This window comes from Enterococcus sp. DIV0187 (assembly GCF_051713785.1).
GTDB classification, from domain to species: domain Bacteria; phylum Bacillota; class Bacilli; order Lactobacillales; family Enterococcaceae; genus Enterococcus_A; species Enterococcus_A avium.
Map to the genome: position 1 here is coordinate 2,192,672 of NZ_JBIOQO010000001.1, position 115,343 is coordinate 2,308,014.

100 protein-coding genes, 3 pseudogenes and 1 riboswitch (1 of these 104 cut by a window edge) are annotated in these 115,343 nt (G+C 39.9%); of the genes and pseudogenes, 30 read left to right on the forward strand and 73 right to left on the reverse strand.

All coding sequences use genetic code 11. The features are described 5' to 3' along the window. Nucleotides 1–322: 322 nt before the first annotated feature. The 5 genes from IGI52_RS10765 to IGI52_RS10785 form a co-directional block, all read right to left on the reverse strand. Nucleotides 323–3,274 (reverse strand): 5'-nucleotidase C-terminal domain-containing protein, encoded by a 2,952-nt coding sequence (locus tag IGI52_RS10765; RefSeq protein ID WP_438781251.1) that lies wholly within the window; start codon nucleotides 3,272–3,274, stop codon nucleotides 323–325. Between the two features lie 313 nt (nucleotides 3,275–3,587). Beyond that, nucleotides 3,588–3,872 (reverse strand): helix-turn-helix domain-containing protein, encoded by a 285-nt coding sequence (locus IGI52_RS10770; protein ID WP_053089218.1) that lies wholly within the window; start codon nucleotides 3,870–3,872, stop codon nucleotides 3,588–3,590. A gap of 560 nt (nucleotides 3,873–4,432) precedes the next feature. Further along, nucleotides 4,433–5,326, reverse strand: coding sequence for an Rpn family recombination-promoting nuclease/putative transposase (locus IGI52_RS10775; RefSeq protein WP_438781252.1), 894 nt, complete (start codon nucleotides 5,324–5,326; stop codon nucleotides 4,433–4,435). Between the two features lie 571 nt (nucleotides 5,327–5,897). Further along, the gene (locus IGI52_RS10780) at nucleotides 5,898–7,727 is read right to left on the reverse strand and encodes a hypothetical protein (RefSeq protein WP_438781253.1); all 1,830 of its coding nucleotides are present in this window, start codon (nucleotides 7,725–7,727) and stop codon (nucleotides 5,898–5,900) included. Between the two features lie 501 nt (nucleotides 7,728–8,228). Beyond that, the gene (locus IGI52_RS10785) at nucleotides 8,229–8,708 is read right to left on the reverse strand and encodes a rhodanese-like domain-containing protein (protein WP_016179763.1); all 480 of its coding nucleotides are present in this window, start codon (nucleotides 8,706–8,708) and stop codon (nucleotides 8,229–8,231) included. A gap of 722 nt (nucleotides 8,709–9,430) precedes the next feature. Here IGI52_RS10785 and IGI52_RS10790 point away from each other — a divergent pair. From IGI52_RS10790 to IGI52_RS10800, 3 genes are all read left to right on the forward strand, one after another. Beyond that, complete coding sequence (locus IGI52_RS10790; RefSeq protein WP_271820004.1) at nucleotides 9,431–10,417, forward strand: ornithine cyclodeaminase family protein; 987 nt, start codon at nucleotides 9,431–9,433, stop codon at nucleotides 10,415–10,417. 177 nt (nucleotides 10,418–10,594) lie between these two features. Continuing rightward, complete coding sequence (locus IGI52_RS10795) at nucleotides 10,595–10,807, forward strand: tautomerase family protein (protein ID WP_016179761.1); 213 nt, start codon at nucleotides 10,595–10,597, stop codon at nucleotides 10,805–10,807. 11 nt (nucleotides 10,808–10,818) lie between these two features. Continuing rightward, nucleotides 10,819–12,387, forward strand: a complete 1,569-nt coding sequence (locus IGI52_RS10800; RefSeq protein WP_438781254.1) for an L-serine ammonia-lyase, iron-sulfur-dependent, subunit alpha — start codon at nucleotides 10,819–10,821, stop codon at nucleotides 12,385–12,387. A 59-nt stretch (nucleotides 12,388–12,446) separates the two neighbouring features. Here IGI52_RS10800 and IGI52_RS10805 read toward each other — a convergent pair whose 3' ends face one another. Together IGI52_RS10805 and IGI52_RS10810 are read right to left on the reverse strand one after the other, a co-directional pair. After that, a complete protein-coding gene (locus tag IGI52_RS10805) occupies nucleotides 12,447–13,844 on the reverse strand; it encodes a DUF1958 domain-containing protein (RefSeq protein WP_438781256.1) in 1,398 nt (465 codons plus the stop codon). Nucleotides 13,845–14,013: 169 nt separating this feature from the next. Beyond that, entirely contained in the window at nucleotides 14,014–14,553 is a 540-nt protein-coding gene (locus tag IGI52_RS10810; protein ID WP_438781257.1) for a prolyl-tRNA synthetase associated domain-containing protein, read from the reverse strand. A 205-nt stretch (nucleotides 14,554–14,758) separates the two neighbouring features. Between IGI52_RS10810 and IGI52_RS10815 the strand changes: the two genes are divergently transcribed. Continuing rightward, nucleotides 14,759–15,625 carry a LysR family transcriptional regulator gene (locus tag IGI52_RS10815; RefSeq protein ID WP_016179757.1) on the forward strand — a complete coding sequence of 289 codons (867 nt, stop codon included), beginning with the start codon at nucleotides 14,759–14,761 and terminating at the stop codon, nucleotides 15,623–15,625. A 119-nt stretch (nucleotides 15,626–15,744) separates the two neighbouring features. After that, nucleotides 15,745–16,620, forward strand: coding sequence for a sulfite exporter TauE/SafE family protein (locus IGI52_RS10820; RefSeq protein WP_216408124.1), 876 nt, complete (start codon nucleotides 15,745–15,747; stop codon nucleotides 16,618–16,620). Nucleotides 16,621–16,674: 54 nt separating this feature from the next. Here the strand turns inward: IGI52_RS10820 and IGI52_RS10825 are convergent, their stop codons facing one another. From IGI52_RS10825 to IGI52_RS10845, 5 genes are all read right to left on the reverse strand, one after another. Further along, nucleotides 16,675–17,100 (reverse strand): phosphate-starvation-inducible PsiE family protein, encoded by a 426-nt coding sequence (locus tag IGI52_RS10825; RefSeq protein ID WP_227131638.1) that lies wholly within the window; start codon nucleotides 17,098–17,100, stop codon nucleotides 16,675–16,677. 132 nt (nucleotides 17,101–17,232) lie between these two features. Continuing rightward, on the reverse strand, nucleotides 17,233–18,111 hold the full coding sequence (gene scrK / locus IGI52_RS10830; RefSeq protein ID WP_176675157.1) for a fructokinase ScrK: 879 nt from the start codon (nucleotides 18,109–18,111) through the stop codon (nucleotides 17,233–17,235). 176 nt (nucleotides 18,112–18,287) lie between these two features. Continuing rightward, nucleotides 18,288–18,914 carry a 3-hexulose-6-phosphate synthase gene (gene hxlA / locus IGI52_RS10835; RefSeq protein ID WP_438781258.1) on the reverse strand — a complete coding sequence of 209 codons (627 nt, stop codon included), beginning with the start codon at nucleotides 18,912–18,914 and terminating at the stop codon, nucleotides 18,288–18,290. A gap of 12 nt (nucleotides 18,915–18,926) precedes the next feature. Continuing rightward, on the reverse strand, nucleotides 18,927–19,490 hold the full coding sequence (hxlB, locus tag IGI52_RS10840) for a 6-phospho-3-hexuloisomerase (RefSeq protein WP_438781260.1): 564 nt from the start codon (nucleotides 19,488–19,490) through the stop codon (nucleotides 18,927–18,929). 1 nt (nucleotide 19,491) lies between these two features. Continuing rightward, entirely contained in the window at nucleotides 19,492–20,439 is a 948-nt protein-coding gene (locus IGI52_RS10845; protein ID WP_438781261.1) for a class I mannose-6-phosphate isomerase, read from the reverse strand. A 263-nt stretch (nucleotides 20,440–20,702) separates the two neighbouring features. On the opposite strand from IGI52_RS10845, the gene IGI52_RS10850 reads away from it, so the two are divergent. After that, nucleotides 20,703–21,035 (forward strand): hypothetical protein, encoded by a 333-nt coding sequence (locus IGI52_RS10850; protein ID WP_438781263.1) that lies wholly within the window; start codon nucleotides 20,703–20,705, stop codon nucleotides 21,033–21,035. A gap of 205 nt (nucleotides 21,036–21,240) precedes the next feature. Here the strand turns inward: IGI52_RS10850 and IGI52_RS10855 are convergent, their stop codons facing one another. Then, nucleotides 21,241–22,659 carry a glycoside hydrolase family 1 protein gene (locus IGI52_RS10855; RefSeq protein ID WP_438781264.1) on the reverse strand — a complete coding sequence of 473 codons (1,419 nt, stop codon included), beginning with the start codon at nucleotides 22,657–22,659 and terminating at the stop codon, nucleotides 21,241–21,243. A gap of 266 nt (nucleotides 22,660–22,925) precedes the next feature. On the opposite strand from IGI52_RS10855, the gene IGI52_RS10860 reads away from it, so the two are divergent. Further along, complete coding sequence (locus tag IGI52_RS10860; RefSeq protein ID WP_438781266.1) at nucleotides 22,926–23,639, forward strand: GntR family transcriptional regulator; 714 nt, start codon at nucleotides 22,926–22,928, stop codon at nucleotides 23,637–23,639. Nucleotides 23,640–23,849: 210 nt separating this feature from the next. Then, nucleotides 23,850–25,196, forward strand: coding sequence for a PTS sugar transporter subunit IIC (locus tag IGI52_RS10865; RefSeq protein WP_438781267.1), 1,347 nt, complete (start codon nucleotides 23,850–23,852; stop codon nucleotides 25,194–25,196). Nucleotides 25,197–25,249: 53 nt separating this feature from the next. On the opposite strand, the gene rhaM is transcribed toward IGI52_RS10865, so the two are convergent. From rhaM to kduI, 8 genes are all read right to left on the reverse strand, one after another. Further along, a complete protein-coding gene (gene rhaM, locus IGI52_RS10870; protein ID WP_137439589.1) occupies nucleotides 25,250–25,561 on the reverse strand; it encodes an L-rhamnose mutarotase in 312 nt (103 codons plus the stop codon). A 29-nt stretch (nucleotides 25,562–25,590) separates the two neighbouring features. Then, nucleotides 25,591–26,424, reverse strand: a complete 834-nt coding sequence (locus IGI52_RS10875; RefSeq protein WP_438781268.1) for a sugar phosphate isomerase/epimerase family protein — start codon at nucleotides 26,422–26,424, stop codon at nucleotides 25,591–25,593. 4 nt (nucleotides 26,425–26,428) lie between these two features. Further along, nucleotides 26,429–27,724, reverse strand: coding sequence for a TRAP transporter large permease (locus IGI52_RS10880; RefSeq protein ID WP_176675151.1), 1,296 nt, complete (start codon nucleotides 27,722–27,724; stop codon nucleotides 26,429–26,431). Between the two features lie 2 nt (nucleotides 27,725–27,726). Further along, entirely contained in the window at nucleotides 27,727–28,212 is a 486-nt protein-coding gene (locus IGI52_RS10885) for a TRAP transporter small permease (RefSeq protein WP_016179736.1), read from the reverse strand. After that, the gene (dctP, locus tag IGI52_RS10890; RefSeq protein WP_102866043.1) at nucleotides 28,209–29,240 is read right to left on the reverse strand and encodes a TRAP transporter substrate-binding protein; all 1,032 of its coding nucleotides are present in this window, start codon (nucleotides 29,238–29,240) and stop codon (nucleotides 28,209–28,211) included. The genes IGI52_RS10885 and dctP overlap by 4 nt, the downstream gene beginning before the upstream one ends. A gap of 18 nt (nucleotides 29,241–29,258) precedes the next feature. Beyond that, complete coding sequence (bglB, locus tag IGI52_RS10895; RefSeq protein WP_016179734.1) at nucleotides 29,259–30,368, reverse strand: beta-galactosidase BglB; 1,110 nt, start codon at nucleotides 30,366–30,368, stop codon at nucleotides 29,259–29,261. A 171-nt stretch (nucleotides 30,369–30,539) separates the two neighbouring features. Further along, complete coding sequence (locus IGI52_RS10900) at nucleotides 30,540–31,343, reverse strand: gluconate 5-dehydrogenase (RefSeq protein WP_049218366.1); 804 nt, start codon at nucleotides 31,341–31,343, stop codon at nucleotides 30,540–30,542. An 18-nt stretch (nucleotides 31,344–31,361) separates the two neighbouring features. Next, entirely contained in the window at nucleotides 31,362–32,204 is an 843-nt protein-coding gene (gene kduI / locus IGI52_RS10905) for a 5-dehydro-4-deoxy-D-glucuronate isomerase (RefSeq protein WP_193757347.1), read from the reverse strand. Nucleotides 32,205–32,497: 293 nt separating this feature from the next. Here kduI and IGI52_RS10910 point away from each other — a divergent pair, with 293 nt between their 5' ends. Together IGI52_RS10910 and IGI52_RS10915 are read left to right on the forward strand one after the other, a co-directional pair. After that, nucleotides 32,498–33,388: a helix-turn-helix domain-containing protein gene (locus IGI52_RS10910; RefSeq protein ID WP_016179731.1), complete on the forward strand. Its 891-nt coding sequence runs from the start codon at nucleotides 32,498–32,500 to the stop codon at nucleotides 33,386–33,388. A 313-nt stretch (nucleotides 33,389–33,701) separates the two neighbouring features. Further along, nucleotides 33,702–34,268 carry a hypothetical protein gene (locus IGI52_RS10915; RefSeq protein WP_127979671.1) on the forward strand — a complete coding sequence of 189 codons (567 nt, stop codon included), beginning with the start codon at nucleotides 33,702–33,704 and terminating at the stop codon, nucleotides 34,266–34,268. A 47-nt stretch (nucleotides 34,269–34,315) separates the two neighbouring features. On the opposite strand, the gene IGI52_RS10920 is transcribed toward IGI52_RS10915, so the two are convergent. Together IGI52_RS10920 and IGI52_RS10925 are read right to left on the reverse strand one after the other, a co-directional pair. Then, nucleotides 34,316–35,545: a glycosyltransferase gene (locus IGI52_RS10920; RefSeq protein ID WP_438781271.1), complete on the reverse strand. Its 1,230-nt coding sequence runs from the start codon at nucleotides 35,543–35,545 to the stop codon at nucleotides 34,316–34,318. 12 nt (nucleotides 35,546–35,557) lie between these two features. Further along, nucleotides 35,558–36,250: an aspartate/glutamate racemase family protein gene (locus IGI52_RS10925; RefSeq protein ID WP_176674952.1), complete on the reverse strand. Its 693-nt coding sequence runs from the start codon at nucleotides 36,248–36,250 to the stop codon at nucleotides 35,558–35,560. Between the two features lie 130 nt (nucleotides 36,251–36,380). Here IGI52_RS10925 and IGI52_RS10930 point away from each other — a divergent pair, with 130 nt between their 5' ends. The 3 genes from IGI52_RS10930 to IGI52_RS10940 all read left to right on the forward strand — a co-directional run bounded on the left by IGI52_RS10930 (nucleotide 36,381) and on the right by IGI52_RS10940 (nucleotide 38,739). Continuing rightward, nucleotides 36,381–37,229 carry a helix-turn-helix domain-containing protein gene (locus tag IGI52_RS10930; protein ID WP_438781272.1) on the forward strand — a complete coding sequence of 283 codons (849 nt, stop codon included), beginning with the start codon at nucleotides 36,381–36,383 and terminating at the stop codon, nucleotides 37,227–37,229. A 92-nt stretch (nucleotides 37,230–37,321) separates the two neighbouring features. After that, nucleotides 37,322–38,104 (forward strand): hypothetical protein, encoded by a 783-nt coding sequence (locus IGI52_RS10935; RefSeq protein WP_438781273.1) that lies wholly within the window; start codon nucleotides 37,322–37,324, stop codon nucleotides 38,102–38,104. After that, a complete protein-coding gene (locus IGI52_RS10940) occupies nucleotides 38,101–38,739 on the forward strand; it encodes a CPBP family intramembrane glutamic endopeptidase (protein ID WP_048719345.1) in 639 nt (212 codons plus the stop codon). Before IGI52_RS10935 ends, IGI52_RS10940 begins: the two co-directional genes overlap by 4 nt. A gap of 44 nt (nucleotides 38,740–38,783) precedes the next feature. Here IGI52_RS10940 and IGI52_RS10945 read toward each other — a convergent pair whose 3' ends face one another. From IGI52_RS10945 to msrA, 11 genes are all read right to left on the reverse strand, one after another. Continuing rightward, nucleotides 38,784–39,608, reverse strand: coding sequence for a class I SAM-dependent methyltransferase (locus IGI52_RS10945; protein WP_438781275.1), 825 nt, complete (start codon nucleotides 39,606–39,608; stop codon nucleotides 38,784–38,786). A gap of 267 nt (nucleotides 39,609–39,875) precedes the next feature. Continuing rightward, entirely contained in the window at nucleotides 39,876–40,985 is a 1,110-nt protein-coding gene (locus IGI52_RS10950) for a hypothetical protein (RefSeq protein ID WP_127979678.1), read from the reverse strand. 206 nt (nucleotides 40,986–41,191) lie between these two features. Beyond that, nucleotides 41,192–41,851 (reverse strand): DUF998 domain-containing protein, encoded by a 660-nt coding sequence (locus tag IGI52_RS10955; RefSeq protein WP_438781277.1) that lies wholly within the window; start codon nucleotides 41,849–41,851, stop codon nucleotides 41,192–41,194. 76 nt (nucleotides 41,852–41,927) lie between these two features. Next, on the reverse strand, nucleotides 41,928–42,659 hold the full coding sequence (locus IGI52_RS10960) for an AAA family ATPase (protein ID WP_438781278.1): 732 nt from the start codon (nucleotides 42,657–42,659) through the stop codon (nucleotides 41,928–41,930). Between the two features lie 131 nt (nucleotides 42,660–42,790). Further along, nucleotides 42,791–43,099 (reverse strand): DUF2089 family protein, encoded by a 309-nt coding sequence (locus IGI52_RS10965; RefSeq protein WP_127979682.1) that lies wholly within the window; start codon nucleotides 43,097–43,099, stop codon nucleotides 42,791–42,793. Nucleotides 43,100–43,115: 16 nt separating this feature from the next. Continuing rightward, nucleotides 43,116–49,316 carry a Spy0128 family protein gene (locus IGI52_RS10970; RefSeq protein WP_438781279.1) on the reverse strand — a complete coding sequence of 2,067 codons (6,201 nt, stop codon included), beginning with the start codon at nucleotides 49,314–49,316 and terminating at the stop codon, nucleotides 43,116–43,118. 15 nt (nucleotides 49,317–49,331) lie between these two features. Further along, on the reverse strand, nucleotides 49,332–49,835 hold the full coding sequence (locus tag IGI52_RS10975) for a hypothetical protein (protein WP_438781281.1): 504 nt from the start codon (nucleotides 49,833–49,835) through the stop codon (nucleotides 49,332–49,334). Further along, a complete protein-coding gene (locus IGI52_RS10980) occupies nucleotides 49,828–51,267 on the reverse strand; it encodes a helix-turn-helix domain-containing protein (RefSeq protein ID WP_438781282.1) in 1,440 nt (479 codons plus the stop codon). The genes IGI52_RS10975 and IGI52_RS10980 overlap by 8 nt, the downstream gene beginning before the upstream one ends. 853 nt (nucleotides 51,268–52,120) lie before the next feature. Further along, nucleotides 52,121–52,480, reverse strand: coding sequence for a hypothetical protein (locus IGI52_RS10985; protein WP_438781283.1), 360 nt, complete (start codon nucleotides 52,478–52,480; stop codon nucleotides 52,121–52,123). A gap of 108 nt (nucleotides 52,481–52,588) precedes the next feature. Then, on the reverse strand, nucleotides 52,589–53,251 hold the full coding sequence (locus IGI52_RS10990; RefSeq protein WP_438781284.1) for a TetR/AcrR family transcriptional regulator: 663 nt from the start codon (nucleotides 53,249–53,251) through the stop codon (nucleotides 52,589–52,591). Between the two features lie 93 nt (nucleotides 53,252–53,344). Continuing rightward, nucleotides 53,345–54,169, reverse strand: a complete 825-nt coding sequence (gene msrA / locus IGI52_RS10995) for a peptide-methionine (S)-S-oxide reductase MsrA (RefSeq protein WP_176674963.1) — start codon at nucleotides 54,167–54,169, stop codon at nucleotides 53,345–53,347. A gap of 124 nt (nucleotides 54,170–54,293) precedes the next feature. On the opposite strand from msrA, the pseudogene IGI52_RS11000 reads away from it, so the two are divergent. After that, nucleotides 54,294–54,413 (forward strand): annotated as a pseudogene (locus IGI52_RS11000) (GHKL domain-containing protein); the annotation flags it as partial. A 49-nt stretch (nucleotides 54,414–54,462) separates the two neighbouring features. Here IGI52_RS11000 and IGI52_RS11005 read toward each other — a convergent pair. The 6 genes from IGI52_RS11005 to IGI52_RS11030 all read right to left on the reverse strand — a co-directional run bounded on the left by IGI52_RS11005 (nucleotide 54,463) and on the right by IGI52_RS11030 (nucleotide 61,213). After that, complete coding sequence (locus tag IGI52_RS11005; RefSeq protein ID WP_438781285.1) at nucleotides 54,463–55,434, reverse strand: diaminopimelate dehydrogenase; 972 nt, start codon at nucleotides 55,432–55,434, stop codon at nucleotides 54,463–54,465. Nucleotides 55,435–55,702: 268 nt separating this feature from the next. After that, complete coding sequence (locus IGI52_RS11010) at nucleotides 55,703–57,475, reverse strand: oleate hydratase (protein ID WP_438781286.1); 1,773 nt, start codon at nucleotides 57,473–57,475, stop codon at nucleotides 55,703–55,705. A 289-nt stretch (nucleotides 57,476–57,764) separates the two neighbouring features. Continuing rightward, a complete protein-coding gene (locus IGI52_RS11015) occupies nucleotides 57,765–58,793 on the reverse strand; it encodes a hypothetical protein (protein ID WP_438781287.1) in 1,029 nt (342 codons plus the stop codon). A 227-nt stretch (nucleotides 58,794–59,020) separates the two neighbouring features. After that, nucleotides 59,021–59,773 (reverse strand): type I methionyl aminopeptidase, encoded by a 753-nt coding sequence (map, locus tag IGI52_RS11020; protein ID WP_438781289.1) that lies wholly within the window; start codon nucleotides 59,771–59,773, stop codon nucleotides 59,021–59,023. A 113-nt stretch (nucleotides 59,774–59,886) separates the two neighbouring features. Then, nucleotides 59,887–60,540: an endonuclease III domain-containing protein gene (locus IGI52_RS11025; protein WP_438781290.1), complete on the reverse strand. Its 654-nt coding sequence runs from the start codon at nucleotides 60,538–60,540 to the stop codon at nucleotides 59,887–59,889. Between the two features lie 43 nt (nucleotides 60,541–60,583). Then, nucleotides 60,584–61,213 (reverse strand): CatA-like O-acetyltransferase, encoded by a 630-nt coding sequence (locus tag IGI52_RS11030; RefSeq protein ID WP_438781291.1) that lies wholly within the window; start codon nucleotides 61,211–61,213, stop codon nucleotides 60,584–60,586. Between the two features lie 90 nt (nucleotides 61,214–61,303). Between IGI52_RS11030 and IGI52_RS11035 the strand changes: the two genes are divergently transcribed. The 5 genes from IGI52_RS11035 (at nucleotide 61,304) to IGI52_RS11055 (ending at nucleotide 65,460) form a co-directional block, all read left to right on the forward strand. Continuing rightward, the gene (locus IGI52_RS11035; protein WP_070557862.1) at nucleotides 61,304–61,489 is read left to right on the forward strand and encodes a hypothetical protein; all 186 of its coding nucleotides are present in this window, start codon (nucleotides 61,304–61,306) and stop codon (nucleotides 61,487–61,489) included. Between the two features lies 1 nt (nucleotide 61,490). Next, nucleotides 61,491–61,844 (forward strand): IS66 family insertion sequence element accessory protein TnpB, encoded by a 354-nt coding sequence (gene tnpB, locus IGI52_RS11040; protein WP_070557861.1) that lies wholly within the window; start codon nucleotides 61,491–61,493, stop codon nucleotides 61,842–61,844. A gap of 149 nt (nucleotides 61,845–61,993) precedes the next feature. Then, nucleotides 61,994–63,556, forward strand: coding sequence for an IS66 family transposase (tnpC, locus tag IGI52_RS11045; protein WP_070557863.1), 1,563 nt, complete (start codon nucleotides 61,994–61,996; stop codon nucleotides 63,554–63,556). Between the two features lie 148 nt (nucleotides 63,557–63,704). After that, nucleotides 63,705–64,151, forward strand: coding sequence for a transposase family protein (locus IGI52_RS11050; protein WP_438780107.1), 447 nt, complete (start codon nucleotides 63,705–63,707; stop codon nucleotides 64,149–64,151). Continuing rightward, nucleotides 64,120–65,460: an ISL3 family transposase gene (locus tag IGI52_RS11055; RefSeq protein ID WP_438780108.1), complete on the forward strand. Its 1,341-nt coding sequence runs from the start codon at nucleotides 64,120–64,122 to the stop codon at nucleotides 65,458–65,460. Before IGI52_RS11050 ends, IGI52_RS11055 begins: the two co-directional genes overlap by 32 nt. 132 nt (nucleotides 65,461–65,592) lie before the next feature. On the opposite strand, the gene IGI52_RS11060 is transcribed toward IGI52_RS11055, so the two are convergent. The 6 genes from IGI52_RS11060 to IGI52_RS11085 form a co-directional block, all read right to left on the reverse strand. Then, nucleotides 65,593–69,879, reverse strand: coding sequence for a SpaA isopeptide-forming pilin-related protein (locus IGI52_RS11060; protein ID WP_438781292.1), 4,287 nt, complete (start codon nucleotides 69,877–69,879; stop codon nucleotides 65,593–65,595). A gap of 716 nt (nucleotides 69,880–70,595) precedes the next feature. Then, a complete protein-coding gene (locus IGI52_RS11065; protein ID WP_048717791.1) occupies nucleotides 70,596–71,453 on the reverse strand; it encodes a PTS system mannose/fructose/sorbose family transporter subunit IID in 858 nt (285 codons plus the stop codon). Beyond that, nucleotides 71,453–72,220 (reverse strand): PTS mannose/fructose/sorbose/N-acetylgalactosamine transporter subunit IIC, encoded by a 768-nt coding sequence (locus IGI52_RS11070; RefSeq protein ID WP_016179696.1) that lies wholly within the window; start codon nucleotides 72,218–72,220, stop codon nucleotides 71,453–71,455. Before IGI52_RS11070 ends, IGI52_RS11065 begins: the two co-directional genes overlap by 1 nt. 24 nt (nucleotides 72,221–72,244) lie before the next feature. Continuing rightward, the gene (locus IGI52_RS11075; protein ID WP_016179695.1) at nucleotides 72,245–72,718 is read right to left on the reverse strand and encodes a PTS sugar transporter subunit IIB; all 474 of its coding nucleotides are present in this window, start codon (nucleotides 72,716–72,718) and stop codon (nucleotides 72,245–72,247) included. 21 nt (nucleotides 72,719–72,739) lie between these two features. Then, nucleotides 72,740–73,174: a PTS sugar transporter subunit IIA gene (locus IGI52_RS11080; RefSeq protein ID WP_438781293.1), complete on the reverse strand. Its 435-nt coding sequence runs from the start codon at nucleotides 73,172–73,174 to the stop codon at nucleotides 72,740–72,742. 31 nt (nucleotides 73,175–73,205) lie between these two features. Continuing rightward, nucleotides 73,206–74,279: an alcohol dehydrogenase catalytic domain-containing protein gene (locus tag IGI52_RS11085; RefSeq protein WP_438781294.1), complete on the reverse strand. Its 1,074-nt coding sequence runs from the start codon at nucleotides 74,277–74,279 to the stop codon at nucleotides 73,206–73,208. A 351-nt stretch (nucleotides 74,280–74,630) separates the two neighbouring features. Between IGI52_RS11085 and IGI52_RS11090 the strand changes: the two genes are divergently transcribed. Then, nucleotides 74,631–75,404, forward strand: coding sequence for a DeoR/GlpR family DNA-binding transcription regulator (locus tag IGI52_RS11090; RefSeq protein ID WP_016179692.1), 774 nt, complete (start codon nucleotides 74,631–74,633; stop codon nucleotides 75,402–75,404). A gap of 105 nt (nucleotides 75,405–75,509) precedes the next feature. Here IGI52_RS11090 and IGI52_RS11095 read toward each other — a convergent pair whose 3' ends face one another. The 6 genes from IGI52_RS11095 to IGI52_RS11120 all read right to left on the reverse strand — a co-directional run bounded on the left by IGI52_RS11095 (nucleotide 75,510) and on the right by IGI52_RS11120 (nucleotide 82,579). Continuing rightward, complete coding sequence (locus IGI52_RS11095; RefSeq protein ID WP_216410411.1) at nucleotides 75,510–76,019, reverse strand: DNA-3-methyladenine glycosylase I; 510 nt, start codon at nucleotides 76,017–76,019, stop codon at nucleotides 75,510–75,512. Between the two features lie 102 nt (nucleotides 76,020–76,121). Next, nucleotides 76,122–76,478: a VOC family protein gene (locus IGI52_RS11100; protein WP_176674971.1), complete on the reverse strand. Its 357-nt coding sequence runs from the start codon at nucleotides 76,476–76,478 to the stop codon at nucleotides 76,122–76,124. 95 nt (nucleotides 76,479–76,573) lie between these two features. Further along, nucleotides 76,574–79,228 (reverse strand): magnesium-translocating P-type ATPase, encoded by a 2,655-nt coding sequence (mgtA, locus tag IGI52_RS11105; RefSeq protein WP_438782246.1) that lies wholly within the window; start codon nucleotides 79,226–79,228, stop codon nucleotides 76,574–76,576. Between the two features lie 200 nt (nucleotides 79,229–79,428). Beyond that, complete coding sequence (locus tag IGI52_RS11110; RefSeq protein ID WP_048717797.1) at nucleotides 79,429–79,860, reverse strand: GNAT family N-acetyltransferase; 432 nt, start codon at nucleotides 79,858–79,860, stop codon at nucleotides 79,429–79,431. Between the two features lie 416 nt (nucleotides 79,861–80,276). Further along, a riboswitch (M-box (ykoK) riboswitch) is annotated at nucleotides 80,277–80,446 on the reverse strand. A 482-nt stretch (nucleotides 80,447–80,928) separates the two neighbouring features. Beyond that, nucleotides 80,929–81,630 (reverse strand): DUF975 family protein, encoded by a 702-nt coding sequence (locus tag IGI52_RS11115; RefSeq protein ID WP_016179686.1) that lies wholly within the window; start codon nucleotides 81,628–81,630, stop codon nucleotides 80,929–80,931. An 82-nt stretch (nucleotides 81,631–81,712) separates the two neighbouring features. After that, nucleotides 81,713–82,579, reverse strand: coding sequence for a LysR family transcriptional regulator (locus tag IGI52_RS11120; protein ID WP_438781295.1), 867 nt, complete (start codon nucleotides 82,577–82,579; stop codon nucleotides 81,713–81,715). Between the two features lie 109 nt (nucleotides 82,580–82,688). On the opposite strand from IGI52_RS11120, the gene IGI52_RS11125 reads away from it, so the two are divergent. The 3 genes from IGI52_RS11125 to IGI52_RS11135 are packed head-to-tail and all read left to right on the forward strand — an operon-like array spanning nucleotide 82,689 to nucleotide 83,804. Continuing rightward, nucleotides 82,689–83,252 (forward strand): chromate transporter, encoded by a 564-nt coding sequence (locus IGI52_RS11125; RefSeq protein WP_034875574.1) that lies wholly within the window; start codon nucleotides 82,689–82,691, stop codon nucleotides 83,250–83,252. After that, nucleotides 83,252–83,455: a chromate transporter gene (locus tag IGI52_RS11130; protein ID WP_438781296.1), complete on the forward strand. Its 204-nt coding sequence runs from the start codon at nucleotides 83,252–83,254 to the stop codon at nucleotides 83,453–83,455. The genes IGI52_RS11125 and IGI52_RS11130 overlap by 1 nt, the downstream gene beginning before the upstream one ends. After that, a complete protein-coding gene (locus IGI52_RS11135) occupies nucleotides 83,445–83,804 on the forward strand; it encodes a chromate transporter (protein ID WP_438781297.1) in 360 nt (119 codons plus the stop codon). Before IGI52_RS11130 ends, IGI52_RS11135 begins: the two co-directional genes overlap by 11 nt. 357 nt (nucleotides 83,805–84,161) lie before the next feature. Here the strand turns inward: IGI52_RS11135 and IGI52_RS11140 are convergent, their stop codons facing one another. Further along, complete coding sequence (locus IGI52_RS11140; RefSeq protein WP_438781298.1) at nucleotides 84,162–85,043, reverse strand: LysR family transcriptional regulator; 882 nt, start codon at nucleotides 85,041–85,043, stop codon at nucleotides 84,162–84,164. A 125-nt stretch (nucleotides 85,044–85,168) separates the two neighbouring features. On the opposite strand from IGI52_RS11140, the gene IGI52_RS11145 reads away from it, so the two are divergent. From IGI52_RS11145 to aroD, 5 genes are all read left to right on the forward strand, one after another. Continuing rightward, entirely contained in the window at nucleotides 85,169–86,386 is a 1,218-nt protein-coding gene (locus tag IGI52_RS11145; RefSeq protein ID WP_172702799.1) for an MFS transporter, read from the forward strand. Nucleotides 86,387–86,505: 119 nt separating this feature from the next. Further along, nucleotides 86,506–88,533: an FAD-dependent oxidoreductase gene (locus tag IGI52_RS11150; RefSeq protein ID WP_102871861.1), complete on the forward strand. Its 2,028-nt coding sequence runs from the start codon at nucleotides 86,506–86,508 to the stop codon at nucleotides 88,531–88,533. A 47-nt stretch (nucleotides 88,534–88,580) separates the two neighbouring features. Beyond that, complete coding sequence (locus tag IGI52_RS11155; RefSeq protein ID WP_016179679.1) at nucleotides 88,581–89,459, forward strand: shikimate dehydrogenase; 879 nt, start codon at nucleotides 88,581–88,583, stop codon at nucleotides 89,457–89,459. A gap of 14 nt (nucleotides 89,460–89,473) precedes the next feature. Then, nucleotides 89,474–90,661: an MFS transporter gene (locus IGI52_RS11160; RefSeq protein WP_016179678.1), complete on the forward strand. Its 1,188-nt coding sequence runs from the start codon at nucleotides 89,474–89,476 to the stop codon at nucleotides 90,659–90,661. Between the two features lie 51 nt (nucleotides 90,662–90,712). Further along, nucleotides 90,713–91,465 (forward strand): type I 3-dehydroquinate dehydratase, encoded by a 753-nt coding sequence (gene aroD, locus IGI52_RS11165; protein WP_438781300.1) that lies wholly within the window; start codon nucleotides 90,713–90,715, stop codon nucleotides 91,463–91,465. 108 nt (nucleotides 91,466–91,573) lie between these two features. Here the strand turns inward: aroD and IGI52_RS11170 are convergent. The 15 genes and pseudogenes from IGI52_RS11170 to IGI52_RS11240 form a co-directional block, all read right to left on the reverse strand. After that, nucleotides 91,574–91,933, reverse strand: a pseudogene (locus IGI52_RS11170) (group II intron maturase-specific domain-containing protein); the annotation flags it as partial. Between the two features lie 27 nt (nucleotides 91,934–91,960). After that, nucleotides 91,961–92,508: pseudogene (locus IGI52_RS11175) on the reverse strand (reverse transcriptase domain-containing protein). Then, a complete protein-coding gene (locus tag IGI52_RS11180; protein ID WP_438781301.1) occupies nucleotides 92,480–92,779 on the reverse strand; it encodes a hypothetical protein in 300 nt (99 codons plus the stop codon). The pseudogene IGI52_RS11175 and the gene IGI52_RS11180 overlap by 29 nt, the downstream one beginning before the upstream one ends. A 581-nt stretch (nucleotides 92,780–93,360) precedes the next feature. Next, a complete protein-coding gene (locus tag IGI52_RS11185) occupies nucleotides 93,361–94,071 on the reverse strand; it encodes a winged helix-turn-helix domain-containing protein (protein ID WP_438781302.1) in 711 nt (236 codons plus the stop codon). 46 nt (nucleotides 94,072–94,117) lie between these two features. Next, nucleotides 94,118–94,537 (reverse strand): hypothetical protein, encoded by a 420-nt coding sequence (locus IGI52_RS11190; protein ID WP_438781304.1) that lies wholly within the window; start codon nucleotides 94,535–94,537, stop codon nucleotides 94,118–94,120. 2 nt (nucleotides 94,538–94,539) lie between these two features. Continuing rightward, a complete protein-coding gene (locus tag IGI52_RS11195) occupies nucleotides 94,540–95,016 on the reverse strand; it encodes a LytTR family DNA-binding domain-containing protein (protein WP_438782247.1) in 477 nt (158 codons plus the stop codon). A gap of 20 nt (nucleotides 95,017–95,036) precedes the next feature. Then, on the reverse strand, nucleotides 95,037–96,137 hold the full coding sequence (locus IGI52_RS11200) for a class C sortase (protein ID WP_438781306.1): 1,101 nt from the start codon (nucleotides 96,135–96,137) through the stop codon (nucleotides 95,037–95,039). 84 nt (nucleotides 96,138–96,221) lie between these two features. Then, nucleotides 96,222–97,934, reverse strand: a complete 1,713-nt coding sequence (locus tag IGI52_RS11205) for a SpaH/EbpB family LPXTG-anchored major pilin (protein WP_438781308.1) — start codon at nucleotides 97,932–97,934, stop codon at nucleotides 96,222–96,224. A 1-nt stretch (nucleotide 97,935) separates the two neighbouring features. After that, nucleotides 97,936–99,504, reverse strand: a complete 1,569-nt coding sequence (locus IGI52_RS11210; protein WP_438781309.1) for a SpaA isopeptide-forming pilin-related protein — start codon at nucleotides 99,502–99,504, stop codon at nucleotides 97,936–97,938. Next, nucleotides 99,501–102,902, reverse strand: coding sequence for a SpaA isopeptide-forming pilin-related protein (locus IGI52_RS11215; RefSeq protein WP_438781311.1), 3,402 nt, complete (start codon nucleotides 102,900–102,902; stop codon nucleotides 99,501–99,503). Before IGI52_RS11215 ends, IGI52_RS11210 begins: the two co-directional genes overlap by 4 nt. Nucleotides 102,903–103,378: 476 nt before the next feature. Further along, the gene (locus tag IGI52_RS11220; RefSeq protein WP_438781312.1) at nucleotides 103,379–105,067 is read right to left on the reverse strand and encodes a MutS-related protein; all 1,689 of its coding nucleotides are present in this window, start codon (nucleotides 105,065–105,067) and stop codon (nucleotides 103,379–103,381) included. An 89-nt stretch (nucleotides 105,068–105,156) separates the two neighbouring features. After that, complete coding sequence (locus tag IGI52_RS11225) at nucleotides 105,157–105,915, reverse strand: permease prefix domain 1-containing protein (RefSeq protein ID WP_438781314.1); 759 nt, start codon at nucleotides 105,913–105,915, stop codon at nucleotides 105,157–105,159. Next, complete coding sequence (locus IGI52_RS11230) at nucleotides 105,905–106,240, reverse strand: PadR family transcriptional regulator (RefSeq protein WP_176674974.1); 336 nt, start codon at nucleotides 106,238–106,240, stop codon at nucleotides 105,905–105,907. The genes IGI52_RS11225 and IGI52_RS11230 overlap by 11 nt, the downstream gene beginning before the upstream one ends. 150 nt (nucleotides 106,241–106,390) lie before the next feature. Continuing rightward, the gene (locus tag IGI52_RS11235) at nucleotides 106,391–107,332 is read right to left on the reverse strand and encodes an NAD(P)H-binding protein (RefSeq protein ID WP_438781316.1); all 942 of its coding nucleotides are present in this window, start codon (nucleotides 107,330–107,332) and stop codon (nucleotides 106,391–106,393) included. Between the two features lie 94 nt (nucleotides 107,333–107,426). Continuing rightward, nucleotides 107,427–108,305, reverse strand: coding sequence for a LysR family transcriptional regulator (locus tag IGI52_RS11240; protein WP_438781318.1), 879 nt, complete (start codon nucleotides 108,303–108,305; stop codon nucleotides 107,427–107,429). 184 nt (nucleotides 108,306–108,489) lie between these two features. On the opposite strand from IGI52_RS11240, the gene IGI52_RS11245 reads away from it, so the two are divergent. Together IGI52_RS11245 and IGI52_RS11250 are read left to right on the forward strand one after the other, a co-directional pair. Next, entirely contained in the window at nucleotides 108,490–109,407 is a 918-nt protein-coding gene (locus IGI52_RS11245) for an ABC transporter ATP-binding protein (protein ID WP_102871867.1), read from the forward strand. Next, entirely contained in the window at nucleotides 109,400–110,170 is a 771-nt protein-coding gene (locus IGI52_RS11250; protein WP_016179672.1) for an ABC transporter permease, read from the forward strand. Before IGI52_RS11245 ends, IGI52_RS11250 begins: the two co-directional genes overlap by 8 nt. A gap of 53 nt (nucleotides 110,171–110,223) precedes the next feature. Here IGI52_RS11250 and IGI52_RS11255 read toward each other — a convergent pair whose 3' ends face one another. The 5 genes from IGI52_RS11255 to IGI52_RS11275 form a co-directional block, all read right to left on the reverse strand. Next, entirely contained in the window at nucleotides 110,224–110,835 is a 612-nt protein-coding gene (locus IGI52_RS11255) for a Type 1 glutamine amidotransferase-like domain-containing protein (RefSeq protein ID WP_438781320.1), read from the reverse strand. A 106-nt stretch (nucleotides 110,836–110,941) separates the two neighbouring features. Beyond that, nucleotides 110,942–111,679 (reverse strand): tRNA pseudouridine(38-40) synthase TruA, encoded by a 738-nt coding sequence (truA, locus tag IGI52_RS11260; protein WP_438781321.1) that lies wholly within the window; start codon nucleotides 111,677–111,679, stop codon nucleotides 110,942–110,944. 124 nt (nucleotides 111,680–111,803) lie between these two features. Next, nucleotides 111,804–112,991, reverse strand: coding sequence for a MalY/PatB family protein (locus IGI52_RS11265; RefSeq protein WP_438781323.1), 1,188 nt, complete (start codon nucleotides 112,989–112,991; stop codon nucleotides 111,804–111,806). Then, nucleotides 112,984–114,051, reverse strand: coding sequence for a M24 family metallopeptidase (locus IGI52_RS11270; RefSeq protein WP_438781325.1), 1,068 nt, complete (start codon nucleotides 114,049–114,051; stop codon nucleotides 112,984–112,986). Before IGI52_RS11270 ends, IGI52_RS11265 begins: the two co-directional genes overlap by 8 nt. A 15-nt stretch (nucleotides 114,052–114,066) precedes the next feature. Next, nucleotides 114,067–115,343 carry the 3' portion of a PTS sugar transporter subunit IIC gene (locus IGI52_RS11275; RefSeq protein ID WP_438781327.1) on the reverse strand. 49 nt of this gene lie beyond the right edge of the window, so the window shows 1,277 of its 1,326 coding nt (coding positions 50–1,326); the start codon falls outside the window, past its right edge; it ends in the stop codon at nucleotides 114,067–114,069.

The window sequence follows — 115,343 nt, forward strand, 5'->3', positions numbered from 1 at the left end:
CCTTATCGTTTTTTTTAATCTTTACATGTGTGTGAGCGCACAAAAAAGAAACATACACTATCTGTATGCCCGATCAGCAGAAATAAACGTGAAAATCACGCAGCAAAGAACGGAGGGAAATTCTGTTTACTCACTAACTTAGAGACTCTAAGTTCATTTTTCACTCAAACTCATAGCCGATAAATAAACAAAATTTTCACCTCCCAATAATTATAAGCGTTATCATAAAGAGTATAGCTGAAAGAGAAACACTTCACAATAACTCTAAAAAAATCTCTAATAAATAAGCCGAATCCAGAATTGGACTCGGCTATAGTTGCAGCTATTTTCGTTTAAAGTAGATTAGACCGCTGGTACCTAAGACAATCATTCCCAACACAATAAAGATCGGTTGCTTTTCCTCGTTTGTCTTTGGATAAACTTTTCGCAGCGTACCATCGATCCAAGTTGTACTACTTGGTGTTTTCGTATTAACATTGGAGGCCACAATTTTTCCTAGAACGGTTTTCTCAAAGACGACTTTCCCACCACTTGGACCTGTGATCGTAATCGTCACCTTTTGATCTTTCTTCAAAGCTAAGTCTTTGATATCAAGGATAACATTCCCTTTTTCATTCGATTTACCTAATGCGAATTTTTCACTCTTCTCAACAGAAACGTCAATTGTAGCATCTGCGATTGTTTTTCCAGTCAACTCTGTGTCGCCTTCGTAAATATTCGCAAATTTGGTAATTTTTTTGATTTGCTCCGTTTCTTTTGCTGCCGCATCGCCTAAAACATTGACTAAAAACTCTCCCTTACCGCCTTTTTCGCCGGTAATAATCAGGTGAACCTGGTCGCCTTCACGTAATCCTAATGCTTGCACGTCAATTTTAAATTCACCATCCGCACCTGATTTTTGAGGAGCTGCTGTCGCTGCTCGGGCTACCACTGGTTGAACGACGTTAGCCGCAGCCGTTTCCTCAACAGCTACTTCGACTGTCGCATTCGGAATAGTTTTACCAGTCAGGTATTGATCCCCTTCATAAAGATCATCCACTTCGGTTTCATTTTTGATTCGTTCTGTTTCTTCTTTTGCGGGATCAGTTGGTTCAGTCGCTTTTGGCAACACTTTTACTGTGAAGCTGGCTTCCCCGCCGTTAGCTCCTGCAATGGTGACTGCTAACTCTTGACCCTCTTTTAGCCCTAACTGATCAACAGCAATGTTGATGTTTCCATCCTTATCCGCAGTTCCTTGTGCCAGTGCACGCGTTTTTACTGATGTGAACGTTACTTTCCCGTTCGGAATTGTTTTCCCTGTTAGATATTTATCCCCTTCGCGATAGTCGTTCAATTTTGTTTCAGCTTTGATTTTTTCCGTTTCTTCTTTTGCGGGATCAGTTGGTTCAGTAGTTGCCAATGTTTTGCGGCCTTCAATTGCTGCCGATACCTTTTGGCCTTTTGCTTCTAAGTCCTTGATGTAGCCAATAAAGGTTTCTGTGTCAGGGTCTAATGCACCTGTTAGTTTAGCATTCGTGAATTCAGAGAAACCATCCCCGCCGCCGTATAAGAAATCATTGATGATTAGCTTATACGTTTTGTCTGCTTCGATTGGTGTTCCATCTGCTTTTTTCATTTCTTTAACCACAGAAGAAGTATCGTTTTTCTCAACTGTATATTTTAAGCCAGAGACTTGTAAGAAGTATTTCTCATCCTGCTGATTCAACACATTCTCGATTTGCTGACCGGTCATCTCCACGATCTGCATGATATTTCCAAAAGGCTGAACTGCCTGAGCCGCTCCCCAAGTAATTGAATAATCCGGCTTCACCTTCAGATCATCACGAATACCGCCATTATTCGTCATAGCAAAATCGACCGGTACACCATTTTTATTCGCCATATAGACTTGTGCATCAGTCACAAGGTTGCCGACTGGTGATTCACCCATCTCATTCACCGTACGAGAAATATCTTCTGCTTTGTCAGCTGTGCCGATTTTTTGCTCCGTTACTTGTGCAACACGCGTGTCCGCATCCGCTACGATTTCTTCTATAGCAGCATCCTTCGCAATTCCCTTAGTCGGATCAACAGCGCTGACCGTTGCCTTTGGTGTCGAAGCAAAATCTTTAGTAGCTGGATCGTATTCTCCCCGCAAGTCAATATAGCCTTTCCCTTGAGAAGTCGATTGAACGATCCGTGTATTTCCTACTACACCATTTGTATAAACATGATTATGTCCCGCAAAGAAGGCATCAACACTGTTGTCTGGATCGGTCTGTTTGACTTTATTCATGATCTCAGCAGTTTCCCCGCTTACCGTTTCACCAGATCCTTGCACCGATGGCGTATGACCAAGGACAACAATTGCGTTTACATCTTGATCAACAAGTTCTTTAGAATATTTGACAATTTCTTCGGCTGGATCAGTAAACGTGTAATCTTTATGATGTTCCGCTAATACAAGATTAGGAATTTCTGTAGTCACTACTCCAATAAAACCAATGTTAATTGGTTCAGCAGCAGTACCGACGTTTTTAATCGTATATGGTTTCCAGCCATAAGGAATAGAGCCGTCTTTTTCGTGTACGTTCGCTATAACTAAATCAAAACCGCCTTTTAACTCGTCTTGAGAATAGTCTTCGTTGTATTCCTTAACGATCGGTAAAAAGCCAGAGCTAGGATCTGGTTTAGTTCCCGTCAAAATTCGATTAAACTCTCCTAAACCTTCATCAAATTCATGATTTCCTAACGTACCAACAGCAAATTTCATTTGATTTAAAATTCGCATTGTCGGCTGATCCTGCAGTAAGCCTGAATTTGCTGGACTTGCTCCGACCATATCACCAGCCTGAACACGTAACGTTTTTCCTGTATTATTCTGAGCTTTAAAAGCAGTCTCTGCTTGATTAAAGTAGCCGGATAACAATGCAGCGGTACCAGCATTAGACGTTTTATTGCCTGTAGCATCATAATAACTCCCCGTCGTACTCAGAGCACCATGAAAATCATTAATTCCCAGCAATTGAATTGGGACAGTAGCTGTACTTTTTGGTTCATTGTCTAGTTCTGAGCTACTTTCAACTGTTGCTTCAACAGTCGAATCGGCCCCTGTCGTCTGACTGCTGGTTTCGCTATTTACTTCACTGATAGAATTTTCGTTACTTGTACTACTAATCTGCGTACTTGTTGCTTCTGTATTGATTGTTTCAGCTGCCGCAAACCCTGATGGCAAGGTGAAACCTAAGACTGTAAATAATGTGACTGCACTTTTAACTAAATTCGACTTCCTCAATAAATTCATCTCCTTCTTTTTAAAAACGCTTACAAAGAAGATGGTAGCAATTATTCACGAAATATTCAAATATTTTTCGTATTTTCTTTTTATTTTTTGAGTTTTAAACAAAAAAATAAGAGGCATTTCATTGTAAGCCATTAAAAATTTCAATAGAGCTTTTTGCTATGTCTCTTTTTGATTTATTCTCTATTTATCAACAAATTCTATTTCTAATTTTTTTGAGATATCGTCAGATTGATGAATCTATTACAATTATAGGCAAAAAAGAATCAGTTTTTTCTTCCTGATTCTTTATGATCTGTATTCGTTTCTACCCATTCGAAACTAACGTATGCAACGCTTCGTTTTTTTGAATTCGATCCAATAGTTCTGGATTGATTCGATAGCCCTTCCCCCAAAGTGTTTGGATCGCTTTATGGGTCAAATTCGTTTGCTGGAACTTATTCTTGATTCGTGTAATCGTACTGGATAAGGACGCTAGATGTGATTTATTAACTTCTTCATTCCAGATTTGATGACAAATCGTTTCTCGTGTAACGACTTTATTCCCAGCTTGAATCAAAATGAAGAGAATCTTTGTTTCAGTCTGGGACAAATGATGCAATACCTCTAAAAATTGATAATTGTCTTCTGGTGAGACGATAGATTTTTAATACATTCGTTTTGATCAATGGTGCGTCATCAGATAACTATACGTATTTTTGGCTTTCATAAGCTAATTTTTGGGATTCTTGATGCTTTTTAGCGCGTGTGTGCATTTTCAACATTCAACCACGGAATCTTCATTTTTGATAATGACGTGTAAAATTCGCTTACTATGCCTAATAATCGAAAAGCAAACTCTCTTTACCTACTTCATTATTAATTCTTCGTAACTATCCCATTCAGCTATGAACTTATAATAACACGCATACTTTTTACTTTACTAATAGATTTCGATATTGGCTCATCAATTTTTTGAACATCTAGTTTGCTTCATAATTATTTCATGAAGACAGAAATCTATGAGTTTTCTCAAGCTTGTATATGGAAGGAGGCACCTGCGATTTATTTAAGTATCACAAGCACCGTTCTATTAGTAAGAATCTTTATTGTAAAAAATTTGATAAATAGGATTTGCTTTTGAATCCGTTTTTGCATAGCACGTTCATAATACTACTCTTCTTCGTTTTTCAACTTTTTAAGTTTTTTTATATCCAATCCTGTTACCTTCGATACATAATCAATCGTATTCCCGGTTTTTAGCAATTCAAGAGCTACTAGTCTTTTTCCTTGTTCTATTCCTTGCTCGATTCCCTCTTCACGTCCCTCTCGAAACCTCGTAGATAGAATCGCATCGCTAACAGCTTTATCTTTATCAATTCGCATAATCATTTTTTGTTCCTCGCTTTCTAGGTTTAAAAAATCGGTTCTGGCTTTGGCTTCCTTGATATAATCTGGCGCCTGATCAGTTGTTTCTCCCGTTTTTAAGAAATAATACCAATGCCAAGCAGGATGCTGCTTGGCGATATTCTTATTTTTCAGGCTGAGAAAGCATAAAAGCAGCAGTTCCTGTGATTTTCGATTATGAAATGGACGATGGGTTTCTTCATTTAGTAAACGAAACAGCTGCAGAGCTTGCTCATTCTCATCAAACAGATCAAAATCCAAAATATTGATTCCATAGGCTGGACACAGACTTGAAAAATTGTTCTTCTTTTCAGCTTCCTTTGTTTCGATCGCCCCAAATGGCGAACGGTAAGCTTCGGTTAAATAGAAAATCACCCGCTCATGAAAGTAGTCATGAGACTGTATCTGGCATTCGATCGTGGCATGAGCACCATTTTCATCGATTGCTAAGACATCGACTTCAGTTCGCTTTAATTCGGATTGTTCATTTTCTTCGTAGGATTTTATATAACTGTCGATATGGTAAGTGACTGTAGGAGTTAGTGTCTTGAATTCAATGCCGATTAGGTCTTTGATAAAGGCTTTGAGAATGTGCTGGGAATCTTCTGAGCTAAAAAGTTTGCGAAAAAGTAGATCGTTGGTCGGTAAGTATTTTTGCATCGTTTTCCTGCCTTTCAGATAGCAGGATTTCTCGCCTACATTATAACATGGCGAAAAATCGCTATCAAAGTTCTTTTACTGTAAGATACGCAAAAGAAAAATCTGTCCACTCCCTGTGAAAGCTTTCATTTCAGCAAAAAAATTGTCATTAATAAATAGGTTTTATATAACTTCTTTTATCGCATAAAATACAGTAAAACCTCACATATAACACCGTTTTATGGTATAGTTTGAATTATCGGAGGCGATGTTCATGGACTTTTCTACCATTATAAAAATTGTTTTATTTATCCTTTTTATTACCACTTGTATTTTTGGATTTGCTTCGTTTCTTTTTCGTAAGTGGAAATAGCAGCAGCTAACGCATAGCATTTTATCTATTTACTAAACAAAAAGTAAAAATACACCTACGAAATCCTTCGCAAGTGTATCTATTTGGCTATTCTGCTTTTATTCATGTAATCCACATCGCATCTAAAAATATCTTTCAGTGATATGAAAGTATAACTCTGACTGTCATTCGCTGAGTGGATTACCACTTCCCGTCTTTCTTACAAGGCTATAAATTCTATTAACTAAGCAACAATCGGATCAATCGATCTTCATTGTATTCAGCAATTAAATCAGCAAACTCTCGGAGCAGCTCACTTTCTTGAATTCTTTTTCCATCAAAGGAACCTTTATAATGACTGACAATCGCCTCAAGCTTACTGAAGGTGTTCGCAAGAAAATACCCATCGCTAGGAAAATCATTTTCCTGATCAAGCTTTAGCTGTTTGACATCCTTCAACAGATCCTCCTTCTTTTCTTGATACCAAGACTTTGAAGACTCCCCGCCGATTGCTAATTCAGCTCTTAACAGATTGTCAAATCCCTCCAACAGGTTTTCAAACGCTATAGGGTCAAAAGCATAAAACTCTTGTGCCTTCAAATAATCTGATAAGTAGCGGAATGTCTCGGCCAATTCAGCATTCCCATTCGGATATTGGGTCAGCTTATATTTTGGGATAAAGATTTTTTTCTCGATTTCTTCTTTAGTTTGTGTTTTATAGACCTTCACCAGCTTCGTTCGAAAGAGTTTTCTTTTCTTGATCGTCTGCTCATTAGTAAAGAAATTAGGCAGCAGCTCATTGATAAAAAAGGCATACGTATCCGCGACATTGTATGTCTGACCAGCCTCAATACCAGATGTAGAGTAGTCAATATACTCCCAGACCACATCTACGACTAGCTTCTCCAGGTCCATGTCGGATTGTTTATAATATCCATAAACACTGAATAACTCTCTGCCTTGATCGTCATCGACACCGATTTGATTGGTATCTGCATAAGGCGAGAAGATATAGCCATTTTCATACGCTCCATTATTTGTTTGGTACTTCTGGACATGTTCCCGAACTTTTTCCCACATTTCCACATCTAGCTGCATCAGCTTAAACCTTCGATAATCGCCGTAATAGGGCTCAAAAGCAAAGGATTGCAGATCTTTTAGGAAATCTGTAATCTTCGCAACATATTTTTTTATAAATGTATCAACTACCACGCCTAATTCGTCTACTTCATGCTGATACAAATAAGCGACACTGCTTCCAAAATCAACAAAATACTGTCCCAAATCCTCCAGATATAATCCAATGTATTTCCGCATTCCTAAGCGTGCATCAGTTTCCTTGCCGAAATAGAATAATCCCAATATTTCCTTGTGATTCAAATGAACCCCTGGATCTGACACCTTCAACAGCCGCGCAAATGTGATCGAGCAGTTACCATCCTGATCATTTTTAGGAAAATCAGCTTCTAAAGAGACACTTTTATACTTAATCGTTATAGAATTCTCCTTCTCATCGACTAGCAACTCCTCTGAAAATAAAGATTTTTCCGTAAAGGTTTCAATATCTCGGCTGATCCGATCTAAGGTCCCATTGAATAGATAATTATCAAACTTCTCCATGCGTTCAAAAAATTCACTTGGAAATTCTCTGGCGTTCTTTGAGAGTAGATTTTTTTTAGGAATGTCAAAGACCACCGCTTCCTGATTCGGCGTAAGCTGCTCTAGTTTTTCAAAGAGTTGTTCAAATGGATCAATCCAATAAATATCATCATGAGCAAGATCAACATAAAAAAGAAAGGTTAAGCACCTTTTCTTAAACCATCTTCGGACTGTTGCTGTTTTTAATCGCAGGGATAAATAGTCATCCTTATCTGCAACTCTTTCCAATTCTCGGTATTGAACATAAAACTCCTTTCGATCATCTGCTTCATCTGGCGGAAGCACACAGTAAAAGTCGCTGCCAAAGTCTGTGTGCATGATGTTTACCGTGCAATACTCTGACAGGCGAGTGCCCAATAATGTTTCAACTTTCTCTTCAATTTTTGGCAAAGCCTCCATTTTTATTAGCATTGATTTTCCACCTCATCTTAATTTCATCATCTATCAACTATTCATATATATTAGGCTTGTTTCATAAGCAACCTGATAAATCCGTTCTTTCTATATTTCCAGCTCTTCATTTACATTCAACTCTAATGAGATAAAGTTCTTTTTTATCAATATTCCTATAAACAAAATAACATCTTTCATCACTAAAGTAAATGAAAATCCTATAAAATCAGTTATATATAAGAATTAAAACGTCTGTAAATTTAATATATAATTAATATAGTAATAAAAGATAATTAATATCACGGATTACAAAATGGCCTTTTTTTGTCTATTACGTTATATTTTTGAAAAGCTAAGAGGAGAAAATGTGTAATAATGAAAAGCTCTCAGCGATATAAAGATTTCGCAGAGAACTTTTTAAACTTTCATACAAACCTTCTACTGACACAAAAACAAGCCCAAACTCAGTAAATGAGTATTGAGCCTGTTTTTGTATTCATTAACTGAAGAATGTTGTGTTTAGTCTGTTACCCATAATTTATTGTCGTCTTTGTACGGCCATTTCTTCGCACCGTTCTCAACGATATATAACCGAGATTCATCGATGCCTTCATCGATGAGTAATGAGATTGTACGTTTCGCACCGCTTCCACCGCCTGGGCAGACAACATAGATTGGGTTGTCGCCATCCTTAAATTGATCAGCATTATCCACGACTAATTTTTCCAGTTCTTCAGTATCTACTGGATAAGCTGGTACGCTGATAGAGTTTGGCAGATGGCCTTTTTCATAGTCTGCCTCTGGTTGAATATCGATGATTTGATAATCGGCAGCATCGTCTGTTTCAAGAACGTCCTTCATCTTTTCTGGTGTAATCATTTGCCAATCAATATCCGCTTCGGCACGATCTTTCTTTCCATCGTTGTTGGAACAGCCTGTCAACACGATGGCAAATATTGCTAAAGTAATAAGTAATAATCCGCTAATTCTCTTTTTCATTTTTCTAAATCCTTCTTTCGATCGATTTTTTGTTGGTTCGTTGAATCGGTGAGTCATAGCTTTACTTTCACCTCGTTTTTTCCGCACAAAGGCTGTGACAGAAGTGGACAGCTTCAGGTTATTAACGAAGAAGATACTTCTAAAACGCCGTCAGTAAGGAAGGGGGGCCAAATATTTTTGTCATCCCTTATCCTTCGAAAGTATGGGATCAGATTTTTTTAAGCACAGGAATACTTTGAGGGTAAGAATGCTACACGAACTCGCTTAGATACTCTAAGTTGGTTTTCACCTCATAGTCATAGTCGTTTTGACATTTCTTCCACCTCCTGCACCCTTTGTGAATCTTTCTTCAATCAAAGTATATAGAAAGGAAAACGCTTTTTCAATAACAATTTGAGTAATTTCTTTTGTTGTGAAATGTTTTAAAATAGCTAAAAAATTTGAATAAAATTACAATCGTTCTATTAATGCAGTTAAAGGAGGTTTAACTCCAGTCCGCCAACAGCCAGCTACTCGTCGTGGCGGTGCTTCGTACTCCGTACGTCAGCATGTTTCCTCCAAGGTCGCTAAAGGTCGCTTCAGCGCCAGCTTTTTAACTCAGCCATAATCTTATCAGCAAAGTAGTAGCTAGAATAAAAGAAAATTCTTGAAATTCCTTTGAAACCGTTATTGTAATCGCTTATACTTTTAGGTGTGAAAGAAAATTCGTTAAGGAGGTTTTTATGCTACTTTTATCTCGTGAAAATATCAAACAAGTATTTACCATGAAGGATGCCATTGAAGCAGACAAGGTGGCCTTCCAATTATTTAGTGAGGGTAAGACAGATGTGCCGTTGCGAACACAGATCGTTTCGGAAAAACAAAATGGCACATTCCTATTCATGCCGTCTTACGCACCTGATTTAGATGCAGCTGCCCTAAAAATCATCAATATTTTCCCTGACAATATTGATAAAGGTTTAGCCTCTGCCCCAGCTCAAGTGCTGTTAGTAGATGGCAAGACAGGTTATGTCAGCGCCCTACTAGATGGCGTGACTGTTACTCAGCTACGGACTGGTGCCGCATCTGGGGTTGCCTTTGATGTCTTGGGTCGAAAAGATGCTAAAAAAGGTGCACTGATCGGAACTGGTGGACAAGCCGCGACTCAATTAGAGGCGATGATTTGTGCCCGGGATTTAGAGACGGTCCACGTTTTTGACCAAAATTCTGAGCGAACAAAAGCATTCGTTAAGCAAATGAATGAAGAGCTGAAGGACTATGGGACTCAAATTTTGCCAGCGGAAACTTCAGATGAAGCGATTAATGATGCCGATCTGATCATCACTGTTACCCCAGCCACTTCGCCAGTTTTTGATGGCAGTAAAGTCAAGGCAGGTGCCACAGTCAGTTGCGTAGGTTCTTATCAACCGCATATGCAGGAAATGGACCCGGTAATTTTAGAACGCGCCAGCAAGCTCTATTTTGATTCAGAAGAGGCGGTGCTATCCGAAGCCGGTGATATTTTGATACCACTAGAAGACGGCATAATTACGAAGGACGATTTTACCGGAGACATCGGAGAGGTGCTGATGGGAAAAATTGGCGGTCGCGAAAATGACGAAGAGATCATCGTTTTTAAAACTGTTGGGATCGGCGCTCAGGATCTCGTCACTGCCCAAAAAATCTATGAACGTGCGCTGGAAGAAAAAATCGGAACAGAATGGTCGTAAAAAATAGAAATAAGGAGGCCCAGTCCAACTTCTCGCAGCCCGCTTAGCCAGTGAGACAGCAACGATGCCCGCATCAATTAAAAGCTGAATTACTTAGTTGGATGGTATACGCCATTCGGATCGGAATAATTTTTCCACGAAAAATTAATACGTTAAAACTAATAAGGAGGAATAAACATGCCACATTTATCAGTCAAAATGTACCCTGGTCGTTCGGAAGAAGTAAAACAGGACTTTGCTAAAAAATTGCAAGATTTCGTGGTGAAGGAACTTGGTTGTACCCCGAATGTTGTCTCGGTGTCATTCAAGGAGATTGAAGCAGACAAGTGGAAAGACGTAATCGGTGACGAAATCGCAGGTGAGGATGTTTATATCAAAGCGGATTTCTAAGGAGGACGCGAATGAAAGAACATGCCAGTATTTTTAATGATGTGTTAGGCCCGGTGATGATCGGTCCTTCAAGTTCCCATACAGCAGCCTCGGTGCGGATTGGACGTGCACTGCGGCAGATGGTCGTTGGAAAAATCATCTATTTTCAGGCAGATTTTGATCCAGAGGGTTCGTTAGCTGCAAGCTATATTACGCAGTGCTCCGATATCGGTCTAGTTGGGGGCTTGCTGGGAATGGACCCGACGGACAATCGGTTGACACGTGCTCTTGAAATTGCTGAAGCGGATGGTATGGAAATTGTTTTCCGTGTGATTCCTTACGAAAACAACCATCCTAACACTTATAAAATGACAGTCAAAACAGATCTGGGCGAAGAACTAGATGTAACTGCTCTTTCTGTTGGCGGCGGGATGATCGAGATCACCGAGATCAATCATTTTGCTGTCGAAGTTACTGGAGGCTTCTATGAGACCCTCCTTTTCGGTGAGACTTTGGTGTTATCTGAAGCTGACTTAGAAGATAAAATCGACAAATTATGCTCAGCTGTGGTCAAGGAACAAGCTGGTAAAACGATGCTGCATATCAAGACTCAACAGGAGATTTCTGAAAAAGAAATCGCTTGGCTGAATAAGCAGATGAAGGTTGAACGATTCATTGCCTTTGATCCTGTCCTGCCTATTATGTCGCAAAAGGAACCTAAGATGCTCTTTTCAACAGCCGAAGAGATGATTGCTCTGGCAAAAGAGGAAAATTTAGATCTGGCCGATATGGCGCTGCGCTATGAAAGTCATCGCGGCAGTATTTCCGAAGAAGAAGTCTATAAAAAAGCGGAAGCCATTCTTGAAATTATGGAAAACGGCATTCAAATCGGCTTGGCCGGTACTTCCTATGAAGATCGGATGCTAGGCTCACAGGCACCTAAAATTCGCGCCAATCGTGAGAAGTTGATCGGTGATGACCTGCCAGCTAAGATCATCGAAAATATCTCCGCTTTGATGGAGGTAAAAAGCTCGATGAATGTCTTTGTTGCGGCACCAACGGCAGGTTCCTGCGGCGCATTGCCAGGAACCTTGATCGCTGTTAGTGATTATCAAAAAAAGTCCCATGATGAATTGGTTCGCGCGCTCTTAGCTGCGGGAATGATTGGTGTCTTCATTGCGGAATATGCTACATTTGCCGCAGAGGTGGCAGGCTGTCAGGCGGAATGTGGTTCGGGTTCTGGTATGACTGCGGGCGCACTCGTGCAATTAATGGGCGGAACCATCGAAGAAGCTGTTAATGCCGCATCTATGGGCTTGCAAAATGTTTTCGGAATGACCTGTGACCCAATTGGTGTTCGGGTAGAAGTTCCTTGTCTTGGGAAAAATATGATGTGCGGAATGAACGCATTGGGTGCTGCCAACATGGCGCTGGCTGGCTATGATGTCGTTATTCCGTTAGATGAAACTATCGAAAGCTTCAATAAAGTTGGACGAATGATTCCAGCGTCACTACGCTGTACAGGTCATGCCGGCTTGGCACAGACACCATCAGGACTAGCCATCGCCGAACGCTTAGGCTGTCCATTGGATTGCTGCTGATAGAAATTAAAAACAGAGTGATTCGCCTATTTTGGTGGTTCACTCTGTTTTTCGATTCTCTAAAGTATTTCCCAGATCATCATAAATAATGAAGTAAGGATACAGACAATTCCAGCAATTCTGAATATCACCACACCTTTACGGCGAGAGCTGCTTCTTGTCCGTCTTAGTGTTTTTTTCTTCACTGGAAAAAGTAACAGCGCCAGTCCTAGTATAAGCAGAAAAGCTGGTAAAATATACTTCTTCGCCTGATCAAAAAATGACGCTTTTCTCGTAGTCGGCAAATGTTTTTCTTCTGTTTCTAGTTTTTTATAGTTCAGCGATAATTTCGGCATGTCTTCTGTCAGCTGCTCCTTCTGACTGGCTAACGTCACCCGATTTTCTTGGATCGTGACTTTTGGTTTTTCACCTTTTTTCACTACACCATAAAAATCATTCGCTAGCTGTATCGATTTTCCATCAATCTCGTGGATTCCTTTTGGTAGGAGCAAGCGATGTTCATACTCATCAAAAACTTTTTTAAGCAACGCATTACCAAAGGGATGACGATAGTATTCTCCGTCTTGATCAGACCAGTCGCCCACCCCTAGGATCACTTCAATCAAACGAGTATCTCCCCGCTTGGCCGTTGCAATATAATTGAAGGCACTGCTAGGACCAGAACCCGTTTTCAAGCCATCTACACCTTCAAAACCATATTTTGCTCCAGGCAATGAATAATTGTAGGTTTCAAAGGTCTCTTCATAGGGCGTTCCCTCCATGGCAGTGACCTTTGGCTGATTCGTAAATTCCAATACTTCTGGATGATCGTTAATCAAATGAAAAACCATTGTAGCCAAATCACGAGCAGTTGCAGTATTACTGCCATTCGCATCGAAGCCTTCTGGCGTATAAAGCCCCTCAAAGCTCACAGCTGAAGCACCGCTGCAATTATAAAAAGCAGTATTCTTCATACCGATTTTTTGAGCTTTCTCATTCATCTTTTCGACAAACTCCCCCGCACGATTATTTGAAACGACATTTGCTAACATAACCGTCGCTACATTCGATGACGGCACAACGACCATTTTCAATAGCTCTTTAACAGGATACTCGACACCTGCTACAATATTATTATTACTGATAGCGTACAATTGGCTGATAGCTTGATCCTTTTCCGTTGCCTTGATTTTCGTGTCTAAAGTCAATTTTCCTTCTTTTATGGCATCAAAAACTAAAAAGACCGTCATCATTTTGGAGATACTGGCGGGTTCTCTGACCACATCAGCGTTCTCTTCCCATAATATCTGACCATTCGTTCCATCAACCACGATCGAAGCTTTTGGTTTGTTTTCCTCTAACACATCGGTGTGGCCTGCTGATTTGGTAATCTCCATAATGTCCTCAGCAGCATGAGCAGGCGTTTCGAAAAGGAATAAAACAACTATTACTATTATAAATATGATTTTTTTACCCACAAGGCCTCCTAATTAACACGTAATACACAAAATTTTAGCATAGATAGAAATGAATTATTAGAACTTTTTCCACATAATACAAACTATTTCTTATTTCTATTGGTTCGCTTGGTCAAATTAAAAAAGCAGACCCCAATTTTTTTGGGGAATCTGCTATAAAGTACTCTTTTTAAACTTCAATAATTTTCGGCTGACGCTTAACATAAGGCAAAAATTTATCTAATACATCACTGGTCTTCAATTTCAAATACCCGGTCGTTGTGCCATCGCTGCAGCCGTAATATTCTTGATCACAGACATCCTTATCCAGAACTAGCTGAACCTTCTTGGCTTCTTCCAGCAACGTACTAAAGATTGTTGCCGCACCGATTTTTGTTCCTAACATTTCAGCCATCTGCTCTGCTGAGGCAAATGAAACCCGAGCAATTTCCAACGCCTGACTGAATTCCTTCGATTTGAAGGGCTTGTCGCCACAGGTGACGAATAGATAAAAATTTGTTTTTTGCCGATTACATAAGAACAAGGTTTTCACCATATCCATCTCTAAACGTTCATTAATTTGCTGGCAATCCTCCATCGTGATGACTTCCTCTGTCTCCACTCGCTGAAACGCCATATCTAATTCTTGCAGGACCTGATAGACTTTTTCCTGCAATGGCGTGTTGCTTATTTCTGGTACTGATGTATAGGCTTCACTGACTAATACCATTTTACTCACTCCTTTTTTCTAAGCTGTAAATTTTGACAGCTTGTCATTTGTGTACGCTGTCTTCTTCTATTGAATAGTTACTAGCAGTAATTTATCATAGAAATAAGGATTACAAAAACGAATTTTTAGCATCTTTAATATGATGAAAACAGATGCAATAAATGCTTATTCACATGTCAGTTTAAATGAATAGGAGAATTCAATCATGGATATGAACATTCAGAAATACATCGCTTTTGTTAAAACCGTTGAACTAGGCAGCTTCACTAAAGCGGCTAAAATTTTAAACTACTCTCAATCGGGAATCAGTCGAATGATTCATGATCTCGAGCAAGAATGGGGGATCACTTTGTTGGAGCGCAACCGCGCGGGCCTTCGGTTAACGTCTGATGGGATGAATGTGTTGCCTTATGCAAAGGAGCTGGCGGAAAAATATCAAACCTTGCAAAATCAGCTGGCGGAGCTGGGGCATTTAGACACAGGTCTGATCCGTATCGGGACATTTTCGAGTGTGGCTACTCATTGGCTGCCTGAAGCGATCGAAACGTTTCAAAAGGACTATCCTAAGATTGATTTTGAATTATTATTGGGAGATTACGAAGAGATCGAACAGTGGATCTTAGAGGGGCGCGTTGATTTCGGCTTTTCACGATTACCTGCGTCCCATAATTTGGAGCAAAGATTTCTCCATGACGATGAGCAGCTGGTCGTTTTGCCGCAGGGGCATCCTTTTTTGGCTAAAGAAAAAGTCCATGTGACCGATCTAAAAGCGCAGCCTTTTATTCTACTAGAACGTGAAGGAACCTCTGACGTCACTGAATTATTAGCAAAAGCACAGGTTTCACCACAAATAAAATTTCGCACATGGGATGATTATTCGATTTTGGCAATGGTAGAGAAAAATTTAGGGATTAGTATTTTACCCAAATTGATTCTGCAACGAATCGCTTTTCAAGTCGAGACTAGACCATTCGTTCATCCGGTCTTTCGTAAAGTCGGAGTCCTTTATCGTAACAAGTCCTTGCTCTCGTTAGCCAGTCGAGAATTCTTGAAGCTATACTTAGATTTTTAGGCTAAATCGGACTTATTTTTTCTTGCGATCGTTCAATGAATCACAATTTTTTCGAATTTTATGGTTTTTCTATTTCGTTTATTGTTATAATTATAAGAAAAAGACCTACGGGAGGATTTATGGCACAGATTATTTTTTATATTTTAATTGGACTGATGATCTTTCAAGCAATCATGCTTGTGCGCGATGTTGTGACCCATCGCGATGATTTAGGTCCAGGAAATTGGCTAATTAGCGGAATTATTGGCTTCATTGCAGATTTTGCAGATACGATCGGAATTGGGAGTTTTGCACTCACCACCATGATGTTAAATGTTACGAAACAAAATACTGATGATCGAAAATTACCGGGGATCTTAAATGTCGGACACGCAATCCCTGTCTTGACTGAAGCTGTGATTTTCGTCACAGTTATCAAAGTTGATGCGTTGACTTTAGTCGCCTTAATCTTAGCGGCGATCGTCGGCTCTTGGTTCGGATCAAGATATGTTACTAAGCTATCCGAAACAGCAGTTCAGAAATGGATCGGCTGGGCATTATTGATCACAGCGATTTTGATGTTGCTACGTCAAACGGAAGTCATTGCTTTATTGGGTAAAGGAAATACCGCGATGGGATTAACCGGGGTGAAATTAGTCATCGGTATCATCGGCAACTTCTTATTCGGTGCCTTGATGACGGTTGGTGTTGGGCTATATGCGCCATGTATGGCGATGGTCTACATGCTAGGAATGACACCATTAGCTGCTTTTCCGATCATGATGTGTTCATGCGCGGGACTTCAACCAGTCGCTAGTATCAACTTCATTCGTGAAAAAGCTTATTCTAGAAAAATTGCCTTGGCGATCACGATCGGCGGGATTCCCGGCGTTATCATCGCGTCGCAATTTTTGATGAACCTAGACATTTCAATGGTCACTTATTTAGTTATTGTTATTATTTTCTATACAGGTATTCAATACATTCTAAAATCACGGAAAACGGCAGCGGCTTAAATCGCTCTGTTTATCAAAAAAATGGCTTTGTACCAATATTGGTACGAAGCCATTTTATTTTTCTATGCGGCTATCACCCTTATGAAAGGCCTTGACCTTTTCCAAAATGAATAAGACACCCACCAAAACCAAAATCGAGATAGATAATAACAAAGAATTCGTTCCGTTTCCGTGAGCCAGTAATAGCTCCCGCAGGATGGCGGTAATACTGATTAAAATCAGGTAACGTACAGGAATATGATGCCCTTCCTTGATGTAACGCAGCAGCATCAATATGACTTCCAATAAAATGAACAGCGTCGCGATTTCATCAATCAAGAGGGTCAATTCCGATACATTGTTCAATGGAATCACGTGCATGATCATATTGATGATGCCTTCCCCCATGACAATGACAACAACAATTATCAATACAGCTAATAATATATCCACGACCGTACTGATCGCTTTTTCGAATTTTAAGAAATAATTCTCCTTCATCGTACGTCCTCCGTTCGATTTCTATCTAAATTATAGCAACTCTCAAAATGAATCAGAAGGAATACGCACTTAAAAAAACTCCGCCAACTCGCTCAGTAGCTTACTAAGAGCGAGTTGACGGAGCTTATTTTATTATGAATGTAATTTCGCTTCTCTGGCTAAAGCTAAACAGCCAATTGTTCCGGCATTATTACCAAGCTTTGGTGTCACAATATAATCTTCTAATTCAGGTGTTTTTACATAATCATTCACTAATTCCTTGAAACGCGCGCGAACCTTTTTAACTAAATGCTCCTGCTGCATCACACCACCGCCGAAGATGATCACATCTGGTGAGAACATCAAGGTCGTATTGTAGGCACATTGTGCGATGTAATCTGCTTCAATATCCCAATATGGATCGTCTTCACTTAAGTCCTGACCTTTGCGTCCTAAACGTTTTTCGATCGCTGGACCTGCCGCCATCCCCTCTAAACAATGTCCGTGGAAAGGGCAGCTTCCTTCAAAATCATCTTCAGGATTGCGGCTTACTAACACATGACCCATTTCTGGATGACTGAAGCCTTCAATAAAATTGCCTTTTTGCAACGCGCCGCCGCCGATGCCAGTACCGATCGTATAATACACGACACTGTTCACGCCATCGCCGCGACCCTTTACATATTCGCCGTAACAAGCTGCGTTCACATCGGTCGTCCAAGCAATCGGTAAGTCAAACTCTTTTTTCATAGTGCCGACAAAATCAAAATTCTGCCAAGCCAATTTTGGTGTTGACGTAATGTAACCATAAGTTTTTGAATCGCGATGAATATCGATCGGCCCAAATGACCCCACACCAATACTGACTAATTGCTCTTCATACTGCTTGAAGAAGCTGATCACTAATGCCATCGTCTCTTCTGGAGTAGTCGTCGGATAACTGACCCGCTCCACGATTTCCAGATCATTATTTCCCACTGCACAAACAAATTTTGTTCCGCCGGCCTCGATCCCGCCAAATAATTTTTCCACTAAGCTTCACTCACAATCATTTAGATTTATTCAACATACAAGGTCACGAATTTCGCGTGCCCGATGTTCTCGAGTTCTATTGTATCATTAATTATTGGCAGCGGTTCCTTTGTTTTTTCTTTCAAATCAACTTTTTTATGTCCATTTAACAAACTTGTTTTGTCCATAATAATAATTTATTTCAGTGCTTCCTTGATCATTCTCGCCGCTGCCACCGGATCATCCGCCTTCAATATCCCACTGCCGACGATCACAATATCTGGCTCTAACGCTACATAATCTCCGATAGTCTCAGCATTGATTCCGCCAGCAACTGCTACTTGAACAGCTTTTGCGTATTGCTTCAATTCCTTCAAATCCTCCAACGGCGTTCGACCTGCCTGCTGCTGATCCGCTCCTGTATGGACTGCGATAATATCCACACCTAATGCTTCGATAACTGGCACCCGTTTAGCAAAATTCTCCACACAAATCAAATCCACCATGACTTGCCGCTCTTGCTTTTGAGCCTGCTCAACACAACCCTTGATTGTCAAATCATCAGTGATGCCTAAAACTGTCACATAATCAGCACCGGCATCATATGCCAACTGCGCTTCATAGGCGCCAGCATCCATGATTTTGGCATCGCATAAAACCTCAAGCTGTGGATAGGTCGCTTTGATCTGACGAACAGCTTCACGACCGGCATCAATTAAAAACGGTGTTCCTACTTCGACAATATCTATATAGGGATGAATCTCTTTTAGAACCTCCAACGCTTCGGTAAGAGTTAATTCGTCGATTGCTAGTTGTAATTTCATTTATTTTCCCCCTTACTCTAAATTTGCATGTTTTTCAAATGCTCGATCAGTCGGAACTTTTTGTTCTATTGCCAACTCAACAATCAAGGAATCCGACAGTAATAGAACTGCTTCTTCAAACATACTTCCGCCTGGCAAAATTCCCTTTTGATTTTCCTTGCTTTCAGGCAGCTTGTCGGTATAAGCAGGAATTCGAATAATACTCGCAGATAATTTGGCTAAAGTTGATTCGGGAAAAACGGTCAAGCTAATGATGTTGCCGCCGATTTCCCCAGCCTTGCTTGCAGTAGTAATCAAAGAAGCGGTCTCACCTGATGCGCTCGCAAGAATCAATAGATCATCGGGTAAAAATGCTGGCGTTGTCACTTCTCCCACTACATAGACCTCATACCCCAGATGCATTAAACGCATCGCCAACCCCTTCAGCATTAACAAGGAACGGCCAGCCCCTGATATAAAAATCCGCTTCGCTTGCTTGATACTGATTACCAATTGATCTATCTGTTCTTGATCAATTTTTTTCAACGTTTCTGCCAGCTCTATTGCTGCTGTGTAGGCAACTTCCTTCGTTTCCATCTTATGCCTCCTTATTTTTATAGCTCGCCACGAATAGATCTAAGGCCCCGGTAAACTCCAAGTGCTCGATCCCCGCCGGAATTAAGACTGTTTCTCCCTTTGAAATCGGAACCTCATTTACCGTGCCCACTCCATCTACTACTGTGATAAAAGCAAAACGCTTAAGCCGATACGTTCCCTGTTCTTTTGTTTTGATCCGACTCAAACTGTATAAACCTGGTTCATCCCAATAATCAGTGATTTCACAGCCGTTTCGTTGATAAGGTTCAATCCAAACAAAGCCCTCTGAAGTATCAGGAACTAAGACATTTTCTAATACTTTATCGATGTGTAATTCTCTTTCTTCTCCTGTATTCGGATCGACTCGTCCATAATCATATAGTCGATAGGTCAAATCGGCGTTACGGGAAATGTTGTAGGTCAAGACATCGCGATTGATGGCATGTAACGTCCCGGCCGGAATATCAATAAAATGATTTTTTTTGGCTGGCAAGTATTTCAACAGCTTTCCCCATTCTCCAGCCTGGACCCATTCAGCAAATTCTTCCTTAGTTTTCGCATGGTGCCCAAACTCGATTTTGCCATCCGCGGGCGTATCTAGGATCACCCAAGCCTCTGGTTTTCCACGCGAGTGATCGTGTTTCATGGCATAGGAATCGTCTGGATGGAGCTGAACAGATAAATCTGCTAAAGGATCTAATAAATTCACGCGAATCGGCAGCTCCTCCGTCTCACAATCGAACCAATCAGGATATTCTTTATAAAGCTGAGAAAGTGTCAGATCGGTATCAGCAACTGGACAATCCGCCGCTCCCGGCAAAGCCACTACATTGTAGACCTCACCAATTGGATAAATATCTGTCTGATAATTGAAGGCTTCCAGCATCCGTTTGCCGCCCCAAATACGTGCTTCGAAAAAAGGTAAGATTTTTACGATTTGTTTTTCCATTATAGCCCCTCATTTTGTTTCCGCTTACAACTAGAATTATACAGTCCTGTATTCCTTTGACAATCCCTTAAAAAAATTAGTCCTTTTGAGAAGATATTTTCTATTTTTACACTTTTATTCTGTTATATAGATCGTTTGCTCTATTAGGGCGCAGCTTTTACTAGAAATCCCCTGAAAGAATACAATTTACAAACATTTTTCATTTGAGACCGATTGAGTTACTGGTTACAATAGTAAAAAAGAACGGATCTGAGGAAAAATTTATGGAAAAAGCCTTGCTTGTTGTTCACCGCTATATATCCGAAAAAGCTGATGATTGGGGTTTTATTGCAACAGACTATGCCACTGCGGATATGCTTAAAAACATTTCGAACCTTTATCCTGATTATGACTGGCATCCTGCAACATTGGCACAAGCCAGACAGTTACTGCGTGAAATTGACATTGATCTGTTGTTATTAGTTCCGATATTGAAGGATCATATAGCAGAGTTAAATGCCTATCCTCATGTTGAGGTCGACTATCTGAGAGCCGACGAGTATGGAAAAATCAGCAAATCGCCATTTTCTTTTATGCGAAAGGAACCGTTTAAATAATAATTTCTTGCAAAAAACCCGCTTTCCAGTTTGGATAGTGGGTTTGCTATTTCTTCTGCTCGGTTAATAGTCCATTTTTCGACTCATTCATTGCTTCTCTTACTTGTCGCTTGTTTAATAAAAAAAAACTTGGGCGACTATACTATGAAACTAAAAACAAATTCCATATAAAAAACCAACCTTTTCAGATTGGTTTTTCCGTTTGTTATATTAAGCGATCCACATCATACTCAAAACCATTTTGATCGCTGAGCTGTTTGTAGAATTCCCCGCTTTTTTTGATCGTACGTTTTTGTGTTGGTAAATCAAGTGAGACTAAACCATAACGATTTTTGTAGGCATTGATCCATGACCAGCAATCAATAAAGGTCCATAGATGATAGCCTTTGATATTGCAGCCATCATTAATTGCCTTCCATAGATAAGCCAAATGATCTTGAATATATTCGATGCGATAATCATCGATCACTTGACCTGTTTCATCCATAAAGCGTTCTTCGTTGGCGACGCCCATGCCATTTTCCGAGATAAAGGCTTCAATGTTGCCATAGTTTTCCTTGATATCCATGCATAGATCATGAATGCCTTTTTCATAGATTTCCCAGCCGCGGTATTCGTTCATACGGCGGCCTGGCATCACATGATTTTCAAAGAACCAGTCTGGTAAAAATGGCCCTTTTGGATTAATCGCAGTTAGACGAGCCTTCACCCGCTTTGGCTCATAATAATTCAAGCCTAGAATTTGCGCCGTATTTTCTTTGATACATGCTAAGTCTTCTTCCGTATAATCAACCGGTAGCTGGTCGTATTCCTTCAGTAAATCAATTAATTTTTTAGGGTACACCCCTTTGACCATCGGATCTAAAAAACTCCGCACATAAAAGAGATCAGCAATCTCTGCGGCTTTCACATCTGCTGGATTTTGACTACGTGGAAAGGTCGGACTTAAATTTAAAATGACGCCGATCTTACTCGTAAGCTTATGTTTTTTATGGGTCGCAATCGCCTTAGCATGAGCCAAAATCGTAAAGTGGGCAGCCTGTGCCCCTCGTTTGAAGTCAATGATATTTGGATAATGAAAATCTTCCAAATAGGAACCTAAAATTGGCCCCAACGGTTCATTGAAGGTAAACCAATGATAAACCAGATCGCCAAATTCTTTAAAACACGTATCCGCGAAATGTACATACGCATCCACGACCTCCCGTGATTCCCAGCCGCCTTTATCTTGTAACGCTGCCGGCATATCAAAATGATACAAGTTGGCGAAGACTTTGATGCCATTATCCTTCATTTCTGTAAATAAATCGCGATAGAATTCAATCGCTTTGGGATTGACCTCACCGACACCATCGGCTGGAAACATCCGTGCCCAAGAGATCGACACACGGAAAGAATTGTGTCCCGTTTGCTTCATCAGCTGGACATCTTCTTTGTAGCGATGGATATGATCGGTGGTTGTTTCTGAACTAATTCCTTGATAGAAGCGATAGGGTTGCTCCTTATACCAGCGTTCCCAAACGGTTTCTGCTTTTCCTGTTTCCCCGCGACCTTCTGATTGTTCGGCTGACCAGGCTGATCCCCACCAAAAGTCCGTTGGAAAAGTTAATTGCTGTTTATTCATTGTCGTCCTCCTCGTTCCGATTAAAAGTGAAGCCCATTTTCACGCCATCTCGTTCTAAGTATACGAAGTAGAATTGGCAGCTTAAAGGCAGGTTTTCTTGTTTGCTCATTCATCATAACATCGCTTACTAAAAAATGAAATAGTTTTTTAATCAAAAGAATATACTTTTAAAATTAAATAATTCTTTTAACAACGAAAGCATTGCTAAAACCTCGTAAAAGTATATAATTATTTATATCTTTAATCGTTTGTTAAGGGAGGTAATTATGAAGAAAAAGGCAAAATATATGGAGGTCTATCTAGATGTAAAACGAAAGGTTGAGGATGGTACCTACGCGATTGGGGAGAAGCTGCCAGCAGGTACTGAGTTAGCGAAGCTGTACAATACGAGTAAGTTAACCGTCAAAAAAGGGTTGGATATGCTTGTTTCAGAAGGCGTTCTACATAGCCGAAGTGGATTTGGTACCGAAGTATTACGCAAGCCGATCGATAATTCAAAGGTTTTCGGACCTAGTGAAGGACTCATGAGCGTCGTGGGTGAAGAGCATGTGGATTCAGAGATTCATACTTTTTCCATTGAGTTGCCTTCTAAAAAAGTTGCTGAAATGCTGCAAATAGACGAAAAGGACTATATTTATAATATTGTTCGCAGCCGCTTTGTAGATCAGCAACCTTACTCATTAGAACAAACCTTTATGCCCCTTTCCATTATCCCTGGGTTGGTACCAAAGCATCTAAAAAAATCCGTTTATTCCTACATTCGTGATGAACTACATTTAGAGATCAACGCCTCTCACGTTTGGATGAAGGGTGTCCTTGCGACAGAATTCGATGCCAAAATCTTAGGGATCGATGTTGGCGATTTTATGATTGAGATTGAAAAGAGTGTTTCTTTAGCAAATGGCACACCTTTTGAATACTCAATTACGCGACATTTGTACCAGGACTTTATTTTTGAAGCTGTTTTTGTAGAGAATTGATTCCTTGAGCTGAGTGTTCAGCTCTTTTTTTGTCACTTTATAAATCAAAGATATATATTTTTATAAAAAGGTATTTACTTTATCGCCGATCCGTTTTATTATGTAATCAAGGTAAGTGCTTACAACCAAAACATAAGGATGCAGTTCCTTTTTTCGCAGGATACTGAGAGAAAGATCAAACTAGCATTCTACAAAAAAGGAGAATCTATCGTGGAGAAAACAAATAAAAAGGAACAGCTCTTTGAACGCTTCGGGATTATCGCGACCAAGCTAGGAAATCAGATCCACATGCGAACGTTGCGTGACGCTTTTGCTACATTCATGCCCTTCATGATGTTAGCTGGTTTCGTAACCTTGATCAACTACGTTATCTTAGAACCCACCGGCTTCATGGGGAAAATCATCAATCCAGCAACCCTGATGAAAATTCAAGTGATCGGCATGTCAATCGCCAATGGTACCCTAAGTATCACAACACTATTAGTTGTCGCTGCAGTTTCTTATCATATGTGTGTCAGCAGAAATTATAGCAATCATATTGCAGCTGTCTTAGTATCGATCTCAACTTTCATCGTTTTGACACCGATGAAAACCATGTTTACACCGGAAAATGCCAAAAAAGCGATTGAAGTGACTGGCGTTATTCCCGGTTCACATACCGGTGCCTCTGGCATGTTCGTTGGTATCTTTGTTGGTTTATTAGCGACGGAACTCTTCATCAAACTATCCACAAATGAAAAGCTGCAAATCAAATTATCGGGAAATATTCCGCCAGCTGTTTTGAAATCATTCAACGTCTTGATTCCGATCATGATTACTGTCACAGTATTTGCGATTCTTTCCTTTGGTGTTAATCAATTGTTCAATATGGATGTCAATGGTCTGATTACAAAAGCCATCACAGGTCCTTTGAGTCATATCACCACTGGTTTACCTGGCTTTGTCCTGATTACATCAATTGCCAACTTGTTCTTTGGCTTCGGGATTCACCAAGCCGTGATATCTGGTTCATTACTTGATCCATTCTTATTACAAAACATGCAGGAAAATATGGCTGCCTATGCGAATAACGAGCAAATCCCGCATATTATTAATATGGCCTTCAAAGATACCTTCGCTGTAATGGGTGGCTCTGGAAACACGATTGCCTTACTGATCGCGATTTTCGTTTTTAGTCGCCGGAAAGATTATAAAGACTTTGCGAAATTATCTGTCACACCTGCCTTGTTCAATATTAGCGAACCGATCATCTTCGGTCTGCCGATCGTATTTAATCTAAGTCTGATCATTCCATTCGTCTTGGCTCCGATCTTCTCACTAGTAACAGCCTATTTCGCGACAGCTGCAGGTTTGATCAATCACGTGGTTGTCCAAATCCCTTGGACCACACCGCCAGTGATTTCAGGCTTTCTCGCAACGGGTGGTGATTGGCGCGCCGCCGTTTTACAAATCATCATTATTGCAGTCAGTGTCTTTATCTACTTGCCGTTCTTGCGAATCGATGAACACGTAACAGCGAAAATGGCTCAAACAGAGGCGGAAAAAGCGCTAAACTAAAAAAGTCGAATTCAGCTGAAAGAAAATCTTTCAACTGAATTCGACTTTTTATTTTACAATTCAAATACCGGTTCCAAATCAAAACTAACAGGTGAATCATCTAGATTTGTCTCCATTAGATCTTTCATATACGTCCACCATTTCTGATTGATGGCTGTAGTTGAAACTTGCTTCCACTTTTCTTCATCCTCGATTTCAAGATAGCCGAAAAGCTGATTACTCTCTGGATCTAAGAAAATAGAATAGCTTAACGCTCCATGTTCCTTCAGCATTTCTCGCATCTCCGGCCACAATTCGTCATGCCTTTTCTGATATTCTGCTTTCGCTCCAGGATATAGGTTCATTCTGATCGCTTTTTTGATCATAACATTCTCCTTTTTCAATCACAATGTTTCTATAATACCTGTTCAATCAATTGAACGGCTTTGTGAATCGCTTGATCCTTGGTCTCTTCCAAAACAACAAACAATCCGGGTTTTTCCTTGGCAATCAAGCGACAAATTGCTGGATAATCAATCAACCCTGTCCCTAAATTAACTGGGACGATTTGATCCTTTTGAACCTGATAGTCCTTCAAATGAACCGCAACGATTTTTTCGCCAAACCGTTCAAAGGCTTGTTTGACCAAAGCCACTTGATTTTGATAGGTTTCGCTGGTAATCAGATTCGTCGGATCTAAAATGATCCCTAAATAATCTGAATCGATCTGTTGGATTAATTGCTCTACCCGCTCTAGCGAATAAAGCGGATGATTCAAGCCCGGCTCAATGCCGATTAGGATCTGCTGTTCTTCTCCAACCTTCACTAGTCGTCGGATGACTTGAACCATGTCATTAAACGCTTCGTCGGTAAAATTCTCCGGCGTATAACGAATCTCCGGCAGTACATTACCCGTTTCTGTCGCTACCATCGTCGCGCCAAAGTAACGAGCATGACGGACATAGCTTTCAAATTTGGATAATGCTGCTTCACGCAGACTGCTGTCAGGATGAATCATATTGATATAGCAGCTTAAAATACCTACTTGAATCTCACTTTTCTGCAAAACCCCTTTAACCCTTTGCCCTAAACCTGGATTTAGATTTTTGCCATCACTAGGCCAACCTGGAAAAGAAAGACCTAGTGCTAATTGCAGCGTTTGGACATTTTGTGCCTGTGTTTTTTCCGCTAAAGATTCTAGCGTTGTGACATCGGACAAATCATGTCCGCGAATCGATAAATTTAACATTTTTCTACCCCACCATATTCGGCAGCCACATAACTAGTGCTGGGAAATAAGTAATCAGTAATAAAATCACTAAAATAGCGACATAAAAGGGAATCAACGGCTTCAGCATCTGTTCGGCCTTGACGCCGCCGACACTGGCACCTACGTATAATCCCGTTCCGACAGGCGGTGTGATGGAGCCGACACACAAATTCATAATAGCAAATAGTCCAAAGTGAACAGGATCAACACCTACACTCGTCACCACTGGTAAAAAAATCGGCGTAAAGATTAGAATCGCCGGACCGACATCCATGAACATGCCCACAAGCAATAAGACAATATTGACTAATAATAAAACGATGAGCTTGTTGGTTGTTAATCCTAAAATCGCTCCACTGATAGCTTGAGGGATTCCTGTAAAAGCCATCGCAAAGGACATCATCGAAGAGGTTGCTAACAAGAAGGAAATCGTCCCTGTCGTTTTGACTGCTTCTGCTAACATTTTAGGAATATCTTTAACAGTGATCGTTTTGTAATAGAACATCGCGATCAATAAGGAGTACGCTACTGCGATCGCCGAAGCCTCTACAGCTGTAAACAGTCCGAAGAGAATACCGCCGATAATGATCACAATTAACATGACACTTGGAATCGCCTCTTTTAAAACCTTCCCCGCGGTTCCTTTTTCAGCGCCTTGGATCGTTTGATAATTGTTTCGCTTAGCATGAATAAAAGCTACCACCATAATTCCGATACACCATAAAGCACCTACAAGATAACCGCCCATGAATAACGCTGAAATCGAAGCGCCGCCAGCAACCAATGAATACATAATGAAGGCCGTACTAGGCGGTATCACCATTCCAGTAGGAGCCGAAGCGATATTTACCGCTGTGGCAAATTTTCGGTCATAGCCAGCTTTTACCTGCTGTGGTACCAACACACCGCCAATTGCCGTAGAAGCAGCAATCGCAGAACTAGACATGGAACCGAAAAGAGCGTTACCTAAAACATTCGTATGAGCTAAACCACCAGGAATTCGTCCAACAAACAGCATTGCAAAGTTCACCAGTTTCTCAGCGATCCCACCATTATTCATAATGATTCCCGACAAGACAAAGAAGGGAATGGCGATCAACGAAAAGCTATTTAGACTAGAAACCATTTTTTGTGCAGAGGTAAAGACCGCATTTTCAAAAGGAATCACTAACAACAATGTACAAATCGAGGAAGCAGCGATACTGATCGCGATCGGCATCCCAACGATTAAAAGAATTGCAAAAATTACAAAAAGAATCAGGCCAGCTTCTAGAGCCATAACTATTCCGCCTCACTTTCAACTGTTCGAGGAGTTCTATCTAATAAATTCATTACACTATATAAAAGCATGATGGCTCCCGATACTGGAACCGATAAATACACATAGCCCATAGGGATCGATAATGAAGGCGAAATTTGCCCCATTGTCACAAGAGAAGCCTGCCAGCCGCCATAAATCATGATGACTGCCGCAAACAAGATAAAGAGAACCTGAACGACAATTTCTAAAAAGAGCTTGCCTTTTTCATTCAAATTATCGCTTAACAAGGTGACACATAAGTGGCTCTTTTTCCCTACGACATAAGCTGACGCTAACATCGCAACCCAAACTAAACCAAAACGAACCAATTCCTCCGTAACTGTATTGGGATTGTTCAAAACCTTCCGAGCAAACACTTGATAGAGGACAATCAAAACCATCGCTGCTAAGATTGTAGAGCATAGAATCTCCATGAACTTATCCAACCCATTTCTAAACGCTTTCATTTGTCTTCTCCTACCTTTTCTGCTAACGCTCGAATTTCCTGATACAGCTCGCGATAATCTTCATTGTTCTTAAACTCATCGTGTAATGGCTGAACCAGCTTTTGGAATGGTTCACTATCTACTTCGTTATATTGAACACCATAATCCTTGGTCGCGATTTTCTTTTCTTCCTCGACAGCCTTTTTGAATACTTTCTTTTCATATTCTGTCGATTCTTTTGCCGCTTCCTGTACAGCTTTGTATTGTTCTGCAGTTAGACGCTCTTTAACCGAATCATTCATAATCACTACATCCGGCACACGGGTATGCTCATCGTAGGAATAATATTTCGCTACTCCGCCATGTCCAGCGGTAAATAGCACAAACTCATTGTTTTCAGCACCATTGATCAAATTCGATTGCAACGAGGTGTACACTTCGTTGCTTCCCATTGGAACCGCTGATCCACCCAGCAGCTCGACCATTTTGATCGCCGTCTCACTTTGCATCACACGAATCTTTTTCCCTTTTAGATCTTCGGGTGTTTTGATCGGTCCTTCTGTCATATAAAAGCTCCGTTGCCCTGAATCATAATAAGTCAAGCCTACAAAGCCCAGCTCTTCTGTGGACTGATAGATTTCATTCATGATTTTTTCATTTTCCATCACTCTGAAGAAGTGTTCTTCATCGTCAAACAGGTATGGAATACCAAAGATCGAGTAATCCTTCGAAAAGCTTTCTAAGGCCGAACCGCTGACCTTGGTAAAATCGATTGCTCCAGTTTGCGTCAATTCAATCAGCTCGGTTTCTCCGCCTAATTGTGCATCTGGATAATATTCGATTTCGACTTTTCCATTTGTCTTTTCTTTTACCAGTCGTCCGAACTCCTTCATTGAATCAACGACTGGCTGACTGTTGGAAGCATAGGCATAACGTAACGTTACCGCCTGTTCGTCAGCGGCTGCAACTTTCGTATTACTGCAGCCGCTTAAAAGAAAGGTTGTTGTAACTAGTGCTGCGGCTGTTAAAATCAATGATCTAATTTTCATCGTTTTGCTCCTTTTTCTTTAGCAGTAAGAAACTAACAACTCAGTCAGGCATAGAACAGTTAAGGATTGTCCGTACGGCATCGCAGTGATCCCAATATTTTTATAGAAATCCAAGCTGTCTCCCATTCCTGTCCCGACTGATACATTTTGCACCGTGCCATTTTCATCAATTTGCGCTAATAATCCTTCGATCGCCTGATACGCAACTTTCTCATATTTCTTCGGTAAATAATTCTTATGCACCGCTTTCAATATGCCATAAGCAAACCCAGCCGCTGCAGAAGATTCCTCGTATGAAGTTGGGTCATCGATCAATGTATGCCATAATCCGCTATCCGCTTGATATTCTGCTAAGGCTTTCACTTGTGCTTCTAATGTTTCAAGTAAGAATTTCCTTAAGGCATCCTCTTTTGATAATTCTAAAATTTCGATGATCTCTGGAATCGCAATGGTTAACCAGCAATTGCCACGTGCCCAAAATGCTTCTGCGTAATTATGATTTCCTTCAAAGGTCCAGCCGTGGTACCATAATCCGGTTTTCTTATCCATCAAGTATTTGATATGAATCAAAAATTGATACCGGGCTTCTTCCAAATATTCTGGACGATTAAATAATTTTCCAATTTTTGCTAATGGCAAGACCGTCATCATCAGCGTATCATCCCACAGTTGATTCTTGTTTTCAGGACCATAAGTTGCATGCTGCAGTCCGTTTTCTTTTGTTCGCGGCATGTCGTGCATCACCCATTCAGCCCATTGCTCTAAGTAAGGGATATAACGTGTATCTTGTGTATCTTCGTACAAGTAAGCCATCGTCAATAAAGGCGCCATTGTATTGACATTTTTTGGTGGCGCTCCTTCTTCCATGCGCGCCTCAAACCAATCAGTAACGACCTTCAAAGCAGCTGGATTTTTGGTTATTTGATAATTTTTATAGATACCGTATAAGCCCACTCCCTGCGGCCAATTCCAGATAGTCCAGCTTTTATCATCGACCTTCAAGCCATCAAAGTCCAGAATAAATTCTCCGCTGCTATCTTTGATCGTCGTTAGGTTCTCGATTAATAAATCGATTTTTTCTTTGACTGTTTCTTTTGGTATGAATAGTTCTTCTAAAATAATTGCCATTGCTCTCTCCTTAATAAATCGCTTTCATTTCTTTTACGTGAATAGAGTAACAAATAAAAAGACCACAATAAATGTCTTAAATTGATCAAAAACTTGCAAAAATTGCTATTCGTAAAAATCAGAGGATAGGAACAAGCGCTCTAATAATTCCTATCCTCTTGCGAAATAGGCTTACGGCTGTTTACCAATATAAGCTAGAATGCCGCCATCAACATATAAAATATGCCCGTTCACAAAATCAGAAGCATCTGATGCCAAGAAAACCGTTGGGCCTGCTAAATCACTTGGTTCACCCCAACGCGCGGCCGGTGTTTTTGATACGATAAATTGATCAAAGGGATGACGTGAGCCGTCCGCTTGTTTTTCCCTTAAAGGCGCTGTTTGCGGTGTAGCAATGTAGCCAGGTCCGATCCCGTTACACTGGATATTCGCTTCTCCGAACTCTGAACAAATATTTTTCGTCAGCATTTTTAGTCCGCCTTTAGCAGCTGCATAACCCGCAACAGTTTCCCGACCCAGTTCACTCATCATAGAACAAATGTTGATGATCTTCCCATGACCTTTTTTGATCATTGATGGTAGGACTGCTTTAGACACGATAAAAGGCGCGTTCAAATCAACATCAACCACTTGGCGGAAATCCTCCGCAGACATTTCTAGCATCGGAATACGTTTAATAATCCCAGCGTTGTTGACTAAAATATCAATCACGCCGACTTCATCTTCGATTTGCTTAACCATTGCCTGAACCGCTGCCTCATCAGTGACATCGCAAACATAACCATGAGCCTGAATGCCCTCTTTTGTGTAATTTGCTAACCCTTGATCGACCGAAGCCTGATCCAAATTATTAAAAACAATCGTCGCTCCAGCTGCTGCTAATGACTTGGCAATTTCAAAACCAATCCCATAGACCGCACCAGTAACCAAGGCGATTTTTCCATCTAAACGAAACATGTCCATTTTAAATTCCATTTTTTAGTCTGCTCCTCTTTATTTTATTTGATCCATTTCTACCATATCCATATCAGTATAAGTAATGTTCTCACCGCACATCGCCCAAATAAAGGAATAATTACTTGTGCCGACACCAGAATGAATCGACCAGCTAGGCGAGATCACCGCTTGCTCATTGTCTACAACTAAATGTTTGGTCTCATCGGGTTTGCCCATCATATGAAAGACCCGCGTATCTTCTGTTGCGTAATCAAAATAGACATACGCCTCCATGCGCCGTTCGTGAGTATGACACGGCATAGTATTCCAAGCACTGCCGGGCTCTAAAATGGTATAACCCATTTGTAGCTGACAGCTTTCGCAAACATTCGGATGAATGTATTGATAAATTTTCCGTTCATTTAACGTCTGACCATCACCAGTTTCCATTGGTTTGATTTGATCGATACTAATTTTGACATTTGGATATTTTTTATGCGCTGGTACACAGCTGATATAAAATTTCGCCGGATTTGTTGGATCTTCAGAGGTGAAGACCACATGCTTTGTTTCTTTGCCAATATAATACCCATCCTGCTTTTTCATCGTATCTCTTTGCCCATCAATTTCAATAAATCCTGGTCCGCCAATATTAATAACCCCTAACTCCCGACGCTCAAGAAAATAGTCCACCCCTAATTCTTGATCCAGTTTGATTTCCAGTGCTTCATCTGTCGGTGTAACACCACCAAAAATCATTCGATCATTGTGAGTATACGTTAAGCTGATTTCACCAGGTGCGAAAATCTTTTCTACCAAGAATTCTTTTCGCAATTCTTCCGTTGAGTAATGCCGAATATCCAACGGACTATGCGTATACCGAGTTTCCATCTGCTGCATGTTAAAACACTCCTTTTTCCTTAAAAAGATTGATTAATTGCCTATAAAAATTTATTGTAACTGCTTACAAGGGTTAGTTTAGCAGGGAAACTCTTTTTTAAATATGGCAATTTTTGATTTAAAACTGTCAAAAATTGCAGAATTTTGAAAATTTGAACTACTCAGCTCTCTTCTGATGTTTAATAGAATTAATAAAAGATAACGAAAGAAATTTTATTTATTTCTCTACCTGCCCTCACAAAACTACAGTATAATAAGCAACGATTGTTCAACTATTCACTAGGAGTGATTACATGACCCACCATAATAAGAAAAAATATTATGTGAATACAATGCTTTCTGATCAATATGAGATTTATCATGTAAAGGACAATGTAAATAACGAAAAGACTGTGTACCATTACCATGATTTTTACGAAGTGCATGCTACCTTGGAAGGCGTGGCGACCTTTTATTTAGACAATCGGCAGTTTGATATCGTTCCTGGAACTGTCCTGCTGATTCATTACAATGATCTCCATCGTATCATGAAGCAAAGTACCGATTATTTTGAACGGGTGTATATTTTTTTAACGGAAAAATTTTTACAGGATCGCTCAACTGAATGGACAAATTTAGAAGCCTGCTTCCATCCAGTTGGCGAGCAGCGAAGCAAAGTATTACAGCTAAAGCCGGAAAAACTACACGAACTGCTGCGTTTTGTAGATGAAAAGCCTTCCCCTGAGGTTTACGGCTCTGACATTCTTTATGAACAGCAGCTGGTTCATTACATGATGCAACTGAACCAATTGATCGAAGAGGACACTCAAGAAAATCACGGTCTGCCCATCATCCAAAATGAACGAATCGTAGAAATGATTCATTTTATTACAGAAAATCTCTCCCATCCTTTGACCTTAGAGGAAATGGAGCAAAATTTTTATGTGAGCAAGTACTATATCACGCGGGAATTTAAAAAGCATACAGGCTTTACCTTTCATCAATTTGTCCTGAAAAAGAAGCTGCTCTATGCCAAGCAGCTATTGAAGCAATACAAAAGCTCCTCTGATGTTTACAGCAAGTGCGGCTTCAACTCCTATGCGCATTTTTTGAAAGCGTTTAAAAAGGAATTTGGGATTACACCAAAAGAATTTCTGAAGCATGCGAACGAGAATCCGCCGATCAAATTTATCGAACCCCATTGATTTTTATGGGTCGTAGGTAAAATGCGTCGCAGGTCTGATATTAAGGAAAAATAAAGACTGTTATACTTTAAGAAAGATTACAGGGAATAAGGATGTCAGTTCCACTTTTCGCAGTGGCTAACTGGCAAAAAATACTTTAACGGGAATAAGGATGTCAGTTCCACTTTTCGCAGTGATTCACGTGAAAGAATTTAAATAAAAAATCTAAGAATGATAGGTTGAACATCTTAGTGGAATGATATACGGCATGAACATCAGACTTATTTTTCTGGAAGAAAAATAAATACTTTAATAGGAATTAGGAGGGAAACTAATGAAGGATTCAGATACAAAGGGGAATGTTGGTAGAAAGCTTTTCTGGATTTTATTTATTTTAGCATTCGCAATAACGGGCGTAACGAACTTTGCGATTGATCAGCAATTTACTTGGTTTCGTATTGTCGGGAGCGCGTTGATTTTTGGAGGTTCCTTATTGGATGCGTTGCTTTTCAGCAAGAATTATCGCATAATTCACTCGGTATCAGTTTTCACTGTATTGATCATTCCGTTCTTTATGGTTGTCGAACGAACGGTGAATAATTACTTTTTAGATGCTCCAGTTTACTGGCTTTGGCCAATTGGAATTCCCATCGCAGTGACTTGGATTGTTTATTTCTGGGCCACAATCGGCACTCGAAAAATCTTGCACTGGAATATGGGTTCTTGTTTAGGGATGGCGTCACTACTGGCGATTCCGGCTGTTCTTATAACCAATACAATTGCTAATCAAACAACTGTCTATAATGTGATCGAGATGAGCTTTATCACTATTCTCACGTTACTATCCTGCGGCGGACTCGGGCTGATTGCTGGTCTGTTTATGCGCAAACGCAAGCATTAAAAAAGCCATCCAGATTTTTTAATTAATCTGGATGGCTTTTTTGTTTATCAACGAAGATACCGCTCTTCTATTTGTTTGGCCGCAGCCTTCGCACCAGCGACCCTCTTCATCAAACGCTGCATTTCTTCCGCTTTTTTTCGATAATCGGGTGATTGCAGCTTTTTGATACTACTCGACAAAGCTTCTGTTGTTAATTTATTAGGCGGCAATGCAAGCGCATTACCAAAGTTTTCGCAATAAGCGACATTGACTTCCTGTTCGTATTGCAGGCCGATACCAATAAAGGGTTTGCCAGAAGAGCAGGCGGTTTGCACGGTTCCTTCGCCGCCATGGATCACCGAAAAATCAACAAGTTCAGAAACCTCCAATGCTGGCAGCCAATCAAAGACATGGATATTTCCAGCAACGAAATTCTCTGGTAAATAGCTTTTAATTGGTGCGATCACCTCATAGTCGGTGGTCACAAAATAGGCTAACAGCTTTTCAATCAATGAGCGATTTCCTGAACTGCCCATTGCAAAATAGACGACTGGCTTTTTTTGCTGACGAGCTTTTTCAATAATTCGACTCACCTCAGCTGGCAGCTCATACGGCAGACACGCAAATATCGGACCGACGGATTGATAATTATCCGGAAAGACTAAATCTTTTGTGAAAGCAGGAAGTGTCGTGATTAAATTCAAATCGCCATCCAGCAAATCCAACGTATACTTAGGCAGTGCTAGTTTGTAGTGCTGCGCAACCTTTTTGAATCCACTGGGTTTCCAGGTCAAATGTTTAGAAGCCCACAGAAAAAGCTTCCAAAGAATCGTTTTTGGCAGGTAGGCTTTATCCAGCTGACTAGGAATAATACAACCCGCTTCATGATTAAAATGCGGACGAGACATCGCCACTGGTTTGACGTACACCAAAGGAACTTTTTCGATACGGGCGGATAGGAAGATCGTCACGTTACTGCCTGTCACGATCACAGAAGGAGCCAACTCGTTAATCAAAGCTAACTCACTAGCGACTCGATCAGCCACAATTTCTGCCGTAAAGGGATCCTTCAAGCTTTTTCCTTGATCAAATTTTATAATCGCGGCTTCTTGCTGTAGTGTCAGCGTGGGGCTCAACAAAGTAACCTCAAACTCTGCCTCTTTAATCAATTTGACATACGTTTTTGAAAACCCGCAAAAAACACAGTGATAGTTCTTACGCATTTGTTTGGCAATCTCGATCATCCGAGTGGTCTCCGCTAAATTAAAGGTCGCTGGAGCAAAAAGAATCGTTTTCATCACAGTCCTCATCTATTCTGCCAAGGCTTGTTCGACGGCTTTTTGGGAATGGATTTCAGTTGTATCAAAAACTGGGATCGCAACATCCGCCTGTTGGATCAACAAGCCAATTTCTGTGCAGCCTAAGATGACGCCTTCCGCTCCGGCTTTAGTCGCTTCTTCAATCACCTCGATAAATTTCTCTTTTGATTCCGTTAAAATCTTTCCATGACACAATTCAGCAAAAATGATTTGATTGATCGTTTCGATTGTAGCTTCGTTGGGAATCCATACATCGATCCCACTGTCGATAATTTTCTGTTTGTAAAAAGCTTGAGTCATCGTATATTTCGTCCCTAATAAGGCGACCTTTTTGATTTGCTGCGCTTGTAGTTCGGCAATCGTAGCATCTGCAATATGCAGGATCGGAATCGTTAAATATTCAGCAATCTGTGGTGCGACCTTGTGCATCGTGTTGGTGCAGATTAGTAGAAAATCAGCCCCTGCTTGCTCTAATTGCTGCGCTTCTTTTCCGAGAACCGCTCCGCTTTTTTCCCATTCATTTGCTGCCTGATAGTTTTCAATTTCTTCAAAATCAACACTGGCTAGTTTAATTTTAGCCGAATGCAGTCCGCCTAATTGCTGATTCATTAATTCATTGATTCGTGTGTAATACGTTACCGTGCTTTCCCAGCTCATCCCACCTAATAATCCAATCGTTTTCATGCGCCACCTCGTTTTCCAATTATTATAGCAAGAAACGAAAAGGAACTCGACATTCCTCGCAAACATTTAAAAACAGGTTTTAACTGAAATATGCTATGCTAACGGCAATAAATAGAGAGCTGGTGAAGCGATGTATCATGGAGAAGTGGTTCGGAAAATTCGGCGAAGTAAAGGCCTGACTCAAAAAGAGGTTTATCTCGGCATTGTTTCAAAATCCTACGCCATTGAATTTGAAAAAGGGAATCATAGTATTTCAGCGACTTTGCTGCTAGATATTTTGGAGCGACTTTCCTTAGATATGGACGAGTTTCTCTATATTAGTCAGGATTACCGCTTGAATGAGCAAGCCGATTATATTTTTCGTTACTCCAATTACAGTAACAACTATGATCTTCCAGCTCTTTATCAGCTTCTGCGGGAGCTACAAGAGCAACAAGGACCGATCGCGAATGTCCATGTTGCGGAAGTTCGTTCTCGAATTCGGATCATCGAAGCGACGAACAAAACAGGCAGCTATACACCTGATGTCGTTTTGTCAGAAGATAAGGCAACGATTATTCAGTACCTGACAAATCTGCAAACGTGGACACTGCAAGAAATCCAATTATTTGCCAATACTTTGGAATTCATTGATGGGGAAAAGCAGCTGCTCTTCTTCAAGCAGCTCTCAAAATCTTTGGAGCTGTATAAAAATTACGATCGCGGCAGAGAAATTTTCTGCAGTCTTTTAGTCAACTTAATTCGGGAAACGCTTGATGAAAACCTATTAGACTATGCGGAAGTATTAATTGAACAGCTTTTGCTTTTAAGTACCGAGTATAAAGAGTGCTTCCATCGACTGTGTGCCAAATTTTTTAAAGGCATTTTACTGACAAAACGCGGCGACGCGAACGAACAAATAGAAAGTGAGATGGTCTTAAAGATTCTTCATGAGCTCGATTATGCACCCCTTGCTAAAGAACTTGAATCACTTTTATAAAAATCTGGTCCAGTATATAAGACCTATTTAAAAAAATCCATTTTTCTGTGATACAACTAACAAGTATCAAAACAACAGGAAAGGATTTTGAAATGAAAACTATTAAACAAAAAATCGCTATTGGATTCGGACTTACACTCTCGACAATCGTCGTCTTTCCGTTTCACGCATTTGGAAATACAAATGAATCAGCTAATTTTTCTTCACAAAAATATTTAGTCAACGGGACACTTTACGAAACCGATAGTTCCAATGATGAGAATCGTTTATTCCTTCATAATGATAACGGAAGTTTAACGCTTTATCGTGACGGCAACCATTGGTATAGTGATGGCGGCGAAGTGGTTCCAGAACCCTATACCGAACCAACGACAATCCCTGAAAGCACACCTGTCACTGAGACAACAACGGAGGTACCGACAACAGCTACCTCATCAAGCGTACAAATAATTGATCAGAAAACAAATACACCTGAATCAATCAAGGATGATTTTACTGATAAACAGCATAATTCAGAAACACCTGCGCTCGAAAAGGAACCACAAAGCAGTGACGAGTCACCTGCTAAGCAAGTGATAAATAATGAAAAAAAAGCGACTGAACCAAAAAAAGAATCAGCCGCTGGCTCCGAACAAACTAGCCCAGCCGCAACAACGGAAAAATCGCAAGTTGCTTCCACTGAAAAGACAAAAGAGAGCCAGTCAATCCAATCAGAAACACAGGTATTCTCTGATAAAAAATTACTGCCTCAAACGGGATCATCAAGGCGGAAAAACCTATTTTTTACAATTTCAGGCGTAATTCTTTTATTGTTAACGCTAATTTTGTTCAAAAAAACGAACCGTAACGAAGCTTCCTTAGGAGGAAAAAAATGACTAAACCATTGAATTATTCTAAGATCATCGTCGCCACGCTGCTCGTCGGACTTGGTTTCTATCTCGTTAGCAATGTAAATCACTTTATCTCTATTCCCTATATCGGCTATTTTTCTCTTTTGATTTTTGGCACGATCGCCTATTGCCTTGTTTTTGGCTTTAAAGCATACGAAAAGCTTTATCAAAAACCAGTTCAATTCTGGAAGAATTTTATCAAGTATTTCCTCATCGCCCAGCTTTTCTCTTTTGTTTTAGGGATATTGATTGTTGCGATTACTCACACCCACAAAGGAAATCCAGCAGCAGATAATCCAATTTGGTTTTTCTTTTTAATTATGCCCTTTGCCTTGATAGGCGAAGAACTATTCAGTATTTATTTCTATGACTTATTCAAATTAAAAGCTTCACCTTTAGTAGCAAATATCCTTGTTAGCATCATATTCGGTCTAATTCATTACTGGACCTATTTCAATGGGTCTATCCTATTAACGATCCTTCAAGTGATTGCGCTTCAAGGTTCTGCCAGATTTTGGTTTAATCGCAGTTATGAACAGTCAAACTCTATTCTTACCAGCTTTGCCGTTCATTACCTGTTTGATCTTGCTGGTTTCATGCTTTCCTTTCTTCTTCATTAATACTCAAAAAGGCAGTTTCTAACAATTCAGAAACTGCCCTTTTTTTATTTTTCAACAACGAAACAAATCGTTTCTGAATCCTCTGTAGCTTTCATTCCACGAATATCTCCAAAAACTTCACTGCTTTCAAAACCTATAGTGCTTAATTCCATAAGCAGTTGTTCTTGTTCAAAGACCGTTTCCCAAATGAAAAATTCTTTGATCTTATCTGGATAAAGCAAATAATGCTGATCCAAATAGGTATTGGTTCCAGAGTAATTTTTCTGTGCTGTTAAGTGTACACACGTTTCCTGCGTCCAAAAATTATTTTTCTCCAGCTGCCAAGTTCTCGCCGCTTCGAAGTCCGCATATTTCTTCGGAGTGAAGACATCAAAAATGAATCTTCCACCTTTTTTTAGCGCAGCATAAACCTTTTGAAATACGCGCTTTCGATCCTCTGGTGAAAAAACACCCAAATCACAATAGATCAAGACGATAAGATCATAGGCCTCGCTCCCTAAATCCTCTTTCAAGTAGTCCCCGCATTGATAATCAATGACGTATTGCTTTTCTTCAGCTGACTTCGCAGCATGAGCAATACTCAATTTAGAAAAATCAATCCCTTTGACTTGATAACCTGCCTCATAAAATTTTTCAGCATAAATCCCAGGACCGCAACCCAGATCCAGCAGCTTAGGAAACGACTGTGCCGGACATTTTTGTGTCAACCACGCCATAGATTGATTTATATATTCCGCATTTCTCGTGGCCCCATCAAATTCGGTATCCAAGTGGGCCGCCAACATTTGATGCGCTAAATGCGCATCTAACCAAATTGAATCCTTGCTGTGACTAAAAATCGGGACATCCTGTTTAATATATTCCATCATTTTTTATTCCTCTTTCTCACTGACGACAATCCAACAGACAACAAAAAAACGTGAAAAATTTCTGCACAACAAATAAACTGTCTTTTCATCCGAAAATTTTCAGTTTATTCATTGTCAGAATACTTTTCCACGTTTCACTAAAATCCTTTAATTACGGAATGAATAGTGCGCCGGACCAAAATCGCCTCTCATCTATTTTTTGTGATTGTCGTCATAATAAGTTTAGCATAATCAGTTGTATTATTACAACTCAGTCCGTCAGCTAATTTACGCTGCTGTTTCGATTGATTGATCTAGTGCTTCCTCAAGCTGCTTAAATTGTTCTTCCGTTAAGTATGGTTTGTAGGTACTCTTGATTTGATCAATTTGTGCTTGCGTAAATTGACCACGCCCTTGCTTAATGGCATCCAACAATTCATTGAACTCTTCTTCCGAAACCAATGACTCATTCTTCTGAGCATCATCTAAGATTTTTTGGAACTCTTCCATTGAGATTGTATCCGCTGATTTTGGCAATGTAATTTTTTTCTTAGAGTCTTTGGCTTGACTGTTCATCGTCAAGTCCATCGAAACTGTACTATCATCGTTTTTCGCAGCGATTTTCATTTTGGTCTTTTGTGTGTGCTTTTTCGTATTCAAGGTCGTTGTTTGTTCATATTTAGTCAGATCATCAAGATTTTTTTCCAGCTCTTTGACAGCCTTCTTCTCTTCTTTACTTCCATTTTCTTTGGCGTAGTCAATATAGCCTTTGATATCCTTCTTCGTAAAGGTCCGTTTGATTGTATCATCTTTTTTCTCAAAAGAATCAGAGTCTAACGTATTAAGATAATTCCCTAAGAACTCCCAATCAAAGTTTTCATACGCTAAACTTGTATCCGTCTTGCTATTGGTACTCTTCTCCATATCCTCTTCAGTCATTTGGACGTATTTGCCTTTTAGCTTTTCAATTTCCTTCGCATCAAAAGCCATCTCTGCATTGAATTCCTTCATGATATTCACTGTTTCCGTCATAAAATCAGTACTTAAGTACATTGATTTTTTCTTCTGATCCATAAAGAAATCCATCGGAATCTTCTGACCTAAAACATCAATGTTCATGTCCATCGCAATTCGTTTTTTCTCGCTATCTTTAAGATAATCGCCTGAAATTTTGGTCCCGCTGATCATTTTTGCTCCTAAATCCATAGAAGCGCGAGTCCGTGCGTCTTCACCCTCACCCGAAATCGTCATTTTATCAATTACGATCGAATAGCTACCGGCATTCATTTCGCTTTGTTTCGCTAATTCTGCAGTAAACTCCTCTTGCGGCTTCTGTTTACACCCAGCAAAAAGCACTAATGCTAATGCTGTTACCATAATCAATTTTACCTTTTTCATTTTGACTCCCCCACTATGCTATTAATAGTTTTTTTAGCTGTTCCTTTCTCCATCATATAGGTAGAGAAACGGTAACACAAATATTTTTAGTCAAATTAGAGAGATTTTCCGCTAAAATTCAATCAATAAATTAAGTAGCCTAGCTCACAAAAGAAGCCAACAAACATCGACCGTTTGTTGACTCGTTATTCGTAGTAGTTATCTATTTAGTTCTTTAATCTTTTGTTTACAGGATTTTTAATTTGGCTCCACGCAAAACGAACAATCGGCAAATAATTAAAAACAAAACTGAGTCTCTGCCAAAAGCCTAGCTGCTGAAAGATGATGAATTGATTCAATTGCGGGATACGAGCCAGTCCATACATCGCAGCAATTGTTACACTTAAAATAAATAATTTTAAATAGCGCCGGCTTTCGTAAGGTTTGTTCTGTTTTTTGTAAATCCAATACAAGATTAAAGGAAACAGCAAAAAGCCACTATAACCTATCCCTGAGCCGATATTGTGCACCCAAGTCGAGAAATCCCACTGAACTTCAACAGAATCGACACTAAACAAGCCAGTAAAAATACAATCACCAATACCATACAGCCCGATCGCTGCGGAAGCTAAACTAGCTAGTCCCTTCGAAGTTTCTTTCAAAGCTGCATAGATTGCTGGCAACGATAGCGTATAAAAACTACCAGCAACTACTGACCAAATCAAGAAAGCACTTCGAACTGGGCTATCTATATCCCCAAACAGGCTGATTACAGCAGTCAATTGATTGAGCTTTGGGTAAAATATTCCTAAGACGTACGGCGTCAAAAAATCAGCGATTACCGCGATGAGTAAAAAATAGAAGCCGTATTTTTTTAAGTAGCGCAAATTTTCCATCTCCCATTTTCTAGCTAGAATTATTCTAACACTGGCATTGTGAACTAGAAAAAGGAAACCTCCTGAATCAATCCAACAAATAATGCAACATACGCTTATGATCGTCGTAAAAAAGCTTCGTTTCTTTATAAGCAAGGGTCTCTTCTAACGGTAGTTGCTCCAGTCCGGCTTCTGAGAACTGATAAATCGTTGCAGCGGGATAGGCCATCAGAATCGGAGAATGGGTGGCGATAATCAGTTGACTTCCTGTCTCAACTAGGCGGTGAATTTCTCGCAGCAACGTATATTGACGACTCGTCGCAAGACCTGCTTCCGGCTCATCTAACAGATAAAAGCCTTCCTTACCGAAACGATTTTCAATGATCGACAACAGTCCTTCTCCATGAGAGCGGGTGTGTAGAGACTTTCCACCATAGGAGGCAAAAGCGACTTCGCCATCATCTTTTGCCATGTATTCCAATTCAGAGGCAACATTGTAATAAGTCTCCGAACGAAGGAAAAATTTTGTCTTAGGAAGATTCCCCTTTCTGACCAAACGCACTGACTCATGTAATTCAGAGTGACTCTCCACAGTTTGAAAATTAAAGTTCTGACTGCCGCCTTCCGGATTAATTCCATAGGCAACCGCAATCGCTTCTAGAATGGTGGATTTCCCCGTCCCATTGTCTCCAGATAGAAAAGTAACCGGTTGTTCAAAGCATAGACTCCCTTTGCGAAAAATTTCTTGAACCGCAAAAACATCAAATGGATAAACGATCTTTTTAGGAAAATCAGTTAATTTAAGTTCATGAACAAACACCCATTTGCCTCCCATAAATTTGACTTATACACCTTCTCATCATACCTTAATTGTTTGACAAAGAGAAAGACAATTTCTGTAAAAAAAGCTTTGGAACATTTCAGCAGATGAAATGTTCCAAAGCCTTACTGTTACTCACCGATCAAACAGTTTAATGATCTGCCGTATTCTTGCACGACAGTATTCGCAATGTCTTGATCGATTTTTCCTTCTTTTTCTAACTGATGAATCAATTGAATGATCTTATCGTTTCCTTTGCGTTCGCTGATTCGGATTTTTTGAATCAATTTATCCAGTTGCTTTCTTAGCGTTGGATAGCTGGTAGAGTAGATATTAGACAGCTTTTTAATTGATCCAGAGGAAAGAACAAAAAATTTAATAAATTCAAGTTCTTCATCATTTAATTCCGAAATCCAACTTGGTTCTGCGTTAGTTTTCATGGCTTCCTCTTTTCTGCTAAATATTTTTCCGTTTCCCAAATACGACTAAGCCAAACATCGCTAAGAAGAACAGACCTAAAATAACTAAGCCTTTACTTTGAATACTTCCTGTTGATGGTAATCGTTTTGAAACTGTGATTCTCTTTCCTGTAGCATTTCGATACGTTGTTTTAACATTGGTGGTTTTATTGCTAGAATTGCCGGTCTCAGGTAATTTAAGAGGATCATTTTCTTGATTGATCTCTTTTTTGCTTGGCTGATTATTTTTTACTGAGAATTTTATTGGCGTCTCATCGATCAGATAGCCATCCGGTGCTTTAGTTTCGATGATTTGATATTCACCATCAGCCAATCCTTTAATGAAAATCGAGCCATCTTCTCCAGTAACAATTTTTTCTTTTCCAGTTACAACCTGTCCTTTGTCATCTACTAACTTAAATTCGGCGTTGGCTAACGTTCGGCCAGTTTTACTATCGATTTTCTTTAATAGCAGCTCGCCAGTTGGCACTTCCTTTTCTGGCGTATACAGATTTCTAAAGATTGGCAGCTCGCCGGCTTTAACATTTTCGTAAGTGGCTGCAGCCTCCAATTTCCCAGCCTTTTCTTCTACTTTGACGCTTACTTTGTATTGCGTATCGTCGTAGGTGATACCTGTTTCTTTGTCTGTTGGAATCGCCTCTGAGATTGTATACTCGTAGGTTCCGGCTTGGTCATAAGTGATTTCATCAAAGGTAACTTTACCATCGGCAGCATTTTTCTTTGTTTGGTCAACGTTATCACCTTTTAGGTTGAAGCTGAATTCGTCAGCTTTTAGTGAACGCCCATCTAATTCCTTCTTCGCTTCTAACTGGATACTTCCTGGTAGTGCTTTGTACACATTTTTGAAGATTGGGACTTCGCCGGCTTCAAGGCTTTCGTAATTCACTTTTGCTTTTAATTTTCCAGCTTCTTCCACGACAGTTACAGTTACTTTATAAACTGCTTCATCATAAGTCAGACCTGTTTCTTTGTCCGCTGGAATCATCTCAGAAATCGTATACTCATAGGTTCCGGCTTTGTCGTAATCAATTTGATCGAATAGGATTTTGCCATCAGCATTATTTTTCTTCATTTGGTCAACGTTATCACCTTTTAGGTTGAAGCTGAATTCGTCAGCTTTTAGTGAACGACCGTCTAATTCCTTCTTCGCTTCTAACTGGATACTTCCTGGCAGTGCTTTGTAGGCATTTTTGAAAGTTGGAACTTCGCCGGTTTCGTAAACGGCTGTCGCTTCTAATTTTCCAGCCTTTTCTTCTACTGTTACGGTTACTTTATATTTCGTATCATCGTAAGTGACACCTGTTTCTTTGATTGCTGGAATTTTTTCAGAGATCGTGTATTCATACGTTCCCGCTTGGTCATACGTGATAGCATCGAATAATACTTTACCATCTTTAGCATTCTTCTTCGTTTGGTCAACGCCGCCGTCTCCTTTCAACGTAAAGCTGAAATCGTCGGCTTTTAGCGGGCGGCCGCTCAGTTCTTTCTTCGCTTCTAATTGAATCGTTCCTGGTAGTGGTTTGTACGTATTTTTAAAGGTTGGAACTTCGCCTACAGTAACATCTTTGTATGTTACTGTTGCTTCTAGCTTATTATCTTTTTCTACTACTTTGACTGTTACTTCATATTTCTTGGTGTCATAAGTCATTCCAGTTTCCAGTGCGTCGGGAACAACTTCTGAGATCGTGTACTCATACGTTCCCGCTTGGTCATACTTGATAGCATCGAATAATACTTTACCATCTTTAGCATTCTTCTTCGTTTGGTCAACACCACCGTCGCCCTTTAATGTGAAGCTGAACTCGTCGGCTTTTAGTGGGCGACCACTTAAATCCTTTTTCGCTTCTAATTGAATCGTTCCCGGTAGTGCTTTATAAGTATTCTTGAACGTTGGGACTTCACCGGCTTTGATATTTTCATAAACAACTGTTGCCTCTAATTTTCCAGCCTTTTCTTCTACTGTTACCGTTACTTTATATTTCGTATCATCGTAAGTGACACCTGTTTCTTTCTCTGTTGGTATTGCTTCTGAAATTGTATATTCATAGATCCCTGCTTTGTCATAAGTGATATCATCAAAGATAACTTTTCCATCAGCAACGTTTTTCTTCGTTTGGTCAACACCGCCGTCGCCCTTTAATGTGAAGCTGAACTCGTCGGCTTTTAGTGGGCGACCACTTAATTCCTTTTTCGCTTCTAATTGAATCGTTCCCGGTAGTGCTTTATAAGTATTCTTGAACGTTGGGACTTCACCGGCTTTGATATTTTCATAAACAACTGTTGCCTCTAATTTCCCAGCCTTTTCTTCTACTGTGACCGTTACTTTATATTTCGTATCATCGTAAGTGACACCTGTTTCTCTCTCTGTTGGTATTGCTTCTGAAATTGTATATTCGTAGATTCCTTCTTGGTCATAAGTGATCTCATCAAAGATAACTTTTCCATCAGCAGCGTTTTTCTTCGTTTGGTCAACGCCGCCGTCGCCCTTCAATGTGAAGCTGAACTCGTCGGCTTTTAGTGGGCGACCATCTAGTTCTTTCTTCGCTTCTAGCTCTAATTTCGTACTTAACTTATCAGGAATCTTTCTATTTTCAAGCGTAAATACATAATTAATTTGTTCACTAGAAATAGTAAATTCGTGCTTATTCTCGTTTTTCACATAACCTTCAGGTGCCTTGCTTTCAACAATTACATATGTTCCATAGCGCAATCTAAAAAGTTGGTCAATTTCGACACCATTTTCAATAATCTTATCCCCTTTTACTTCAATATCCGACATCATTAGAGTAAGATTTCCTTCTTTGTCTTTGCGATAAAGATCAAAAAAAGCCGATTTAGTTTTAATCAATTCTTTATTTTCATCTAGCTTCTTAAATTTTAAAGAACCATTTTTTCCGCTTGAAGTTCCTTCGCCATTTGTTGATTTGACTATAACTTCTTTTGAGGTTTCATGAATACTGACATCTTTACCAAAAAGAGTCGCACTATTACTAACTTTTTCATGATTCTTTATATCAGGATCTAACATCGTTTGGTACTCTACAATATAAGGCGAGTTGATGGAGTCTCCTAATTTTATTGTTAATTTCTGTGTTCCTTCAGCAGAATCAGTTGTGACAAATGGTTGATTCCCTTCATCAAAAACGATAGCTTCTCCATCTTTTTCAAAACCACCTTGTCCATCACTTTTTGCTTTATAGACTTTAACGACAACATTTTTATCCTCATCATAAACAAATGTCTGGTCAGCCATATTAACAGTATCTTCAACAAGTGGTTGAATAACCTTGTGTCCATCTTTGTTTAGAATAACCGTCCAATTAATCAAACGATAATCCTTATCTGTTCCTTGGGTTCCATCTTTGTCGATCCATGCAGTTTTTTCACTTTTTTCAACCATCCCCTCAACAACTAGAGGTTTATTATTTGGAATAGTCATTGTTGCTACATTCTTATATTTATATACTTCTTCTGAAGCAGCTGCTGAAACAAATATCGAAAAAGGATTTGTTTTATCTTTTAGAAGTTTTATTTCTGGTACATCACCGTCATAAACAACCTCATAATCCTCACCTTTGACCCATTTTGCACCTAAACTACCTACTTCTACCTTTGTCGCTGCGAGTTCTACGTCGTAAATAACGATATCACGCAATGTTTCCCCTTCGCCTAGAGCTTCACGGATTATTGTATTGGCGGGTATTTTAGTTTTCCATGTGTTAAATACTGCTGACCAATATACGCTATCATCCGGAGCCTTCGTTTCATCGAAAGGATTTGCATGTGTGAATTTTGTCGTAAGATCGGCATTTTCTGCTGCATAAACACCATACTTAACGCCATTGTAAGAAAGCTTTGAATCTCCCCAAAAAGCGACGTCGTCACCGTCCGTATGATTTTTTCCATCTTCTCCAGTGTATGAAACTATCACACTATTATCGAAACGTAAGCTTGCTGCCCCATTGGGATTCTTCTCTTGTTCATCAATAAAATATTTTGCCTTATACTTCAAGACAATTTTTTCAGATGTTTCTGCAAAGTTTCCAATTAGTTTAATACGAAAGCCAGTTTTGAAGTTGGCATCACCATCTAATCTTTCTAATTGGTAATCTATTCCTAAATCAAGCTCTGGTTTTGAATCAGAGCTAAGTTTTAGTGTATCTTCAAGCAGTTGCAAAGCGCTAGGGTAACCGCCATTCAAACTATCAAATCGATCTGTAATAATCACATTTTTCATAAGGAGCTTATTAGAGTTTATCGTTATCTTATACTCAACTGTAGAATCTGTATTATTCTTATTATAAGCTTCCTTAAGAACACCTAGTTTTCCATTTACTTTGACTGTTTCACCGCCAGTAAGTTCTTCTTTTGACTCCCCATCAATGACCGTTCCAAAATTAGCTGCTCCTGTTCCGGGCCGCATTGGTTTTTCAAAAGCTTCAGTCGAGTATTTGATGGTATAAATACCTTTTTTCTTGAAGTTCAACGTAAAATGAACATATTTTCCTTCTTTTTTAGCGTAGTCCTTAGAATCAGCGTCAGCAAATTCCCAATCCTCATCCGGAATTTTATTCCCGCTTTCGTCAAAAACTTGTATACTTCCCTCTTTTAAGTGATGTGTAGCAGTATTAGGATCGTAGGTTTTCACATACATCCAATCTTTAAATATTCCGCTTTCCTGAGTGAAGGTAGCTTTCACTTCCCAATTTAAAATACCTGAGTCTAAGTCATAATCATTCAGTTTTTTATAATTATCTTTTTGATTAAATGAAACCGTCGCCTCTGAAGAATTCGGTAGGAAGTTGTCACCAGATATTTCTACCTTGTTCAGAAACTCAGTTTTATCTTTGTCGGCAATCGTCATTTTAAGTTCGATCTTTATAGGTACTGTCAATTCACCTGATGGGAAAGAACATTCATAAGTTGAACTAGATGTTTGTCTTGTGTGTATGAATCCTTCAGGTGCTGTTTCCCAGTTTCCGCTTTCGTTTTGGATATAATAATTGGTATACCAAACTTTTAAGCCTTCAGGGAGATATTCTTTGATGATGGCATTTTTCAGTGTTAAGCGATTCTTATTTGCTACAATTGACCAAATCACTGTATTTTCAGCATTGATGACACCTGATTTTTGAATATCTGCCTTTGCAATCGGTAAAGTAATGGTGATAACCTCTCCATCTTCATCCTTTATTCCAGTAACAATTTCAATTTTTTCAACATCTGTCGTCACTTTTAATTCTGTTTCTAATTTGATATTGCCTTCACGTACACTCAGATTAGTGCCTTCACCGTTGAAAATGACCGTTAATTTTCCCGTTTCATCTAATGTAAACCGACCAAGCTGAACTCCTGTTGTTTCATCTTTCAACGGCTCATCTATTGCATTGTAAACTGAGAAATAGTCAGGTAGCTGGTAAGTATAGGTATCCCCATCTAAAATTTCTACATCGTCATCTAGTGACCAATCAAAATTAATTCTAATATCCGCATCTTTTACTGCTGGATTGGCTTCTGTAAATTCATTGCCAGCTAAATCAGTAATTTTTATACTCGTGAATAATTTTTCAAGGCGTTCATTTAAGTTTGGATTATGAGCTCTTGTTTGAGTCTTTTGTTTCCCTTCTATCTGCTCTAGCGGATCAGCAGCAGGATCGACTTTTTTATCATAATAAATCGTCGAAACAAGATTATCTCCAAAACCAACTGTTTCTGTGTCCAAATCTTCTGCTGTTGTTTCGGCTGTTAGCTCCAAAAGTCCTTCATAAAATTTTGCGCTGGTAAATTCCGGTGCTCGTTCGTCTTCCGTTTCTTCGTAATTTTTAGCAAGCTGAAATAGCAGTTGTTGATTTCTTACTTGGTAATTTCCCATTCCATCGGCTAAACTGCCTGATTGATCTGGAAAATTTAGATTTGCTGGCAAGTTGACTGTTACGATTGTATTCTCTTCAATTAGTGTAGCCTTCGCTAATGACCAATCTAATTTGAGCTTTACTGCAGCTTTGTGCTTCAATCGATTGGTTTCTGTAATCTCTTGATCAGTCGTATCGGTAATCAGTGCTTGATTAATCACCACCTCAGCTGATTCAATAGTCTCTGCAAAAATCGACAGTGGAAAGCTACTGATCAGCATCCCAACTATTGCAGATAGTGACCATATTTTTTTTAATCGATTCATCTGTTTTCATCCCCTTTAAAACGTAATATATTCTTCTCGATTGGTTTCTGTCATTTTGGTACCGTACATGATTGTTCCGGACATATTTGCCAACATCCGGACAAGTTCTCGTTCGCCAGTTTTATCATCTGGAAACTCTGTAAATGGTAATGCACTAATCTTTTGTTCAATGGCTTCCAAAGCAGCCGTTTTCTTCCTATTTGATGACTCTTCAGTCGCTTGTTTCTTTGTTTTGGGAAGAGTTTTTCTGTCTTTAGATTTCATTGTTGTTTGCTTTTTTGGATCATTTTCTTCCGACTGATCCGGTGGACGGGCCTCATTAACAGTTTCATCGCTTTCTTGTAGTTGATCATTCGAAATAATCAAGGTATTTCCAGACTCAGACAGGTCGAATCCAAGTATTGCTTGTTCTTCTTTTACTTGAGCAATCAATTTCTCGCTGCTATATAAAATCGGCGCATTCGATTGATAGAACATTAATGAAGGAAGTGCAAGTGCGATCAATAAATTTCTATTCATAGGCTCCTCCTTTAACCGTTAATAATAGATGTCCAAACTCGGACCAATCTTCTGGTGTCGGTGGACGTTTCCAAATCATTTGATGGCAAGGAAGTGTCTCAATCAAAAAATCAGATAAATAAATTTGCGTCTTTGTACTTAATTTTTCTTCATAACAAATATTCATGCTCTGCAAGGAGCTCAGCATCGTTTGAATGTATTCGTTGTAGCTGCTGCCGTGAGAGAAATCGATACAAATAAAGACAGGGGCCTCTAGCTCGTCGACAGAGATTTGTGTGATCATGAAAAATAAATAGTCATAATACAGCTTGTTCCGTTCCTGATCCGAATGAAAAATCCCTCTATGAGCGACTTTCTCAATAAAATCTTGGATCAGCTCATCCAGTTTAGGATTAATTTCTTGAAAGTAGCGACGTTGGATTTTTGTCACAAAAGTCGATTCGCGAAAATGATAGATCAGCCATCTTCGATTGATCCTCAACAACCCAGCGACCAATTCCTTATCTTCTTTTAATTGATTAATCTCAAATCGTGAGTGGCTGGCTAAGTACTGCAAAAATTCATCGACTAAATCCTCCGCCATTCGCATCTCTTTGCCCTCGAGGATCGTCGTTTCCAGTGGCAAATCAATCTCCATCAATTGGCAAAAGAGTAATAAGGCCGAAATTTCTCGTCTCTTTTCTTTTTGGCTCAATGAATAATGATTATCCAACCATCTATCCAGATATTCTGTTGCATCATTTTCCACATAGTCGAGATACTCTCGATCCATCGGATGGGCCTTTCTCATGCGGATCAAAGCAATACTTATAAAAAACAGCAGCTTATGCTCTTTTGTTTTAGGCAAAGAAAGGTTCAAATAATGTTCCAAATATCGGAAGAGTTCCTTTGCTTGATGTTGCGTCGTATCATCAAAAGGGCTGGCTAATCCATTAAAAATTTCGTAATACAGACCAAACAAAAAATTTCGGAGCGCGTCCTCTTCTCCGATCAGTTGATTCTTCTTTAGCTGAAATCCTTCTTCCACGAGTTGATCCTTCAATCGTTTATATAAGCGATAGGTACTCGAGCGACTCACATGGAGCTCTTCGATCTGCTTATCAAGACTGGTTTCATTGGTCACATAGCCGTGGAATATTTTATAAGTAAGACTTCGCTCAACTAAATACAGGCGCATTTTCTTAACGATCGCATGTGTCAGCTGCTGAACCTCAATCTCCCCTGTTTCAAGCAACTCAATCGTGGCATCATAGTGATTTTCTTTCAGCTCATCCTGAAGCTCCTGTAGATATTTTTCTAATTTATAGCGAGAAATCTTTAAAATATCTCCGAGTTGATCAACTGAACAATAGGCATTTTTATTTAATTCCAAATACTGAAGTAGATACCATTTATAACGGTCATCATCCATCAACAAATCGTTCGCTTGCATTTCTCGCTCCCTTCTCAACTGGATTAATAATTGATTAATTTCATTTAATTATATTACCCAGCTAAGCACATTTTAATTAGCTAAATGATTTATTTGTCCTTATATTTTTCATTTCAAGAAAAAAAAAGAGATTTACAATATGCAAATCACTTTAAACATATATTTTTATATTAACATATAATTAATTAATATTAATAAATCAATAGACTTTTTTGATTTCTCGTAAATTTTGTTAATTTTTTATCCTTATTTAGTTCCTCCATTCATATCCTTATTATCAGATGGAAAAATACTCAATTATTACGTATTTTATTCTTTATATCCAGAAATTTTATAATATAAACATTTTCTTTTTTTATCTAAAACGATGTGAAGAGAAATTTGGATAAGCATAATTCTCACTTTTAATAACAATACTCATCATAGAAAATTGAACTCTTTGACTCAGTTTAGAAAAAAGAGCTGATCCAAAAGTCTTTTAAACTTTCAGATCAGCTCCTATTCAGAAATAAACGGCATCTAATGATTAGATGAATGTTCGATCTTTTCAATTAATGCTAATACTACACTTAGGCAAACTCCTTGAACAAACGATAAGAATATATCCAATTGGCTAACCTACTTTTTTCTTGCTGGAACCGGATGATAGCAACAACCCGACTAACGTTAAAACTAACAACACTTTAAACATTCATATTCACTCTCCTCTTTGCCTATTCACAAATATACGCAACAATTGATGGTTATTTTCAAATTGAACGTATTGTTTCGAAATGACAATTTATTGAATGAGCAAAGCAGAAATTCATAAAAATCGGAAAGTATTGTTTCTACTTTTCTAGCAGTACCTCTTTTAGATCATTCGTTTGGCAATAGCCATATACTTTTTCAACAGGGTGCCACAAACAATAGATAAAGCCACAAAGATCAAACCAACGATAAAGCCAACCAACACCTGCGGAAATCCGGTCAACTGAACAAACAGTACATTGAATGGAATATGCAGGATACCAAAAATATTCATCATGGCAACTGCTGGTAAACCAATCCCGATGATGCCGAAAGCTCCGGTTAGCACAGATAGGATTGGTAAAATAAACATCCCTGAAAAGATTACTGTGATCCCTCCGCCGATTCGTTCGATCATTGTTCTTTGTTTTTGATTCTCACCATTTACACCGTAGACATTGCTTTTATTCATTTTTTGTTCCATTTTAAAACACTCCTTTTTTCTTTTTTATTTGTTGAAGTAACATTCATTATATAAATACCGAACGACGGTATGTATAGCTTTAAAATAAAACTGCCTAGAAGGCAGAAACTAATTTTTTTGATTGTACATCTTGCGAAATTTCTCAAGCCGCTTGACTGCATCCTTATCGAAAATCTCAATGCCCATTTTACCCATCATTTCTTGAAAGAGGGCAAAGCGGTTGGTTACGCTACTTGGATCTTCATCATGAACCAATGGAATCAACCAGATATTTATCAATAACAGAATCATCTCCGCCAGCTCTTTAGGATAATCGGTCTTGATCGAGCCATCCGCGATTCCTTCTTCAATGATCGGCTGAACAAAGTGCGGCACCGATTCGGTATAGATTCCCTCGATTTGCATCGCCAGCATTTGGGGATTTTTTAGAAAGTCAGGTGCCATTTGAAACATGTCATCCTGGCGGGGACTTTCTAACGCTGTCGTAAACAGCGCCTGCAGCTTTTGCAATCCGGTCATACTTGAATCTTTCTCAAGCAGTCGCAGGTGATCTAACTCGTTGTCATTATTTTGATAAAGCTTATTCATCACGCCATCAAGGATATCTTCCTTTGATTTGAAATGGTGGTAAATCGCTCCTTTTGATAAACCGCCGAGATGATTGACGATATCTTGGATTGACGTATATTCATAGCCTTTTTCTAAAAATAGTTGCATCGAAACATCCAAAATTTTATTTACTGTTTCTTCTGGGTATTTATTCCGAGCCATCTTGGTATCTCCTATTCATACATTCGGTTGGTATGTATATAATATAATCCCATCCTAGCCGAATGTCAACACTTTAAAAAAATTTCTTTTGTTTTATTTACTTCGCAGGAATCCGGTTCGTAATTTTCCCTTTAAATGCTGATAGGTCAGGAATTGCTGACGCGCACGTTTGATGGCCTTGTAGCGCTTCGGCTGCTTCTTGTAGAATTCTTGATGGTAATTTTCCGCCGGCCAAAATGTGCGGGCTGCTTCTATTTCAACAATGATCGGTTTCTTATAAGCACCTGACTCGATCACTGTCAGTTTCTTTTTTTCAGCAATTTCACGTTGTTCTTCATTCAAGGTAAAAATAATCGGACGATATTGAACGCCTCGATCTTGAAATTGCCCAAACGCATCGGTGGGATCAATGATTTGCCAATAAAGTTCCATCAGCTCTTGATAGCTGACGATTCGTGTGTCGAAAATAATCTCGACCGCTTCGACATGACCAGTGTAGCCACCGCTGACTTGGTCATAGCTGGGATGCTCTGTCGTTCCTCCAGTATACCCGGATAATACTGAGACGATGCCCGGATGTGTCTCGAAAGGCTCCACCATACACCAGAAACAGCCCCCCGCAAAAATCGCTCGTTCTTGAAAGGCGGGATCGTCAATTTCATGCTTTTCCGCTTTTAGTTCACTGGACTCGTCACCTGTAAGCTCCTGATAAAAATCCGTCACGTCCGGAGTTAGATTATTCCGAAGAGCTAACGGGCGCAAATCGGCTTCCAACTTTGCGACCTGATCTTTGAAGCTTGCGTCAGCTTCTAAACCATCTTTGGCTGTCGTTAACAAATACCGTTCCCATTCGCGCGTATTAGGATTTAAGATCAGATTATAGATTTTTTCTAGAACTTCTTCTTGGGTTAATCGCATGATGCTCACCTCTATCTCGTTACTTTAGTGCCTGAAATTTACCACAAAAAAGCAGAATAATCGAATAGTTGGATTGGATAACCCACCTTCTGGCGCTCGTTTCTTCTGAACCAAAGTAAAACTACAGGATCATGGAATCGGATTGCAATCTGTCCGTTCCATCGTCGAAAGCTACAATGGGAACTTGGATATCAACTATGATGAGGAACGATTCTCTCTGGTAGTGCTGATCAGCGACATATAAAAAAGCGAAGTGACCTAGCTGGCTAGGTATCACTTCGCTTTAATACTGCTTATAGTAATTCTTTTCTCAATGTTGCATCATCAATCGGTGACAAGTATTTCGGTGCAATGTCTAATACCGTAAAGGCGCCGAATTGTTTTTCTCTTGCCAAGCGAGCGCATGCTCTGGCATATGCGACCAGTACGCTGGCAGTAAATTCAGGATTGCTTTCTAATTGCAGATTGTACTCAATCACTTGTTTCGTTTCTTTATGAGTTGTACCTGTACGCAGCACCGTACCGCCGTGAGGCATCGCATGATGATCACGTTTCAATTCTTCGGCTGAAATAAAATGAACGATCGTATCATATTCCTCGAAATAATTGGGCATCGTAACGATCTCTTTCTTGATCGCCTCAGCGTCTGCTCCTGCCTCTAAAACAACAAAGCATTCTCGTAAATGTTTGTCACGAGTCGTCAATTCCATTTTCTCGCCAGCTTTTAGCTTCTCGATCACTTCGCTTTTAGGAATCGTGTATTGGATCGCATCCGCAACTCCTGCAATTCTTCTTAAAGCATCTGAATGTCCTTGACTCACACCTTTGCCCCAAAAAGTATAGGTCTCTCCTTCTGGTAAAATACTTTGCGCGTATAGACGATTCAAGCTAAACAAGCCGGGGTCCCAACCGGTGGAAATAATCGAAACAGTTTGATGTTCCTTCGCTTCCTTATCGACATTCGTAAAGTGCTCAGGAATCTTCGCGTGGGTATCAAAACTATCGATCGTATTAAAGTTTTTCGTGATCGCCGGTGTTTGGACAGGTAAATCCGTTGCTGATCCACCACACAAAATGCACACATCAATGGTTCCCTTCTGTGCGTCTAACTCATCTAGTCCAAAGGCTGGTGCGCCATCTGTCTGAACGGTTTCGGGATTTCTTCTTGTAAAAACACCAACTAATTCCATATCCGCATTTTGCTTTAATGCCCGTTCCACTCCGCACCCTAAATTTCCATATCCAACAATTGCTACTTTGATCATTCGTTGTCCCCCTCAATGTATTTATTAGAATTATACTATAAATCAAGCAGCAACATTAGAAAAAATCTCATAACAAACAAGAGGAGCTGATCCAAAGGTCTAAAAGACTTTTAGATCAGCTCCTTTTCACGAATATACATCGATTCATAAACGACATCTGCGAAAATAAACCGAAAACCCACAAAAATTTGAAAAGGAAATTTTTGGACTTTCCTTTTTCTTGACGCTGAACACTGATGATTCGGTCGTTAAGCTTAGGATGTTTCTCCTACAGTAAATGATTGTCCTTTAGAACATCGCCAATATAGGTATGTTCCACTTTCTTCACAAAATGCTCCAACACTTTTTTCTCAACAAATGGCAGATCCATTTCCGAAAGTTTCTTACGATCACTTAAATAATAGACTGAATTGGCTAACGTCCGAAGATCATAGGCCGAGGCAAATACTTCTGGCACGCCCCGTTCGATGTCTAAGAATGTGTAAACAGCTTCCATCGCTGTTCGAACTGAATACTCTGTCGTAAAGACAGTATCACGTTCGGTTTCAGCAAAGTTGCCGATGAAGGCAAGGTTCTCTGAGCCATTTGGAATGACTAATGGACGATCACCAGGTTCTCGCAACATAAAATACGAGGTGATAAACGGCATATAAACTGGTGTTACCACGCATGATTCTTCAGAGAATTTCTTGATGTCTTCTTCTGGAACCCCTAAATGATACATCAGTTCTTGAACGATCTCTTGCCCGCTGCATTGTTCGATCGGTTTTTTGATGTAATTTCCAGGTGTATTAGATAATAAGCCATAAACCCAAGTAACTGTCTGTTGATCACTTTGCTCTTTGAAATGCGGTTGACGATGGGTCGCAAAGCTCATCAACCAATTCGAATCCTTGATGGTGATAATTCCGCCCGTTACCACTTTTCCAGTCCGCAATTTACGTTGAGTCAAACGGGATATATATGGTTCAATATCAAAGTTTTCCCAAGTCACTGTGGCAGAAACAAACCAGCTTTCATCTGGCAAGTTGTCACAAAAAACTTCAGGATGACCAAATTCATTCGATTGTTTTGCCAAGTTTTTCCAAAGATTCCAGCTGCCGCCTAATTCATGAGTAATCGGTGCTGGGGTATGATGATTGCCTTCTGTAGAGCTCTCCGTGATTGATCCGTTCGTAACGAAAACCAAATCATTTTCTGTTAAGTCGATCTCTTCAGCTTTGCCTGAACGTGTCAACAGAATCTTTTTCGCTACTTTTTTATCAGGAGCAGCTTCGACTTCAATATTATTGATTTTCGTTTCATATTGGAAATCTACTCCATGGTCATTTAAGAAGGCCAATAATGGTTTCACTAACGATTCATATTGATTGTAGCGAGTAAATTTCAATGCTGTAAAATCTGGCAAGCCCTTGATATGGTGAATGAAACGCATCACGTAGCGGCGCATTTCAATCGCTGAATGCCATTTTTCAAAGGCAAACATTGAACACCAGTACAACCAGAAGTTCGATGCAAAAAATTCTTCTCCAAAAACATCTTCGATTTTTTTACCAATCAGTTGATCTTCCGAAGTCATGAAAAGCTCAACCAATTCTTTTTGTGCTTTTTTCGACAATGTAAAATCACCATCATCCTCCGCACGTTCTCCACGATTGTAAATGATCCGGCAATTTGATGAATTCGGATCATCATGATCCAACCAATAGAACTCATCTAAAACCGAAGCATCCTCTACTTCCAATGATGGCACTGAGCGGAATAAATCCCACAAGCATTCAAAGTGATTTTCCATTTCTCGTCCGCCACGAGTTACAAAGCCGTCATGAGGAATAAATTTTCCATCTAATGAACCGCCAGACAAGGAAAGCTCTTCAAAAATATGGATGTGTTCGCCTTTCATTTGTCCATCCCGAATTAAAAAAACAGCTGCAGCTAAGCCTGCCAGACCTGCTCCGACGATATAGGCACTCTTGTCGTCCACGCCTGCCGGTTTTCTTGGTCTAGCAAATGCTTCATAATTCCCATTCGTATATCTCATGATGTTTCCCCCTTCAATTTGATAAACTCAGCTTACCAATAGCCAAAAATAATTGAAAACGAGACGCTTCCTTGTATTCATAAAGTTAGACTATTTGGCTGATTTGTCTAAAAAAAAGAAACGTCAGACTCCTTCTCCGACATTTCACGCTTCACTTAATCTCGTTTAATTAATTTGGACACGCCAAATAAGCCACGTGACTCATATTTGTCCGTCGCTCATAAAAGCAATTGAAAGCTTTTCTTTTATTGGGGCTCGCCAAATAAACACTCTTGTCTAAACAAGATCGCTATTTCCTTTTGTTCCTTTTCCGGTTCTTACTCCGCCCCAGCGCATTATTCATTCTATTCTTCATCTTTTTACTATTTCCGTTGGTCTGAGTCTGTTCTTCACTTTTACTAACACGTTTATAGCTTGTATCTGATTGCTGCAGCAGTTCATTGGCTTTTTTCTTCGCCTCGACATTCGGTGATGGGCTGTTGGTATTTTTCGGCGGATTGGCAGGACTGGATTGTTTTTCCTTTGTGGCCGTACTGTTACTTGCGGGCTTATTCGACTCTTTTTCGGACACTGTAGATGCTGGAGCTGCAGATGATCGCGTTTTTGCAGCAGCTACCATTTTTTTCGGAGCTTTTTCTGATTGTTGAGCGTCTTGTTGGGCAGCGATGGTTTCCGGTTCCTTCGCTGTTGGTTTGGTTTTTTGACGGGAATTATGAGATGTCGCAATGATTTTTCCCGGTGTTTGATAACTCACATAGGTTTCGTATTTCCGCACATCAGCTGTGTCAAAAATACTCAAGGTCGTCAATATATTCAACACTTGAATCGTTTGCGCTTCATTAAAAGTGGAGTCGGTATCACGAATCGTCAACTTGTGTTTTTTCCCAATAGTATCTTCAAAAACGGCTTCTACACGATAAACAAGACCCTCAATCCGATTATCGAGTGTCCCAGTTTGTTCTAAATAGCCTTTATTTACACGCGCCTCTTCCGTTTGCGCAAGGTAGGTTGTATGATTGCCAAATAGGCGATTTACTACTGTTTGCCACTCATCTGCGGTGAAATAGTCTTCAAAATAGGGCAAATATTGGCGCATGACAGCAGTTGGTTCAACTGTAAAATAAACCTCTTGAATCAAGTCTTGGATCAGCTCTGCAAAGCTTCCCATGCAGAAAAAGCTCCGCACAAGGATCGCGACTCCGTACTCAATCAAGGAATCCACATCCTGTGTTTGAGCATAGTAGGCGCGTACTCGTTTCTCCAAATTCTCAGCTTTCATTAGAAATAACTGTCTCTCAGCTAGTTTTGCCACATTCATTGTCTACCCCTCCATATTTATAGCGCTTTCATTAATCAACAATCATATAATATAACAACGAAAAGCGTGTTGTAAATAGGAAAGTGAAATACCTTTAATTTTAATTTTGACTAAAAAATTTGAATTCATAGCAACATTTTCAGTAACAAATTTCTAAAAAATAAAACATTTAAATTATCTAAATAACAAAAAAGAGAACTCGCCCTCACGAATCCTCCTTTTCAAAATTATACCCCTTGTTCTGTCATGATAACGGGACCTTCTTTAGTAATCGCGATGGAATGCTCATATTGTGCGCAAAAACTACCATCTAACGTACCGGCAGTCCAGCCATTGCCATCAATGCCCGCTTCCCAGGTTCCGGTAGTAATCATCGGCTCGATTGTAATGGTCATTCCTTCCTTAAGGCGTGTACCCTTGCCAGCTGTACCAAAATGCGGAAAGAAAGGCTCTTCATGAATCGTTGGGCCAATGCCATGAGCTAGAAAATCTTGTACCACACCATAACCTTTCCCTTCTGCATAAGTTTGAATGGCATGACCGATATCTCCCACTCGATTTCCCACTTGTGCCTGAGCGATTCCAATCATCAACGCTTCTTTCGTCACATCCATTAACGCTTGATGCTCTGGTGCAATCTCACCGACTGCGTAGGTCCAGCAGCTATCTGAGATGGCACCATGATAATCCACACAAAAATCCACCTTCAGGACATCGCCCGATTTCAGCCGATAACTCGATGGAAACCCATGACAAATTTCATCATTCACACTGGTACATGTAGCAAATTCATAGCCTTCAAAACCAATTTGGGCAGCTGTCGCTCCGGCCGCCTCGATTTTTTCTTGAACAAATTGATCAATTTCTTTTGTGGTGATCCCTGGTTTGATGATCTCCCGTAATTGCTCATGAATCCCTGCTAAAATCGCGCCCGATTCTTTCATCTGGTCGATTTCTCGTTTTGATTTTAATGTGACCATTTATTTCATTGCCCCTTATCCATTATTAATGGTTACTTTTTTTACAACTAAAACATACAGCATGTTATACCACGAAAGGCTTTTAAAAGAAAGCTTAGAGACTTTATGACTTGTTAATCATTGGTCGCGCTTAACTTGAGCTTAAAATTTTTCAGCGGTCCGCTTTGCCAAATCTCGTCATTTTTTAAATACACCTGCCCGTATTGAATGATCCAGCCATGTAGATTTTGTGCTTTTAGTGTGTCCATTACGTCGGGCCAAATAATCTTTCTCTTCAATTGTTTATAGCCCGTAGAGATAAAACCGAATTTTTCAAACATCCGCTGTGCGTATTTATCCGCGATAAACGTCGACTGATCAAAGACATACACCAATAGAGCATCGGCTGTTTCATCACCGATCCCCTTGATTGCCAACAATTCCTTGCGCAGCACAGAAAAATCTTTCTCTGCAACCATTGATAAGTCAAATTGATACCCTTCTAACCAAGTCAATAACCCGATGATCGTATTTGATTTCCCTTTATAAAAGCCACTTGGCCGAATCAAATCCTGTAGCTGGATCTTTTCTAAAGCCAAAACTTTTTCTGGCAAAAATTGAGTCGTGTGATATAAATTTTCCAGTGCATAGTCTACATTTTTCCAATTAGTGTTCTGAACCAAGACTGCACCTAATAGGATTTCCCATTTATTATCCGTGTCCCACCAGCGTTTATGCGTCATGACTTGACTAAATGCTTCATACAATTCTTCAATATTCGTGATCATTGTTCTTCCTCACCAACAATTATTTGATTTGCTGTCCATTATATTAGAAAGCATCCAAATATGCTTGTAAAGTATCCGCCAATTTACCAACATGCAGACCATCAACAAAGGAATGATGTGCTTGAACAGAGAATGGTAGCAACGTGCGACCGTCACGCTGGAAATATTTTCCCCAATCGAATAACGGCGTAGCATTATCCTTTTTACCAGCATTGGTGTGTGAAATATGGGTATAGCTCACCCACGGCATCGGCGAAAATTGATAGACATCATTGCCTAAAGGACCGGTGAAATACGCCTGCTGTTCTTCTGCCGTTTTGGTTGCTAAGACGATGTATTCTTCAAGGCTTTCTGTTAATGGCACATTCACGACTTTGAACAATTCGGTGTCTTGATTAAGGTAAGTAAAAGCGGTGTCGATTCGATCATAAAGAACCACATCTCCATCCAAGAAACGATAGCGAAATTCTTCAATTTGATTGGCACAAACTGAAACACTATAGACCAGCGCAAAAGTGAAGGAATATTTTTTCTCGCGAATCTTGTTTAGAAAGTTGGTGATATCCAGCTCAAAGGTCACGCAAAAAGCCGGTTCCACACTATTTCTGAATACCTGACAATGCATCGCTCGTTTCCAATTCTTTTCATCTATCCGTACAAACTGATTTCCCATTTTGACAGTAAATGCCTAATAAATCGGTACCTATAAAATATTTCCACCTTCATCTATACTTGAGCTATCAAGTGAAACGGAGGTGTTTTTTTGAAAAACATAAATGATATCGTTCCTATTCAACTTCACGATCAATCGAGAACGGCTCGTGATCAGAGAAAAAACAGTACCGCAAAAATTGCCCTGCGTATCCGTCAGAAGGATGGTTCTGAAGTTTTGATCTATAATGGCGTAAACAGCTATATCCTCTCGGCGATCCTTAAGGAGTTGGGATAAGATGTTTCTCGATTTTACCAAAGTAGAAAAAATCTTTCTCGTAACTGGTAAGACAGATCTTCGCAAAGGAATTGACGGACTTGCTAGGATTATCCAACAAGACTATGAGCTGGATGTTTACGAAGATGCCATCTTTCTTTTTTGCGGCAATCGCTGTGATCGATTTAAATTGCTCTACTGGCATAACGATGGCTTTTTTCTGGGATACAAACGAATTGAAAACGGTCGACTGCAATGGCCGAGAAAAAAGGAAGAAGTTCGCCAACTGTCTGTGCAACAGATTCACTGGCTACTTGAGGGATTAAGTATTCACCAACCCAAAGCAATCAAGGCTGGGACAAAAGGATTCTTTTAAACAGAGTGAAATCGTTGATTTTATGCGGTTTTCTCTGTTTTTTGATGCGTCTAAATGGTATAATAATAACAGTAGTAACAATGAAAATGGTGGTGAATTTCTTGTCCTTACAAACAAATTCTTCTTCTAACAATAACGTCGAAGTAGATGTGAATATCCTACTTCAACTCCTTGAATCTCAGACAGAAACAATCAAAGAACTCCAGCATGCGAATCAAGCATTGAACCAAGAGGTTCATCTTCTCAATGAGAAATTGAGCTATTTTACGGATCGTTTTTTTGGTCGTTCCAAAGAAACACTGGATTCACAAGTGACTGGTCAGTTAAACCTATTTTCTGATGAGGTTGAAGATAGTAAGGCCGTTCCCCAAACAGAAGAAGGACAAGAAACAATGGTAAAAGGACACAAAAGAAAAATCGGTCAAAAAGCGGCGAAGATCGCCTATCTTCCCTTAAAAGAAAGACACCATGAATTGTCAACTGAGCAACGAATCTGTGACCAATGCGGCACTCAAATGACCGACATTGGCACAACCAAGATTCGCGAAGAGGTGCTTTTCCATCAAGCCATGTTAGATCGGCTCGTTCATTACCAACATACGTATTGTTGCAAAGAATGCGAAAAGGCAGATGTTTCTTCCTATAAAAAAGCTCCTGTTCCAAGACCTGTCGTTTCCAATAGTTTAGGGTCAAACAGCGTGATTGCCGAAACCATCCGATTGAAGTTTGGTCAAAAAGTACCTGCCAATCGGCAGGAAAGTTATTGGCAAGAAACATTGGGTCTGGATATTTCCCGAGATAACATCACCAACTGGCATATCAAAGTTTGTCATAACGCCTTAGACAGTTTAGCCCAACGATTAAAAAGTCATTTAACCCAAGAGGAAATCCTTCACGCCGATGAAACCACGTATCGGGTCATTGAGAAGGGCAAGAAAGACACGCATTACTGGCTATTCAGCACAGGAAAGCATAGTACACATCCAATCGTATATTACCATCACGCAGTATCGCGAGCTGGCGAAGTGCCAAAGCAATTTCTAGCAGATTTCAACGGGTATCTGCATTGTGATGGTTACGCAGGCTATAACGCGGTGGAAAATGTCACACTCGTTTATTGTTTGGCTCATGCACGTCGGAAGTTTTTTGAAGCTCTTCCAAAGAACAATAAAAACGAGGAAACGCCTGCTTGGATCGCTGTCAAAATGATCGATATCTGGTTCCAATTGGAACGAGAGTGGGTCGACTTATCCGTTGAAGATCGGCAGAAAAAACGCCGGGATTATTTAACCCCTCTATTCATCAATTTCTATGAATGGCTGGGCTCCTTTACAGCAGTTCCAAAATCCAAACTAGATACAGCGGTCAAGTATGCGCTAAAGTTGCGTGGAGGATTTGAGCGGATTTTTGAGGATGGACGCTTGGAACTTAGTAATAACTTAGCAGAGCGCCAGATAAAAGAGCTGGTAATCGGTCGCAAGAATTCTATGCATTCGTGCAGTTTGGAAGGTGCTCGAACTTCGGGAATCATTCTAAGCGTGTATCGAACAGCTGAAGTAAATGGGCTGAATCCAGTGAGCTATTTGGAATTTCTATTTGATCGCATTCCTAATCTAGCGCATGTTTCTAATGAAGCGTTGGATGAGCTTTTGCCTTGGCAGCCTCTCGCACAAGCAACGTGCGCCAAACAGTACGCAAAAACAACCAAATAACTTAAGTCCATTATAGGGCTTAGGTTATTTGGTGTGTAGGTACTTGGTGATTGGGCGGTTCTTTCCAATTTCATGGGATTCGATATACTAAATGTAGTATAATTTAATTGTTGGTAGTTACTGTTACATGATAAGGAGGCGTATTTCTTTGGAAGAATTACTTTTATCATTGGACGTTAATTTACATGTTGATGACTGTCAAATAACAAAAGAGAAAATTACCTTTGATGTTTCTTCCATTTCTACCTCGGCAAAGTGCCCCACATGTCGCTGCAAATCCACCAATATTCATGATTCTTATACTACTAAAATTCAAGATCTACCGATTCAAAGTAAGACAGTCTATTTAAATTTACTTATACGAAGATTCAAATGTCAAAATCCTGACTGTTCTAAAAAAACATTTTCTGAGACGTTCCCTTTTAGGGAACGAAATGCACGAAAAACAACACGATTGATGAAACTAATTGTTGATTTAGCAGAAAGTCGGAGTTCTGTAGGTATGACTAAAGACCTTGAAGAAATGGGAATCATAGTAAGGAAGAGTAGTCTATGTAATTATCTTGGGCAAAAAAAAAATTCACGTAGATTATGATGTAGCTGAAATATGCATTGATGATTTCGCTCTGAAGAAACGCCAACGTTATGGCACAATTATGGTAGATATCAAAACTGGGAAAATTGTTGACCTGCTGGAATCTCGTGAAAAAGAGGATGTGATCGAATGGCTTAAAAAATTCAAATGTGTTGAGCTGGTGTCACGTGATGGTTCTCGTACATACTCTGCAGCGATTAAGAAAGCATTCCCTCATGCAATACAAGTCACCGATAGATTTCATTTGGTTGCTCGTCTTTGTGAACTCGCTCAAACATTCATGCGCCACTCTTTCCCGCCAAGGATTCCAATCGAGATTTCCAATGAAAAATATGAAAAATTTGAAGATTTTCTTCTATATGCTTCACGAAGAGATAAAATTGTTTATGTAAAACGGCTGCATACCGACGGTATGACACAGCAAGAAATTCGAATGAAAACAGGCTTCGGCCTTAAAACTATTTCCAAGTATATAAAAATGAAGGAGAAGGAAATTCCGGAAGATAAAGCAATATTTTGGGAACGACATCATAATGAGCTAATGGAAGAAAAACAACAACAAATTGATGAAGTGAGAGCCCTTGCCAAAAAAGGAGTTGCCCTTTCCGAAATAACTGATATTACAGGATACACGCCTCAAACAATTGTAAGATATTTAGGAAAAGATGCTTCTTCTCTCAGCGGACAATATGGGATCGATCGTCCTGGTAAATTAGAAAAATATCGCAAAGAAGTTCTTGCGCTTCGTAAAGAAAGAAAAACATACTCAGAGATTTTTCAAATTATTTCTGAAAAAGGATATACCGGAACAGTAGATGCTATTCGAGGATATATGTCCCGGCAACGTCGTCTTCATAAACATTTTAAAGAAGAGTATCAAGGGAAATCCATTGAAATATTAGAACGAAAATGGTTAATTAAACTATTCTATTTACCGATTGAGAAAGTTCCCGTCATTGATAGTGAGTTATTGGAATTAGTTTTCAATCAGCATCCAAAATACAAACAACTCTATGAATTAGTTTGGAGATTTCGTCATTGTTTAAAAAAACAAGATCTAGAGTCTTTTAAAAGCTGGATGTCTTCTGTAAAAGAAAATTTTGATGATGTCTCTCTATTAAAGTTTGTGGGTAGTCTCTTAAATGATTTCCCAGCAGTCAAATATGCGATTACTCATAAATATAACAATGGTTTAGCTGAAGGTAGCGTAAATAAGATAAAGACCATAAAGAAACAGATGTATGGACGGTGCAGTTTCAATTTATTACGAAAAAAAGTTTTATCATTGGAAAATCGTCGAATCCCATGAAATTGGAAAGAACCGATTGGGCATTTACTTTTGACACCTTCCTCATATGTTTTCTAGTATCTATAAAATACAATGAAACGAAGGACAAAACAAATCCGGCTAGCAGCTTAACTAACCGGATTTATTCAAAAATTATTTTTTTCGTTTGAAGTAGATTACGCCACCTGCAACTAACACTATGATAATACCAGCGATTATCAAAATAGTTGATCTTTGTTCGCCTGTTTTAAGCAGGTACGTATGGTTACGTCGGACATAGCTACTAGTAGATTTAGATATTTTATTATTCGTAGCGCCAGCTAAAGGATGGTTGGTGGCACCATCGTCTTTTTCTAAAATGACGTCGCTGATCGCTTTGTTGGTCTTTGTTAACTCGATCGTTTCGCTTTGATCTTTAATCGTAAATTTCACTGGCGTCGCATCTTTTTCATAGCCTGTTGGGGCTTTGGTTTCCACCAATTGATAGGTTCCTGGAGCCATCGTCTCAAATGAAAGCTTACCTGATTTATCTGTCACTAACTCAACAGCTGTTTTTATTGCTTTTCCTTTGCTGTCCTGCAATTCAAAGACCGCATCAGGTAAAGTTTTTCCTGTTTTCGCATCTGTTTTGGTCAACGTGACTGTACCTAATTTCGTATTGGTTTTTTCAACTTCAGCAGCTTTAGCTTGAGCTTTCGTAATAGTGAACTTAACTGGCGCTGTATCCTTTTTATAGTCAGTAGGTGCTTGTGTTTCGACAAATTGATAATCACCAGGCGCTAAATCTTTTACTTCTAAAATTCCATCCTCATCGGTAGCCAAGTCGTCTTTTAGAATCTCTCCATCACTATCTTCTAATCGGAAAATTGCGCCTTTCAATGCTTCTTTCGATTGATCATCGATTTTGGTCAATCTTACTGCTCCTGGTGCTAACGTATTAGTTTTCTTAAGATTGACGACTTGCCCTTGGCGTTCAGTGATTGAGAACTTAACGGGAGTGTCATCTTTTTGATAGCCTGCAGGTGCTGCTGTTTCCACAAATTGATAGTCACCTTTCGGCAGACCAGTCACCTTAAACTGTCCATTTGCGTCTGTTTCATGATCTTCACTGACTAACTCACCATCAGCCTTTTCAAGTTTGAATTTCGCTCCAGCTAAAGGCTCATCTGTTTGACTATCTGTTTTAGTAAATTCGATACTGTTTGGAATGGTTTCTTTATTGACAACTTTTATCGTGTCCATATCTTCGACTAAAGTGATTGCTTTGCCGGTTTCGTAATCAGGATTGATTTCATACCCATTTGGCGCCTTGCTTTCCTTCAATAGGTAGTTGCCTAACGGTAATCCCGTAAAGGTTACCTCACCAGTATCGTCGGTATCGGCTTTAAGGCCTGTTTCTGTTCCGTCTTCTTTAAGGATTTCAAAGGTTGCACCTGCCAAAGGCTCGTCCTTCTCATTTACCTTCAAGACGGATAGATCGGCGGTCTTCACTACCCCAGTTCCGCTGCCGCTAGTAAAGCTTAAATTCACGGATGTATTCGCTTGTCGGTAAGAAGTGCTCAACGCACCATAGCTGGTAGAGCTTACCTGCGAAAGGTTCCTGACTCCCCCTGGGAATTCACTGACCGTATTGTATTTCACTTGAATATTACTCTCGGCTTTGTAATCAGAAAAAGTAATTTTGAATGTATTTCCTGTAATCGTCAAGCTATAATGATCTGTACTGATTTTCTCATTAGTAGCTGTATTGGTAACCACAAAGGACGTTGGATCATAGGCCGCGTTAGTTGTACCTGGTGTCAAGGTATCTGTAATCACAGGATCTTGAACGGGCAGATCTGCTGAAATATTTCTCGTGGTAACGGTCCAATTTGCTACGTTTTCTTTTGATGGATCTTTTGCTACAGATTTTAGCAGCGCATTTTCATAATTGTATGCATACAGACTGGCTTTATATTCGGCTGGTGCCTTCGCGTCATAGGTGACTTTCGCCACATTATCCAAACGACTATAAACATACCAATCTCGCTTGATCCGTGTCCGGTACTTCACATATACACGCTTAGCACCCAAATTGCCAAACTCCAAATTAATTTGATTATTCTCAGTATCAATCTTCGTTGGATAAACATCTGAACCTTCTTGAACCAAGTTATAATCATTCGTTAAATAGCGTGACATATTATCAATCATTGACTGGCTTGTGACCTCTTCAAAACGCAGAGATCCTGGAACCAGCTCTGTGCCAGCAGGCAAGCTGTCTTCCATTTTCGTTAAATTGAATTTTGCCCCAGTGGAATTTAGAAAGACCAGCCAATTTTGATACAAATAGTTCCCCGTCGTACTAGCATTTTGAGCTAATTTTGCTCCGCCTGTGTAATAAGGATCGACAAAGGTTCCTTTGGCCTCATACTCGATAACTCCTGGAGTATCACCATAATTTAGCGTTGCCTTGTTTTTGATTTCTGTTCTCTGATCGGAGGTTTCAATCTTAGTTTTGATTGTAATGACCAGTGTATCCTTTAATTCATTGTAATCACCAAGGAAGTCGATTCGCACACCGCCGTTAAAATCATCTGGTGCGCCATTGACATTCGGCTGTGCCCCGACTGGCGAACCATTCTCATCAAATCGAGTTATTTTGTAGTCAACATTTTCCACTAATGGAACAGATTCGGTGTCAGAAATCTTTTTATTGATCGTAAGTCCAGTATAATCCTTGACCGCGCCAATAAAGTAATCATGAACGACAGGCCTTTTCATCGTATATTTCTCAGCGTTGACGGTGATATTCCACTCCATCGTCCGATTGAAAATATCGATCGTTCCCGCTTCTTTTGATAACAGATTCGGAATAAGACTCACTTGTGCTTCCTTCGTGACCGTTCCATTAGTCACCTTATTTTTAATAATCCGTTCAGTCGGATCAGTAATTTTGGTGGAGTATTTGATTACATATGCCTGAGTCGTATTACTCTTAGGCGTAAAGGCTAACGAGCCTGAGTTATCAGTCGAAACTGTAAAATCACCGGCGCCGTCACCTTGGGAAACCACTTCATAGTTGTTGCCGCTAGTATAATTAAAGCCAACCTTTTCAATACTGATTGAACCGGCAACGAACTCCACACCTTGATCAGTTAAATCTGTAAGCAGCTGTGAAGCACTTGTTAGATGCTGCTCGTTAAAATTATACTTAATCTCCCAATCGATGGCGCCAGTTTCTTGATTGATTTTCCCTTTCGCTTCCAAAGGCTGCAAAGTCACAAAGTTTTTAGATGTAGAGGAAGAATTTAATTGGCTGCCATTCTCGTAAGTATATGAATACGCATAGAAATAGTTGTACTCATTACCTGTAACAGATTCATCCACGTAATTCTTTCCATCAATCCCAGAAACAACTGATTCAGCAATTATCGCCTTTTTCCCAATGGAATTTTTCAATTGAATTTCTGCTGTCGCACGAGTCGTCCCGGCATTCTTATAGACGATTTCATAATCAACGTCCTTGGTCAATAAGGTTTTACTGCCGACCAAGGTACCATTAAAGTCAACATCACTAGCGTATACTTTGACGGAATCAAAACTAATTTTACTGTTATTATTGTACGCTTCGATTCGATACATCCGGTCAGTGTTGTCTGTTCGATCCAAGTTGAATACTGACGTTAAATCAGCTTTCTTAGGATTCAACGTATCCATTGTCAATGCCATACTATTTTTTCCTGGATCAACACTTGAAGTCATTTCTATTGAAAAGCTTGTTGGTGTCGGCGCGGTATCAAAAACGATTTTTTGATTTTCCTCATCAATACCTGTTACTTTCTCAAGTGAGGTTACCAATGTTAAATCATAAACTTCTGAAGATACGTTATCTTCTAAGAAAGTAATTGTTAATTCTTTAGTAGCTGCGTTTATCGACCATTCGGCTGAAGTCATTGGACTAAAGCTGCCGGATAGATCTTTAGCAATCGCTACCTGTGCAGGAAGCTGTGTTGTGAAGGTATCTCCTGTTTGATAATTCTTGTTTGTAAAAGAGAATTGTAACGCCAGCTTTATCCCAGTCATGTTCGGTAAGGTATCATTCGGCTGAACTTCATCTCCATTAATTTTGTACATTTTTACTGAACTGAAAATATTATCAGTAATTGCTGCACGAGCTTGTTTCTTTGGCTGCTCTTTACTTTCTGATTCTGCTGTTGCTTTACTCGCTTCAACTGAATCCGTCGAACTGCTTTTTTCAGCCGTTTTATCTTCATTATTTGATGAAGACGATGGTGCTGACGTTGCAGCGGATGGCTTTGTTGAAGAAGCTACCGTCTCCTTTTGCTCTGTTGAATTCGTCGTTGATTCAGTGGTGCCTTGCGCATAAGCAAAAGCAGGACTTAGGGTTTGTAAAACTAACAGTACAATCAACCCAAATACAACTAATTTGTTTCTCATAACCACTAACACCTTTCATGATTTTTTAATAGCTGTAAGCGTTAATAGTGACTACTATAATTTACTTACGACTTATTTCATTATAGAAATAAGTCAAAAATAATCGCTATCAGTTAACAAATTATAAAACACCCTAAATATAAATACAATACTCGAAGAGATTTTTAATTTGTAAATTCAAATTATTTAATCTATCTTAAAATTAAACTATTTCTATTTTAGTTATTTACAAAATAAAAAATGCTGGTATCAGACCGACCTCTCTCTTACATTAAAAATACTCAATCAAAAAAGACTATTTACGTCTAGCTACCCTGCTCTCTAATTTTCACTTTTTTTACCAGTATGAACATGACAATTTCTTTCTTGTTCGTTCGTATGTTTGTCACTTTTTTTCAACATTAATGACTATTCAAAAAGTATTCATGTTTACAGTTGCTTCAAAGACTATTTTCATCAGATTTAATAACCAATCTTCGTAATATCAATGATTCCTAACTTAATCAATCAAAACCCTCGAATGAAATCACACCCGCTAGAATTCGCGATTCTCAGATACACGTCAATTGCAGAAGCTCTGCCATCAAAAATTTTTAATTACATGAAATACTGCTTTTTCTCGTGTTAAATATGCTTTTATTCTTCTTAAATCAAGCAAAAACGACGTCAACTAAAAACAAAGTTTCCCTTGTTTTTAGTTGACGTCGTTGATTCACTTATATTGAGTTCACAATCAAACCAATCGCGGCTAAAATCGCACCGCCCACAATTTGAATAACTAATACCTTTGTCGGGGTATATTTTTTATGCTTCAATAAATAATAGGTCAACAAAGTCACACCCAACGGCAAGATGCCTTTGACCAATGCATCTAGCACATCGGTTTGAATCGACAGATTTTCTTTCCCGCTCAAATGTATACTTAATGGGGTGGCGATTTTAACAAAATTGGCTGCCAGCGAACCGATCACGATCGCCCCCAATGTTTGCGAGAAGGTCATGATATAGGAAAGGCGTCCGCCTGCCATCATCTTTTGGATGCCTTCTTTTCCTTGCTCATAGCCTTGAATCCATAAGAAGTAGGCAATGACAGTCATAATGATCCAATGGAGGGCAAAGAATAGGACAGGTCCCATAAAAATATTTCCCTTCGCACCAAATGGCAGCGTAAAGGAGAGCAGAATTGGTATCAAGGTTCCTTGCCACAAGGTATCGCCAATCCCCGCTAAGGGACCCATTAATCCTGTTTTCAATCCATTGATCGTTTGATCATTAATGTCTGCTCCCAATGCTCGTTCTTCTTCCATCGCAATCGTCATGGCTAAAATCGGACCGCCAAAAGATGGCTCGGTATTAAAAAACTGCATGTGACGCTCTAGTGCTGATTTCATTTCGTCTTCATCTTTGCCATACAGCTTTTTCAAAATCGGACTAAAGGCATGAACAACTCCAGTTGCCTGTAACCGCTCATAGTTGTAATTTGCATGCGAGAAAAATGTCCAACGCCAAAAGGCTTTAACTACATCTTTTTTTGTTAATAGCTTTTCTTTAGCTTCTACTGCTGTCTGCTCCATTATGTCAGCCCTCCATTTTTATCTTTCAAATACAACTCCGTAAAGACATAGCCGATGATTCCTGCAAAAACAGCGATCGGTACAGAAGGCAGTCCGGAGTAGATTGCTAGCATAAAGCCGAAAGTGAAAAATAATAAAGTTCCTTTACCATTCATCGCACGCAGGTTCATGGCAATCCCCAGAGCTGGCAGTATACCGCCAATCGCCGAAAGAACATCTAGCGGACGTCCGCTTAAAGCATCCACGATCCCCTCAACTGCATCTGCTCCTAAATAAGCGGCTAAGGCAACCGGTACGACAGTAATCAAAAGTAAAAATAATTGCGGTGGTACGATATGCAGCCAATTAATGCGGTCAATTTTTCCTTCTTCTGCAGCCTTATCTGCCATATGCACAAAAGTAATATCAACGGTCATATGAGCGACCCAAATCAAGGTCCCCAGCAGTCCGATCGGTACAGCCAAGGTCACAGCAACAGCCGGTTCAACCTTAGCCGCCATCGCTAAAGCGGTTCCAAGAGTCCCCGCAAGCGCTGGGTCCATCGCCACCGTTCCGCCAGCTGAAATAAAAGCTAAATACGGTAGGTTGATAGCCGCTCCGATGATACACCCCTGAACCGGATCACCTAAAATCAATCCGACTACAGTTCCATTGACCAGCGGACGCATCCAGCCATGCGTTCCCACTAATGAAAGCCACGGCGTGCCATTGATTCCAAGATAATAAACGACCCCGATTAAAATTGCTTGGATTAGACTAATTTTCATTTCTCCACTTCCTTCACCATTTTTTTATAGCAATCCTTCAATTGCTTGTGAACCCTGATCTGGAATCACATGGATTTTCATTTTGACATTTTGGGCGACGATCTTTCTAAAGGTCTCCTTTTCTTCCTCCGAAGCCGAAATATTTTTATGGAAGGTTTTACGATCTTTCCGTGCTCCCATCCCACCGATAATAATTTCATCGAAGGTCACGCCCTTTTCAATCAGCTGCCAATACGTTTGAGGCTCCTTCGCCAACACAATGATCTTGTGTCCGTCAGGAATATTCGCCAAAAGCTTCGCTCCATCTGCCACTCCCAAAATCGATAATTTAATCCCATTCGGCACCGCCATCGACATGATCGATTTGGTAAACTCATCTCCTGCTGTCGCGTCATCCACAATGACAATATGATTTCCTCCAGTAAACTGCAGCCAGGCCGTCATTACTTGTCCGTGAATCAAGCGATCATCGATTCGTGCTAATACGATTTCACCCATTTGTACTCCACTCCATTTCTATTATTTATCTGTACGTATTTTTTCCAGCTTTGCCATTTCTTCCAAAAACTCTTTGATTCCGTCTTTTCCCGCGGTCATTGCGGCTTGATACATTGTTTCTAAATCCGCTCCAATCATTCGCTGATTAAAGGCTTCGACAATCATGGGAAGATTCACCCCTGAAATTAATCGATAGTGATGCTCCTTCAATTTGTTGAAGGACATAGCTGCTTGGTTATAGGGACTTGCAGAAAATAAATCGACGCAAACCAATACCCCATCACCTGTGTCCAGTTCGCAAATAGCCGTTTGAATCTTCTCTCCGAATTCGCCAATGTCATCCCCATGCTTTAATCCAAGCGTTTGATAATCTTCCTGCTCCCCCATGATAAGGCTCAAGCTGTCCATCAGACCTGTCGCCATCTCGCCATGCGTTACAATTACTATTCCTGTCATATTCTCACCTCATTCATTTAGCCCGTCGCACTTACCAATTGAAATGCATAACTGTTTTATTCCAGCCTGGATTTTCGACAAATTGCTCCATCACTCTTCTAAAATCTTCTCCTGTTGAAATCTCAACAATTTTCTCCGGCAATATTTTACTCAACGCACGTCGATAGTCTGGATTTTTCATGCCTTCAACAACTGCTTCAAAGTCCGCCGTTGACGATCGACTGCTGCCATGAGCGGTAATTCCTTTTTCCAAAATGTCTCGTGTATCAATTGGGACCAGCTCTTCAGTCACACCCATAAAAATGATATCCGCTAACGAATCTGCAATATCAATTGCTTGATTCAAAGCACTTTGACTAAATTTTCCGCCTGTGCATTCGATCAGTACATCAAACTTTTCTTTAGAATGCTTAAAATCATAAGACAGTACATTCTCTCTTCGAGCAAAATCGAAATGCGCCAACTTATCATCCGCTGCACCAAAGACAACAAAGCGTTCAGCAGTCACGCCGTACAGATATTTCAGCATAACAGCGGTGAAGTATCCCACAGGTCCATCACCAAAAAGGGCTACACGAGTATCTGTCTTTTTCAGCTTCTCCTGCACGTGGCTAAGAGCATGATGAGAAACAGACGAAAGCTCCGCTAAAACCGCGATTTCATTGGGAATTTCATCAGGGATACGCACCAGACATTCTTCTGGATGAACCAAGCAGCTTTGGGCCATACCATCATAGCCGCTTCCTAAAAAGGCATTTCCCTTTGAGTAATTCACAGGAATATCGGGCTTCTGATCAATCTCAGGATGCAAGATTTGTCCCGGTATATTGGGAACAACGACTACTCGATCCCCTTTTGAAAATTTTTCTGAACGGCTTTCCTTGACCACTGCGATCCCTTCATGCAGCAAAGCCATCGGCAACTTTTTAGCTAAAGCTTCAGGTCTTCGCAACCCTGCAAAATATCTTAAATCCGCATGGCAAATACTCGCATAGGTCGGCTCAACAGCCACCCAATTTGCAGGAAGACTTCTCGTTTTGTTCACCTCCTCAATTACACCAGGTTCCACCAAACTAAAAACTTTTGATTCAAGCATTTGTTTCATTCTTCCACTCCTATCACTCGTTTATGAGCGCTCGTATAAACTCTTTATTGCTCGTTTACGAGTATAGCATCAGAATACAGCTCTGTAAACGCTTTATTTTAAAAATATCAGAGCGCTATTAGTAAAACAGCTACAAATGAATCATTTGATTGGATATAAAAAAACAAAAAAATTGATTTTAAATTGTGAGGTCTTAAATCTATTTAGTTGCAGTCTCACTCGAATACGCTCGTTGATGCGTGCTTTTCATCTGTATGTATTGACACCTTCTATTATTTTCCCTAGACTGAGAAGTGAGAAAGTCTTTCAACGGTGGGGATTTTCACTGGGAAAGCGAGAGGATGAAGAAACATGCTAACAGGAGAGCGGAGAATAAAGCTGCTAGAAGCTATTGAAAATAAACAATTTATTTCTGTTGCCCAATTGTCAGAGATTTTTCAGGTTCATGAAACAACGATTCGGCGAGATTTAGATGAATTGGAGTCACAGGGACTTGTTGTTAGAATCCATGGCGGAGTGGTTCCTGCAAGTATCAAACAGGATGAGCCAGATTTTGAAGATCGGGCAACTGAAAATATGCTGGAAAAAACAAAAATCGGAAAATATGCGACAAATTATATAAAAAGCGGCGAAGCGATTATTTTAGATTCTGGTACCACCACCCTGCAAATCGCAAAAACCCTCAATGAAATGCCGCAGTTGCAAGACATTACGATTATCACCAATGATGTCAATATCGCTTCTGTTTTACGGTCCAATCGAGGAATCACCACCATCGTCACTGGAGGGACACTTTTCCACGACAGCTATATGCTCAACGGACAAATTGCTAATGAATCCCTGCAGCAATTAAGTGTCGATAAGGCCTTTATTGCTACGCCTGCACTTAATGTTGAAAAGGGCTTAACCCATTTCAATGAATTATTGATCGCCACCAAAAAAAATATGATTGACGCTGCTGCAAAAAAAATCGTCGTTACCGATCACACAAAAATCGGCCGACGAGCGCTGTATACGTTTCTTCCGATTGATCAAATCGACTTACTCATTACAGATAATCAGACAGATAAGAAACTAATTGATGAAATGTATAAAAACGGAATCATCCGTATCGAAAGTATTTAGCTTCCTTACAAAAATTGGCGTCTATAACAAAAGAAGCAAAGAATTGAGGAGTATATTTTCCTCATTCTTTGCTTTTTCTACTCATCAAGCTGTTAGTATCCAATTCTAACTATCCCACACCTGATCCTGCATAATCCCTGCTGCCTTCAGAAACATGCAAGTAACAATTGGACCCACAAAGGTAAAGCCTCTTTTCTTCATATCTTTGGCGATCACCGTTGCTTCAGGCAATGTATTCGGAACTTCCTCTGCCGTCTCGTACTCATGGAGGACTGGCACCCCACCTACGAAATCCCATAAATAGTCAGCAAAACTATCATAGTCGTTTAACAGCAGCACGATAGCTCGCGCATTTTGGACAACCGCTTTAATTTTTCGCCGATTCTGGATCATTTCCGGATCTTTGGCAATCTGTTCAATATCTTCAGGAAAAAAAGCCGCCACTTTGCGAAAATCCATTCCACAAAAATTTCTTTCGAAGACTTCCCGTTTACTTGCTGCTGCCTGCCAGCTTAATCCTGCTTGAAAAACGCCCACAGTTAACAATAAAAACAGCATCCGATCATCATGTGTCGGCTCGCCCCACCGATCACTGTACCATTGAGATTTACTCACTGCCTCACCTCCATTTTTAGTTCACTTTAATTCAGCACACTTAACATTCCTGATAAACAGTAAAAAGCAACAAAAATGCTGACCCTTCAGCCAGCATTTTCACTACATTTCTTTGTGGCAAACGGCCTCAATATTGTATCCATCGGGATCAAAGATAAAGGCACCGTAATAATTCTCGTGATAATGAGGTCGTACACCCGGCGCTCCATTATCTGCTCCGCCGGCCCTCATCGCTGCTTCATAAAAGCGATCGACCGTTGTACGATCAGATGCGCTAAACGCCAAATGGATCTTGCTTGGTTCGCTTTTGACGATCCATATATCTCCTCCTTCTGCCCCAAAACAAACACCATGGTCCATCTCGAATTTTACCTGATAGCCTAATGGTTCCAAAGCTTCCTTATAAAACACCTTACTCTTTTCCAAATCGCTGACACCAATACTTAAATGATCAATCATGTACTGCACCTTCCTTTTACCATTGTTAGCTTTAAGTATAACTGAAAAGAAAGCGCCTACCAAGTCGAATTATTGAGGAATAAGGACACGGATGCTTACAATAGTTCACCGTAACGACGAATATAAATCCGTTTAACTACAGTCACTAAAGCCAAGTAAAGAACCATTGTGACAAACAACCATAACCAATAGTTTCCTGGCAATGGCAGCATCCCTAAGTTTCTGCCAAAATTAGTGAACGGCACGATTGTTCCTACAGCGATTCCTAAAGTGGTAATAGCAATCATACTGAATGAGGCCCGACTTTGCAAAAACGGCACTTTCGGAGTCCGCAACGCATGCAGCACCATCGTTTGCGTCCAAAGTGATTCCACGAACCAGCCGGCATGGAAAATCGCAATAAAGGTCGCCTGTTGTGCTGGACTCAAGGTGTGGTAGCTGCCGCCTAGCATTGCTGGGCAAATGACAAAGTACATTAATAGATAAGTCGTGATATCAAAAACTGAACTAGTTGGTCCAATCCAAAGCATAAACTTGCCAATATTGGCCGAGATCCAACTTTTTGGTTCATCCAAATACTCTTTGTCCATATGATCCCACGGAATCGAAATACAAGAAATATCGTAGATCATATTCAAAAATAGCAGTTGCAATGGCAGCATTGGCAAGAAGGGCAGGAACGTACTAGCAATTAAGACAGAGAACATGTTACCGAAGTTCGAGCTGGCAGTTGCTTTGATATATTTCATAATATTGCCAAAGGTTTCTCTGCCTGAAACGATTCCCCGTTCCAAGACCATCAAATCCTTTTCCAGTAAGATCACGTCTGCAGATTCCTTCGCAATATCAACAGCGGTATCCACGGAAATTCCAACATCGGCTGCCTTCATCGCAGGAGCGTCATTGATGCCGTCTCCTAAGAAGCCGACGGTATGTCCATTTTTCTTTAATGCGTGGGTGATGCGTTGCTTTTGCTGAGGATTCAGTTTGACAAAGACATTGTATTTTTCTGCGATGTCAGCTAATTGTACTTCGTTTAGATTGGCGATTTGTTCACCTGTAACTAATTCTTCTGATTCCAAACCAACTTGTTTGCAGACAGATTTCGTAACCAGCGCATTGTCGCCTGTCAGCACCTTGACTCCCACGCCATGTTTCTTCAGTGTTTCTAAAGCTTGCTTCGTCGTTTCCTTTGGCGGATCTAAAAAGGCCAAGTACCCAATTAGGACCATCTGCGACTCATCCGATACCGAGAATTCGCCGACGACACTTGGATTGGTTTTTTGTGCCACCCCTAATACCCGCAAGCCATCGCTGTTTAGTTCTTTTACTTTTTCTAGAACCTCTTGTTTTGCTTTTTCTGTTAATGGTATGACCTTCCCCTTAAAATCAACGAAGCTCGAGATTCGCAGCATTTCCTCAATTGCACCTTTTGTGATCATTTGAGTCTTGCCATCATTGTCCGCTACAACCACACTCATACGGCGACGGTCAAAATCAAATGGAATCTCATCGACCTTTTGATAATTGATTTTAGTCGTATCCAATTCATTCTTCGCAGCATCAATAATCGCGACATCCATCAAATTTTTCAATCCAGTTTGATAATAGCTGTTTAAATATGCGTGACGTAAAACCCGTGAATCTTCCTTCCCATCACAATCTAAATGATATTCCAAAATGATTTTATCCTGAGTCAACGTTCCAGTCTTATCCGTACAAAGTACATCAACAGCGCCGAAATTTTGAATCGAATTGATATTTTTAATAACCGTTCCCTTTTTCGCCATTCTTGAGGCACCCTTGACCAGATTGGTGGTTACGATCATCGGCAGCATTTCAGGTGTCAATCCTACAGCCACAGATAAACCGAACAGAAAAGCCTCCATCCAATCCCCCTTAGTCAGCCCATTAATCACGATGACCGTTGGCGCCATGAGCGCCATAAATTTGATAAAAATGAACGAAGTTTTCTTGATTCCCAATTCAAAATTTGTCAAGTCAGGCTTGGTACTCAAGGATTTTGCCACATCGCCAAACAACGTTCGATTCCCCGTTGCGATTACAACTCCTTCCGCACTCCCGCTAATGACATTGCTTCCCATAAAGACCATATTTTCGTAACTTGTCTCAGAATCTTGGGCTTCAATTTGACTCTCCGCTCTTTTTTCAACTGGATAGCTTTCCCCAGTCAAAGCCGATTGAGAAACAAATAAATCTTTTGTGACTGTTAACCGGACATCCGCTGGAATCATATCACCGGCAGATAATTTAACGACATCTCCACAGACAATTTCCTCGATGGGAAGCTCAAGGAATTGATTTTTCCGACGAACGGTCGCTGTGACTTTTACTAAAGATTTCAACTTTTCAGCAGCATGATTCGAACGAACTGATTGGATCAAGGTCATTGTTCCGCTAATAATAACCATCGTAAAAATAATAGCACTGCCAAAATAATCGCGGTCTGCCGGAGCCGCCATTAATACATCAGTCGTAATCGAGGTTAATCCTAGACCAATTAATACCAAGGTAAAGGGCGTGATATACGCTTTTAGCACCTCCAAAATGAAAGGCGTCTTTTTGCCATAAGAGATCTTGTTATCCCCGTATCGCTCTCTAGCAATGCTGGCTTGTTTTTCTGATAACCCCTTTTTTGATGTATGAAAGGTCTCAAAAACATTCGCCACTGTTTTTCTAGCAAATAAATCATAATTAACCTTTTGGTTATTTTTCGTTACTTTTTCCACTGTTCTTTCCTTCTCTCCAAAAAAAATTCGCCATAATCCTATCCCAATCATTAGGTATAAAAGAATATTTCCGAATGTTTTCATTTTTTTGCGCCTCCTATTGTGGGCTCACGGAGAGATGAAGGGGCTAAAAACAAATAGACAAGAATAATTTGCCAATGCCCCGTTCCTCTATCATCCATAAACCCGTTCTTCGCGAACTACTGTCGTCCATTTGTTTTCATCTCCTTTGTGGTTATTCGACTCAATGGTTGTCGAATTTCTTTCTTAAAAATTTTCAAAATCAATTGGTCTTCTTGATACTCATATGGCAGCTCTTGGTAAGCCAGCTTTTCATAAAAGCCCCAGGCCTGCTTTCTGCCTGTTAAGAAAATAGTCGAAAAGCCTAATCTTTCCGCAATCTCTTCTGCATAGATCATCAAATTCTTCCCAAGACTCTTTCCTTGAGTCAGCGGTTCGATCGCAACCTGCTTGATCTGAACAAATGCGTTTGATACAGGATGCAGCAGCAACGTTCCCACTACTTCATCTCCTTGCCGCACGACCAAATGAATATCCTGCTTTTCTTCAATCGGTGCCTCGAACAAATACGCCTTTCCCGCACTTTCCTTCAACACCCGATTTCGAAGCATCAAGGCTTCCCGGTAAAATAAACTGTTCCATCTCGTTAGCATATACACTGTTTTACCATGATAATTCCTCCTTTGTTTTTGATTGAAAATAAAATAGACGGTTGGTGAGAACTAGCTCCATGAAAGAAAGCCATGCCGTCGAGAACAAGTAGCTCGGCGATGTGAAACTGCAGAAAGTTGAACTCGCAGCTAGTTCATTTTAATGAATCCATTTTTCTAAAAAGCAGAAAAATGAGTTGAGTTTCACCACGCATATCATCGTGCTAAGCATCTTCAGCTACAATTTGTTAAAAATTTCTTTTAAAACTGTCATCACTAAGTCAAACTGCGAAAAGCACGACTGACAAAAAAGGCCTTTCGCTCTAAAAAACTCAGCGAAAGGCCTTAACAAATCCATCTTAAAAAGACAAATATTCTTATCGATCTAATCGTTGAGTTTTGGCACTATACAACGTAAAGACAAACATCTTAGCTACCTTAAGAAAAGCCTTGTATTCGACAATTCCTGTTCTACCCATTGGCGTCTCTCGACATTTTTGGGCAGTAGCCTGTGTTTGTATAGGAGCCTCACCTAACAAATCATATTTTATTTTTCTTTTCAAAATTTAACAAAATGAATGAACATTGTCAACTATAATCAGTTAAAAAGTTGTTAAATATAATAATACTCTATAAAAAAACGCATATTATATTTAATAATCCCTGGCAATTAACCTTTTCGTATGCTTTTACTGAATACTCAATTCCAAAAACTTTACGATATTTCATTTTTTGAAAAAGCGAACTTTAATCAATTATAAAAGATTTTTGTATAGCTAAATAAATAGTAACCCTGAAAAATAAATTTTATCTTTCGTGTTTACATTGAATTGACGAATGATCGAGGCAGTGGCAGATTCGAGAAAAAAAGTGAACATCTCCTTCATGATAGAATAAAATTAGCTTATAAATAAGCAACTGATTGCCGATTATCAATCTGATCTTTTCCCACAATTGTTGGCGATTCAAAACAACAAAAGATTTGCTTAAAAAAACAGGGCCCAATCATATGATTGAGTCCTGCTTTTTTTAAATATTTCTTTGCAAGTCTTCATAGAAGGCAGCTTTAGTAGCGGATATATAAGGTGCCACCCATAGATAGGCGATGCCCGCTGTTAAAGCAGTCAGCAGGTACCAGCCGATAAACGTTAGATCCAGCCAAAACAAACGGCCCTTGTGGCCAATCATTAAGTGGCGACTGGCAGTAATTGTGTCTAACACTTTCGGTTTCTCCCCTGTTTGTTGAAGCTGATCATAATAGATAAAATAGCTTTGCGAATACGCATAGGCTTTTACGATCCCAGGAATAATGAATAGGAATGTCCATAATGTCGTGAAAATATTCGTAAATAGTGCTAATAGAACTACACCGCCGAGGAATGCTCCTTGAAATCCACGAAACGCGTCCTTCATCGGTTCGATCTGCGTCCGTTCACCTCTTAGCAAATCAAGATACGTCCAAGAGATTCCGCTCATAAACAATGCGCTGATAATTGATGAAACTAAACTTGTTCCACCGCCGCTGGCATTATTTTGCTGATACTCTGAAACAGAAGTAATCACGCCGTCACTTGATCCATGAATGAAAAACCAGATTAATCCCGATAATACCACAAAGAACATCACAGCTACAGTTAATAATGTCGGAATCAGATTTAGAATAACTGCTTGTCCCCATTTACCTCTCAAAGCATCCTTCGCTTCTGCCTTTAATTCAGCAGTCGTTTTCATAATTGAATAACCCCTCTCTTTATTCAATAGTTTAATATACTGTAAATATTTTAGAAAGTCATTCAAACAAACTTGTCCAAAATTAGTTTACTTGATGCAGCATTTTCCAAAATTCAGCCAATATCCGGGATTGATATCGACTTTTACGAACCAGAGCAGTAATGTCATTGGTCAGCTGCCAATCTGTAATCTTGACCTCGGTCAGTTTTCCTAGCAAAATCTCCTCCTTCACTAGACGGTACGGCAATACCGATAAACCAAAGCCTGCTTTAACAGCTGAAACCAAAGCCTGCGAATCGACACTTTCCCAAATCGGAAAAGGCTTGAAGCCCTGTAAAACAACAAAGGATTCAAAGGCTTCACGAACAGCGCTACCTCTTTCACGCAATAAAAGCGGACGTTGCAAAAGTTCTGGCAAACTAAGCTGCTCTTCAGCGAAATCTGGTGCCGCCACTACACACAACTGATAATCTGCGATCTTTTTTGCTTGAAAGGAAGCTTGCTGGACCTTGCCTTCAATAAAGGCAAGATCAACCTCGCCAGTTTCTAAACGAGCAATCGATTCTGAAGCAGGAAAAACCTGAACGTTAAAATGAGCCTCTGGGTGATTCACGCTAAATCGCCGCAATAGCTGCGGCAGCTCTGTCTGAGCATACGTAATACAGGAGGCGATTTTCAATGGCGGCTGCTTCTCTAAATCAGACAAACGTGCTTCGACAGACTCAAACTCCTCAATGATCGGTTGAATCTCTCGCAAAAGCAATTCTCCCGCAGGAGTGAGCTTCACACTGCGATGTAGTCGTTCAAAAAGCTGCGTGCCCGCTTCTTCTTCTAAATCTTTGATCGCATGAGAAACAGCTGATTGCGTCAAAAATAAGTTCGTTGCTGCTTTGGTAAAATTATTCGTTTTCGCGATCTCACGAAATATCACACATTGTTTATAGTTCATAAGGTTTCCTCTTCTCATGAATAGCATTCATACCTATACCCCAATACTATCATTTCACACATACCAAACCAAGCCTTATACTAGAGAGAAAGCAAGAAAGGGTGGCAGCATGACAAAACTTAAACATTACTTATGGCTGGCTTCGATCAGTCTATTTATCAGCACCTTTACTTTTGGTGGCGGTTATGTGGTCGTTCCCATGATTCGCAAGTATTATGTTGAAAAAAAACGACTATTCTCCAATGATGAATTAATGGAGATGGCGGCTGTCGCGCAATCCTCACCAGGAGCCATCGCCATCAATCTAAGTGTTTTGGCAGGAAAAAAAGTGGCAGGACTACCTGGAGTTTTCATTAACGCGATTTGTTCGATCATCCCGCCTTTAGTGATCTTGGGATTAATCTCTAACTGGTACGCCGCATTCGCCGCAAACGTAACGGTGATGGCCGTTCTAAAAGGCATGCAGGCTTGTGTCACCGCTTTGATCATCGATATTGTTATTGATATGTATCAGCTGATTCGGCAAGAAAGCTCTAGACTACTACGCCTATTGGTTCCAATTTCTTTTGTAGCTAATGCCATTTTTAATTTAAACGTGATCTATATTCTATTTTTCAGCGTTGGACTTTGTTTACTCGATACCTATTTTCAACAAACAAGGGAGGCTTCCTAATGCAATTATTTTTGACCTTTCTCAAAATCGGGCTATTCAGTATCGGTGGCGGCTATGCCATTATTCCCGTGATTCAAGAACAGGTAGTTCATCAGCAGGGCTGGCTAAGTGAGAAAGTTTTTAGTGATATTATCACTATCTCGCAGATGACCCCTGGACCGCTTGGCAGTCAATACATCGACCTTTGTAGGCATGCAGATTAACGGAATTTCCGGTGCGATTGTCGCTACCATTGGCTGTATTTTAGGCGGCTGTGTAATCTCCATTAGCCTATATCAGTTTTTCCAAAAGCATAACGACTCTATCTATGTGGCAGCGGCTCTGAAAAGCCTAAAAGCTTCTTCTGTCGGCTTGATCATGTCGGCGGGCTTTACCATTCTTTTATTGGCCTTCTTCGGAACATCCGACTTTTCCAGCAATCTGCTCTTACAATTTGATTGGAGAGCTGCGATTTTATTCACTGCTTCATTGATCATTCTGCGAAAATTCAAACCCAATCCCATTGTCTTGATGTGTGTGGCAGGACTTGCAGGGTTCTTGCTCTATCAGTAGGTGGGTATTGATTAGAACCTCTCTAGCTTTTTATCTAGCTACAAGAAAATAAGTTACATTTATCTATTTAAGATTTAAGCTACTGATTTAAACTACTTTAATGGAATGGAATAGCTAATGGCTGTTTGCTTTGGTATATCTGATTTCGTGGATTTTTTTGGTATTTCTTTCTTCATCTGACTGTGACAATGTGACGTATATCATCATCGAACAATGAAGTATTTTCGGCTTAGAATAACTTGCCGTCTCCTAATAAAGCAATTTCAAATTTTCCTTCCATCACTTCCTCTTCATTCCTCGCTGCAAACTAATCAGAATTATATCTTACACAGAGGTTAAGAAAGCTTTGACTCACCTTTATTTGTCGGTGTTTAAACAAAAATCATAAAATTTTCTTATCACAGGAACTTCTAAGTTGTGTTTTTTTACTGCTAAATAAACGTTTCTGTCTTCTAGGTGGTTTTTAATTTCGATTTTTTTAACTGGATAAGAAGTGATCGAAGGAATATCAGGCATTAAAGCAATTCCATAACCTTCACCAACAAATCCTAAAATACTATGATCTTCTTCCAGTTCGCACTGAACAGTCAGCGCTATATCTAGCTCTTTCAATTGACGATCTAAATACGGACGCAGTCCACTTTGTTTCCCATAATATACATAGGGATAAGTTAATGTCTCTTCGATTTCAACACTCTTATTTTTTGACAGAGGATGATGTAATGGAACAACTAATACTAGCTTTTCACGGGTCAAACGTTGAAAAATTAGATCGCTGTCTTCACTAATCTTCGAACAAATACCTATGTCGATCGTATCATCTAATAACATTTTTATGATTTTATTAGAATTTCCTTGATGAAAAAGAAACTTAATCCTTTTGTTTTCTTTTTTTTGCTGAAATGTTTGAATTAGTTTGGGTACAAGAGTTGAACCCATCGTATAAATAAATCCAAACTCGATTTCGCCAAAAAATGGATCTATAATCTCTTGTAGTCGTTGCTGCCCTTCATCTATTTTTTGAAGTGCTGGTTGGACATATTCGTAAAAGATCCTACCTTGTCGGGTCAAGCGAATATTTCGTCCCTTTTTTTCAAATAGAGCAATGCCTAACTCTTGTTCTAAAGTGGTCATTGCATGACTCACGTTTGGCTGTGAAGTATTAGCCAATTCAGCTGCTTTGGTCATATGCTCGCTTTGCGCGAGTAAAATAAAAAATTCTAATTGCCTTAAATTCATTTTTCCACCTCATTCAATAAATAGATTTTATCAATTTTATCAAAATAAAGCATTAGTTTTAATGATACAAATGACCTAGTATTAAGGTATAATCAAGTGAATAAAATCACATGAGGAGAATTTTTATGAAACCTACAAAATATCGTCTATTAATTGGGAGTCTCTATTTTAACTACATCTTTCAAGGAATGGCTGCCATTATCCTTTCACAAAATATGACTGAATTAAAAAATCAATGGCAAGCAAGTACCACGCAAGTCACTCTAGTAATGAGTGCAATTGGTTTTGGAAGAATCCTTAGTCTCTATTTCTCTGGGTATTTTTCCGATACTTTTGGTCGTCGAAAAACTGTCATTATCGCCATTTTATCTTACGCTCTTTTCTTTTTTGGCGTTTTATACAGCCCAAATTATCAAACAGCATTTTTCTTCGCAATGTTTGGCGGAGTCAGTAATGCTTTTTTAGATACTAGTACATACCCTACATTGGTAGAAGCTTATCCAGATGAAAAAACCAACAGCTCACTAAGCGTCTTAAATAAAGCATTTATTTCTTTAGGGCAATTTATTTTGCCTTTTATTACTCGTTTTCTTCTAAAAGAAGAGCTATTTTTCGGCTGGCCTTTTATTCTTTGCGCCGTTTGCTTGTTGGCTAATTTGGGCTATCTAGCTTTTGCTAAATTCCCTCCCCTAAGTTCATTACCCACAGAAATCGTTGACGAACCAATATCTTCCTCAAGCAAAATTATCAATCGAGGAATTTTTAAAATTGATGGAATTGCTTTATTAGTTTTCTCTTTCGTCTCAGTTTCTATTTTTAATATTTTTATTCTTTGGATTCCACAATACGCTGAAGCCATGCATGTCGCTTCCCACGAAAACAGTCTGATTTTTGTTAGCCTCTACAGCGTTGGATCATTTGTCTCTGTTTTTTTCACATCCGGAATTGTGAAAAAAGGTGTAAGCATCCCGAAATTAATTAGTTTTTGTGTTGCAATTTCTGGCTTATCACTAGTTTGGATGCTACTTTCGCCTAGTTTTATTTCAACTGTTATAGCTGCGTTAGCAATCGGAATTTTTGCCGCTGGTGGAATTTGGCAGTTAGGACTCGCTCTAATGTTGGAACTTTTTCCTAGTAGAAAAGGTCGCTATACTAGTTATTACTCCTTGGCAACCTCGACGTCTGTTATGATAACCCCATACATCACCGGTATTATAAGCAACAAGGGGATGGAATACGTTTTTTGGTTTGATGTATTTTTAATTTTATTAGGTTTTATCGCCTCACTGGTTATTCAGCAACGCTACAAATTTCTTAATTTGGAAAAACCTATTAAAAACTAAATGATAAATTTTATTTATGATTAACATAGATATAAAGCATTAGATTTTATAAATTTCTTCTCGTAGAATGAAGGCGAGATATTGTGAATGTTCTCATTATCTACGAGAGGATGAATATTATGGAAAAATATCAAGCATTGTTTGAACCCTTGACGATTAAACGTTTGACCTTAAAAAATCGAGTGATTATGCCGCCAATGGGAACAAATTTTGCAAATCAGGATGGAACCTTTAATGAACAGCATTATTCATATTACGAACAGCGAGCAAAAGGTGGTACAGGATTAATTACACTGGAAAACATTTGTATTGATTATCCGCTAGGAACAAACGGAACAACACAATTAAGAATGGACAAGGATCAATTCATACCTGGTCTTTGGCAATTTAACGAACGGATGCATGCCTATGGAGCTGCTACATCTGTACAGATTAATCATGCTGGCGCTTCTGCTTATCAACCACGTTTGCAAGGAGTACAAGCGGTTTCTTCTTCGGATATTCCTAGCAAAGCTGGAAATCCTGTTCCACGGCCACTTAAAAAAGCTGAGATCGAACAAATCGTACAAAACTATGCTGCAGGAGCTTTACGTGCACAAAAAGCCGGATTTGATTGTGTTGAGATTCATGCAGGCCATTCTTATCTAATTAGTCAATTTTTATCCCCAATTTATAACAAACGAACAGACGAATTCGGTGGAACACTTGAAAATCGTACTCGTTTTGCTCGAATGGTCATTCAAGCGGTTAGACAAGCAGTGGGTCCATTCTTTCCGATTTCTTTACGTGTGAGCGCAGACGAACTGTTACCAAATGGAAATACCTTAGACGATACTATAAAAATGCTTAGTTACATTGCTGAAGATGTAGATATACTGAATGTCTCAGCAGCATTAAATGATAACTTACAATATCAAATCGACAAAATGAATCTTAAGGATGGTTGGCGAAGTTATATGGCTAAAGCGGTTAAGAATAAATTTCCAGAGAAAGTGATTGTTACTTCTGGTAATATTCGTAGTCCACAGCGTGCCGAAGAAATTCTGCTAAATGGAGATGCCGATCTACTTGCCATAGGACGCGGATTGATTGCGGAGCCAAATTGGGTTAATAAAGTGGCTAATGGTCAGGAATATCTATTGCGAAAATGTATCTCCTGTAATATTGGCTGTGCAGATCATCGCATTTCGAAATCACGTCCAATTCGTTGTACTGTTAATCCAGATCTTTACTATGAGGAAACCTACAAGAAATCACCAGTCACTAAACCAATGAAAATGGTTGTCATTGGAGGAGGAACTGCTGGGCTTGAAGCTGCAGCCAGTGCTGCGGAAATTGGTGTAGATGTCACACTCTACGAAGAGAAAGGTTATCTAGGCGGATTAGCCCATGAAATTTCCCGCTTTCCTGACAAACAACGAATCAATGATTTCGTCACCTATCTAACGAGAAGAGTAGAACAATTATCCAATTTGACTGTTCATTTAAATCATCGATTTACGTTAGAAGATCTAAATGAAAAGCCAGACTTGATTGTTAATACTACCGGTGCAAAACCATTGCTTCCACCAATTGTGGGACTGCACGAAGAATTAGCTAAATCCAATCGACAAGTCTTCTCTATTTTTGACCTTTTGGGAGATATGAAAAAATTCAATGATTTTGACGGAAAAGAAGTCGTTGTTATTGGAGGAGGTGCAGTTGGTTTAGATGTGGTTGAGTATTACGCAGAAAATGGTGCAAAAAAAGTTCATATTGTTGAAATGGTTGATCAACTTGGAAAAGATTTAGATATTATCACTAAACTTGGAATGATGGAAATCATTCATGACTATAATGTTGATGTTCACACTTCTACGAAATTGATGGAAGTACAAAAGAATTGTTTCATCGTTGAAAAAGCTGAAGGAGAACGCCTTAAATTACCTTTTGATTTAGGTTTCATTTGTTTAGGTATGCGTGCTGACGCTCCTTTATTATCCGACCTAACTGATTATACACAAAAGAATAATATTACCTTACTTAACATTGGTGACAGTAAGGTAGCTCGAAGAATCATGGAAGGCACTAAGGAAGCTCGCGATGTTGTGAAAACCATTAAAAATCTGGAAACTCAACGAAAAACGATGCATGCCACATACGTTTGAACTTAATTTGATAATGAAAAAATAAATATTAAGTGAGGAATTGAACAATGACAGAACGATTAACTGGACACACTTTACTAATCAGCCTAATAGCTACTCCTATACGCCACAGTATGTCACCAACAATGCACAACGAAGCATTTGCTAAATTAGGACTGGACTATGCATATCTTGCCTTCGAAGTAGACAACTCTACTTTAAAACCTGCTGTAGATGGAATACGTGCATTGGGTATCCGCGGTTCAAATGTTTCTATGCCCAATAAACAGGCAATTATTCCCTATTTAGATGAAATTTCACCAGAAGCTAAATTAATCGGAGCCGTAAATACAGTCACAAATAAAGATGGCAAAGGACACTTAGTCGGTTATAACACAGATGGGATTGGTGCAATAAAAGCACTGGAAGATGAGGGTGTAACAGTCAAAGATCAATCCATTACATTGACTGGTGCAGGCGGGGCGGCAACAGCGATTGCTATCCAAGCTGCTTTTGATGGTGCAAAAGAACTGTATATTTTCAACATTAATGATGATGTGTTCGAAAATGCTAAGGAAACCGCAAAAAAAATCAATGATAATACTAACTGTCGGGCAACTGTAACCGATTTAGCAGATCAAGCAGCATTTAAATCAGCCATCCAAAAAAGTAGTATCTATATAGATGCCACAAGCGTTGGTATGAAGCCTTTACAAGAACAAAGTTTGATTAATGATCCAGAAATGATTAGATCTGATTTAGTGGTTTTTGACGTCGTTTATGCTCCAAGAGAAACGAAACTTTTACGCTTTGCTAAAGAACATGGTGCAAAAAAAGTTATAAACGGTTTGGGTATGATGCTCTATCAAGGAGCTGCAGCTTTTCAATTGTTCACTGATGAAGAAATGCCAGTCACATATATTAAAGAATTATTATTTGATGAATAGGCGGAGGAGTATGGATGAAAAATAAATATTTACCAACAGCGATTGGTCTTTACATCAATTATATTATTCATGGGATGGGTGTTATCATCATATCCCAGAATCAAAAAGCTTTAATGGGACAGTGGGATACGGATCTAATGGGGATAGCGAAAGTCATCTCCATGCTAGGAATTGGCCGCTTGATTGCTATTTTAATCTCCGGCCGTTTATCAGATAAATTTGGAAGAAAGCCCTTCATTTATTTAGGTATCGTTACTTATTCTTTGTATTTCTTTGGTATTTTGTACAGTAAAAGCGTAACGACTGCTATGATTTTTGCAGTAATTGCCGGTGTTTCAAACTCTTTCTTAGACTCAGGCACGTATCCAGCCCTTATGGAATCTTTCCCTAAAAAGGCGGGAACAGCGAATGTATTAATCAAAGCATTCGTACAAATTGGACAATTTACCCTACCGATTATGCTAAAAATTATCAATACCAATCAGTTATGGTTTGGCTGGTCCTTTATCATTCCGATTATCGTTTTTGTTTTAAATGGTCTATTTTTATTGAAACGACCATTTCCAGATCAAGACGCTAAGGAAAATCAACAGGCAGAAATACAAGCCGTTACATTTAAAAGTCAGCCTAAAATAGCAATTGAGGGTGTCTGTTTCATTATTTATGGTTTTATTTCTCAAGCAACTTTTTATTTAATCTCACAGTTTATCGGTATTTATGGTGAGGAAGTTGCACAAATGACCACTGATAACGCAAATTTACTGATTTCTTATTACTCAACTGGCTCCCTTATCTGTGTAGCTGTGACTGCTGTTCTAGCGACAAAAGTGCGGCCTGTTTATTTAGTAACGCTTTATACTCTCGTCTCATTTGTAACGATTCTTATCATGTGGTTATTCCCTACACCGTTAGTGATGATGATTGGTGCTGCATTGGTAGGCTTCTTCGCTGCCGGCGGAGTCATGCAGCTTGGTCTCACTGTAATGGGCGAACTGTTTCCAGCGGGTAAAGGAACAATCACAGGGATTTTTTATACCTTTGGCAGTATTGCTTCATTCCTGATCCCGATTATTGCGGCAGCCATCGCAAAGAACAATGTTCGTAGTATTATGTTGTTTGATACCATTATTGCAGGAATTGGCTTTTTATTAGCTGTAATTATCTTTATACGTTATCGAAAAACAGTAGATTTATCCGCATAGCACGTCAAACAAATTAGTTGAATGAACTTAAATAATTAATGGAGGAACAATATGAACACAGTAACAATTGACCAAGTGACCATTGGTGAAGGTCAGCCTAAAATAATTGTACCTTTGCTAGATCGAACAGAAACAGACCTACTCTCCTCAGCTGAACATATTCAACAACTTGACTGTGATATTGTTGAATGGCGTATAGATTTTTTTCAAGAAGTTGAAAAACCAGAAATTGTAGCTGAGCTTTCTCATAAAATAAAAAAAGCACTCAATAAACCACTGCTAATCACCTTCCGAACTTATAAAGAAGGCGGCGAGCTGCCATTAAGTGAAGAAAAGTATTTTGAAATTTATGAGACGTTAATCAAGCAAGGCTGTCTTGATTTAATTGATCTAGAACTCTTTATGCCTGACAAATTAGTCGCACAAACAATAACCGCTGCCCACGAAAAGGATATTAAAGTTATCTTATGTAATCATGACTTCGATAAGACTCCTAGTAAACAAGAGATTCTTTCTCGTCTGCAGCAAATGCAGCTTAAAGGTGCAGATATCTGCAAAATTGCTGTTATGCCTAGAAATAGCGCGGATGTTCTGACACTCCTCGAAGCTACCCGCGAGATGTATGAAAATTATGCAGATCGTCCATTAATTACTATGTCTATGGGAACACTAGGAATGATTAGCCGTATTTCTGGACAAGTCTTTGGTTCAGCTGCGACGTTCGGTTCTGCCGGAACAGCTTCCGCTCCAGGACAAATATCCGTGTCTGAATTACGGAAACTATTGAATACGCTACAGGCATAAAACTGTTATTTTAACTGAATAGGGTAGAGGGGGAATAAATTCTGCCCCTCCCATTGCACCGTACATACAGGTCTTGTATACGGCGCTACATTTGTATTGGTTTCACGATTATCTTAGATAGTAAGTTAAAGGATTGATCAACCCTGGTCGATCCTTTTTCTTTATACTCAGCACTTTTGGGCTCAGTATAAAGTTGACGACATTCATTCCGCATCTTCTGTACCATCCAAGTCTTGAATTGGCTACTTTGAAGATATCTTCTTCTGTGAAACCACATTTTAGCTTGATATTCAATTTCTGTAGGTTTTTGAAGATTCGTTTAGGTACTTTCCATTGTTTGATGATGATTACCCGCACTTTATGCCTTAACCATTGACCAAGTTTATCTAGGTATCCTTTCATACTGCCAATGCGATAGTAGTTGATCCATCCCATGACCGTTTGGTTGATTTTAGTGAAGGTTGCCGCTAGAGGATGCGCTACTGCATGTTTCCTTTAAAGAGTCACTTTAAGCTTTTCGTAAAGTTTTGTTTTACTTGTGTTGCTGGGTTTACACTTCCATCCATTTTGATCCTTCCAGAATGTGAACCCTAGATAGTGACTCTTGGTAGGTCTTACGACCTTAGTCTTCGTCATGTTCACCTTCAAGAATAGTTTTCTTTCTATCCAGTTTGAGATAGACTTCATCATACGATTCGCGGCTAATTCACTTTTGACATAAATATTGGTGTCATCGGCATATCTTGCAAATCGGAGTCCTCTTGCTTCTAACTCCTGATCTAACTTATCCAGATAAATGTTCGACAAAATCGGACTTAATGAGCCCCTTGGTGGACACCGGTTATACTTTGTGTGGTTAGCCCGTGTTCCATAATGCCTGACTTTAAGAATGTACGGATCAAATGCAGGATTTTCTTCTCTTTCACTTTTCCTCTAAGAATCGAGATTAACTTGTCGTGATTCACCGTGTCGAAATACTTTTCTATATCCATATCTATGACCCATTCATAGCCTTCATTCAAGTAACTTAATACTTGTTTCATGGCTTGATGGCACCACTCTATCTACTACCGTAGGTATTCCTAGTGGTCGTTTGCTTCCATCTGTTTTTGGTATATAGACTCTGCGTACCGGCTTTGGCTGGTACTTTCCCTCGCGAAGCTGTTTTGATAGTTCTGCTTCGTGCTTTTGAAAGTAATCATCAATTTCATTCACCGTCATTTTATCAATGCCCGGTTCGCCTTTATTACTCTTGACTTTGGCCTTGGCTAGTTCTATATTTTCGACATTCGTAATCTTTTCTATCATTCTCATCCGCTGCTCCTCCTCTATTCGTAGATGTATCCAAGACCATCCCCATTACTTTTCCCATCAATGGTTACGTTCCATTGGGCTAGGGTATCCTTGTTCTCGGACTGCTTGGACATTTTCTTATAGTGATTCGCACTATACAAACATTAGGTCCTTCATTATCTAGGCTGGATAACTACTATGACCTCAGCTGACTTCCTACGGCAAACCTTTTTCGACTGGCTTTTAACGATTGCTGATTTTAAAGCTTCTCGTGCTTATCCGTCTGCAGGATCTCCCAGGTTAAGACACTTATCTTTCTCTTTACAACCTCTTGATTTACTGTCTTGGTTTTACGTTTACCTTTCGGACTTCGGTTTGTTAGGCAACCTCATCCACCATTTAGCCTCATCAGGTTTCTGTGCGTAGGCTTAAAGATTCGCTACACCACTTCCTTCACCCCGTCATTACTGACTTCGGCTTGAGGCTCACTACGCTTGGCGGTAACTACCCACGACTGGACTTTCACCAGCTAGATAAGTGCCATGCCTGGCACACCTAAAAAAGGTCACTCTTTAGTGAGAATGACCTTTTTCATCATTGATTTAGGAAAGCAAAGCTTCATGTTCTCGCTCTTGCTCGTAATACTCTAGTGCGGTATTCGTTAACAGATACCCTTCTCCCCATGAAGTTTGAACGGTTTCTCCTGATACACCGTTCTTTTTAAAAGCAATTCGTAATTTCTTTATCAGAATCGAGAGCTGCGCCAACCGTGATTTCGTTGCGCCATCTGTCCAGAGATATTCACAGAGCACTTCTCGCGAGATAACCTTTCCATTTGCTTGATAAAGCTGTTCTAATGCTCGCCTCTCTAATTTGGATAGAGAGAGTGAGCCTGTCGAAGGCTGTTCACTCTTATTGTCACCACGGTTTTCTACCAGCGATAAAAAGACTTCCTGCGAGTTGCAGTACTTCTCCCATTGGCAAAGATTTTCCCGCAATTCTTCAATAGTTGCTGCTTCGCTGATCCAGCCATGAATTCCTTCTAGCTGTCTCTCCGGTTCCTTTTCAAGCTTGCGCAAAATAACTTTCGATTCTGGAAGCAAATTTAAAAGCTGCTGCAATTCATTCTCAGAAATGGTTTCACTGAGGATGATGTAATCGAAATAGCTGATCATTGGCAGCTTCTTTGTTTGCTTTGTCATTAAATAGAACATATTTGTGCAGCAAAAAACCTCATAGTTTAAGCGTTGCAGCTTTGTTTGAAGTGTTTGTTCTACTAAAATATTCTTCGTTAAAAGCAGTACAGATGCCATTTATTTCACCTCTTCTTTGGTGTCTACTTCTTGAGTATCTTTTGATTTACTCATTGTCTCGTTTATGAAATTTCTTCCTTAATTGCTTGTTCATTTGTTCAGTCATTTTTACACTTACGCTGAATAAAATCGCTTTTCCAATAAAAAAGCCGATAATCATAACTACAAAGGCCCAAACCATGATGCCTGAAGGAACGTTCCAAACAAAAAACTGACTACAGCTAATGAATGCCGTAAAAAGAATAATAAGATAGGCTGCTTGAATCCAAAAGATTCCCAAAAAATCCACCAAAGAATCAATATAAAAAATACCGCAGCCAATTCCTGCTATCAATGAAAAGATCAAGATGGAAAAAACATTTTCGTTCGTAAGTTTTGCTCCTGTAAAGAGAGCAAATACAATACTTAGAGTAAATATGAACGAAAAAATAATGGTTAATTCACGAATAACAACCCACTTCTTCATACCTACTCCTCCATCCCCAGTTGATTTTTTAAGTTGCGAACATAATTCCTTGAGATAGAAATCTTTTCATCGTTCTGCAACTTGACAATGAGCCGTCCATTAAATGTCGGGCTAATCAATTCAATTTTTTCTATATTAAGAATTACTGACTTAGAGACTCGAATATACTGTGTATCTTTATATTTTTCTTCTAGTTGATAGAGTTTTTCTTTGATTTCAAAGACTTCATCTTTGGTATACAAAAAAACTTTCTTCTCTACCGCTTCGAAATAGTAAACATCCTTCAGTTTTATTTTATGTAGCTGTTCATCTTTATTTACCCATAGAAATGCATTTTTCATTTGCAGAGAGTTAATTAAACGCAACAAATCATCATCTAGCGACTTTACCTTTAAGGTAAGTTCTTCCTCTCCATGGTCAATGATATCTACTTTAATCTTGATAGAAAAACCTCCCAACCTTACCAGATTATTATACACAAAAAACAAATGTAATTTCTTTAATCACCTTTGTTATTTATTTTGTATGAAAAATTCGCTTGATTGATTTTATCTATCCAAAGTAAATATTGTTGTTTTTTCCCTTTTAATACATATTTGCCTCCCTTTATATCAGCTCTATTCAAATTTCTAGCAGAATTCAACTGTAATACAATCGGTATATCCCCTTCACAAACTAAATTATTACTTTTTTTATAAAACAGATTATAAATATCATTTTCGGCATTAGGAATTGAAATGGTATAAAAATGATGAGTAATAATCCGTTTTCTGATTCGACGCCAAAAAATAGCAAGAATTCCAAGAAGCACAAGCACACCAGCAGCAATCACCAGATACAACAAACGCTTTTGCTTTTTCTTAAGAGCCGCCAGTTTTTGCTTCGCATCTGCGGGCAGTTTTGTTCTTTCCCCCGTTACTAATAAGCGATGGGAATTAATCATATAAGGCGTACAGGTAAGCAGCGTCACTAAATCCTTTTCTGGCTCGATCCTCAGCTGTTCAGTCTCCTCTGGTTTGACTACTTGAGTCTTCATAACTTTATAGGCGAAGGTATTCCCGCCGATTTCGATATAAAAAAGATCTTGCCTTTTTAATTCAGGTAAATCCGTAAAAAATTTCGCGTTGGACAATCCCCGATGGGCCGAAATGACGGAATGGGTATTTTTTCCGCCGATGGGATAGGAAGTTCCCTCCAATAAGGAAGCGCCCCGTTCCAGAAAAAACTCACTGGTCCGGTCAAAAATCGGTAAACTGACATCGATCGCAGGAATCGAAATGGTCCCAATCGTATGATCTGATAGATAATCAGGATTCTTCGAAAAATCCTGTTCATCCTCTTTACCGGAAAAAGGATCGCCGCCCGCATTGATACCTTCTAATGCTAATTTCGCATTCTGATCCAGCATTTTTTTCTGGGAAGCTGCTAGATTTTTTTGATCTTCGTGGTTTGCTTTTTCTTGCGCTTCTTCAATAATCCGCTGATCAAGATAGGACATGACAGAATTTCCAATAAAAGGATAAGCAATGGCTCCGATTCCAACGATTAAGATCAGCATCATGAAAACATCAATCAGGATCTTTTTCTGCCATTTTTTCATCGAACCACTCTCCTTTAACACAAAGACCGAGATTCAAATCACTAATGATTGATATCCCGGCCTATGAATGATCAATTACTTACTTTATTCTTCAACAGTTTCTTTATTACGTAAGAAGTACACGCCAACCGCTAAGACTGCTACCACGCCTACTGCGATAATCGCGTAAATGCCGTTACCACCAGTACCTGGCAAGGTCCCTTTGCGTTTGTTTTCTACTTCTGTTTCATCACCGACTTTGATCGTTGCAGTGTAAGTGCCATAGTCAACAGTGAACGGAATATCTGTAGTTAACGCCACATAGTCATTACTTGGTGCTTGCGTTTCTTCTAACCAGTATTGAACTAACTCTTTTCCTACAGTTGCCGGATGAGATGGATCACCAATTGAAGAGCTGCCTGGAACAGTTTGTAAAGGTAATGCTACACCAGCTGCATTATGGCTAATAGTTCCTTCAAGTCCCGTCACAGTGAATAATCCGCTGCCATCAGAAGTGAATTCAAGCGCATCTGCTTTGTTCGTTGACCAGCGAGATGGGCTGCTTGGTGTTGCCGCTGCAATCATGTATTCTGTTGTACCGCCGTTACTACGTTTCACGATAAATTTCGCGCCGGCTAAAGAAGTACCATTGTCTTGATCAACTTTTTCAAAACGACGTCCATAAGTGATTACATCGTCACCAGTCCAAGGCAGTGTTTCTAGTCCGTTAGTTGGATTGTTTTCATATTGCAAAGTTGCTTGGTTATCAATCCAAGTGTCTGGAACAGTGTTTTCATCTAAATACATACGGTATTTAAAGACTAATTTTTTACCAGCATATTTGCCAAGTTTTACAACGTCTGGTGTTTGTTTTGCTAAATCGTCCTCTTCATTGAAGAACACATGGAAAATATTATCGTAGCCGGTTTTAAGTGGTGTACCACTTGGATCTGCTACAACAGAAAAATCTACATCATTAATTTGCGTTAAGGTCACGCCATCTGATTCAACAACATAAAGACCTTGATTATCCAAATAATGCAAATTTGGCTGCGATTCATCACGTAAGAAGAATTGTGTATAGCGATATACTGGATTAGAAGGATCGTTATTTGCTAATCCATCAATTCCCACTGGTACATCAAAAGTAATTTTATACTCGATTGGCTCACCAACTGTAAAATCATCTTTGATTTCCTTTTCTTTTTCTACATCGATGTCATCTTTTTGTACGTTTTTCGGATATAAGAAAAGTTCAGTCAAGGCAGTGTCAGTTGGTGTCCCATCTGCATTCATTTTATAGACTGGGAAGATCACGACCATATTGTCTGCTTTTGTCGTAACATTACTTGGTGCTGAAGTTTCCACGAATAGATAAACCGCATCTTTTTCTTCCGAATTTACCGTCACTTTATCTGGCAAGGTAAATTTCGTATGACCTGAAGCGTCGGTTGTTTGTTCCGCTGCCGCTTCGGTTAATCCAGCAGAACCAGCAGTTGCGATCGCATCGCGTAATTGATTAACTGTCCAAGTTGGATTCGCTGCTGCAAGTGTATAGAATTTTTCTGTCGCGTCATAAACTGTAAAGCCAACATCTTTTAACGGACGTCCGCCATTAGCCGTATGCCAGTTTTCATCTTTTTCACCCGTATTTTGAATATCTGTCGGTTTTGTATCATACGCCCCTTTGTAAATATTGACATCCACATCTGTTGATGCCGCGTCGGCTACAAGCCCGTTGCCTAATAATCCGCTAAAGCTGCTTGCCATGAAGATCATAACACCCAATAATCCCCAAATCTTTCTCTTAATTTTCATGCTAATACTCCTTTTTCTTCTTATTTGTACTAAAAATGATGACTGTGAGAACACAGATAACACCCATAACCAATAAATAAATCGAATGCGACATCCCCGTTTGCGGCAGCCGTCGACTAGGCAGCCAATAGCTCACACGCTCATTCGGCGGATTGTCGGTAGAAGGCAGCTCAGGATTTTCACCTTTCTTATTAACGATTTTCAGCGGTTCTTTGGTTTCACCACTAACCGCATTAATCTCAAAATCAATAAAGTGATTTTCTGGTAAAAGGTAGCCGTCCGGTGCTTGAACCTCTAATAGCGAGTAGCTGCCGTAAGCCGTTTCGCTGATTTCGAAAAATCCTTCCTCGTCGGAGGTCAAAATCAGCAATTCGTCCAGATGATCGTTGCCATACTCGGCCGTGACCCATTGCCGCTTCTTCGTCAGGTAACGCATGTCCTTATTCACCACAACAAAGTTCGCATCCTTTAATGGATCACCGGAATGCTCATCAATCTTTTGAAAATTTTTCTTTCCAACGACTCGTTGATTGTAAATAACTGGTAATTTCTCTTTTTCTGACAGCGCGCCTACTTCAATGCCATTAATCAGAATCAGTTGCCGCTGATCCTGCGGAATCTCTACCGAAATATTGCGAGCTTGATCAGAAATTTCATACCCATCAACCGTCGCGACTTCTTCAAACTGATAGTTGCCGCTTTTAAGGCCTAGATTAGTGCGAACGATCCCGTCTTGATCAGAGACCATTTTTTTGACCCGTTGATCTTTTAATGGGGACTCGTTGACCTCTTTTTCCGAAAGCCAATCACTGACCGAGCCTGCCGTACTTCTTAAATAGAATTTCTCGTTGTTCTCAATCTTTGATAAAACAAAGCTTGCTCCAGCCAGTGGTTTTTCTGAACCGTCATGCTCCTTCGCCATTTTGACAAAATACGGTTCTCGGACATAGCCGCGATTTTTGGTATACACATGCGTGGCATCTGCTGTAAGCAAATGACTGTCTAACACCAAATAACTAGATAAACCGACTTGATCCACCGGTAATTGGTTCCCGCTATTCAGCTCAACGATTAGATAAATTTGCTTTTGACCGGTTGCCAACGAAACGGAAAGCAGACCATCTTCGGTCACGCTGTTCCCATTGCTATCAACAAAGGTTCCTTTTGCTGTCTCCTTCGTTTGAACAAACTTAATCCCCGGGTAACGAGCTTGAATCGTCGCTTTCTCCGGATGGCTCGGTGTCGCCAAGACCTCCAGCTCACTCCGTAAGACAGTCGCTTCATCAGCGATCAACTCTTTGGCTTGATCCAAATTCGTACTTAAGCGTTGAAGATAATTACTAACTTCAAAGATGGCGAAGGTTGAACCATTAACACCATACGACTCCTTCAACAGTTCCGCATTTCCCAGCTCGCCGCTTTGATTGATCTGACTAGGAATTTCTTGATTTACAAACAACCGTTTGTGGAGATGGACTTGCGTTTCTGCTCCTGTGGCATCAGCTGTTTGAATCCAGAAGATGCCCAAAAGACACAGAACTAGCAGAGAGAAAACTTGCCTCATTTTCATCGTCCATCACCTGCCTTTAATTGCTTGAATCGTTCATTCGCAAAATAAAGAGACACAATCACGAAAGAAAGGATTGCCAATCCAATCATCCAGGTCTGACCGTTACCACCAGTTTCAGGCAAGGTGCCCTTCGGATGGTTTTCGACCGTGACCACATTCGCCGTAGCTAATTGTCCACCGGTAATCGTGAAAGCGATAGTTTTAGAAAGTGTCACATAACCTTCCGGCGCTTTGGTTTCTGCAAAATAATAGGTTCCTTCCGGCATACCCGTAATCACTAATTCCCCAACAGGCGTGGCCACATTCTCTAGTTGGAAATTCCAATCAGAACCGTTCTTGACTGCTCTGTAAGTCCCTTTAGCTGTCGTCCCATCACCGACTTCCAATTCTTCTAGGGCAAACCAAGTAGTCCCAGCACTGTCTGTCGCTACCTTGAACTTCGCACCCTTTAAATTATTACCATTGGTTGCGTCTTTTTTCTCCAGCGTCACGCCGCCGACAGCTAGATCATTGGTAACATCGTAGGTAATGATCACGCCATCATCGGTAATTTCACTAACAGCCGTCTTGCCATCACCGACGATTTTGTAGCCATCGGGGGCTTTGGTTTCCAGCAGGTAATACTTTCCTAAAGGCAAGCCGTTGATTGTGATTTCACCTTTCGTTCCCGCACTTTCAACAAATTCATATTTCTTGTCACCAGTGTTGTACGTGTAATCATAATCCTTACCCGTAACAAATTTGGTGCCCATTTTTGTTTCAGAACTGTCTGGATTGACCAAGTACAATTCAAATTCTGCACCATTTAATTTTTCAGCATCAGGATTTTTTTTCGTCAGCTTCAATTTCCCGACCTTTTGGCGATTTTCTCTAGTGACACTGACTTCATCACCTTCAGCAGTGATTTCTGCCGAACTGGATTTGCCATCATCATCAAAGGTATAACCATCAGGTGCGGCTTCTTCTTGGAAATAGTACTCATCAATCGGTAACCCTGAGACGGTGATCTCGCCTTTTTTAGCAGTTGATCCGCCATCTTCTACGAACTCATATTTTTTGCTTGTCTCATTGTATTGATATAGATAATTTTTACCAGTCTCCAAGAGAAAGCGCGGAGTAACGAGTTCGCTGCCATCTTTCTTTCGAAGGGTGAACTGTGCGCCGTTTAGCTTTTCTCCAGTCGTTGCATCCTTTTTGATCAACGTAATTTTCCCTTTGGCTAGATGATTGTAGGCACTGACAGCCACACCCTCTTCCTTGGTTTTATTAATGGTGAAGTAGTATTTTCCAGGTTCATTTTTCCCATCTGGTGGAATGATCTCCAGCTTATCTGTGTAGCGGGGATCAGGATTGTTCAATTCAACTAAGCAATAATTGCCATCTGTCAAGTTCTCATAAAGTAAAACACCATTGCTGTCAGTTTTCTTTTTACCGCCGGAAATCATGATATAGGTCCCTGACCCTGGAGTTTCTTCTTTTCTTAGTTCAAACTCGACATTCTTTAGAATGACTTGAGTGTCTTTATCCATCTTCTTCAACCGGAAAGTTGTCGGCGGTACGCGAGTCGCTCCGCCCCCCCAGTTACTGACAGTGACTTTACTTACGTCACTTTCTTCACCGGCAGTATTGGTTTCCCAATAAACCGTCGCTTTGTTTTCAATGATCGAACCTTCACCTAAAGTCGTTTTAGCATAAATTCGAGTGACAATATTAAACGGATAGTTGTCAAAGGTCTGGTCACTATCATGGCTAAAATACTTTTCGTAAGCTTCTTTCGTTTTGTCACCACGTGAAGCACTCATTTTCCCTTCATCAACGGCTGTCTGGATAATATCCCAGATCCGTTCTTTGGCATTTTTTGTTCCGTTACCAAATAGAATCAGACCATTACTTTTATCATTACTCATATTCGGTAAATCTTTAAAATTCATTACCAATAGATTGCCAGAAGTCACCCCATAGCAGGGATATGTATGGCTTTCAATCCGAGCTTCGAATTCAGCGTCCGTTTCAGAAGGATTCTGTGTTAGTGGTTCTAAAGGTACCGTACTTGGAGCATTATCTTGTCCTAACATTTGCATTTGTCCTATTGGATCTTTTGTCATGTCTCCATCTTCATTCACCGCATAGATATTCATGTAAATGTTATAGCTAGATAATGTTAGTGAGGAATCAAGCTGATCTTTTAGAACAACTTTTTTATACATAGTAGGTGTACCGCCTTCAAGCGCCTTCTTGTAATTATCCATCATAAGCGGCATATTCCAATAGACTTCATTACTATTGTTCGTAGCAGAACCATTTTTTGTAAATGTTTTTTGATCTCCGATCGGTGTCTCTGAAATAGATTCAGATGGCTTTGGTTCAATCACAATTGGATAGCTTCCGACTTGATTGTCACCAATTGAACCACTGCTGTCTTCCTTATTGGCAGTCCCAAAAGCAGTCGCATAGCAGTCGTCCAGTCCATTCCAGCCTGTTTCGACGGCTTCGTTGAAGGTAATTTTCAAACGTTTTTTAGTGCCTATCGTTTCTAGCGTCATATCTCCGATTTTATCGCCATTTTTTTCATCATAAAATGGAACGGAATTACTAACAGTAGAGAAATTGAAATAGTCATCAGGCAAGTCAATATAAATATAATCACCATTTTTCAAATTCACACTAGAGTCAACAGTGAACGTGTAGTCAAAGTAGACACCATCGCCAACCTTGATCGTCGGTTGAGGACTCTGCACTACCGTGTCCTTTACGATGTAAATTCTCTCGCTGCTGTTTCTCTTGATATAAATATTGTTCAGTAACATATCAGTAATTAAACTTGTTTTGTCACTTCCCGAAAATGGTGTGATTCCACCAAATGCTTCCACTTGCTGACTGCTTTCGCTGGCCTTCTTTTTCGTCGTACTTTTCTTACCCGCTGTTTCTGCTGATTGATCCTGCTTGAGATTCAGATCAAACGTAAAGGCATTAAAGAAGTTCAACGTGGTTTGTGATGCCGAACGTACCTGCTTCGTTAATTGAAATTCGAAATTCACGTCTTCAACCGATGTCTTCTGATCATTATTATTAACGATCACCAGCTGATTCTCTTCAATTGAAACAGTGATCCCTTCTTGTTGATAAAGCTTCAGATCGTTGGCCTTGATCTCTGTCGGTAGTTGCAGACTACTCTTTTCATTTTCACCAATTGCCAGATCAAATTCGACCAGCAGTGTCGCTTCAGGATCGATTTCCTGCGGCAACGTCTTTCCCTCAGAATCCGTTAATTGCATATTGCTAACACTGTATCCCTCGGAGGGTTGCAGATTCTCAGCAATCGTTTGAAGCGGAAAGCTGGACAAGACGATCAATAGAATCGATAGTAACGGCCACCAGTGGCTTTTGAATTTATTCATGATACCCTCCTTTCACTTATGACTTTTTTTACTCCATTTATAAGCAATCGCCTCCACTCTGTTCCCCGATGTATTTATTTCCAAAGCTAAAACTAAATAAATGATTTTACTCGATCATTTCCATAAATCTTTAAGTTTTTTTCGCTTATAAAATAAATACAGAAAATCATTTTAAAATCATTTTTATTATATTGATAATATTTTTTCGTGACAATATTTCTGGAACAAGATGCGTATAATCAGAATAAGAGGTTAAAATTAAGCAGTAAAATCATTCTTTTTAAATAAAATTAATATAATGATCCAAAATTATTTATAGTCTATTTGAAAAATGTTTTAAGTAGCTTAATTTTCAATTATTTCATCAAATCACTGCCAACGACTCTAGGAACTTGAAATAAATAATAAAAATAATGAAAGATAAACAATCCAAAAAAGACCGTATCCTCTAATTGGACACGGTCTTGAGTGCTTGCTTATAGTTTTTCCCACTCGCCTGATAGTCGATAATTCTCAGCATACTTTTCGGCCTGATCAACAATTTCTTGATCATAATGACAATAGGCTAATAATTTAATCGCGTTACTGCCAGTCGTTACGCCTTCTCGCAACGTGTAATCAAATAGAATATCATCCGCTGTAACAACCTCTCGGAAATGATAGTTTTCATAGCGTTCACCTAAGATTCGGCTCAACTCTACATCATGTGTTGCCAAGCAAATGAAACAATCCAAGTCAGCAAATTTTTTCAGAATAATCGAAGCAGCAGCGATCCGTTCGATCATGTTGGTTCCTTTAAACATTTCATCCATAAAAATCATGGTATACTCTTTAGATTCAGCGATTTTTAACAAGCGCTTTAGCGACTTGATCTCTGCCATATAGAAACTGTCGCCGGTGACAATATCATCCTTTAGATTCATCGAGCTATAGACAACACATGGTTTAAAACTGAAGCTTTTAGCCAAGCAAGTATTAAACAGCTGTCCAAAGATGGCATTGATCGCTAATGTTCGAGCAAAGGTCGATTTTCCGCTGGCATTTGAACCAGTGATCAACACCTTATTTCCCATACTGCGCGTATTCGGGATCGGCTCTTTTAACAGCGGATGTACGATCTCTTCAAACGTTACCTTATCATTATCATTAAAATTCGGCAGACAATAATATGGCAAACTTTCTCGATAAGAAGCAATCGAAATACACAGCTCGATGTATCCGATGGTTTCATACAGTTTCAATGCTTCACTGCGGTACTTTTGAAACAGCTTGACCATGATAAAATAAGCATAGCCATACAAAGAAAAATAAGAAGTAATGATCATCATTAGGCTGTTGGAAGAGCCAGAGATTTGCACAATATAATCTGCCAGTCCTGTAATGTTTTTAAACACTTTAAGATTTTTACGCAACTGATCGGTTTCTTCTTTGAAGGCCGGAAGCTCTAGTTTCACCATCACCTTCGCCGCCCGAACCATGCGTGTAAACATCCCCAAAGCTTCAAACGCCTGATAAATTTTTCGCAACACGATCGAAAATAAAATCAAACCTACACAAAAGCTCATACAGACAGCTAAAATCCCATAATCAATATCTACTGCCAGCCAGATCAAGCTGCCTATTCCGACTACCGTCACCAAAATAATTGGCAGCATCGCTATTTTAGGAAACTTACTGGGCTCCAGTAATAATTCAACCAACTGATTATTGGTTTTCCGCCCAATTCGATAAAAGGCAAATTGCAGTTTTTCCCGAGCTTCAGCCTGCTCACTCATACACTGAACAGCCGCTTCAAAATGAGTCAAATCGGGATTTTTCTGCCTTCTAAAAAAATCGTAGCTGTATTCATCCCCAATACTAGACTGCGTATTTTTTACCTGTTTAAAAATCTCATCCATATTTAAATCATTGAAGGTAATATCATCAATCGTCGGCTCATCCGATTTCTTCTGTTGATGATACCTCTTCATACTGGCATAATCCCGTTCATCCAGCTTCCATTCCGGTTTCTTGCCATATTCTGCTTTGATCTGCGCTTTGATTTTTAGATTCTTGCGATACAAGAAATACGCATAAAAAACAAAGAATACCCCGACAATCCCAAACAAAATCCCATAAACCTCAATAACTCCCAATAGCCAAACCCCGCTTTTCTTTTTATTCATTCTACCATTAGAAATAGATTGGCAAAATTAGCTTTTTTGATAACTGCTAAAAAGGACCAATCACACACTGATTGGTCCTCACCTATACCTTAGATCGGCATCGCCACCGGCTTGAAACCTTCCAAACCAATAATCACAAATGGCGAACCTTTCTTGATTGATCCCTCTTTACTCTTTAAATGAATTTTCTTCCCAGCAATGATTCCTTGACCCTTACATGAAATATCCGTAATCGCCACACCAATCTCCCAGAGTAATCTTTGCTCTTTCCGATCCCTCAAAAACGCGATAGAATATCTCTCAATATTTAGCAAAACACCGATTACAAGTATCCAAATGATTTTCAATTGGATGGAGCCCATCACTGGCACAATCGCAATAGCAAGAATCAATCCACTATTCGTCAGGCCACCGCCATCCCAATTATTCCCCCAGGCGTAAAACAGCGAAGCATCAGTATATTTTTCAAGAAAGCAGACAGAAAAACCAGCAGTTGCAAGAATACCGGCAATTCCATACAAAATAAAAGCTGGTGCAGAGGTCATGATTAGATTGCCACCCCACAAATAAGGAACTAAATTCAGAACAACAGCCCAAACAAGGTAATAAATGGTCATTCCCCATTCGATTCCTCTGCGATGAACTTGATTCAATTTTTCACCAAGGCTGATTGGGTCGCCTAATTGAGTCAATACTTCTCTTTCAGCTTCCTCCTCACTAAAACCTCGACGGATTAAAGCTGCTTTATGATCCTCAATATGCTCTTCGTATTCACGAATAATCTCTCGACGGACGCTGGTCACTTTGATGCACTTCGATAGCTTTCTCAAATAGTCTTTAGTGTCCATAACTAACACCTCCCAAGATATCTGAAACGGTGTTAGAGTAGGTATTCCATTCTTTGATTTTGGCTTCTAAATAAATTTTCCCGGTCTTAGTCAATTGATAATATTTGCGCTTTTTTCCGTTCACTGCTTTTTCATAACTATTTAAATAGTTCGTTTTAACTAGTTGGTGTAACAATGGATACAGGGTACCCGTCTTCAACTCAAAAACATTTTGCGAGCGACTAGCTAAAAGCTCAATCATTTCATAACCATACATGTCGCGTTCAGAGAGTAAGCTTAAAATCAACATTGTCGTGCTACCAGATACTAATCCTTTATCAAGCATCTTTTCCACCTCCATATGTAGATCATCTACTTATAGTATATGTCGATAATCTACATATGTCAACGTGAGGTTTTCCACATTATTCTTTCTCCCTTTAACACCAAAAAAGCACCCCACCTATCTAAACAGGTGAGATGCTTTCCTTATCCATTACACATCTTTCGAATGGCGTTCGCCTACCTGAAATTCCTCTGCATGTTCAAACATATAGCGAACAGTTAGTGGCGTGTCACCGGTCAATTTTTCAAAATCATCGGTGTGTTCAGCCATCTTATTTTCCCGAATCGCTTGAGCAAAAGTAACCATTCCTTCAGAAGAAAAAGGAGCCTCCGAATCTTCTTTGAATTTTCCTTCTGTGGTCCGCGGAACGCCCATCGCATCGAATACCGCATAATTTTCTTCATCGGAGATTTCTTTGTAGCTAACCTTATTACCAGTGACCTCATTTCCAATTGCAATAAAATCGCTGATCGTCATTAACTCTTTTCCATTGATATTTAGAATTTGATGATGCAGCGTTTGATTATTTAAAGCATAAGCAACAGCTTTGGCACAATCTTTTCTTGAAATATACGCCATTTTCCCATCACCTTGGCTGTTGGTTAGCACGCCGTCGCCTTTTACATAGGTGAAATAATTCGTAATCATTGCTTCCGCATATTGAGAGTTGCGTAAGAAAATATAATCAAGTCCGCTTTCTTCAATGTATTTTTCTGTAAACGCGTGGTCGATTTTCTCAATACTTGGATTTTCTGGATCTGCCGCATTGACCAAGGAAGTATACACGATCTTCTTAACACCAGCTGCTTTGGCAGCATCCACGACATTTTTATGGGCAGCTTGCCGTTTTTCTCCTACAAAAGGCATTGAGATCAACGCTAATACTTCTCCCCCTGCAAATTTTTCGGCTAATCCTTCGACATGATTGAAATTGGTTTCCCGTGTTTCTACATCGTGAGCTGAAAATTTTTCTAACGAAGCGGGATCATAACCGCAAAAGACTAAACGGTCCTTTTCTGCGATTGTCAAAAGATACTCGGCTGCCTGTCCGCCTAAATTGCCATCTACACCTGTCAAAATCAATTTATTCATTGAATAAAGCCTCCTTATTTTTGATAAGTTAAGCTTATGTGATTTAGTGATCAAATGCCAATACATCTATTTAATGCCCTATAAGTAAAAGTTATTATGCTTTCAAAAGCTCAAGCAATCGCTGAACAGCCACATTTTGTTCGTTGACTAAATAGGCTAAAACAATCTCAAATTGATGGTGAGAATCCTCGATGCGTAAAGACTTCAGATCCATGTCATCCTCGATCAATGGGTAATTTTCAGGGAAAAAGCCCACCATCTCATTGTTCTGGATCAGAAAGATTTCCGTCTCGATATCATTAGTCACTTTTGCGATGTTAGGAGCATACCCATCCTGCAACGCATGCTCCAGCATTAGATAGTAAGATTTCCCGATCGTTTCTGGCGAAAGCATCACAATGGATTGGTCGTACAACTCTTCAAGCGTCAATGATTCTTTAGTAAAAAACGGATGCTTCTTACCAACCACTGCACAATAATCTCCATAATACAGAGGAAGTGTTTGAATTTGCTTTTCTTCAAAAAATTCCGAATCAAAACTAATTGCTAGATCATACCGATGATTCAACAAATTTTCAGCGACACCCTTTAATGGCACTTTTTCCACATCTAACAGAATGTTTTCTTCTTCAAGCTTTTTATCCTGCACAATCTGAGAAAACAATTGAATATCCATGATGGAAGTGTATTCGATCCGAACTCTGTTTCTTTGCTCATTGTAATCCGCCATCCGTTGCGTTAATCGATCATATTGCTGGATTAGCTGTAACGCCTCTTGATACAAAATCTTTCCAGCTTCAGTCGGCTTTACAGGAATCGTCGAGCGATCAATTAACTGACAGGCAAAGTGAGACTCCAATAAACGAATCTGTTGTGTGATACTTGCTTGAGAAACAAAATTCTTTTTTCCAGCTTTGGTAAAGCTGCCAGTTTGGACTAAATCAATAAAGTATTTCAACTTTTCTAAATACATACGCTTTCCTCCGCTTCTTCTTTTTCATTTTAACAAATATGAAAGAGAAACCTCAAAAAATTCAGATTCTAATTAAGCATTTCAGGCTTGTGATCGGAAAAAACAATGATAGAATAGAGAATTGGATGAAACGAAACTGAAGCTATCAAAATCAACACCTTACAGAAACGAGGAGAATACATTAATGACCAATGCACTTGAAATAAAAGATTTAAGAAAAGTCTATGCCACTGGTGTGGAGGCCTTAAAAGGAATTGATCTAGTCGTTGAAGAAGGCGATTTTTATGCGCTGCTGGGGCCAAATGGTGCCGGAAAATCAACGACGATCGGAATTATCACCTCTTTAGTCAATAAAACCGCTGGAAGCGTAAAAGTTTTCGACTATGATTTGGACACCGAGCTGGTAATGGCAAAGCAGCAAATCGGGCTTGTGCCGCAGGAATTCAACTTCAACCCTTTTGAGACCGTTCAACAAATCGTCGTCAATCAAGCGGGCTATTACGGCGTACCTCGTAAAGAAGCCATGATCCGCAGTGAAAAATACTTGAAGCAATCCGACCTATGGGAAAAACGCAATGTCCGTGCCCGAATGCTTTCTGGCGGGATGAAACGTCGTTTGATGATTGCCCGCGCCCTGATGCATGAACCGCGCTTGCTAATCTTGGATGAACCAACTGCGGGTGTAGATATCGAGCTGCGCCGCGAGATGTGGTCATTTTTAAGAGAACTGAATGAAAGCGGCACAACGATCATCTTAACAACCCATTATCTGGAAGAAGCGGAAATGCTTTGCCGCAACATCGGCATTATTCAATCAGGGGAATTGATTGAAAATACCAGTATGAAATCCTTATTAGCCAAGCTGCAATTTGAAACCTTTATTTTTGATCTGGCTCCTTACAACAAAAAGCCGGAAATCACTGGCTTCAACTATACTTTTGAGGACGATCAAACCCTCGAAGTAGAAGTCGTACGGGATCAAGGAATCAATGAGCTCTTCGAACAACTGACGAATCAAGGAATCAAAGTCCTTTCCATGCGGAATAAATCCAACCGTTTAGAAGAACTATTCCTAAAAATTACGGAGGAAAATCATGTCTAATCTATACTTCACTGCTTTAAAAAGTCTGGCAGTCAAAGAAACCAACCGCTATCTGCGGATCTGGGTACAGACCTTAGTACCGCCTGTCATCACAACGTCCTTATACTTTGTCATTTTCGGCAATTTGATCGGTGGACGAATCGGTGATATGGCTGGCTTTTCATACATGGAATTCATCGTTCCAGGTCTAATTATGATGTCTGCTATTACTAGCTCCTATGCCAATGTTTCTTCTTCCTTCTTTTCACAAAAATTCCAAAAGAATATCGAAGAAATCCTAGTAGCACCTGTTCCGACTCACATCATCATCTGGGGCTTTGTGATCGGCGGAGTTGGTCGCAGTGTCATGGTAGGCACACTAGTTACGATCATTTCCTTGTTCTTCGTACCGCTACACGTCTATTCCTGGGTGATCGTTGTCATTACCTTGTTGATGACCGCTATTTTATTCTCATTGGCTGGACTGTTGAACGGGATTTTCGCTCAATCCTTCGATGATGTATCGATCGTTCCGACCTTTGTTTTACAGCCGCTGACTTATCTTGGTGGGGTCTTCTATGCCATTTCGATGCTGCCGCCATTCTGGCAAGCTGTCTCAAAAATCAATCCGATCGTTTACATGATCTCTGGTTTTCGTTATGGCTTCCTTGGTGTGATGGATGTGTCGATCGTTGTCTCAATGTCCATTTTAGTATTATTTATCGTTGTGCTCTATAGCGTCTGCTGGTATTTGATTGATCGTGGACGTGGGTTGAGAAGTTAAAAACAAACAGCAGATTGTAAGTTTTCATGACTTGCAATCTGCTGTTTTATTTATCATCTCTCTAAAAGCTTAACCCCTTCATCCCAAACCCAAATCGCCTGATGATCATTGATGATCGCTAATTTTTTCTGTGCCTGATTTTCTTGCACCATCTGCTCGGAAGAGTCCTTAAATTCCCGACTCTGATAATGAGGAACCACGTAGAAATCAACCAAACCCAAGCCAGTGTAATCAGTCAAGTCAGCAGCCTTTTTCGGATCATCCATGATAGAAGAATAGCCGATATCCGGACAAGCAACGATCGCACCTGCCGACTCTCCAATATACAGCTTGCCTTTGTTTACCTCCTCAATAATTAGCTGATCCGCTCCTGTTCGGCGTAATTCCTGAAGCAGGAAAAAGGTATTCCCGCCGGCTACAAAGATGATGTCATTTTTTGCTAACGTTGTTCGAATCTGTTCAAATCTTGCCTGTGAAATTTCTAGTTCTTCTACTTTCATTCCGCTAAATCGTAAAGCCCACTTGCCGATTCGAATAAAAAAGCCTAGCTTCTCAACTTTGCTGGCTGTTGGAATGTACGTTACAGTCTTATCCTTCACTTCTTCAACAGATTTCAATAATCCTGAAACGTTTTGAAACAACGAAACCAAAAACAACTTTCTCATCAATAATCCCTCTTTCTCGTCATATATATTCATTATAGGCTAGGAAGGAAGCGATCAGCGAAAAAACTGGCTTCAGACACAAAAGCGTCCAAAACCAGTTTTTAACTTAATAATAAACTTCGTCCAAAAATAGTCCCTGCGCTGGCGCCGTTTCTCCCGCCTCTTGGCGAACTTTCTTTTCTAACACCTCATCGATGATAGTTACCGGCAACTTCCCAGCTCCGATCGCCAAAATGGTGCCCATCAAAATCCGGACCATTTTGTGCAAGAAGCCATTGCCGACAAAGGTAAAATGCAGCATACTGTAGTCGCGTTCAATCGAGATTTTCTCAATTGTTCGTGTCGTGGATTTCTTGGTCTTCTTCAATGCCGAAAAGCCAATGAAATCATGGGTTCCTAGTAATTTCTCACAAGCGGCATTCATTTTATCCATATCCAATGTTTGCGGAACGTAAAAACTATGATAGCGTTCAAAAGCCGTTGGAATCGGATCATTCCAGACGTAATAGCTGTATTGCTTGCCCTTCACGTTATAACGCGCATGGAAGCGTTCCGGCATTTCTTCAACCTTTTTCACTACGATATCTCCTGGCAAATAACGATTGAAAAAGACCAGCATGTCATTGCGAGCCATTTCTGAATTTGTTTTGAAATTTGCAACTTGTCCCCTCGCATGGGTTCCCGCATCGGTTCGTCCTGAACCAATGATCTCGATCTTTTCACCCGTCATTTGCGCAATCACACTTTCGATCTTTCCTTGAATCGTTTTTTCTGAATCTCCCAAACGCTGCCAGCCTAGGTAACGCTTGCCGTCGTATTCGATGGTTAATTTAATATTTCGCATAGGATCTTGTCCTCCTCTAAAGTTTCACACTGACTCACTGTACCACAGAAATCTGGGATGCTCTAGTGAAGGAGCACAAAAAGAAAGCCAGAGCACCATAAAACGATGCTCCAGCTTTTAAAAGCTAAACATATTCCATGCTTCGAACATATTCTTTCTTGATCCGCCCTAATGCCTCCAGCAACAATTCCCTAGGCATGCCGATACTCAAACGAACGAACCCTTCACCATCTTGAACAAAATAACTGCCAACGACCATCGTTAAATTCGCTCGCCGGAAGAATTCTTGCATGTCCGTCTCATCCTTAAACCAATCACGAACATCAATCCAGGCCAAAAATGACGATTCGGCCGGCATTACTTTGGCTTCTGGGATTTCCGCAAAGAAATCGTAAACGATTTGCATATTTTCCGCCACATAATCGATCATTTCATCCAGCCAAGCTTCACTCTCATTGTAAGCCGCTACGATTGCCGGCACAGCAAAGACATGGGGTGAAGTGATAGAATTTTTTTGCAATTGATTCAACAGTGTTTCTCTAATTTGTTGATTTGGGATTACCACATAGGAGGTTTTCAATCCACCTAGATTGAAGCCTTTATTCGGTGACAGACACAAGACACTATGCTGCGCGATCTCGGGATGGGCATTCCAAATCGAGGTAAAGGTTTGTCCTTTATAGACGATATCGCGATGGATCTCATCACAGACCAATAGAACATCGTGACGAAGACATAATTCTGCTAAACGAAACAGTTCATCCTTCGTCCAAATCCGGCCAGAAGGGTTTTGCGGACTGCAAAAAATAAATAGCTTAATCTTATTTTCCTGCATCTGCCGTTCCATATCTTCAAAATCAAGATAATACCGATTGTCGCGATTAATCAGCGAGCTGCAAAAAAGTGTTCGTTCATTATGTTCTACAGCTTCCGCAAAGGGATCGTAGGCGGGTGTATTGATCAGAACCCCGTCACCTTTTTCCGTATACGCCTGCACAATATAATGCAAGGTCGAAACCGTTCCGAAGGTCAGCTTAATCCATTCTTTTTCGATGTGTGTATCATAGCGCCGCTGATTCCAATCAATCACTGCCTGATAAAATTCATCTGGCACATAAGAATAACTATAGTCGCCAATACTCGCCCGTTTCATGAGCGCCGCTTGGATCGCGGGTGCGACTTCAAAATCAATATCCGCCAAATCCATCGGGATCGCGTCTTCAGCTAAGCCGAATTTTTCCTTTAATACTTGATTGCTCCATTTGCGGGCATTGCCTTGTTTACGGTCGATTACCTTATCCAAATCATACATAGCATTCACCTACGCTCACTAATTCCTTCGTTGTGTGATTCAAGGCGACCCCGATGCCGTTTTGGATCACGACATCATCCTCGATCCGCACACCGCCGACACCTGGCAGGTAAATCCCCGGCTCAACGCTCATCACCATGTTTTCCTTTAGTACCATTTGACTCTTCGGATTCAGGATTGGCACATCGCCGCCCATGCCGATACCATGCCCTAATCCATGACTGAAATAGTCGCCATAGCCAGCCTCAGTGATTATTTTACGAGCCACCGCGTCGACTTCCTGACCGGTCACGTCTTCACGAATAAAATCTGCGGCTGCTTGCTGGGCTTCTTTTACTACTTGATAAATCGTTTGTAATTCATTATTAGCCTCGCCTAGCATCACGGTCCGCGTCATATCTGACTGGTAATCATTCAAGACGCTTCCGAAATCAATCGTAATAAAATCTCCCTGTTCAAATGCTCGTTCAGTTGGGCGTCCATGAGGCAACGCGCTGCGGGGACCACTGGCAACGATCGGCTCGAAGGCCATCGCTGAGGCTCCCTTTTTCAATGAAAGATAATGAATCAACGCTCCTAGTTCATTTTCCAGCATGCCAATTTTGATTTCCGGTACTAATTCAGCAAAAATCTCATCGGTTAAGACACAGGCATTTCTAATCAGTTGAATCTCTTTCGCTGATTTGATTGCTCGGATTTCTTGAAGCTGATGCGACCAGATCTCGACGACAAATTCTTCCGACAACACACGATATTCTTGGATCGACAATCCATTCGGCTCGATCACTAATTGCTTAATCCCCTGTTGTTGCAGCCAGTCAAAAATCTTTGGCAGATAACTGCCTTGGGGGACTTCATAATTTTCAAAACCATTTGTTAGGTCTTTTATTTCCTGCCGGTAACGACCATCAAAAAACTGCACCTGTGAAGAAGGCGTGACAACTAGATAGATGCCACTGCCTCCTAACGAACCAAAATATTTTTTGTTCTCACGATTTTTGATGATGATTGCGTCTTTTTCTGACTCTTTTAAAAGCTGTCGGATTTTTTCAATTCTCATCTATAATGCTCCCATCTAGAAATCTAGGTCCAAACCATCCAAAATATCGGTATCGCCTTGGTCGAAGATATTTTTCTGTTCCTTTTTCTTCGCTTCGTCCTTCAATTCATTCCGCTCCATGACCTTAAAGAATGGGACGTAGATCGCGACGGCTAAAACTAATTGCAGTCCATTGACTAGGATTGTCCGCCAATCGCCGTTGGTCAAGAAGCCTTCTAAAAAGACACCAACATATGGCGGATCAAAGATCGGTTTATTGATTAATCCCCAATGCATAAAGAACATTGGCAACGTTCCAATGATCGCACCGCCAAAGACATGCGGGATAAACATCAAGGGATTCAAAATAATCGGTGCACCAAAGAGAATGGGTTCATTAATCCCGAACAAGGCTGGAAACAGTGAGACTTTTCCGATTTGGCGATAGCGTTTGGATTTCGAAACCAGACAAGCAATGACACAGCCAATCGAGATACCGCAGCCGGTAAATCCGAAGAAGGCACTTGATGCTCCCGCTGTATAGAAATGCGGAATCGGCTGACCTGCTTGAAAAGCCGTAATATTTTCGGCAATAAATGCCACCATGATCGGACGAGTAATCGGACTGAAAACCGATGAATGAATCCCAAAAAAGAAAATCAAACAAATACAGAAATTCAGCGCCAGCACTGACCAAGGATTGTCCATTGAGCCAACCAACGGCGACAAGAAGCGAGTTAAGATCGTCGGTGGAAGTTCTCCAGCCGTTTGCATCAATGCAAAACGTCCGAGGATAAAGGTTCCGCCTACAATTAAAGTGACTGGAATCAGTTCAAAGGATTTGGAAACAAAATCTGGTACCCCTTCTGGCATCCGAATCGTCATGTTGTGCTTCTTACAGAAATTGTATAATTCCACCGTAATCAATGCGACGAACATTGCCGTGAACAACCCTTTGGCACCAAAGTTCGTAATATCTAACAGACCATTTTCATCAAACACAGCAGTCATAAATAAAAAGCCGAATAGCGATAAAGTCACCGCACCAGGAATGTATAATTTGTAATGATTCCCCAAATTATAGGAAATCGCCGCACAAGCGTACAATCCGATCAACCCTGTCGATAAAGTAACTGGCAGATTGAAAAGCTCAGCATTAGTCAAAATAAACTGGCTAAAGGCGTTGGACTCCCCCAGCATATTTGGTAATGCTGGCAGAATCGCAAAGAAACTTCCTAAAATAGTAAATGGTGTCATGGCAACCATCCCGGCTTTGATCGCACTCAAGTGTCGTTGATTATCAACTTTATGCG

Coding starts and splice junctions, on each gene's coding strand:
- IGI52_RS10915 (WP_127979671.1), top strand. CDS start 33,702: ATGAAGGATTCAGATACAAAGGGGAATGTTGGTAGAAAGCTTTTCTGG.
- IGI52_RS11130 (WP_438781296.1), top strand. CDS start 83,252: ATGCAATTATTTTTGACCTTTCTCAAAATCGGGCTATTCAGTATCGGT.
- IGI52_RS10900 (WP_049218366.1), bottom strand. CDS start 31,343: ATGGAATTTAAAATGGACATGTTTCGTTTAGATGGAAAAATCGCCTTG.
- IGI52_RS11010 (WP_438781286.1), bottom strand. CDS start 57,475: ATGAGATATACGAATGGGAATTATGAAGCATTTGCTAGACCAAGAAAA.
- IGI52_RS11090 (WP_016179692.1), top strand. CDS start 74,631: ATGCTAACAGGAGAGCGGAGAATAAAGCTGCTAGAAGCTATTGAAAAT.
- IGI52_RS11060 (WP_438781292.1), bottom strand. CDS start 69,879: ATGAGAAACAAATTAGTTGTATTTGGGTTGATTGTACTGTTAGTTTTA.
- IGI52_RS10795 (WP_016179761.1), top strand. CDS start 10,595: ATGCCACATTTATCAGTCAAAATGTACCCTGGTCGTTCGGAAGAAGTA.
- truA (WP_438781321.1), bottom strand. CDS start 111,679: ATGCGAAATATTAAATTAACCATCGAATACGACGGCAAGCGTTACCTA.
- IGI52_RS11145 (WP_172702799.1), top strand. CDS start 85,169: ATGAAACCTACAAAATATCGTCTATTAATTGGGAGTCTCTATTTTAAC.
- IGI52_RS11180 (WP_438781301.1), bottom strand. CDS start 92,779: ATGAGAATGATAGAAAAGATTACGAATGTCGAAAATATAGAACTAGCC.
- IGI52_RS11210 (WP_438781309.1), bottom strand. CDS start 99,504: ATGAAAATGAGGCAAGTTTTCTCTCTGCTAGTTCTGTGTCTTTTGGGC.
- IGI52_RS11240 (WP_438781318.1), bottom strand. CDS start 108,305: ATGTATTTAGAAAAGTTGAAATACTTTATTGATTTAGTCCAAACTGGC.
- IGI52_RS11070 (WP_016179696.1), bottom strand. CDS start 72,220: ATGAAAATTAGTCTAATCCAAGCAATTTTAATCGGGGTCGTTTATTAT.
- IGI52_RS10875 (WP_438781268.1), bottom strand. CDS start 26,424: ATGTTAAATTTATCGATTCGCGGACATGATTTGTCCGATGTCACAACG.
- IGI52_RS11245 (WP_102871867.1), top strand. CDS start 108,490: ATGACCAATGCACTTGAAATAAAAGATTTAAGAAAAGTCTATGCCACT.
- IGI52_RS10935 (WP_438781273.1), top strand. CDS start 37,322: ATGAAAACTATTAAACAAAAAATCGCTATTGGATTCGGACTTACACTC.
- IGI52_RS10980 (WP_438781282.1), bottom strand. CDS start 51,267: ATGCAAGCGAACGATTTGTTGATGGATGATGACCGTTATAAATGGTAT.
- IGI52_RS11120 (WP_438781295.1), bottom strand. CDS start 82,579: ATGAACTATAAACAATGTGTGATATTTCGTGAGATCGCGAAAACGAAT.
- IGI52_RS10940 (WP_048719345.1), top strand. CDS start 38,101: ATGACTAAACCATTGAATTATTCTAAGATCATCGTCGCCACGCTGCTC.
- IGI52_RS11025 (WP_438781290.1), bottom strand. CDS start 60,540: ATGATCACGAATATTGAAGAATTGTATGAAGCATTTAGTCAAGTCATG.
- hxlB (WP_438781260.1), bottom strand. CDS start 19,490: ATGGAAACGAAGGAAGTTGCCTACACAGCAGCAATAGAGCTGGCAGAA.
- dctP (WP_102866043.1), bottom strand. CDS start 29,240: ATGAAAATTAGATCATTGATTTTAACAGCCGCAGCACTAGTTACAACA.
- IGI52_RS11115 (WP_016179686.1), bottom strand. CDS start 81,630: ATGAAAACGACTGCTGAATTAAAGGCAGAAGCGAAGGATGCTTTGAGA.
- IGI52_RS11225 (WP_438781314.1), bottom strand. CDS start 105,915: ATGGACACTAAAGACTATTTGAGAAAGCTATCGAAGTGCATCAAAGTG.
- IGI52_RS11200 (WP_438781306.1), bottom strand. CDS start 96,137: ATGAAAAAATGGCAGAAAAAGATCCTGATTGATGTTTTCATGATGCTG.
- IGI52_RS11235 (WP_438781316.1), bottom strand. CDS start 107,332: ATGAATAAATTGATTTTGACAGGTGTAGATGGCAATTTAGGCGGACAG.
- IGI52_RS10825 (WP_227131638.1), bottom strand. CDS start 17,100: ATGAAGGAGAATTATTTCTTAAAATTCGAAAAAGCGATCAGTACGGTC.
- IGI52_RS11100 (WP_176674971.1), bottom strand. CDS start 76,478: ATGATTGATCATTTAAGTATTGGTGTCAGCGATTTGGAAAAGAGTAAG.
- IGI52_RS11030 (WP_438781291.1), bottom strand. CDS start 61,213: ATGGGAAATCAGTTTGTACGGATAGATGAAAAGAATTGGAAACGAGCG.
- IGI52_RS11075 (WP_016179695.1), bottom strand. CDS start 72,718: ATGGGTGAAATCGTATTAGCACGAATCGATGATCGCTTGATTCACGGA.
- IGI52_RS11270 (WP_438781325.1), bottom strand. CDS start 114,051: ATGAGAATTGAAAAAATCCGACAGCTTTTAAAAGAGTCAGAAAAAGAC.
- hxlA (WP_438781258.1), bottom strand. CDS start 18,914: ATGAAATTACAACTAGCAATCGACGAATTAACTCTTACCGAAGCGTTG.
- IGI52_RS10850 (WP_438781263.1), top strand. CDS start 20,703: ATGGAAAAAGCCTTGCTTGTTGTTCACCGCTATATATCCGAAAAAGCT.
- IGI52_RS11185 (WP_438781302.1), bottom strand. CDS start 94,071: ATGGCATCTGTACTGCTTTTAACGAAGAATATTTTAGTAGAACAAACA.
- IGI52_RS11015 (WP_438781287.1), bottom strand. CDS start 58,793: ATGAATGTGGCAAAACTAGCTGAGAGACAGTTATTTCTAATGAAAGCT.
- aroD (WP_438781300.1), top strand. CDS start 90,713: ATGAACACAGTAACAATTGACCAAGTGACCATTGGTGAAGGTCAGCCT.
- IGI52_RS11080 (WP_438781293.1), bottom strand. CDS start 73,174: ATGACAGGAATAGTAATTGTAACGCATGGCGAGATGGCGACAGGTCTG.
- IGI52_RS10815 (WP_016179757.1), top strand. CDS start 14,759: ATGGATATGAACATTCAGAAATACATCGCTTTTGTTAAAACCGTTGAA.
- IGI52_RS10910 (WP_016179731.1), top strand. CDS start 32,498: ATGACCCACCATAATAAGAAAAAATATTATGTGAATACAATGCTTTCT.
- IGI52_RS10965 (WP_127979682.1), bottom strand. CDS start 43,099: ATGAAAACTAACGCAGAACCAAGTTGGATTTCGGAATTAAATGATGAA.
- IGI52_RS10975 (WP_438781281.1), bottom strand. CDS start 49,835: ATGAATAGAAATTTATTGATCGCACTTGCACTTCCTTCATTAATGTTC.
- IGI52_RS10990 (WP_438781284.1), bottom strand. CDS start 53,251: ATGGCTCGGAATAAATACCCAGAAGAAACAGTAAATAAAATTTTGGAT.
- IGI52_RS11205 (WP_438781308.1), bottom strand. CDS start 97,934: ATGAAAATTAAGAGAAAGATTTGGGGATTATTGGGTGTTATGATCTTC.
- IGI52_RS10930 (WP_438781272.1), top strand. CDS start 36,381: ATGTATCATGGAGAAGTGGTTCGGAAAATTCGGCGAAGTAAAGGCCTG.
- tnpB (WP_070557861.1), top strand. CDS start 61,491: ATGTTTCTCGATTTTACCAAAGTAGAAAAAATCTTTCTCGTAACTGGT.
- IGI52_RS10780 (WP_438781253.1), bottom strand. CDS start 7,727: ATGCTAATAAAAATGGAGGCTTTGCCAAAAATTGAAGAGAAAGTTGAA.
- IGI52_RS10860 (WP_438781266.1), top strand. CDS start 22,926: ATGAAGAAAAAGGCAAAATATATGGAGGTCTATCTAGATGTAAAACGA.
- IGI52_RS10810 (WP_438781257.1), bottom strand. CDS start 14,553: ATGGTATTAGTCAGTGAAGCCTATACATCAGTACCAGAAATAAGCAAC.
- rhaM (WP_137439589.1), bottom strand. CDS start 25,561: ATGATCAAAAAAGCGATCAGAATGAACCTATATCCTGGAGCGAAAGCA.
- IGI52_RS11140 (WP_438781298.1), bottom strand. CDS start 85,043: ATGAATTTAAGGCAATTAGAATTTTTTATTTTACTCGCGCAAAGCGAG.
- IGI52_RS11190 (WP_438781304.1), bottom strand. CDS start 94,537: ATGAAGAAGTGGGTTGTTATTCGTGAATTAACCATTATTTTTTCGTTC.
- bglB (WP_016179734.1), bottom strand. CDS start 30,368: ATGGCAATTATTTTAGAAGAACTATTCATACCAAAAGAAACAGTCAAA.
- IGI52_RS11215 (WP_438781311.1), bottom strand. CDS start 102,902: ATGAATAAATTCAAAAGCCACTGGTGGCCGTTACTATCGATTCTATTG.
- IGI52_RS10800 (WP_438781254.1), top strand. CDS start 10,819: ATGAAAGAACATGCCAGTATTTTTAATGATGTGTTAGGCCCGGTGATG.
- IGI52_RS10925 (WP_176674952.1), bottom strand. CDS start 36,250: ATGAAAACGATTGGATTATTAGGTGGGATGAGCTGGGAAAGCACGGTA.
- IGI52_RS10820 (WP_216408124.1), top strand. CDS start 15,745: ATGGCACAGATTATTTTTTATATTTTAATTGGACTGATGATCTTTCAA.
- IGI52_RS10950 (WP_127979678.1), bottom strand. CDS start 40,985: ATGAAAAAGGTAAAATTGATTATGGTAACAGCATTAGCATTAGTGCTT.
- IGI52_RS10785 (WP_016179763.1), bottom strand. CDS start 8,708: ATGAAAAAGAGAATTAGCGGATTATTACTTATTACTTTAGCAATATTT.
- IGI52_RS10885 (WP_016179736.1), bottom strand. CDS start 28,212: ATGAAAGCGTTTAGAAATGGGTTGGATAAGTTCATGGAGATTCTATGC.
- IGI52_RS10880 (WP_176675151.1), bottom strand. CDS start 27,724: ATGGCTCTAGAAGCTGGCCTGATTCTTTTTGTAATTTTTGCAATTCTT.
- IGI52_RS11155 (WP_016179679.1), top strand. CDS start 88,581: ATGACAGAACGATTAACTGGACACACTTTACTAATCAGCCTAATAGCT.
- IGI52_RS10970 (WP_438781279.1), bottom strand. CDS start 49,316: ATGAATCGATTAAAAAAAATATGGTCACTATCTGCAATAGTTGGGATG.
- IGI52_RS10855 (WP_438781264.1), bottom strand. CDS start 22,659: ATGAATAAACAGCAATTAACTTTTCCAACGGACTTTTGGTGGGGATCA.
- IGI52_RS11230 (WP_176674974.1), bottom strand. CDS start 106,240: ATGCTTGATAAAGGATTAGTATCTGGTAGCACGACAATGTTGATTTTA.
- IGI52_RS11125 (WP_034875574.1), top strand. CDS start 82,689: ATGACAAAACTTAAACATTACTTATGGCTGGCTTCGATCAGTCTATTT.
- IGI52_RS11085 (WP_438781294.1), bottom strand. CDS start 74,279: ATGAAACAAATGCTTGAATCAAAAGTTTTTAGTTTGGTGGAACCTGGT.
- IGI52_RS11135 (WP_438781297.1), top strand. CDS start 83,445: ATGCAGATTAACGGAATTTCCGGTGCGATTGTCGCTACCATTGGCTGT.
- kduI (WP_193757347.1), bottom strand. CDS start 32,204: ATGCAGCAGATGGAAACTCGGTATACGCATAGTCCGTTGGATATTCGG.
- IGI52_RS10775 (WP_438781252.1), bottom strand. CDS start 5,326: ATGCAAAAATACTTACCGACCAACGATCTACTTTTTCGCAAACTTTTT.
- IGI52_RS11255 (WP_438781320.1), bottom strand. CDS start 110,835: ATGAGAAAGTTGTTTTTGGTTTCGTTGTTTCAAAACGTTTCAGGATTA.
- IGI52_RS10985 (WP_438781283.1), bottom strand. CDS start 52,480: ATGGAACAAAAAATGAATAAAAGCAATGTCTACGGTGTAAATGGTGAG.
- IGI52_RS11220 (WP_438781312.1), bottom strand. CDS start 105,067: ATGAATAAAAAGAAAAGCGGGGTTTGGCTATTGGGAGTTATTGAGGTT.
- IGI52_RS11065 (WP_048717791.1), bottom strand. CDS start 71,453: ATGGAGCAGACAGCAGTAGAAGCTAAAGAAAAGCTATTAACAAAAAAA.
- IGI52_RS10920 (WP_438781271.1), bottom strand. CDS start 35,545: ATGAAAACGATTCTTTTTGCTCCAGCGACCTTTAATTTAGCGGAGACC.
- IGI52_RS10845 (WP_438781261.1), bottom strand. CDS start 20,439: ATGGAAAAACAAATCGTAAAAATCTTACCTTTTTTCGAAGCACGTATT.
- IGI52_RS11005 (WP_438781285.1), bottom strand. CDS start 55,434: ATGATCAAAGTAGCAATTGTTGGATATGGAAATTTAGGGTGCGGAGTG.
- msrA (WP_176674963.1), bottom strand. CDS start 54,169: ATGCGATTAACCCAAGAAGAAGTTCTAGAAAAAATCTATAATCTGATC.
- map (WP_438781289.1), bottom strand. CDS start 59,773: ATGGTCACATTAAAATCAAAACGAGAAATCGACCAGATGAAAGAATCG.
- IGI52_RS11250 (WP_016179672.1), top strand. CDS start 109,400: ATGTCTAATCTATACTTCACTGCTTTAAAAAGTCTGGCAGTCAAAGAA.
- IGI52_RS10790 (WP_271820004.1), top strand. CDS start 9,431: ATGCTACTTTTATCTCGTGAAAATATCAAACAAGTATTTACCATGAAG.
- IGI52_RS10945 (WP_438781275.1), bottom strand. CDS start 39,608: ATGATGGAATATATTAAACAGGATGTCCCGATTTTTAGTCACAGCAAG.
- IGI52_RS11110 (WP_048717797.1), bottom strand. CDS start 79,860: ATGCTTCGAAATCGGGTGTTGAAGGAAAGTGCGGGAAAGGCGTATTTG.
- IGI52_RS11150 (WP_102871861.1), top strand. CDS start 86,506: ATGGAAAAATATCAAGCATTGTTTGAACCCTTGACGATTAAACGTTTG.
- IGI52_RS11265 (WP_438781323.1), bottom strand. CDS start 112,991: ATGTATGATTTGGATAAGGTAATCGACCGTAAACAAGGCAATGCCCGC.
- IGI52_RS11160 (WP_016179678.1), top strand. CDS start 89,474: ATGAAAAATAAATATTTACCAACAGCGATTGGTCTTTACATCAATTAT.